The following is a 115,343-nucleotide window of genomic DNA, read 5'->3' on the forward strand; positions in this document are numbered from 1 at the left end:
CATTTGATGCGCGTAGCTTGCAGATGACGGATGCGGCAGTTGCAGCATCTTCCCTGCTTCTATCATAAACGCAGGTAACTCCCGGTAATCGCCAAGCAATATTTTATCGCCAAGTGTCTGTTTCAGTTGATGGGCACGGGCGTTGGTCGCCCCGGTTATTAAAGTAAAAGGCATTTTATGATTGTTGTATCAAACCGTCCTTCATGATAACCTTACGGTCTGACAGTGCGGCAAGGTCCTCATTATGCGTTACAATGATAAAGGTTTGGTTAAACTCGTTACGCAATCTTACAAAAAGCTCATGCAATTCACGTGCGTTGGTAGAGTCAAGGTTCCCCGATGGTTCGTCGGCAAATATCAAGGCCGGATTATTTACCAGCGCCCTTGCTACCGCTACACGCTGCTGCTCCCCCCCCGACAGTTGATTGGGTTTATGCTGCAGCCTGTCGGCAAGGCCAAGCCGTTCCAGTAACTCGGTAGCGCGCGCTTCAGCCTCATGTTTTGAGGTGCCGGCTATAAAGGCGGGTATACAAACGTTTTCTAAAGCAGAAAACTCCGCAAGCAAGTGGTGAAACTGAAATATAAAGCCTATATGCCGGTTACGGAACGCGCTTAAATGTTTACTTTTTAAGCGGCTCACCTCGGTGTTATTTATATGAATAGTACCAGAGTCGGGCCTGTCTAAAGTGCCCAATATATTAAGCAATGTACTTTTACCCGCGCCGGAAGCGCCGAGTATACTTACAATTTCGCCTGTATTTACCTCAATATCCACCCCTTTTAATATCTGGAGAGAACCGTATTTTTTATGTATGGACTGCGCTTTAAGCATAAAGCAAAGGTAATTTTTATAATTATTTAAAAACACAAAATCGCCAATTCTAAAATTTCATTTTTGTTAACATAAACATAAAATATAGCCTTGATTTATACATTTTAATTCATAAATTTGAAATAATTATAATTATAGACAATCTATATCATAAACAACCTTGGCACATTTAAACTTATCTGCTGTGTTATATTCTGTTAGCACTAACCATTCAACAAAACATACGCTATGCATTCGCTAAAATTTACGGGCATCTTATTTGCAATATTTCTTATTCCGTTTGTTTTACGCTTATTCGGCCTTGAGCCATACCCGGCAATTCTTTTCCCATCCGGACCAGAAACGGTAAAACAGGTAAACGGCAAAACCGAAATTGAGACTAAACAACTTTTTGCCAAAAAGCAAAATGGGCAATGGGCGTTGGTTGAACCAAAGGCATTTATGTACCCTGTATCGGCTATTCAATTGGCTAAGCTGGTATCAAAAAACATGGGCTTTAAAAAACAGAAGCCTTTTCCGTTGAAAGGAAAAATCGGTATTGTAAACTACCTTTACCGCTCGCAAAACAGTTCATCAAGCGCAGCAGAAGAAGCGGAACTACGTAACTGGATAAAAAAGCGCTTAAAGCGTGGCAATTATCAAACATCTGAAGTTAAGGTGGCAACCTACTCCAATATTATTTCAACTACAAACGGCAATATTCTAAAAAAAGAACTAAAGGATGAAAAGTACTACAACCTGGATTAATTCAATCAACAACCGGTTTTGGCGCACCATCGTTAACTCCACCGCTACCGGGGTAGAATCTGTTGCTGTTTTCAGGATAATAATGGGCATTTACCTGTTGTTTGTAACCACCCCTACCTATACCTGGATTGCTGATTTGCCAAAGGCCTTATATACACCGCCAATAATCAGCTTTGTTAACTTGTTAGCGAGCGATTTCCCTGGTAGAAATTTCCTGGTTACCGTTGATTTTTTAATGGTGGCTTCTATTGTGGGTATTGTGCTGGGCATTTATTCACGCTTTGCTACGTTGGCCTTTGTGATATTAAAAGTTTCAGTATTGAGTTTCCAGTATTCTTTTGGTAAAATAGACCATGACATCATGCTACCGGCAACATTAGCGTGTATGGCCTTTTCAGGTTGGGGACAAACTCTGGCTTTAGTTCCGGATAAAAGATCAAAATGGGACTCTCCCTCGAAAAGCCTTTCGGTTATAGCGGTATTAATAGGTTTTGGATATTTTAGTGCGGGCATAGAGAAAGCTATACATTGGTTAAATTTCGATCTTAACTCAAACGGCACGGCACGCTGGTTTTATCTTGGCCTTTATAACCTGCAACGTCAGCCAATACTTGCTCCCGCCTTGAAAAACGCACCATTTTGGTTTTTTAAAATTATGGATGTTGTGGGCGTAATATTTGAGCTGACTCCTATTATAGCTGTCCTTATATCCCGCAAGGCGTGGCGAATCTGGTTGTTTTTTGCGGCAGCGTTTCACCTGGTTAATTATCTGCTGTTTAACATTAATTTTATTGGTAACGGATTAGTTTATATTGCATTTATTAACTACAAGCCTGTTTACAGGTATGTGGCCAACCTGACCAAGTCATACATAGCCAAAGCACTTATCCTGGCTGCCGTTGGCTATGCGGCGGTAATAAGGGGAATAAGTATTCTGACATCTCAGAACGTTGGCATCATCTTCATCCCTGATAATGGTAATGCTAATTTATATTGCATGCTGATAATATGGGCGCTGATTTGTGCCGCTCTCTTCATAACAATCTTCAAAACTGGAAAACAACCCGTGCATGACGATTTAGAGGTTGTCTCTCCGCAATTGACTTGATTACAAAATATTTCCTTATAGCACTTGCTTGCTATAATATTAAAAACAATTTGCATTACTCAACTACACGTTGTATGTTTATGATATAAGTTCTTTATAACCAGAAAAATAAGCTATATCCCATCCCCTATCTAAATTCTATGTTACTTGTGCTGATTTTAGGGTATGGTAAATTCATGGTTACGCCGAGCTATTCGTGATCACAATATTGCGACTAACCGGATTCATTTTTAAATTTATTAAAACCTAATCTTATGCCATGTACTCTACAAGATTCACCTTTCTGTTGTTGCTTTGCCTGATTATTCCTTTCAGCTTAAGGCTGATGAAGTATGAACCCTATCCTGCAGTACTTTTGCCATCCGGGCCGCAAACTGTAAAAAAAACTCAGGGAAGCATCCGGATGGAGTTTAAACAAGTATTCGGCCTCAACCCTAACAATAATTGGAAGCGCATTGAGCCGAAAGAATTTATGCATCCCGCGCCAGCGGCGTACCTCACCAACCTTACTTTAAAAAATATGGGTTTTAAGGAGCTTAAGCCCCACTTGTTTAATGGCAGATATGCTCTGGTGAATCACTTTTTTCGCTTCCACCGAGGCGGTGCGACAAACTCAAATACCGAGGACCTACGCGATTGGCTTAAGGGTCGGCTGGCCAAAAGTGGTTACCAAACATCAAAGATAAGGGTGAGCACTTATGTGAATACCATATCAACAGCTAACGGAGAAATAACAAAGAAAGAACTTAAAGAAGAAAAATATTATGACCTCGATTGATAAGATCACCTATAAATTCTGGAGCGCGGTGGTCAGATCAACCGCAACAAACGTTTTCTCGTTAGCCATTTTCAGAATACTAACCGGTACTTTTTTGCTATTAGTGCTTACTATTAATTATGCCTGGATGGCTGATTTACCTTTGGCGCTATTTACACCACCCGTATTAAGTCCGATAAATTTATTTGCAACAGGCTTTCCGCACAAGGCATGGTTGCTAATAGCAGATTTTACATTACTACTCACACCTATCGCAATTATTTTAGGTATAAAGCCCCGGATGGCTACGCTTCTGTTCGCCCTTACACGCCTACTTGTGCTCAACTATCAATATGCCTTTGGAAAAATTGATCATGAAATATTATTGGCAACCATGCTGGTGTGCTTGGCGTTTTCAGGCTGGGGACAAAGATTGGCGATATGGCCCGATAAAGCCTCCCGGTTTGATTCCACCACAAAGAGCCTTGCCCTGCTTGCCGTTTTAATTTGCTTTGGCTATTTCAGCGCGGCTTTTGAAAAGGCTATTTTCTGGCTTAACTTTGACATGAACACGACCGGATCAGCACGCTGGTTTTATAACTCCTTATATAACTATCAGCGTGAGCCTCTCCTTGCGCCGCTGCTTAAAATGTCGCCATTCTGGGTTTTTAAAGCAATGGATATTACAGGCGTTATTTTTGAGTTGCTGCCGTTTGCGGCGCTGCTGTATTCACGCAAACTATGGCAAAGCTGGCTTTTGCTCGCAGCGGGCTTCCACCTGGTTAACTTGCTGTTTTTCAATATAAACTTCATTGTTAACGGTATAGTATACCTTGCTTTTATAGACTATACCACCATCTACGCTACTGTACGGAGATTAATAGCTACACCATGGTTTAAGGCAGCTGTTGCGGGTATCATTATTTATGCCGCTTACGTACGTGTTGTAAGTATACTAACCTTCGAAAAAATAGGAATTGTGTTTTTGCCTTACAGCGTAAACATGCAGCTATACGGGATGGTAAGCTTATGGCTGCTGATTTGCACCACCATGCTCATTGGCATCCTGTATTCAAAAGAAGAGACTACACTCAGCCGTGCCGACATTTTATCACAACAAATACACAAAAGCAACTTAATAGATCATCAAACTACCATTTAAAGCAAAAAAGTGTAGATTTACCGCAAATACTATTTAGAACATGAACATTCACGAATATCAAGGTAAAGCTATCTTAAAAAGCTTTGGTGTAAGAGTTCAGGAAGGCATTGTTGCCGACACTGTTGATCAGGCTGTTGAGGCGGCGCAAAAGCTTAAGGATGAGTACAACTCAGACTGGGTTGTGGTAAAAGCACAAATACATGCAGGTGGCCGCGGTAAGGGCGGTGGTGTTAAGCTGGCTAAAAATCTTGACGAGGTTAAGGAGAAAGCGGGCGCTATCATCGGTATGCAACTTGTTACCCCGCAAACCGGTCCTGAAGGTAAAAAGGTTAACAAGGTATTAATTGCGCAGGACGTTTATTATCCTGGTGAAAGCGAAACCAAAGAGTTTTATGTGAGTGTTTTGCTTGACCGTGCTAAAGGCCGTAACATCATCATGTACTCTACCGAAGGTGGTATGGACATTGAAGAAGTGGCTGAACACACACCTGATAAGATATTTAAAGAAGAAATTGATCCTAAAGTTGGTTTACAAGGTTTTCAGGCACGTAAAATTGCCTTTAACCTGGGCCTTTCAGGCGATGCCTTTAAGGACATGACCAAATTTATCACCGCTTTATACAAAGCATACATTGCTACCGATTCGTCAATGTTTGAGATCAACCCGGTTTTAAAAACATCTGACAATAAAATATTAGCCGTTGACGCCAAGGTAAACCTTGATGACAACGCGCTGTACCGCCACCCGGATTACGCCGCCCTGCGCGATACATCAGAGGAAGACCCTACTGAAGTTGAGGCCAGCAAATCAAACCTTAATTATGTTAAGCTTGATGGTAATGTAGGCTGTATGGTTAACGGCGCCGGCTTAGCTATGGCTACCATGGATATTATTAAAATTGCCGGTGGCGAACCTGCTAACTTTTTGGACGTAGGTGGTACCGCTAATGCGCAAACGGTTAAGGCTGGTTTTAACATCATATTACAAGACCCTAATGTGCGTGCTATCCTGATCAACATCTTTGGTGGTATTGTACGTTGCGACCGCGTTGCACAAGGCGTAATTGATGCTTACCAGGAGATTGGTAACATTCCGGTGCCGATCATCGTTCGTTTGCAAGGCACCAACGCTGCTGAAGCGAAAGAACTGATTGATAACTCCGGCTTAAAAGTTTTCTCGGCCATCTTGCTTAAAGAAGCTGCTGAACGTGTTAAAGAAGTTTTAGCGAACTAATAACCCGTTTACATCTGAATACAAAGGGGACGCTTGTCCCCTTTTTTATTTACACGATATTTAAACTAAGTAAGCCAATTGTGCGTTTAAACATTCATTGTCTGCTGATTGTCAGAAGATAAAATACAATTAAATGTTTAAACATCTATTTTTATATTTGTACTGTTAATCAACAAGTAAATAAAAATTTAAATCACATACTATCATGGCAACTACAACATGGGTATTAGACCCAACCCACTCAGAAGTACAGTTTAAAGTTAAACACCTTGTAATTTCAACTGTAACAGGTTCATTCAAAAGTTTTGAAGGCAAGCTTGAAACAGAAGGTGATGACATTACAAACGGTAAGGTTGAATTTTCACTTGATGTTAATTCAATTGATACTAACCAGGAACAACGTGACGGCCACCTGAAAGGTCCGGATTTTTTTGATGCGGATAACCATCCGAAAATCACTTTCAAATCAACCAGCCTGACCGCTAAAGGCGATGACGAATACGTTGCTGAAGGCGACTTGACTATTAAAGGCATCACCAAACCGGTAACTTTGAACGTAGAGTTCGGTGGCTCGGCTGATGACTTCTATGGCAATACTAAGGCAGGTTTTGAAGTAACCGGCAAAATTAACCGTAAAGAGTTTGGTTTAACCTGGGATGGCGTAACCGAAGCCGGTTCAATTGTTGTTGGCGACGACATTAAACTAATAGCCAACGTACAGTTCGCAAAGCAGAAGTAATTTTTTAGTACCGATATATTTGAGAGCCATCTGCTGAGCAGGTGGCTTTTTTGTTTACGTGCCGTTGTTATTTAGTGTATATTGCTACGGCAAATTAAATGAAAATCATATCTCTCCTCCTTCTTCTTACACTTACTACTTTTTCATTTTCATGTAATCAAGCTAACATCAACAACGTAAAAGATTTGGATAGTGTAAAGCGGGCAATATTAAATGGTCATACTTACGATAAACACAACGATAGCGTAAACCTAAGTATCGACGATCAAGACACTATCCTATATTCCAAAAAATCATTAGATAGCATGATAACCTTTTACCCTGAACTTGCGGAAGATTTTTTAGATAATCCGGATATTACATACGCGAAACGCCATCCATCGAAGTTAGCATATGATAAAGGATTTTCATTTGAAAGTGAAGTTGGACAGGATTCGTATTACGAAATTTACGCTTACATTTTAAATCTCCAACCGAAGCTCAGGCAATATCATACTCAAAAGAGGAACCTATCTAAAATTTATCAAGACATAAATTATATCTATCAAAAACTGCAACAGGGCGGCACTTATTTTGGGCATACCTATGCACGGATACCCGCTTACGTTATGTATTCTTTGACCGTATATGATTACAAGAAAGAGTTTCCAGATAAAGTTTACAATATTGATAAACAGAAAAAGCTCTACACCGATGCTTTAAAACAATACATTAGCGATGAACTTGATAACGATATGGAGTTTACTCAAAATGAAAAACCTGTGTTAAAAAAAGAGCTTTTTCAAACAGTAGATGAAATTGATAGTTTAATTAGTGAGCGATTTTTTTTAGCGCAAGCTCAGGAGTTTCAATACGCTCATTATTAATAGTAAAATGTTAATCAAAATATACCCCGAAAATCCGAACGAAAAGGCCATTGAACAGGTGGTGCAGGTGCTGCGTAAAGGGGGCATCATCATCTACCCTACTGATACCGTTTACGGCCTGGGTTGCGATATCACCAATCAAAAAGCTATTGAACGCATCGCCCGATTGCGTAATATCAAACCGGAGAAGGCCAACTTTTCCTTCATCTGCTACGATCTGAGCCATATATCAGATTATATCAAGCCTATTGATAATACTACTTTCAGGGTTTTGAAGAAAGCCCTGCCGGGGCCATTCACCTTTATTTTTAACGCGAGCCATGCAGTACCTAAACTGTTAAGCTCAAACAAAAAAACAGTAGGTATCCGGGTGCCTGATAACAATATAGCCCGTGACATTGTACGCACGCTGGGCAACCCTATCCTTTCCACATCCATTAAGGATGAGGATGAGATCATGGAATATTCAACCGACCCTGAATTGATCCACGAGAAATACGAGGATTTGGTTGACCTGGTGATCGATGGCGGCTATGGTGGCAACCTCGCCTCTACCGTGGTCGACTGTACCTCCGGAGATTTTGAAGTACTCCGTGAAGGCAAGGGCGATCTTGAACTTTATTTATGATTTTGGGCGAATGTTATCTATAAAATCAGGAATGGTTTGAAGGTAATTATCCTTAGCCAGATGTTTAACGAACGCGCTACCTACAATAGCGCCGTTGGCATACTCGCAAGCTTTGTTATAAGATGCATTGTTCGATATACCAAAGCCAATAATGGTTGGGTTAGCAAGCTCCATACCTTTTATGCGCTTGTAGTAATCCTCAATAGAAGTGGATACATTTAACGTACTGCCGGTAATAGACGATGATGACAGCAGATAAATAAAGCTGTTGCTCAACCCGTCAATCTTGCTGATGCGCTCCTCGCTGGTGTTGGGTGTTACCAGGAATATATTGCTCAGGTTGTTCTGCTTAAAGGTATCGGCATAAAGCTTTTCGTATTCGTAAATAGGCAGGTCGGGAACGATCACGCCATCCACCCCTACTTCAGCGGCTTTTTTACAAAAACGCTCTATACCATACTGAACTATCGGGTTGATATAGCCCATCAGTAAAACCGGGATGGTAACACGTTCGCGCAGTTGCTTTAATTGCTCAAATAACACATTCAGCGTCATGCCGTTCTCCAGAGCCTTTTCTGAACTTTGCTGAATGGTAGGCCCATCCGCCACCGGGTCAGAGTAAGGAAAACCGATCTCCAGGAAATCAGCCCCGGCTTTTTCCAATGCCTCGGCAATATCAAGCGTAGTATTCAGTTCAGGGTAACCCGCCGTAAAATAGATGGATAGCAGGTTGCTTTTTTTATTCGCGAAAAGATTTTGTAAACGGTTCATGTGTTTAGTCGATGGCCTATAGACCATAGTCCATAGCCACTATCGACTATCGACCATGGACTATAGACTAATTAATATCCAAAGTGTTTTATGTATGTATCCAGATCCTTATCACCCCGACCTGACAGGCAGATTACTACATTATCGCCGAGTTTAAAAGTCATTTTTTCAAGGTGAGCCAATGCGTGGGCACTTTCAATTGCCGGGATGATGCCTTCTAACTGACAGGCTAATAATCCGGCATTCAATGCCTCATCATCCGTAGCACTTACATATTCCGCACGGTTTACTTTATACAAATGTGCGTGCTGCGGTCCAATGCCCGGATAATCCAGTCCGGCCGAGATAGAGTATGGTTCAACCACCTGCCCGTCCTCCGTTTGCATTAAGATTGTACGGGTACCATGCAATACCCCCTCTTTACCTAATGATGTGGTAGCTGCTGAATGACCTGTTTCAACTCCCTTACCTGCCGCCTCAACAGCTATTAACTTAACAGATTCATCATCCAAAAAGTTATAGAACATGCCAATAGCATTGCTGCCGCCACCCACGCAGGCCAACACATATTGCGGTAACTCACTGCCGGTCTGTTCAAGCAATTGTTTTTTTGCTTCGAATGATATGATCGACTGGAACTTGGCCACCATCTCCGGATACGGGTACGGCCCCACTGCTGAACCGATGATATAATGTGTGTCCTCCGGGTTGCCTATCCAGTCGCGCAGAGCTTCGTTGGTGGCATCTTTCAGGGTTTTACTGCCTGATGTAGCCGGTACCACCTTAGCGCCCAGCATCTTCATGCGGGCAACATTTGGTGCCTGGCGCTCCATATCTATCTCACCCATATATACCACGCACTCCAGCCCTTTCAGGGCACACACCGTAGCAGTTGCCACGCCATGCTGCCCGGCACCGGTTTCGGCTATGATTCGCTTTTTGCCCAGGCGTTCAGCCAATAATATCTGCCCAATAGCATTGTTTATTTTGTGTGAACCGGTATGGTTCAAATCCTCACGCTTGAAAAAAATGTTGGCACCGTACTTTTCTGAATAGCGTTTGGCATGGTACAGCGGCGAAGGGCGGCCAACGTAATCCTTCAGTAACTGATCGTACTCCGCTTTAAAGTCGTTATCATTCAATACTTTTAAATATTGAGCACGCAACGCCTCTATATTAGGGTACAGCATTTCGGGAATATAAGCTCCGCCAAAATCGCCGTAATAACCATGTTCATCAACTCCGTATTTCATGTGCATTATAGTTGCTTAATTATTTCAAAAGCCTGTTTTAGCTTATTTATGTCTTTATTTCCCGGCGATAGTTCAAACCGGCTGTTCAGGTCAAGTCCAGCTAACTGTGGATGTTTGACTGTTTTTACTTCTTCTAAATTCCCTAAACCAATACCCCCGGAAAGGAAGAAAGGTACATTTAATGTATAGTTTGTCAACACCTGCCAATCAAACGTTTTGCCCGAGCCTCCATGTGCTGCGGTTTTGGTATCGAATAAAAATATATCCACCACATTTTCGTAAGGTTTCAACGTGTCAAAATCAAAATCAGCATCAACCCCAAAAGCCTTTATTACCTGTATTCTACCCTTAAACAGGGCGCAAAATTCAGGTGTTTCACTGCCATGTAACTGGATGGCTTTAAAATTATATTTTTCGATCAGCGCATTGATCTGCTCAGCGCTTTCATTAACAAATACGCCGGTTTTAGTAATATTTTTAGGCAATTGTTCCAAAGCCCCTGCCACAAGTACATCGATATATCTTGGCGATTTATTATAACATATAAAACCCACATAATCAGGTTGCAATGCTACCACCTCACTAATATTATCGGGTTCCTTTAAACCGCAAACCTTTATTTTCACCTTTAATTTTCAATTAGGCGTTTAAAACTTACAAGTGCCTTTTTGTTCATCAGCGTTTCCTCCGCTTCATAGTAACAATCGGCAAAGCTTTTTTCCGGTTCGATGGTGCGGATCGCTAATGCCGCGTTACACAGCACCACATTATTTTGTGCCGATGTACCCTCACCTTTCAATACGGCGCTAAATATGCCTGCCGATTCGGCAACGGTATGCCCGCCTGCAATTTCCGCCGCGTTCAAACGTTCAAAGCCCAGGCTTTCAATATTATTGATCTTTTCGCCATCAGCAGAAAAGGTTTTAAAATCGCCTGTTAATGATACCTCGTCATAACCATCCAATGCGTTTACAATGGTGTATTTTGCTTTTGATTGCTGGTACAAATAAGCATAGACCCTTGCCAGTTCCAGGTTAAAAACACCTACCAACTGATTTTTCGGCTTTGCCGGATTCACCAATGGGCCCAGCATGTTAAAAAATGTTTTTACTCCCAGTTCGCGGCGGATCGGCGCAACGGTTTTCATGGCCGGGTGAAACAGTGGAGCATGTAAAAAGCAGATGTTGGCTTCGTCTGTATTACGTTTCAGGGTATCCTTATCATTGGTAAACTGATAGCCTAAATATTCCATCACGTTTGACGATCCGCAACCAGACGATACACCGTAATTACCATGCTTGGCCACCTTATACCCCGCCCCTGCTACTACAAATGAGGCCAGGGTTGATATGTTGAAGGTGTCTTTACCATCTCCTCCGGTACCGCAAAGGTCAATCAATGTATCGTGCTCAATATCAACCGGCAGGCAAAGTTCAAGCATGGCATCGCGAAAGCCCTCTAACTCGCTCACGGTGATGCTGCGCATACAATAAGCCGTCATGAACGCGGCCATTTGCGATGTATTGTATTTACCCTGCGCAATATCGGTCAGTATTTCTTTCGACTGCTCGCGGGTAAAGGTTTTGTGCTCAAATAAATGATTTAATATCTGTTTCATGTGCCAACAAAAAAGGGTTGCCTTGTGGCAACCCTTCCTGAATATTATTAAAAAAACAAAAACGGAATTGCCTTACGATTACTCGTTAAGCCACCACCAGTTATTGTTTAATACTATCGATTTCATTACGGCACAAATATGTAAATATTTTTTTGAAATGCAATTTTTAAGCATTTTAATTAGTTTATTTTATAATTTACTACCAATCAAAACCTCAAGGTCATTAATAGTAACAAATTCTGATGACCTATAGAAATATATTGTTTGCTTTTTATTATCCTTTAGATAGATAATCTTAAGCAATTTTCTATTTCTCTTTTTATGCAGACTAAATGCTTTTTTTAAGCTAATGACATTTGTTGCAAGCACTTTTTCAGTTTTCTTAGTGAAGTAATTTTCCAGAAACAATGTCTTATTATCATAAAAAATTCGCCTGGATTTAAACACTAATCTTATTTGAGTCATGATCAAAATTAAAAATAAGCAGTACACAGAATTTTTAAAGTAGTTAGATACATTATCAGACATTATATTTTCAACAAATAAAACGATCAAAATTGGACCTATAATCAAGCCAAAAAAACCTCTGTAAAAACGGCTATCAGATGATATTTTTATCATGTTTAAATATAAGCCATTTATTAGAGGTGTGAATGTGACCAATATTTATTTCCTTTTCAGAATCACAAATACTTATAATTAATATAATTTATTTAAAAGAAACCTATTCTATATCCGGGTGTTCATGATAAAACAAACTATTACACTATGGAAAACAAACCAACATCATTTTCACCTGATGAAAAGCAACAACATCAACCGGGTAACGAGCAACAAATGGACCCAAAGCCAGAATACATCAGCAGCAACTACAAACCTGCCAATAAGCTGAATGGCAAAGTAGCACTGATAACCGGCGGCGATAGCGGCATTGGCCGTGCCGTTAGCGTACATTATGCCAAAGAAGGCGCGGATGTGGCCATTGTTTACTTTGATGAGGATGCCGACGCTAAAGAAACCCAGCAACTTGTGGAAGCTGAAGGCCGTAAATGCCTATTGATTAAGGGAGATGTAAAGGATAGCTCGTTTTGCGCGAACGCGGTAAAACAAACTGTTAACGAATTGGGCAAGCTGAATATTATGGTAAATAATGCCGCCGTGCAATTTCCGCAGGAGGATGTTAAGGACATTAGCGACGAGCAGTTGGAAACCACTTTTCGCACCAACATATTCGCTTACTTTTACTTTGCAAAGGCAGCGCTGGAATATCTAAAAGAAGGCGATACCATTATTAACACAACATCCGTAACTGCATACCGCTCATCACCGGGTTTGATTGATTATTCATCAACCAAAGGTGCCATAACCACCTTTACACGCTCATTAGCTACAAGCCTGGCCGAAAAAAAGATACGCGTAAATGGTATAGCTCCCGGCCCGATCTGGACACCGCTGATCGTATCAACCTTTGATGAAGAAAAAATCTCACAATTTGGACAGGATGTGCCACTTGGCCGTGCCGGACAACCCTCAGAAGTTGGTCCTGCTTATGTTTTCCTGGCGTCTGATGATGCCTCATACATTACAGGGCAAATACTACACATTAACGGTGGTGAAGTAATTAACGGTTAAATTACATATGTAACAAAAAAGCAGCTATCTGTGTAGCTGCTTTTTTGTTATCGCTCAATCTCATATTGAGGTGTGTAAAGTGTTTTAACAGGCGTACCAATTGATAATTTAGGCAACTCAAAAAGGTACTTTGATATAAATGCCAACATAGCTCCGTAATAATATCTAAGGTAGCTGAAAGTATATTTCTGTACCGGCTTAATGTTAAAATTTATTACATAGGTTTTATGGAAGTAAAAATTACGGAAACCTTCAATCTTTAACCGGAACGACAGATCAACGTCATAACCAAACATGGTGAAGCGCTCATCGAACAAACCTACCTTATTTAGTACTGACCTGCGCAATATCATCGCGGAGCGATTGAGCACGTCAATTTCCGCGGTTTCAAATTCGTCGGGCTGCATTTGATTTAGTGATGTGATACGGGATTTTGTAAAATACTTTGATAAACCGGTCCACTTGATCAGCAGGTTCCATTTTTTGGTAAGGCCGTATTTTGATGAGCGAATAAAATGCCCCTGCGGGGTTACCATACGTATGCTTGAACCGGCAGCCTCGATATGGGTGTCCATAAAATCGATCGCTTTTGTAAGCGTATCTTTTGTAACAATTGTGTCCGGGCTGACCAGAAAAACATACTCTCCTGATGTTAAACCCATAGCCTGATTGTATGCTTTTGCAATACCTACATTACTACCATTCTCTATAACCTTTACATCTGTAAACTGACTTTTCAGCATTTCAACAGATTTGTCATCTGATCCGTTATCAACCACAACAACTTCACAATCAACACCATAACGCGCCGCTTGTAAAGCGCTAATGCATTGCCTTAGCCACATACATAAGTTGTGGTTAACTATAATAACAGATAACTTCATAACTACCGGGTTAGCGAATTCTCGTACGGAACGCGCGTGGCAATCGAACGGCCAAGCGTAACTTCATCCACATACTCCAATTCACCACCAAAAGCTATGCCACGGGCAATGGTTGAGATAGTTATAGTAAAATGTTTTACACGTTTATTAAGATAGAAGATGGTAGTGTCACCTTCCATGGTAGCGCTCAGTGCGAATATAATCTCCTTAACCTCGCCGGTTTCCAATCGTTGTATCAGCGAGTCAACCTGCAGGTCAGACGGGCCAACACCATCCATCGGCGAAATTAATCCGCCTAATACATGGTACACGCCATTGTACTGGTTCGTGTTTTCAATAGCCATCACATCGCGGGTATCTTCTACAATGCAAATCAGGCCTTTATCGCGTTTATGTGAAGCGCATATCTCGCAAATGTTCGTATCAGATATATTATGGCATACCTGGCAAAACTGTATCTCGTTGCGCAACTTGCTAATGGAACGACTGAATTTTTCAACCTCGGGTTTATCCTGGTTAAGCAGATGCAACACCAGGCGTAAGGCGGTTTTTTGGCCTACACCCGGTAATTTTGAAAACTCTGCAACGGCATCTTCCAGTAATTTTGAAGAAAAATTCATGTTGCAAAATTAGCTAATTTATCAGGCTTTTTAATTACCGCTAACTACCTACGATGGGTCTAATTTAAATTTTCAATGAGATACGAAAGCTTCGACAGGCTTATCATAATGGTGTTGCACCTTTTTAAAACTGCGAACTGCCAGCCACACGCTAAGCAGCATTAAAGCCGATGCTACATAATATGGTGCGCCGGGTAAATGTACCGGTGCTTTAGGGCTGGTGAAGTATGAAAAAATTTGCGTCATAAACAGCGGGCCAAAGATGGAGCTTAAACTCATTAAGCTGGTAAGCCCACCTTGTAATTCACCTTGTTCATTAGGCGGCACTTCGCTGGTCATGATACCCTGTAACGCCGGCCCGGCAATACCGCCAAGGGCGTAAGGTATCATAAAGGCGAACATCATCCAGCTTTTATTGGCGAGGCCAAACAGCAGCATACCAATGGCATATAGCAATAAACCAATCCATATGCTTCGCTCCTGCCCTAATTTAGGTATGGTGATGCGGATCAACCCGCCCTGAACTATGGCGATCATCAAACCAATAAAACCTAAAGAGTAGCCAATCACATCTTCACTCCATTTAAATTTCTCTATAGTATAATATGTCCACACGCTTTGCACGGCATGGCCGGCAAAGTATACAATGAACAGGCACAAGGCTAAGCCAATAACCGACGGATATTTTTGCAATTGCAATAACGAACCCATAGGGTTAGCTCGTTTTATATCAAATTCCCGGCGATTCTCTAAGCTGAGTGATTCCGGCAATACAAAATAGCCATATAGCGCATTAAGCAAAGCCAAACCAGCTGCCGCGTAAAACGGATAATGGGTGTCGATTTTACCAAGAATACCACCTAAGACCGGCCCAATGATAAAGCCAAGTCCGAATGCCACACCGATCATACCGAAATTTTGTGCACGCTTTTCCGGCGCGCTAACGTCAGCTATGTAGGCTGAAGCTGTGGTAAAACTGGCACCGGTAATACCTGCAATCACCCGGCCTAAAAACAACCAACCGATGGTTGGCGCGAAAGCGCAAAACAAGTAATCAATACCAAACCCTAACAATGAGATAAGCAATACCGGCCTGCGGCCGTATTTATCACTTAAGTTACCAATTAAGGGCGAAAACAGGAACTGCATTACCGAATAAGCTACCAGCAACCAGCCGGCATAGCTCGAAGCCTGGCTTACATTGCCATGTATCAGCTTCTCAATAAGCTTCGGAAAAACCGGGATAACTATCGCCAAACCAATAACATCAATCAATAGTGTTATAAATATAAATACTAAACCACGCTGTTGATTTTGCGTTGCAGATTTTTCCATTTTGCAAAGTAAATAAGTATCAATTAAATTTTTGGTTATTAATAATTTAATTTTTACATTGACTAAAATTATAGTTACAATGAAAAACTTTAAACTCTTATCCGCTTTGTTGCTCCCCCTATTGGCACAAAGTGCTTTTGGCCAGTCAACTGAAAGGCTCAAGCTTTCAACCGCTAACCCGGCAGTAAACCAAAAAGTAACATTCACTTACGATACAACCGGATCAAACCTGGGCGGCAAGCCCGAAGCTACGGTACACTTTCTTGAAAAAACTTACCCGGTAAGCGATGTAGAGCTTAGCCAGGATGGCAAACTATTTAAAGGCGAATTCACTGTACCGGCTTCAGCCACTGCCTTTTTCGTACGCCTGGCAAACGGTAAAAACATTGACAATAACAGTGGTAAGGGTTATATATATGAAGTTTACAATGGCAAGAAACCTGTTGAGGGCGCTTATGCAAACGAGGCTTACCTGATACAATCAGGCATGGGTAACTATTTTGCGCAAATACCTGCTGACATTGCGCGCGCCGGAGAACTTTACAAAAAAGAATTTGCTGCTTACCCGAAAAGCGAGAAGGAGTATCTGATAAACTACCTGACGTATTTGTCATCTGTAAAAGAACCTGGCAACCAGGAACTGATAAATAAAAAGATTGCTGCTCTTGGTACCAGTAAAGACGAAAAAGACCTGATGACCTTAAGCAACTGGTATGCACGCCAGCGCAAAACAGCACAGGCTGACTCGGTAAATGCTATAGTTAAAGCTAAATTCCCGAAAGGTGAGTTTGCTAAAAACGAAGCAGGGATGGCTTTTAATAAAGAAGCTGACCCGGCAAAAAAAGAAGCATTATTGAATGACTACCTGGCCAAATATCCTGAAAATAAAGATAACACCAGCCTGGTTGATAACTTCAGGATGCAATTGGCTTCAGCATACTTAAAAGCGGGCAATGATGCGGGCTACCAGAAATATGCCGCGCAGATTAAGGATAAGTCAAATTTAGCAAGCGTACTAAACAGCGTTGCATGGCCAATGGCTGAAAAAGGTGAAAATCTCGAAAAAGCAGCCGCATACTCCAAGCAATCATTGGATATTTTGGATGCTGCTTACGCCAATCCGAAACCAGCTATGTTTCAGTCGGTAAAACAGGCTAAAGGCAATAACCGGTCAATGTATAACATGTTTGCCGATACCTATGCCTTTATCAAATACAAACAAGGTGATTATAACGAAGCTTTAAAATATCAGCAAAAAGTTTACGAAAGCACCCCTACTCCGGATGCCGAGATCACAGAACATTACGCGCTGATACTTTCAGGTGCCGGACAAACAGATAAAGCGAAGCAGATCATAGAAAAAGCGCTACAGGAAGGTAAAGGCTCAACCGCTTTACGTGAAGAACTGAAAAAAATCTATGTTAAGCAAAAAGGCAGCGAAGCCGGATTTGACGCTTATGCCGGCGCATTTGATAAAGCCGCGAAAGAAAAAGCCCGTGAAGAACTGGCCAAAAGCATGATCAGCGAAACCGCGCCTACATTTGCCTTGAAGGATTTTGACGGCAAGGAAGTATCATTAGCAAGCCTTAAAGGCAAAGTGGTGATCCTTGACTTTTGGGCTACCTGGTGCGGCCCTTGTAAAGCATCATTCCCTGGAATGCAACTGGCGGTTAATAAATACAAGGATAACCCAAACGTTAAATTCCTGTTTATCGATACCTGGGAAAGTGGCGACAACTACGTACCCGGCGTAAAAAAATTCATTGCCGATAATAAATATACTTTCCACGTGCTTATTGACGAGAAAGGCAGCGATGGTCGCCAGTCAAAAGTTGTTTCATCATACAAAGTTGATGGTATTCCAACCAAATTCGTGATCGACCAAACCGGTAATATCCGCTTTAAGCACGTAGGTTTTTCAGGTACCGATGAAGGTGTATTGAACGAGGTAAGCAACATGATTGACATGCTGGCCAGCCCTACAGCTGCAAAAGCCGACATCAAGACAAAAGCCATCTCAACGGGTAAATAACGCTAAGCGACGCGTATAAAAAAAGCGATAGTTGCCTATCGCTTTTTTTTTAATTGTTTATGATGGTGGTTATGATATCTTCTTTATCTACAAAACCTGTATATCTGCTATCTGCGCTGTTATGGCGGTTATCACCAAGCACAAATACTTTATTTTCAGGAACCTTTAGCGGTCCGAAATTATCCGGGCTAAAACCCTGCTTTTGGAAAGCTTCATAAATCACGTTCGATCTGTCAAGAATATTCTTTTCAGGTGTGATGTTATACTTTTTTAATTCCGCGTCAGTAAGACTCACCAATATATCATTACCCTCATCTATTACAGGATTTTCATTCCGCTCAACAAAACCCCTATTCTGGCAAAGTCTTTTCTCAGCATCTTATATTCGTTATATACGTATGGCTCATGTACCTCTTTACCATTTATATATAACTCGGCATTTTTAAGTTCAATTATATCGCCAGCCAGCGCCACGCAACGGTGCATCCAAATGCCGTTATCATATTTATAAGCAATGAAATCGCCTTGTTTCGGCTTTTTCAAACTCGTGCCAAGCACGTTTTGCCCTACTTTAAAAGTCGGCAGATTTGACTCCGTTGGAAGACGATAAACCGCGTAAATGTTGGTTACCCTGGCTATTACAACCAGGAATACCAAGAGCGCACCCAGCGATGCCAGGATAATAAATAGTTTTTTCATTTGTGATAAGGTGAAGGATATGATTAAAAGTTTGGCTTAAGCATGTACTTATCGTAAAACCTGAAGATGTGTTCCGTAGCTTCCTCAGCTGTGTCAACCACGCGGTACAGATTTAAGTCATCCGGACTGATGTTGTTTTCCTGGTTAAGCATCTTTTCCTCTACCCATTCAAACAACCCCTTCCAGTAATCACGCCCAACGAAAACGATTGGGAAACGGGCTATCTTACCGGTTTGTATCAGGGTAATCGCCTCAAATGATTCGTCCATTGTACCAAAACCGCCGGGTAAAATAATAAAGCCCTGCGAGTATTTCATGAACATAACCTTGCGCACAAAAAAGTAATCAAACTCCAGCAATTTATCCCGGTCAATGTATTTATTATGGAACTGCTCAAAAGGCAGTTCGATATTTAAGCCTACTGATTTACCACCTGCTTCGTAAGCACCTTTATTACCGGCCTCCATAATACCGGGACCACCGCCGGTTATTACGCCATAGCCACGTTCTGTTAACCTGCTGGCAATGTCTTCGGCCAATCCATAAAAAGGATGATCTGTTTTGGTTCGGGCAGAGCCGAATATAGATACACATGGGCCAATACGCGCCAGCTTTTCAAACCCATCCACAAACTCGGCCATTATTTTAAAAATTTGCCACGAGTCGGTTACCTTTACCTCAGGCCAGTTCTTATTCTCAAAGGCGTTTCTTATTTTTTCATCACCAGTCATAAATCACATATATAGTTAGGAAAATATAATTATAAAGCGGCCACTTTTGTTTTGGCTTTTGACGTTAACAATAACCCGGCAAAGGTTATTAATCCGTTAACAATGATCAGTTCGTTATCGAACACGTAGCCGCTAAATAGTTCGGCAGAATATGTTTTTAGGTAGAAGCAAATAGCCGGGGAAATAAGGCAAATAAAAGGTACCAGCTTATCACTAACCTGCCTGCCGCTCATAAACAAACCAAAGGAATACAAACCCAACAAAGGCCCGTATGTATATGATGCTACCGTAAATATGGCACTTACTACCGCATCATTGTTTATCGAATTAAAAACAAGAATAGTTAAAAACATCAAGCCCGAAAAAGCAATATGCACGTAATGCCTGATGGCTACATTCCGCTTGCTGTTTACATCCTGCTTCTTATTAAAATTCAGGAAATCCACGCAGAAGGAAGTAGTTAGCGCCGTAAGCGCCGAATCGGTAGTGGCGAAAGTTGCCGCGGTTAAGCCGAGCATAAATACAATGGCCGGTACCAAACCCAGGTAATTTAATGCTATGGTTGGATATAGGTAATCTGTTTTTTCTACCGTGATGCCGTATTTATTAGCATAGATATAAAGCAAAGCGCCAACACTCAGGAAGAAGATATTGATCACCACAAATATGCTGGTGAAGCTAAACATATTCTTCTGCGCTTCGTGGATATTTTTGAGGCTTAGATTTTTTTGCATCAGATCCTGATCAAGGCCCGTCATGGCCACTGTAATAAACAGTCCGCCTAAAAACTGCTTACTGAAGTGAAATTTGCTGGTTACAAAATCATCAAAGAAGAATATTTTTGAGTAACTGCTCTTGGCAATTTCATCAGCAGCCTGAAAAACAGACATATCCAGGCTATCGCAAATAAAGTAAATGGACAAAAAAACGGATGACACCAGGAACAAGGTTTGTAAGCTATCCGTTATGATGATGGTTTTTAGCCCCCCCTTAAAGGTGTACGACCATATAAGCAAAAGACAGATGAGCACTGTAGCGGCAAAAGGCACATGGTACGCATCAAAAATAAAGCGTTGTAATACAATTACCACCAGGTACAGGCGAAATGCCGAGCCAATAGTGCGACTGATTAAGAATATACCTGCGGCTGTTTTGTAACTCCAGGTACCTAATGCGCCTTCTATATAACTGTAAATTGATGTAAGCTTAAGCCGATAATATAAAGGCAGCAATACCGTGGCGATAATAACAAAACCGGCTGCGTTACCCAGCACAAACTGAAAGTATGCAAACTCATCGCCCGAGGGTGCCCCTACTTTGCCCGGTACAGATATAAAGGTAACACCGCTCAGCGCCGTACCGATCATACCGAAAGCTACCAGGTACCATTTAGAGTTGCGGTTGGCCACAAAAAAGGTATCATTATCGGCTGAGTTGCGCGAGGTTAGCCATGAAATTACAATAAGCACCAAAAAGTACCCGATGATGAACGAAAGCAGTATAGCTGGTGACATGCAGATGTTGTTTTAGTTACATCCGAATGTATAAATTTTTCGGTTACTTTAACAAGACGAGTAAAGTTTAATGCGTTTTGTGATGATCATCCAGCCCGCTCACACCGCCCGATACTACGAACTTCATCACTTCGGCAGCGTTTTTGTTGATGGGTTTAACTTTGTCGTTCGGGATGATAACCACCTGCCCCGCAAATGAATAGGATAGCGGGAAATAAACGGCAACTTCGCCCGGCAGATCGATGGAGCTTAAGTCCTTCTTAACTAAAAAACCTATCTTTTTCAGGCCAAATTCATTTACCTCAACTAAAACCGGTTCGCTGAATTTCTTTTCTTCGCCCACAAAAGCCTCTGTTAAATCTTTGATGGATGAATACAGAAACTTGAAAAGAGGTAAGCGGTTGAGCCAGCGGCTCATCCAGCGTTTAATAGGGTCGGTAATTACGTTGGTAACCAATATGCCTGCTATCAGGATGATAACCAAGACGTTTAAAATGCCCAATCCCGGTATGTAAACAGGTTTGCCATGTTTATCCGTCCAGAATACGTCGCTCAGGTTAAGCGCATTATCAATGCTTGATACAGCCCAGAATATTAAAAAGAAAGCCGCGCCCAAAGGTACTACCACGAGCAAGCCTTTGATGAAGTAGTTTAATATGGCACCGGCTAATTTTTTCATAATGCAGAGCTAAGTAACAAAATCACTCGTAAAAATACACCCTTTTTACCCTTTGCGAAATATTGGTGAGTATTTCATAAGGAATGGTGCCTATCTGTTTGGCTAACTCTTCGATGCGCAGCTTGTCGTTAAAAACGATCACTTCGTCGCCCTCCTTCACTTCTACCTGGCTTACGTCGATCATACACATATCCATCGTGATGTTGCCTACGGTCGGAGCCAACACACCATTAACCAGCATACACCCTACTCCATTGCCAAAAGCCCGCAGGTAACCATCGGCATAGCCAATGCGCACAGTAGCTATTCGGCCGTCTTTAGCCAAACTACCATTCCGCATGTAGCTCACCGTTTCGCCGGCAATAATTTTTTTCACCTGCGAGATACTTGTCTTTAACGTGGCTATGGGTTGAAGCACACCATCATCGGCAGGTATGGCGCCATCAACACCATAAAGGCCAATGCCCAGCCTCACCATATCGTACTGTGCCTGCGGCCAGCGTGTAATGCCCGAGGTATTGCAGATGTGCTTGATCACTTTATAACCTAAAGCGTCTTCAATATCGGTGTAGGCTTTCTCAAATGAATTGATCTGTTTCAGGGTAAACAAGTCATGTTCTGCCGTATCGCTGGCTACCAGATGTGAGAATACCGACTGCACCCGTATGTATTGATTTTCCTCGAGCATATCGCACAGCGTTTCCACTTCAAAATTTTCAAAACCAAGTCGGTGCATGCCCGTATCTATCTTGATGTGCACCGGGTAGTTGAAGATATTGCTATCCTGCACAAATTTTATAAATTCATCAAACAAGCCAAAACTGTAAATAACCGGTTCAAGTTTAAAGCTAGTCAGCTTTTCAAAAGCTCCAACCTCAGTGTTTAAAACAACTATCGGCAAAGTTATACCCGCCTGGCGCAAGGCCACGCCTTCATCGACGTAAGCCACGGCCAGGTAATCAACCTTATTGTATTGCAGCACATTGGCCAGCTCGTAAGTACCGCTGCCGTATGAGAACGCCTTAACCATAGCCATAACCTTTACGCCGGGCTTTAACTTTGAGCGGTAATGGTTAAGGTTATTCAGCATGGCGTTCAGGTTTATTTCCATCACCGTTTCATGCGCCTTTTGCACTAATACCCGGCTTATGCGCTCAAACTCAAAACTGCGCGAGCCTTTTACCAAAATAGTTTCGTTACGGTATTGCTGGGTTTGCAGGTGCGTTAAAAAGCTGGTGGTATCAGGATAAAAATGTTTTTCGGCCACTTCAAAATTATCGCGATAGCCTGAAATTGATGGACCGATGCCGATAAACTTATCCACCTTACGGGCTTTTACCAGTTCGGCTACCTGTTTGTACAGCACATCTTGCTGCAAACCCGACTGGTAAATATCCGACAGGATCACGGTCTTTTTCTGATGCTGATTTTGTTGACTCAGAAAGTTAAGCGCAATTTCAAGCGACTGTATATCAGAATTATACGTATCATCAATAACTGAGCAATCGTTAATACCATTCTTCAATTCCAAGCGCATGCTTACCGGTGCCAGCCGCTCCAGGCGATCATCGGCTACCGCCGGATCATATCCCATAGCCAGCATTGTTGCCCAGCAGATAACTGCATTTTCAATAGATGCTTCATCCCTGAAAGGAATAATGCACTCTATCTCCTTACCCTTATAAATTGCCCGCATGTAATAGTTTTTAGCGATTAGCGCCTCACTAAAAACATATAGGTCAGCCTGGTTGAATTTGCGGCTCCATACAAACGTTTCGGGCGTGGTAATAAGCTTTTTATAATCGAGCATTTGTTCGTAGTTGTAAACCAGCAAGCGGCTGTGTTTAAACAACCTGAGTTTTTCGGCTACCTTTTCATCACGATCAGCAAAGCCCTCGTCATGCGCCGACCCAATATGCGTGAGCACGCCTATTTCCGGATGAATGATTGCTTCAAGCTTATCCATCTCGCCTGTGGTTGATACGCCGGCCTCAAATATTCCCAGATCATTCTTTTCGTTGATCTGCCATACCGATAGCGGTACCCCTATTTGGGAGTTATAGCTTTTAGGGTTGCGTACAATGTTTTTATCGGGTGACATTAACTGGTATAACCACTCCTTTACAATGGTTTTACCGTTACTGCCAGTCACGCCAATTACCGGCAAGTTAAATTCAGCACGGTGCTGAGCGGCCAAATGTTGCAGTGCTGCCAACACATCATCAACTATCAGTAAATTAGCTTCGGGAAAATAACCTTGCGGAGTTGCACTCAATACAAAATCACGCACGCCTGCATTATAGGCCTCAGCAACAAACTCATGACCGTTGCGCCTGCCGCTTAGCGCGAAGAACAAGCCCCCGGACGGGTTGCTGATGCGGCGGCTATCCGTTATTAAAAGACTGATGTTGTTATTATTAACCACATCACCTGTGGCATTTAATATTTGTTTAACCTGGCTGGTAGTATATCGGCTTTTGTACATCACAATGCTAAGTTGCTTATATTTCTGCTTAATAGAAGAAAATTTAGCGAATTTTGCTTTTGAAATGGAACGCGATAATCCAATTAAAATTACCGACGAAAATACTGCCCTTACCAAGGCTATGCGTTATTGCGCCTACCAGGAACGCTCACAGCAGGAAGTTCGCGACAAAATGTACGAATGGGGTGTTGCCGGTCGTATTATCGAGATAGTGATCAGCAGACTGATCACAGAAAATTTTTTGAATGAGGAGCGCTTCGCACGTGTTTATGCCAAAAGCAAATTCAACCAAAAACACTGGGGTAAAATTAAAATAAAGCAAGGCCTCAAGTTAAAGCGCGTACCTGATGTGCTCATTAAAAAAGCCCTTGCCGGGATTGATCTGGATGATTACATGACCACGTTGCAGCAGTTATTACAAAAAAAGGCTGCATTGGTAAAAGAAAAGCACCCGTTAAAACGCCGGTATAAGCTGCAGCAATACGCCATGAGCCGGGGTTTTGAAAGCGATTTAATTTTAGATATTTTGAAAAACAGCGAGTTATAAAAAACTTTAAACTTTTTATACTTTTTACTTGCAGGAAACGGTTTTCTCTCTATCTTTGCAACCACAATCAGCAAACGGAATACGGCGGCAGATTGTGAGCAAAACAAATTGCGAAAGTAGCTCAGTTGGTAGAGCACGACCTTGCCAAGGTCGGGGTCGCGAGTTCGAATCTCGTCTTTCGCTCCAATCCCTTCTTTTAACCAGAAGGGATTTATTTTTAAAAGGTTAATCACCTGCCTGGGTGGTGGAACTGGTAGACACGCAGGACTTAAAATCCTGTTCGCCTTAAAGCGAGTGCGGGTTCGATTCCCGCCCCAGGTACAAAAGCACGGAGTATTTTTACTTCGTGCTTTTTATTTTTAAAACCAATCTCTTACGAGAAATTCCCTGCCGGCTAATTAAGTTTACACGCGAGGACACTCCAAGATGCAAAATCTAAGCAGAAATGTTCAGCTTTAGTTCAGTATTATGGCTAAATAAACGTTGGGCGATTAATCAATCGTTTGTTTTCTTTGGAAGTTATGACTCATGTCTTGTCTATCGATTATATGTTGAGTTCGGCATGTAAATCAATCAAAAAAGCGGTGGCGGTCATTAACCCGTCACCGCTTTTTAGTGTTAACTATGCTTGCTGATCCAAATCTTCATCTGAGCATTTGCCCACCATAGGGAGTCCTCTTGCCCCCAGCCATGTGTCATAGCATATTGATACGCCATTGACCATGCGGCTAAAGCGTTGGTCGGTTCCGGTGCAATCATTGCCCTGTTAGTGCCGGATTGCGCGGTTGGTTTAGTTTGAGCTTTAGATGACGATGGCATGAAGGCTACAGTCGCCAAAGCAAACATTGCTGAAAGAATGATCTTTTTCATGATTTGTAAATTAATTTATGTTAAACATTAAGTTTCCTATGCTAACCGAAGCAAATAATATTAAATATTAACCTTCGATTAATAAAACAAACATGTCATTATAACGATTTTTAATTCACAATGTTGTGATTTATTATATTTGAGAATCATGTGAACTCAATTCACAACACATCATTTGTGTGTAATTCAATATAAACAACTAAAAACCAGCATATTCGCACGATTTTCAATTATTGAGAGATATGTCAGGCGGCATTTTTTCATGAGTTGAGATGAGGTGACCTAATCTTGACATCGTCCATACAAATATCGGAAGAGGTACCTTTAATTCTGAACAGGGTAAATGCTTGCTTTTAAAACCTGGGTTATTATCCCTTTTAAACGCTAACCTCAAGCTTATAACCTTTACCCCTTACAACCACAATATTGATATTGGGATCGGGATCCAATTTTTTTCTGAGTTTAGATATAAACATGTCTAAACTTCGGCCAACAATAACACCCTCATCCTCCCATATCTCTTTTTGAAGGCGGTTGCGCTCAATGGTACAGTTGGGAGATATCGCGAAAATGCGGAGCAGGCGTGTTTCGGTCCCGGTGAGGTCTGTAGCCTGTCCGTCTATTATAAGTTTACGGTTGCGGGTGTCAAACGCTACCGCTCCCAAAGTTAATATTTCGTCGGCCGGGGCGTTGGTAATTGTGTTTTTAAGTTTTACAGATCTGAATAATACAAACCCAACAAATGCTAAAAATGGGAAACCGGCCAAAACATATCCGTTTTTTATCACAGTTATCCCCGTAGGCTTAAATTTAACATCGATCACGTAATTTGCCCGGGGCTGATTTCTCCCTTTACAGGACACAATATCATCTTGTTTATTTTTTGATATCGCAAATCCATAAACTACATCGTTAGTACCCTGATTAAAAACATTAACAACAAAATCTTTGGAGATCGGGTCATTGGCCAGCAAACGACTGGCAGTATTTACCATAAGGGCCGGTTGAAAAGTAAGTTTATTTTCGAAACTGATCTGGTATTCATCTGCCGAAATTTTTTTTACCGGTAAAACCCTTGATGTACTGTCGCCCGACTGTAATAGCACTTCGTGCCCTACCCTGCGGAGCAAAACCTCTCTCCGTGCGAGGTCGAAGTCGCTAACATCTGCCAAACAGAAAGCAACGCTTATCACGGCGATAAACAAAAGCGTTATCGATACTAACAAATACTTACGCTTTCCGGAAATCAGATTTCGGCTATCAACCATAGTGTCAATATTTTATTTACAAAGTTTACATTTTTATTTACAATACGGATAATTCAGATGGGCAGCTATCAGCGTAGTTTCGTTGTATCAAATCGATAAAATATAAAAATATGAAAAAAATCATTTATGCGCTCGTTTTACCGCTGGTGGTGGTAAGCGGGCTTGTATTTGCTAATGATGAGGTAAAAGACGAGCCTTTAAAAAAAACAACCTCGAAGCCGCTAACCGCTACCGAAAAGGAAGCTGCACTAAAAAGATGGGAGGCTACACCTGATGGCATAAAGTACAAAGAATGGAAAGCCTCTGCCGAAGGTAGAAAGGTATTTGACGCCTCTGAGAAAGTAAGAGCGGATATTAAGGATTACAGCGATATGGATGCAGTTATAACCTCACTATCGCTTCCACCAAATTCATCATTAGGTTTCGGACTGATGGTAAAGATCAATAATGAAGATTATATACTTAGTTTTGGAACTGAAAAGACTTTCGTAAATTTTTTAACATTTAATGGCGAATTTAAACAATTGTACAACCTGAAAATTAACGACAGGATAATTATCAGGAGTCATAGCGTATCACACGCACCTAAATATTCCTATCCAATTATATCAGGCGACTACGTGAAATATGACGGTAAAGTAATTTATGAACGCGCACCTCGCAAAGGTGGTTGCTAAGCTGTTATTTAGCGTATAGTGAATTGTTGGCAACTATAAAACGGGTTAAACAATCAAAATAAGTAAATACAAATCAGGTGCAAACCGATACATATAAACACTGAAGCGCTTTTAATAAGCGCCTCAGTGTTTATATGACATTAGTGATATCGGTATACATTATTCAGCATAGAGACGCCGTTATGCGTTTCGAAGGAGTTAAGCACACCGGTGTCAGGCGTACGGATTCCCCATTTACCCCACATCAAACCGTTTGAATTGCGTGCTGCCCAGGCGGCTGTAGCATTATTGTCGAGCCATTGCCCGTAGGTACCCTGCAGTCCGGCCGATGCTACGTAAATACAAGCCCAGCGTGCGAATATTCCTTTAAATCCTTGCGTGTCGCCTGTATCATATTCATCAGGTAGTATGCCCGCCGAGTTACACATATTGTTTTTGGTATAATTCATTACATTGTTTGCCATGGTTGTATAATTTACCGCCGGATAGTAGCTGCGCAAAATATCGCAGGCACCTATAAAGGTTCCTTGGGTATAAGTACGTGTACCTTCGGTGATCACATTAGCTGCGTTAACAGCCCCCTTAACCTCGCCGTTTGAGACATAGAACATACCCACCATCCAATCCATAATCATTTTGGCTTTGGTTTTATAGTCGGCATTACCGGTTGCCTGGTATATCTTCATGGCACAAATAACAGCGGGCGCGTTTACGCAAACGTTTTTGGATTGCTTATCCGTTTTCCACCATAGGCCTCCACCCAGTTGCGTATCCCAGGCACGGTTCCAAACCAAGTCGAAGTTGGCTTTAGCCATATCCAGCATACCGCCATCATTGGTAATAGTATAAGCACGGATGCACATCAACGCCCCCCAGATGACGTCATCATTAAATTCGTTATTGGCCCAATTGGTTCCGTAACCATCGCGCATGCCGTTGTACAGGTAATGTATCTTGTTCTTAAAATCCTGGCTGGGGTTGGCATCGTAAGCATCAATAAACATCTCAATGGCTTCGGCCTGCGTCCAGAAGTCCATGCGGCCATTATGGTTCAGGTCTTTCCAATAATAAGCTTTGAACGATGGCCCGTAGGTTCCATATTGATTGTAAAAATTGTTATTATAAACCTGCATAGCTAACAATGCTTCGCTTCGAGTAGGTATAGCCGCGGTCCGTTTATTACCGTTGGACACTGCCCCGCCGACTTTTGTTAGCGGTTCATTCTTTTTGCACCCCATTATTGAAAACGCGGTTATTACAATAGATAATAAGCACAAAACAAGCGTTTGCTTTTTCATAAGTAAGTTGAATTTAATTGGTTGATGATAAAAAACGGTTAAAGCCTTTATGTGATATAAAAGCTTTAACCGTTTGTATTATTGAATTTTAACTGATGTAATTACATCATTAGCGTTAGGTGACAGTGTAGTAAAGTTTGAATTGTTGGATGTCAGCGTCCACGATTGTCCGGTCGAGTTATTATCGGCATACATCGTCACGGTCCAACCGCTTGGTATTTTAATGGATGATGCCCAATCGTTCACAAAGCCAAATTTTTCGAGCTGGGTAAGCGTGTAAGTACCTTTCGGGATAATGCCGGTACCATAGCCACCATAATTAGCATCAGCAAAAAAGCGCACGCCAGTACCCAGGCTGGTATCGTATACCGTGGCCTTGCCATACAAAACATTTGAAAAACTGGAGAGATAGGTATGCACATCGGTATTTGGCAAATTATAAGTAAGGTAAATGCCGTAACCGTTATTCACCGTTTGCGTAGCCAGGCTGGCCGCGGTAGCTGAGCTGGTTGCCTGAATGTCAATCGCAGCCGGACCAAGATTGGCCGCGCTTAAACCTGGAACTGTGGGTACGGAGTACGTGCCATAAATGGCATTCCAGCTATAATTAATTTTTGAACCGACTGTTACTCCGTTATAGGATAATCGGGAAGCCGCAGGACCATAATAATAAAATGAGATTATTTTGTTAGGCAACAACTGACGCAAGGCAGTTACCAAGTAAACAAACGAGCTGGAATTAGGCTGCCCGGTTCCATTAGCACCATAATTGGCATACTCATCGTCAAAGTCGATACCATCCAGATTATAGGTATTTACGGCATTAGCTAACTGCTGCGCGAAGGCCTGCGCGGCAGCCTGATTTGGAAAATTACAAATACCCGCTCCCTGGTGATTACCTAATATAGACAGTAAAACTTTTATCCCCCTATCCTGCAATGGTTGGATATAAGTGTTACGATTAGTTAGCACATTGGTAACCTGCTGATTAAAATAAAGCTGAGCCGTTTGAGTTGATGTATTGTAATTGATGTTAGCCGCGAAGATGATACCGATATCAAACAATTGCTCGCCTGTTGTGAGCTTGTAGTTGCCTACATTACGTATATCATTGTAATTCACTTCAACGTAACATACGCTTTTGGGGCCGCTTGCACCAAGTGCATCCGACCTTTTTACAGGTGCTTGTTTATTCACGTCAACAACAGGTGCCGCGTCTTTTTTACAGGCTGAAATTGAGAGCATAAGCGCTCCGGCCGTCATAACGACAGCATTTTTAAATACTAAGTTTGTTTTCATAAATTGGTTTTTTTGGATTAATTGGTTTGGTTAGTAAAGAGCAGAACTTAGTTTATCCATAGGCAAATTGATTTAGCTTAATAGGTGTGTTTACCTAAACCGGTAGATACGATAATGCAAACACGTTGACAGCAAGGGTGCCGGGCACCGAAAGAAATTTAATTGGTTATAGTTTATTCAAACGGACAAGCCAACCGTTTGGTTACATCACGATGTACAAAAAGAGTAGAGGCTATATTTTGCTAAAACAAAAACGGCCGCCTTTACAAAAAGCGGCCGTTTATTTTAGTTGGCATATACTATAGCTCTCTCACCCAGATATTTCGATAACTGATAGGCTCGCTTGGGTCGCCGTGCGATTGTAGCTTTATTGGCGCAGGCCCATGCGCTTTATAAGCCGGTTGGCCGATGTATGGCGTATCTCCTTTTAAAATATAATTATTTTGCACCAGCACCCCGTTATGTATAGCGGTAACACGCGCAGGCGATTTCAGGCTGCCATCCTCGTTAAAACGTGGCGCGGTCCAGATAACATCATAGGTTTGCCACTCGCCCGGTTTGCGCGCAGCGTTAGCCAGCGGGATGGATTGCTTGTAGATACTACCTACCTGCCCATTTACATAAGTTTTATTCTGATAGTTGTCCAGCACTTGCAGTTCGTAACCACCAGCACCCCAGGGCAACGCCGCTAAAAATATACCGCTGTTGCCCCTGCCCTGCCCGGTGCCATGTATAACCATGGGTATCTGGTACTCAATGTGGAGCTGGTAATCGGTAAAGTTTCGTTTTGTGCGCAGGTCACCTTTGGTTTTATCAACAGTCATAGCGCCATTGGCAAGTTTCCATTTTTGGGTTGATGTGCTATCATTTAGTAACACCCATTCGTCAAGGTTTTTTCCGTCAAATAGCACAATAGCATCCGAAGGTGCTCCGCCCAACGTTTTGGCGGGTGTTACCATCTTTGGTTCGGGTGACCAAACCTCCGTATCTTCGGGCTTTGCATTCTGCGCATGCGCGTTCAGCGCAAATAAACCGGCTATTCCAATTGTATAGAGACTTTTCATTACTGTAAATCTATTTTTCAAGCGACTTTATCCATTGAGCAATTTTGCGGGCTTCAGCCTTAGGTACCTGTGGCATAGGTGGCATAGGCGTTGAATAATCAGGCCAATGCTCTGGTTTGGGCTCGCGTATCAATTCCATAATTTCTTCAACGCTATACTTGCGCTTAGCCACTTCAACATAAGCCGGGCCAACCTGGCGAGTATTAGCATTATGGCAAGCCAGGCAAGTGTTTTTGGTAAGTAACGTTTTTACTTCAGCATAAGTGGGTGCTTTAGCGGGTGCAGCTGTTTTGGTGGCGGTACCCTTGCTCTCCTTTTTAGGTGCTACCACAACATTTTTGGCGGCAGTATTCTTTGTGCTTACACCTGTCATACTTAACTTCGGCCCTTCCGGGATATTGTTAAGCGTATAATAACCCGTTGGATGTACCAAAGAATAAGAGTTTTCAGCATCGCGTACGCCATCTACCGTGATTGTATGAATATAATATCGGCGCAGCTTGCTTACAATTAAGCGGGCTTTAAATCCGTCTGCCGATACCTTAACACCCAGTATCGGGCATTTTTGCTCGTTAACCGGCGGGCTGCCGTAAACGCTATGGTATTTATAGATGTAACTTTCAATGTTGTATGAGGCAATGTCGCTGGCCGTCTTTTGATCAACTGGTTTTGTAAACTCAATCTCAAAACCATCAGGCATGGCGCGGATAGCACGCATTTCAAACGGCACTTTGTTATTCCATACCAAACGCTGTAAGCCCTCAGTAGCCTCGCCTGCCGACCCCCAACCGCGGTTAGTTTCGCCCGCGAAAAGAGAACCGTCCTTACCCCAGGCCAACCTTACCACTCCCGACTGAAAGCCACTGCGGAACGGCCAGGCAACGCCTTGATACTCACCGTTTACTTTTTCCATAAATACGCGGCTTACCATACTCTGGCCCTGATCGCCTACAAGTAGCTGGCCCTGGAACGGGCCAAATACGCCTTCCGGAATCTTAACGATCTCAGAATTTGAAATACCTAAAATACCGTGTGGCAACCATACAGCCGGCAATTGCAACTGGGGGAAGTCTTTCTTTATTTCGAATTCCGTGTTAAACTTTTCATTCACGATGTTTTGCGGTTTAACCGGGTTGCCATTTTTGTCGAACTCTTCGCGCATTTTGTTTTTAGCAAAAAACTGCTCAGACGTTATTTGTACCGGAGAGCCCGGCAAACCTGACCAAACCAAACTGGCCGGATGCCCCATAAATGAGCCCTTTTTAACCTGCATGATACTGCCTGAACCTACCCAATCGCCTTGATTATCCGTATAAAATAATTCATTGTCGATCATACTGATACCGCAGGGAGAGCGCATACCTGCCGCCCATGGTTCAACCCGGCCATCTTCATAAATATGCAGCGCCCAGCCACGCCACGGCACCATGCTTTTAGGTATCCACCAAATTGGCGGGAAACCCAGATTGAGGGTAACAAAGAAAGATCCATCGGCAGCCAGCTTCGGGCCAAAGCTGTACTCGTGATAGTTACCTGATAATGGCCAGGCATAAATAGTTTTAAATTCATCGGCCACACCGTCCATATCGGTATCGGTCATTTTAGTTAACTCGCCGCGCTGAACGCAATACAATGAGCCATTTTTGTAAGCCACACCTAAAACCTCATGCAAACCCGAAGCAAACTTGCGAAAAAAAGGCCGCTGGCTTGATGGATTCTCCACAATGAAAATATCCCCACGACGAGTTGATACCGCCAGGTTGCCGTTAGGCATAACGCATAAGCCACCTACCTCCAGTATGTTACCTTCGGGAGCAGGCACGCGCATTATCTTAAAATAGTCGTCCTCTTTTGGTGATTCGGCTTGTGCTAAACATGTACCGGGTAGCAACAGGCTTAACAAACCAACCTTTATATATTTAATAATATTGTTCATGCTGATAATTAAAAAAGAATGGAATAAGTTAACTTTTTGCTGATAGGTACAATGAGCTCTTCTTGCAGCCCGCTGTTGCGTATAATTGGTTTGCCGCTGTCATCACTCAAGTGCAAATAATAGCTTTTGTCGTTGATGATATACAAACCTTTACCTATTTCCTCGATCTTGTCAGCAGCCACAACCCGATAATAAAGCTTATCAGCCGGTTGTTGCAATTCAATAACGCGTTCAATGCCTTGCCCGCCATCTAAAACCGTAGTTGCGTCGGTTACTACAGTACCATAAATACTGTAGCTAAATGCTGGTTTTTTATCCTTATCTAACTTATAACCAATGGTTTTAAAACCGGTACCTGTAGTATCACTTCCCCACGCAGCAGTTGCATCACTTAACTTGTTAATAGCCGGTTTGGCACTACCGAACTGCAGCGCAAAACCGGTAGCGCGCGATGATCCGTCGCCGCGGTCGTGCCACATTGGGGTGGCATCTAAAAAGCCTCCGCGCCATAATTGTACCAGCATACCATTATCGGCATCGTAGGTGTAGTGCACCTGGGCACTGCTGCCTACATTGATGGCATGCGTTACACGCTTTCCATCCCTGAGGTCGATAAAACAGCGCAGCAACGAATTCTTGCCCGTCACGTTGATCAGTATCGGATCAACCATGTCTGATGAGGGTACATTGCCGTCGCTTATCAAATACTCGCGCACGCCTGGTCCGGCCACTACTAAACCTAAAGCAGGTCTGGCCCAGTCTACCACCTTTGAGTAATACAGATCAAACGGTGTTGTACCTGCTTTAAGCGTTACCTTACCTGTTCCGCCATTCTCTTTTACGGTTACCACGGGATTGCCTGCCACACGCATAATGCCGCTGCCACCGGGAACGCTTAGGTTAAAAGAATATTCGCCCGGCTCCGCTACTTTTATATCGCCGGTATAATGTATCAGGAAATCGTTTTGCAGGGTATTTACGTTTGATGACAATAGTACAGAGGTACCCTTAGCTTCAGGAGCGGCTGTTTTATAATCGGGCTCGCCATCAAACTTACCTTTATAAACCGCATAGTTAAGGTTAAGCAGTTCGGGGCGAGGCTTATTGTATAGTGTGTAGCTTATATTGCGAAACGCTACGGAACCATGATCACCCTGCAACCGCAACGGCCCGTTGGCTGTTTCCTGCTGACTAAGCGCACCCCGCGTCGGGCCCGACAGCTCAACGTTATCCTGAATCCTGATACCATTTAGCTCAACAAGTAAAATACGTGCATTTTCAGTTTTCTTACCTGCACCATCAAACTTCGGCGCCTGAAAAGATATTTTAATATGCTGCCAAACGCCTGGAGCTCGTGTTACATTTTGCCTCGGCGCATGGCCGTCGTAACCTCGCTGCCCTTCCGGACGGGCATCATCCCAGCGTTCATAAATCCCTCCGTTATCACTGGCTTTCGCGTCAGTTGCTCCCCAGCTATCTGCCAGTTGAATTTCATATAATCCCTGCAGGTAAATTCCGGAGTTTGAACCACGTGCCATCATGTAATCCATTTCCATATCCATGTCGCCATGCTGCATTTGGGTTAGCAAGTCTTCACCCTTCTTTTTCTCATCAAAAACATTAACAAGCACACCTGTGCCTTTAACTATACTTAAGGCGCCTGCTTTTTCGGGATTCATGATTACATCGCCGGCTATTTGCCAGCTTTTGGCAAGCTTAAATGCAGATAGATCAGTAAGCGGCAGCTTATTTTGCTGACCATTTGATTGTGCAATTACTGCCAGCGGGAAGCAAATCCACAAAAAAACAGGCACGTTGCACAACATGCGTTTTAATTTATTCATTTTGGGTTATAAAGGTTATTTGCAATCGATTGCTTAAAGATGCATGTAAATTTGATACATCCTAAAGTTGGCCTATTTTATTTAAAGCGAATTGTATCATTTTAACCTTTGATAGTGTTATTTTAACAGGATTGGCAAGGTAGAAATTGAGCATGCCATCGCTAATCCATCAAAAAGTAATCCGGCGCTAAAAAGCCTTAGCTTAAGTAAGATTATTGGCAATAAAAACTATATATTTGAGTTTACATCTACTAATTACAAAAAAGGCAAATGGTCAAATTATTCATTGGCGGGCATCCGCTAACTATGGATGAGCTGCAACTCGTTCAGCTTGTAAGTCCATACGGGCAGGTTGCTACTATAAAAATGGTACGCGACAGGCAAACAAGAAAATCAAAGGGATACTCATTTTTAGAAATTACAGATATTGAAGGTGCGGAACGCATAATGGAGGCGTTACAAGGGAAAGCTTACGGCGATAAAGAATTAAAGATAAACATTGTACCACCTGATGCTGAGCCGGCAAAGAAACCACAAAGGCCGGGGGGGTTCAGGGCACCTACTTATGCTAAGGTTGAGCGCCGAGGCCCATCGCCATCTTACGGTGGTTCACCATCACAAGATGGCTCAAAACCGAGAAGGCCACGTAAGCAATTTTAAGACATGACAGATAGCCGCGATAAGCGGCTATTTTAGTATTCAACCGTTACGTTAAAACCTAAACCGCCAACACCAACCCTCTCCCAGCGCGCCTGGCTTGTTTCGCGCCATACCAATGCACCGCTTAAAAAGCTCGATGAAAACATTACGCCACCCCTGGCCGACTGTATCCACTCCAGGCTTACAAAGAAGTCGTCTTCCACGTAAATATTATAAGGTTCAAGGTTTACGCTTATCTCATCGTCACCATTGTGCAGGGTAACAAAAATATTTTGGTGCTGCAATATCTGATCGGGCAAACCGTTTTTCACGCTGTAAAAGTTAAGGCGCATTTTAACAGAGTCTGCTGGTCCGGATGATATGGAAGCGTTGAAACGTTTAAGATAAGTTGGCGAGCGCTTTATCTTGATGATGCGACCAAGCTCATGCCCCAACCTGCTGCTGGAAAACCCTGAATTTGATGATTTAGATTTGGTGGTATTACCCAAAACAGCTGTTTTCCACTTTTTAGGCTTGACCGTTACTTCTTTCAGTTTGATGTTATCAGCCTCGAGCTTCACGGTTTTACCCTGATAGCCTGATGCGAAAGCAGATGAAAGCAAAACAAAAGGCTTGTAACCTATCATAGATATTTTAACCGTATCGCTTACACTGCCTTTTAAATCGAGCTTATAACGCCCCTTATCGTCGGTAACAGTACCAATGGATTTACCTACTATACCAACGTTAACGTAGGCCAATGGCTGCCCGCTACCGGCATCGGTCACAACACCTTCAACCAATTGGGCATAAGAAACACTGTAACAAAACAGTGTAAATAATAAGGCCAGGATTTTTTTCATTAAAAAGAATTGATTAGTGTAAACCCTTGCGTTTTAATAAGCCGCCAGTAGTATCTTCAATACTTTGCTGCACGATGAAAGCCTTAGGGTCTATCTCTAATATAACTTGTTTGATGGATGGTACCTCAAGCCGGGTGGCTACGGTGAACACGATATCACGGGTATCGTTAATCTCACCATCCTTGCCATAGCCGCTTTTACCCTGATAAATGGTAACGCCACGGCCAAGTTGGTTGGTAATGATGCGGCGTATTAATTCGCTCTTGGTTGAGATTACAGTTATGCCGGTGTATTGTTCCAAACCATTCAATATAACATCAATCATTTTTGAGGCAGCAAGATAAGTCAGAATAGAATAAAGTGCCGACTCAACACCCAGAAACTTAGCCGCAGTAAGGAATATGATTACATTAAAAATCAGGATAACGTCGTTAACCTTAACTACCTGCGCCTTTTTGCTGACTAACAAAGCGGCTATCTCGGTACCATCCAACACCGCGCCGCCCCTGATAGCCAATGCTATACCCACGCCAATAAACAAGCCACCAAATACGGCGGTAAGTAATTTATCTGAAGTAACATCAGGTACGTTAATAAAAGCCAGCGCTAACGAAAGCCCGGCAATAGCGGCTGTGCTTTTTACGGCGAATAGTGTGCCCAGCTTATTATACCCTAACCACAAAAACGGTACGTTTATAACAAAAATAAGTATAGCGATTGGTATGCCGAATATATTAGAGATCAGCATGGATATACCGGTTACGCCGCCATCAATAAAATGGCTGGAAAGTAGAAATCCTTTAAGGCCGAAGGTTGCTGAAATAATACCAAGTAAAATCAGGATAGTATTGTTGATAATGGTCCTTTTGGAGAAGGTTGACATTTTCTTCATTCCCAAATATAACTTTTTTGAGCCTAAAAGCCATTCTTAAATTTTGCTACCTTTGTATTAAACTATTTGCTAAGCACTTATGAAAAGATTGTTTTTACTTGTAGCCAGCTTATTTATAGCTGCCACAAGCTTTGCACAGGACGAAATTATACCTGCCGCGCCAGGTGTTACCTACGGCGATAAAGTTACCGCCAACAACGCTATCCAGCTAAATGAATTAAATACCAAACTTGGTAAGGATTCAGTTTATAAAGGAAAGATTACCGGTAAGGTGGTTGAGGTATGTAAAAAGAAAGGCTGTTTCATGACGCTTACACAACCAAGCGGATCGCCGATTATGGTTCGCTTTACTGATTACGCTTTTTTTATGCCGCAAAACATAGTAGGCAAAACCGTGGTAGTTGAAGGTACTGCTACTGTTAAAACCATATCAGTTGACCGCCTGCAGCATTTTGCTGCCGACGCCGGTAAAAGCAAAGAAGAAATTGCAAAAATAACCAAACCCAAAAAGGACGTTCAGATTATGGCTAACGGCGTGCTGGTGATGGATTGATTTTAAATCATACATAATAAAAATGCCCGGTGTTATTCAACACCGGGCATTTTTATTATCACCATTTCCAGTTAAGTTCAGTAATATATTTTAAGCCCTGCTTGTTACAAATATCTATTAATTCGTTTTTCAAAGCATCAAATCCATGTGTAGTTTTAGGAACTATTATCGCATTTCCACCTTTTATATTAATAAATATATGCTTACCTGTTTCACTTATATGAGTTAATCCAGCAAATGTTAAATTGGTTTCAGAATAGGAGTTTGCAATCTTCAGATGGTCGGTAAAGATATCTATCTTTCTGATTGCTATGTCCTTATTATATTGATCATTAATATATTTTTTATAATGATTGATATAATGCTTCTTTTGATAACTCGGGTAAAACAACAAAGAAACTATCCCTAATACACCAAAACAAATAGCAAACGATAAATTCTCTAACAAATACATGCCTATTGCAAGCCCAAAAAACGCTATCGATAACCATGCCCAATTACTATTCATTTGCTTTATAGCTATTTTACTCTTTGATGCTTTATATAATGAATAAATCAAAAAATCCTCTTCGTTTAAAGATAGATCGTACTGCATAAGGTTGTAATTGAGGTTGATTGGAATTTGTGGCCTATTTAAACACTATCTGTATCGTATTGCGGCTCTGCTGTTCAAGCAGCACCTCTCTACCATTAATATACTGGTCTACTGAGTCTGCCTGATAATGCCGTAAAGTAATCAGGCTTAGCCCGTCATTGTATTTTACTTTAAATGCTTGTTTTATGCTGATAAGCAAATCATCAAAACGCTCCGGCTTCATATCTATGCATATGGAGAAGCTTAACGCCGATGTTTGCAGCACATTGGCTTTTACATGATGACGCGCAAAGACGGCGAATATGCTGCTCAAATGATCTTCGGTTATGAAAGAATAATCCTTAGCGGAGATGGATATCAGCACCTGGTTTTGCTTAACAATAATCACCGGCTTCTCAAACACCGGCACCACTCCTTCTTTGATCACCGTTCCGCGCGCATCCGGCTGATTGAAAGATTTTACTAACAGCGGTATATCGGCATTTTGCAGCGGCTTAATAGTTTTCGGGTGTATAACACTTGCGCCATAATAGGTCATTTCAATAGCCTCGTTATAGCTCAACTCATCAAATTTAACCGTATCCGTAAACAATTTAGGATCGGCATTCAGGATGCCGGGTACGTCTTTCCAGGTAGTTACTGATTCAGCATTGAGGCAGGATGCGAATATCGAAGCCGTATAATCAGAACCTTCGCGCCCTAAAGTAGTCGTAAAATTTTCAGATGTGCCGCCTAAAAAACCCTGCGTAACAACTATACTATTTTGTAAAAGCATAGGGATATCCTGCCGAATAGCTTCGCGGGTTTTTTGCCAGTCAACCACGCCCTCCCGATAAGTATTATCGGTATGTATAAAACTGCGTACGTCCAGCCATTTACTGGTTAAGCCGATAGTATTCAGGTAGGCATTTACAATACGGGTTGATACTAGTTCGCCGATGGATACAATCTGATCGTAAATGAAATCAAAGTTGTCATGCGGCTCATCTTCTATCATCCAGTCTATTTCAACAAAGGTATTTTGTACCTCGTCAAAAACCGGGTGCCCGTCCTCAAACAAGTTATGCATGATGTTGAAATGATAGCTTTTAATATCTTCATAAACATCATGCATATCATTGCGTTGTTCAACATAGGCACGCGTTAAGTTTTCGAGCGCGTTGGTGGTTTTGCCCATTGCCGAAACAACAATAAGCATTTGTTGCGCCTGGTACTGTTTAACTATATGGCCAAGGTTTTTAACACCTTCAGCATCCTTTACCGAAGCGCCTCCGAATTTAAATACAAGCATTTATTGTTTAAGGTATTGTGTTATTACGGTATTAGGCCGTAACAGTTTTTTAATTTGAGCGTATGGTACAACCAGCTCGGTTTGCCCGGCTGCGTAAGGCTTTATTTCATACTGATTATATAAAAATCTTAAGCCTATAGGTGTAACCAGGAAATTTTTATTCAGCGCAAATTTATTGTTATCAAAAAAATAATTGGTAGCTAATGATGCCGTATCGCTTAATTTCTCATTGGTTCTGAATATTTTTTCTGCAACTGCGTTTAACCTGGTGTTATATCCGTCAACCAGCAGATCATCAAGCGTCAGATCTTTATTGGTTTTGGTATCCCAGTTAATAAAGGCGGTAGTAGTGCCCCCATGCGCCCCACCCTGAAAAATATAACCCGAAACCTCTATGGCTACCAGATTAGTATCCTGATGTACAACGGTGGCATGGCTGTCCATCTCAAAATACATCTTGGTATCCGGGTTTTCCTTTTTAAACGTTTCGTAGTCGTTTAAAAAGCGTTTGGCATAAGCGCTAATACTGCTGTCCGCCTTTCCATCATAAGCAAATAGCAAAAGCAACTTACGTTCAACGCTATCATTAAGCTTTGGCTGATCTTTAAATTCAGGATATTTAACAGTAAAATGCGTGCAGGTACTGTCACCTTTATCGCCACAATCGGCAGCACGTTCAGAAAAAGTTTTGTACTCGTAATTTAGGGTATCTTTGTAAATAGCGTCCTTTTGTTCAATATGCTGATCGCTCCAAACGCATGAGGCCAGCGATACGCTAAAAAATATAAAAACAGCGGCAAGATAATATATTGTTCTCATGCTGATAATAACCTTAAAAGCTAAGTAATTGTTCTTTACTGAGCGATGCGTTCAACCAACCGGCTTCAATGGCTGCGTTATATTTGTTATAGAAATTGATGGCAGGCTCGTTCCAGTCAAGCACCTGCCAGCTCATGCCGTTAAAGCCAAGTTCCTGCGCTTCCTGCACTATACGGTCAAACAACAATTTGCCCAGCCCGCGGCCACGCATAGTTTCAGTAACGTAAAAATCCTCGAGGTATAGCCGGCAGCCCTTCCAGGTTGAAAAACGCACATAATAAAGTGCAAAACCAACTATAAGTCCGTCAACCTCGGCAACAAAGGCTTTCCATACCGGTTTGTTGCCAAAGCCGGCTTCCTCCAGTTCCTGCAAGGTTATGGTTACCTCTTGCGGCGCCTTTTCATACAAAGCTAATTCGTTCACCAGTTCTAAAATGCGGCGGCAGTCATCCTTAATGGCAACACGTAAATGCAATTTCATACCCTTAATTATTTTTCCAGTGTTTAACTACCCGCAAACCAAAAATATTGCTACCCAGCCTCACCAGGTTGCTACCCTGCTCAATAGCTATCTTATAGTCTGACGACATACCCATCGACAATACGTTGAAGCTTTCCTCTTTACGGAAGTAACTTACCTTAATACCATCAAACAAAGTACGCAGTTCATAAAACTCTTCTTTTATCTGCTTCTCGCTGTCGGTATTGGTGGCAATACCCATCAGGCCGCGTATGCGGATGTTATTTAATTCGCTAAACTCATCTGAACGCAACAGTTCTATCAACTCATCATACTGCAAGCCAAACTTGGTTTCTTCGTCGGCAATGTAAACCTGCAGCAGGCAATCTATCACACGATCGTTCTTTATTGCGTGCTTGTTAATTTCCTGCAAAAGCTTCAGGCTGTCAACCCCTTCAATCATGCTGATGAAAGGTGCGATGTATTTAACCTTGTTAGTTTGTAAATGACCGATGAGGTGCCACTCTATATCCTTTGGCAATTGCTCATACTTTTCTACCAACTCCTGCACGTTATTTTCGCCAAACAACCGCTGCCCGGCATCGTAGGCCTCCATAATATCTTCTACAGGTTTTGTTTTTGATACGGCCAGCAACGCAACATTTATGGCATCTGTTTCGTTTTTTAAAGCGCGTATGTTATCTGCAATGCTCATTTTTATCCGTAATTTTGCTCAATTAAGCCGCTAAATTAAATAATGCGTAAATATATAATCCTGTTTTTTTCAGCTTTGACTGTTTTATGTTCATGCGGTGATGATAAACCGGATGGTATATTGGATGAAAATCAAATGGCCGATGTGCTTACTGACGTACACATAACCAATGGCACTATGTTCAGCGTACCAGCCATATCGGATAGTTTATACAAATATGGCCTTGGCCGGTATATGCTGGTATTTAAGCAGCACGGTACCGATTCGGCACAGTTTACCCGCAGCTATAAGTATTACACGCGCGACGTTGAAAAACTGGTTGCGATTTACGATGTTGTAAATAAAAAGCTGCAAAAGAAATCAGACTCGCTCAATAAGATCTACATAAAACAACAACAGCAACCGCAAAAAATAAAGCCCCAAAACCCTAAGCCGGCACAAAGTACCGACACCGCCAATAAGATAAAAAGAAAGTTGGCAAAAGATACCCTAAACAGAATATAAGAGGAATGCTATACCCTGATAACAGTGCTGACAAACTCGGATTTAACGAGGTTAAGGAACTGATAAAAGCCCATTGCCTAAGTACCATGGGCCGCCAAATGGTGGACAAGATACAGGTAATGAACAATTACGATAATATCCGTAAATTTTTGAGCCAGGCCGCTGAGTTCAAAAATATTTTGACTAATGACGCGGCACTGCCTATACAACATTTTTTTGATATAAAAACGCTGGCTAATAAAGCCCGTATTGAAGGCGCTTTTTTAAGCGAGGAAGAGTTTTACCAGGTACAGGCATCGCTTTCAACCGTGTTTGCGGTTATTGCTTACTTTAACGAGCGTGAAGGCCAGTACCCTAACCTGGAAGCACTGTTTGAACACTTGCCAATTGAGAAGTCGATTTTAAAAAAGATCGGGCAGGTAATTGACGAAAAGGGCAAAATAAGGCCAAATGCCTCGCGCGAACTTTTGGATATTACCAGTTCAATTGCGAAAGCTGAACAGGAAGCCCGCCGGAAAATTGACCAGATTTTTAAAAGCGCCGCTGCTAACAACTGGACTGCGGACGGATCGCTCACCGTGCGTGACGGCCGCTTGTGCATACCGCTGTTAGCCGAAAATAAGCGCAAACTTAAAGGCTTTGTGCATGATGAATCAGCATCCGGCCAAACGGTTTATATAGAACCTGAAGAAGTGTTCACACTAAACAACCGCGTGCGCGACCTGGAGTTTGAACGCCGCCGGGAGATAGTGAAAATCCTGACACAATTAACGGATGAGCTGCGCCCATATGTACCGCTTTTGCTATCATACCACGGCCTGTTAACCAAACTCGATTTTGTACGTGCAAAAGCGCTGTTCGCTATTGATATTGACGGATCATTACCTGAGGTTACCAACGATGCATCATTAAAATTAGTTAACGCGCGGCACCCCTTGCTTTACCTCAGCTTTAAAAAAGAGCAGCGCACTGTTGTTCCGCTTAACGTTAGCATTGATGAATCATCGAGGGTAATTGTCGTATCGGGTCCCAATGCCGGTGGTAAATCAGTATGTATGAAAACCGTTGGCTTATTAATGATGATGGTGCAGGCAGGATTGCTTATTCCGGCAGATGATACCAGCCGCATGGGTGTTTTCAAGCAATTATTTGTTGATATTGGCGATGATCAATCCATTGAAAGTGATTTGAGTACCTACAGCGCCCACTTATCAAAAATGAAATATTTTGCTGAGCATGCCAACGGCAAAACCATGATACTGATTGATGAATTTGGAACAGGTACCGATCCGCAATTTGGCGGGCCGATAGCCGAAGCTGTGCTCGAATCACTTAATCAAAAAAAGGTGAAGGGTATGGTCACTACGCACTACTCAAACCTCAAGATATTTGCCAGCAACACCGAGGGCCTGGAAAATGCCTCCATGCTATTTAACAATGTGGAGATGAAGCCGCTTTATATTTTGGAAGTGGGCAAGCCTGGTAGTTCGTACGCATTCGAAATAGCGCAAAAAATCGGGTTGCCCCAACATGTACTCAACCTGGCCAAGAACAAAATCAGCGCGGGTCAAAAAAAGGTAGATACCCTATTGGTTGACCTTGAACGTGAAAAGAAAGAGATTTACGACACCCGTATAAAACTAAACAGTCAGCAGCAAAAGGTAAACACCTTGCTTGCAGAAAATGCCAAGCTGAAGGATTATCTGGAAGAGAATAAAAAGAACCTGATCCGTGAGGCTAAGCAACAGGCACAAAGTATTATTCTCAATGCTAACAAGTTGGTTGAAAACACCATTGCTGAGATTAAAAGCAGCAATGCCGACAAGGAAAAAACCAAAGCCCTGCGCGATAACCTGAACGTTGAACTTAAAAAGAACACCGTTAAAACCGAGCAGCCTAAACCCGCCGCAAATACTGAAGAAATACAAAAGGGCGATTGGGTGAAGCTTACCGACTCCGACACTACCGGGCAGGTTATAGAAATCAATAAGGATAACGTAGTAATAGCCATTGGCGACCTGCGTACGGTTGCCAAACGTAAGCGGGTACAAAAAGTATCCAGTTCATCAGTTCCGAAAGAAGTAAGACGAAGGTCAGCATCAAGTGTTGGCGATTATTCAAGTTTTAGCCCCGAGATAGATGTGCGCGGTATGCGCGGCGAAGAAGCCCTTTATGTTATCGAGCGTATGCTGGACAGAGCCTTGATGATGAGTTTTAACAACATCAAGATATTACATGGCAAAGGCGACGGTATATTGCGCAAACTGATACGTGACTATTTGAAAAAGTATGACCAGGTGGACCGTATGGAAGATGAACACGCCGACCGCGGCGGAGATGGCATTACCTATGTATACCTGAGATAAGTTATAAAGCGCTAAAGCTACTTTGCGGTTAGCTTTAGCGCTTTATTATTAATTATTCAAATTAACGGTTCCTAAATCTTTTACGGAATTGTTTTGTACGGAAACGTTATCGATAATTATACCATTGTAAGGCGACAAGGGCACAACCTCTACCCTGTAGTTTCCGGCTTGTAAACCAGGTAAAAAGAAATTACCGTTGTTATCTGCAATAGCGCCTACAGTATCAGTACCGTTTATAGCGTAAACCCTTGGATAAGCAGAAACCGGCTGAACCACACCTTTAATGGCGCCCGAAACGGCCATTGGGATAGCCCTTATCACCGGTTTTAAATTATACTTGCCATTACCTGTAACTACAATAGATTTAGCAGCATCAAAATCCAACAATAATGTGTAGGCTATGCCTGCGGTAAGATTATCCTGTACCTTTAATTTCACACCGGATGATTGCCCGCTTGGGGTTTTTAATTCATAGGATACTCCGTTGACAACCACTCTGTTGCCGGTATTATATAACACCAGCTTACTTCCTGTAAACGTCCTGCGGGAACAACTACGCCCGCTAAAACCGTGTCTCGCCCAGCTCTGAAACGCAATATGTCTATCGGCCTCTCGTTAAGATCTACAGTAGCGCGTCCGCCCGACGAAATTATAACCACTTGCTTAACATTTAAAATCAATGCATCAAACAAACCCGGAGCATCAGTTAGTTTTACCGTAACCCGTGAGGTGTTACCATTGCCATCAGAGTTATTCTTTTTACAGGAGGCTCCTAATAACAATAATCCTGTGGCAAAAAATAAAATTACCTTTTTCATAGTATTAGTTTTAACAATGGTATAAAAACAACTGTTAAACTAAAATGTTGACGCTGACTACGCCTGTTGTCACAACTCAACGGGGTCACTTAAAGTCTATTTTGAATTCTATAAATTCAGCACTACTTATTGAGGTGCCTTTATAATGTAAACCGATTCGCGGGCTTCTATCCCATTGCGGTAAATAACTTGCCGATAAAGTTTGCGTTAACGGTACGGCCAGCCAGCCTTTGCCATCAGCGTTATAGTAAAATGTGCAGTTATGATTAGCATCTACCTTAATTTGCACACCAACATTTTGCGGCTGTGCAACCTTCACACCACCGGCTTTCTCCCATTTGCCGTCGCGCACGGCCCAGCATATTACACTATCGCCTTTAACGCCGATACCTAAAGCGGCGTTGGCATCGCCATAGTATGCCAGACCCTTTAATTCGTTATTGCTGTTAGCTACCTTTACAGATGCCTCCAAAATTGCCGAATACGGGCGCAGTGCCAGCACGATGCCTGTTTTATTATCGGCGGTAGTGGTACCGCTCAATTTTAGCTTACCGTTGGCTTGACTGAATTGGGGGGCGCTATTTCTAAAATCCCACTGCCAGTTTTTAGCAGGAGTTGATCCTGAAAAATTATCAGTTACCAAAGTTGGAACCGGCGGCACATCGGGCAAGCTCTTGAACGCAGGCCAGCCTGATTTGCTGTCCCATTGAACTTGCGATACCAATCCTTCGCGGCCCGCGAAAACCGTATTTTCTTTACTGTAGCCGTGATGTATATAGTAGTACTTACCGGCAACATCATTAACGAGCGTACCGTGGCCCATACATTTCCATTTATCGTTTTGAAACAGTACCGGGTTATTGCTATACAACTCATAAGGCCCCTTAAAGTTAGTGGAGCGCGCCACGCGCACGTTATAGCTGCAATCAACCCCACAGCAGTTTCCTGCAGAATAAAACAGGTAATAATATTTACCCCTCTTGAGGATGCTTTGCCCTTCAAGGCCGATGCGCTCGGTATCCTTCAGCATCGAGAATGGTTCGCCCTCAAGCCGTAATCCATCTGCTGATAATTTGCTTCCTAATATTTCAATCGGCCTGTCATCTAAACCATAGGCTTTAAAAGTGATGTAAAGCTGACCCTTTTCGCGATATAAAAAGGCATCAATAGCCTCTTTCCCGTAAGCTATAATAACGCCTTTATCTGTAAAACCGCGATCAGGATATTTTGAGGTGGCTACGCCGATGCATGATATACCGTCAGCTTTGCGGCGGGCTGTATAATAAATGTAATAGGTATCATTTATCTTATAATACTCAGGTGCCCAGAACGACCCGGATATCCAATCAGGTGTTTTATCAAACACGTAGCCCGTTAGCTTCCAGTCTTTAAGATTCTGCGATTGATAGATAGGATAGTGCGGTGCCCATTCAGATGACGTGGCAACCGAAAAATAGTTATTGCCTACTCGTAAAACGGATGGATCGGCATAATCACCAGGAATGGCAGCAGGTATCTGTGCCATTAACGAGATGGCCGCGCATAGCGGAGCACAAAGCATTAAAAATGCTTTTTTTAAGAAAGTATAGTTCATCAGCAAATTGGTTAAATGCTTTTTGTATTCACCAAAAATAGCATTAACCTGCACTATTAAACGCATTAATAGCAAAAAACAAGGGGAGGCTTGCGGCCTCCCCTTGTCAACTAAACTATTTAACTGATGGTTACTCCCAACCGCCGCCTAAAGCCTGGTATATATTTATACGGGCATTTATTTGCTGCTTTTTGGTTTCAATAAGTTCAAACTTAGCTTCGAGTGCTTCACGCTGGGTTAGCAAAACTTCCATATAATCAGCTCGGGTTGATGTGAACAGATCATTAGAAATTTTTACCGATTGCGACAATGCCAGCACCTGCTTGGATTTTAGCGCATAGCTTTTCTCCAGGTTGTCCATCTTCGACATTTGATTAGCTACCTCGATGTAGGCGTTTAACACCGTACGCTCATAGTCAAACACCGCCTGTATTTGCTTGGCGTTGGCATTAACATACTCTGCCTTTATAGCATTTCTGTTAACCAATGGTGCCATAATATCGCCGCCTATTGAGTATAGTAATGATTCCGGCGTATTTAGCAGGAATGATGGATTAAACGCCTGGTAACCTATAGATGCCGATATACCCAATGACGGATAAAACCTTGCCTTGGCCGATTTTACGTCAAGCTTTGCGGCGGCAATGTTCAGCTCTGCCTGGCGTATATCCGGCCGGTTAACCAGCAATTGCGATGGTAACCCGGCCTGTACAGATAGTGGCGGCAGGTTTTCAAACCCTTCGCTGCTACGCGCTATTGGCTGCGGGTAGCGTCCCAGCAAAAAATTGATCTTGTTTTGCGTTTCAACAATCTGCTGCTGAATATCATACTGCAAACTCTGCGTACTAAGCACCTGCGCCTCAAAGCGGCGAACTGCCAGTTCAGTTACACGTGCCGCCTCCTTTTGCAACCGCACTATTTTAAGCGCATTTTGCTGTATGGCGATGTTTTGTTTTACTATACTTAACTGATTATCAAGCGCAAGTAATTCGTAATATGAATCAGCTATTTCGGTAATCAAATGGGTTACCATAAAATTACGCCCTTCAACCGATGCGAGGTACCGTGACACGGCAGCTTTTTTAGCGTTGCGCAGTTTGTGCCAAATGTCAACTTCCCAGGTCGCGTAAGCTGCTACAAGGTAATCAGGCAGCGGATCGGGCATTTCCTTTCCGGGCATTATTTCTGTCGTAGCTTCAGATGCGCCGCGGCTGGTGTACCGCGCTACCTTGTCTAACCCCGCACCGGCTTTAACACCAACAAATGGCAGGTATTCACCTTTACGGGCTTTGATCTCGTTGCGGCTCATCTCTATCTCCTGCATGGTAATATTCAGCTCCTGGTTGTTTTTAAGCGCTGTATCTATCAGGTTTTTCAGGTACTGATCCTGGAAAAAATTACGCCATACCACCTTTGCCGTATTTGTAGTATCGGTAACGCTATCAGCGCCAAAAGCTGTAGGCACGTTTTTATTCGCCGTACGTTCGGCAAGGGGTGGTATGCGGCAGGCCGCGTATATTAACGACAGGCCCGCTATACCTATATATCTGTATATTCTGCGTCTGCTACTCATGTTGATCATTATTTACTAATGTTGACTGATCTTTCTTAAATTTTAAAAACCATCCTTTTTTCTTCTTCCTGCGTTTATGGGTAAAGTCCTCGGTCAGCGGCAACTCGTCCTCGTCCCTTATGAGCTTACGCCCCTCGGCTATGCTGCCGAAAACGTAATACAAGCCCGGCACCAGTATTACCCCGAACACGGTACCCAACAACATACCCCCTGCTGATGAAGCGCCGATGGTACGGTTACCCAAGGCACCCGGACCGGTAGCGAACAAAAGCGGTATCAAACCGGCAATAAACGCGAAGGATGTCATCAATATCGGGCGGAAACGAACCTTGGCGCCCTCAATGGCTGCCTCAAGCACAGTGGCACCCTGCTCATGTTTCTGCGCGGCAAACTCTACGATCAGTACCGCATTTTTACCCAGCAAACCAACCAGCATCACCAAACCTACCTGGGCATATATATCGTTTGATAAGCCCATGATCTTAAGCAGCATAAATGCTCCAAACACACCCACCGGCAACGAAAGGATAACCGAAAACGGAATAATGAAACTCTCGTACTGAGCAGCCAATACAAAATACACGAATATCAATACTACCAGGAAGATATATAGCGCCTCATTACCACGGCCAACCTCATCTTTAGAGAGGCCGATCCAATCAATACCGTAACCGCGTGGCAGCGTTTGTGCTACTTCCTGAATTGCTTTAATGGCCTCGCCACTACTATAACCCGCAGCCGGAGCACCATTAATAGCCGATGCCGTGTACATGTTAAATCGCGTAATCTCATTCAGACCCTGCTTTTTAACAATGCGCATAAAGGCCGAATAAGGCACCATTTCATCCCGGTCGTTCTTTACATACAGCTTCAGCACATCTTCAGGCAATGCGCGGTACTCAGGTAGCGCCTGCACATAAACCTTAAAGAAGTTACCAAAACGCACAAAGCCTTGCTCGTAAGTACTACCTATCAGGATGGACAGGTTATTCATCGCCTTTTCAATACTTACGCCTTTTTGCATGGCGGCCTTGTTGTCTATCTCCAGCTCATATTGCGGGTAATTAGCAGCGAAGAACGTGAACAATCCGGTGAGCTCCTTACGTTTGCGCAGGGCTGCCATAAACTCGTCGTTCACTTTACCAAAGGCTTTGTAATCTGACGAGTTGGTTTGATCGAGCAAACGGAGTGAGAAACCACCTGCCGCGCCATAGCCCGGTACTGCCGGCGGTTCAAAAAACTCGATGGTAGCACCCGGAATTACCCTTGCCTTTTCTTCCAGCTCCTCGATGATCTCCTTAGCATTATGTTCACGGTCTGACCAATCTTTCAGGTTAATCAAACAGGTACCCGCGTTTGAACCACGACCCTCGGTAAGTACTTCGTAACCGGCCAGCGCCGATACTGATTGTACTCCTTCGACATGCTCCGCGATCTTTTGAAGCTGGCGCGATACATCATTGGTACGCTCTAAGGTTGAGCCCGGAGGCGTTTGAATAATAGCGTATATCTGGCCCTGATCCTCATTTGGTATAAAGCCTGAAGGTAAGCTTGTTGAAAGCAGCCAGGTTCCGGCGCAAAAGGCGATCAGCAAGCCAAAGGTTACTACCCCGCGGCCAACTATGCGGCGCAATAAATTGGTGTAACTACCGGTAACTCTGTCAAACCAGGCATTGAAGGCATCAATCATCCTGTTTATTGGCGTACGCTTGCGGGGCTGGCCGTGCGTATTCCTCAATATAATAGCACATAAAACCGGCGTAAGCGTTAAAGCCACCAAACCCGAAATAACAATTGACGTTGCCATGGTGATGGAGAACTGACGGTAGAAAATACCTACAGGCCCTGTCATAAAAGCAACCGGAACGAACACCGCCGTCATCAAAAAGGTAATAGCGATTATAGCACCGCTAATCTCCTGCAATACCTGTTTGGTAGCTTTAAATGGCGAGAGGTGTTCTTCGTGCATCTTGGTGTGTACCGCCTCAACCACCACAATGGCGTTATCCACCACAATACCAATGGCTAACACCAACGCAAAGAGCGTTATCAGGTTGATAGTAAGCCCGAACATCTGCATAAAGAAGAAAGCCCCAATGAGCGACACCGGCACCGCCAGCGTAGGTATAAGCGTTGAACGCCAGTCGCCCAAAAAGATGAATACCACAATGGCCACCAGCACAAATGCCTCAACCAGTGTGTGAATTACCTTTTCCATCGAAGCATCAAGGAAGCTGGAAACGTCATAACTGATCTGGTAGTCCATCCCAGGAGGGAATGATGTTCTCTTGATCTCTTCGAGCTTCTCCTTAACTTCTTTAATTACATCGCTGGCGTTACTACCATACGTTTGCTTAAGTGTAATAGCCGCCGAGGGGTGGCCATCCATGTTAGAATAGATATCGTAAAACTCACTACCCAGCTCTACGTCGGCCACATCTTTCAGGTAAAGCAATTCCCCTTCTTTATTGGCACGGATAATTACATTTTTATATTCTTCGGGCTGATTGTAACGGCCTTTGTAAGTAAGTACATACTCAAGCGATTGCGAACGCTTGCCCGTACTTTGCCCCAGCCTGCCCGGCGAACCAATAACACTTTGTTGCGCAAGGGCTTCCATCACCTCATCGGTTGAAATATTGTAGGCCCGCATCCTGTCAGGCTTTAACCAGATACGCATGGCATACTGGCGGCTACCTAATATTTTGGCACTACCTACGCCCTTTAAACGGCTCAGCTCGTTAATAATATTTACCCCGGCGAAGTTGTACAAAAAGTTCTCGTTCGCCTTTGGGTCCTTACTATATAAGTTAACGTACATCAGCATATTTGGCGAGGTATAGCTCACCACCAAGCCTTCGCGTTGTACCAGCTCGGGCAGCCTATTGGTTACCTGCTCAATACGGTTTTTTACGTTTACAACGGCCTGGTTGGGGTCAACACCTAAGTCAAACACTACCTGTATGGTTGCCTCACCTGCGCTGGTAGCGTCAGACGTCATGTACTTCATGCCCGGCGCGCCGTTGATGGCTTTTTCCATCGGGATAAGTACGGAGTTAACGAGTACATCGGCACTGGCGCCCGGATAGGCTACGTTTACCACAACCATTGGCGGCGCAATGGACGGGAACTGCGACACGGGCAGCGTTTCGATAGCGATCGCCCCCATGAACATGATGACCAGCGACAGCACGATGGCCAGCACCGGTCTTTGAATGAATTTATTAAACATCTTTCTCTCTTAGTTTTAGATTGTGAACTATTCTGACGGTAATCTTAACTGAGGAATGATCGACTTGAGATTTTGATAGTTATAAGCTATTTTATCGTTGTTTTTTACTTTACGTAAGCCTTCAAGTAATATCTTATCATTAGCGGTAAGCCCTGCCCTAACCTCATACAGATCGTTCATCTCGGCACCTATCTCAATTTCGCGGGCTTGCACACGGTTATCTTTATCAACCACGTACACGTATTTTTTATCAAGCACCTCAAAAGTTGCCTTTTGCGGAATGATCAGCGCACCTTTAAGCGGAACCTCGATCTGCACGTTACCAGTTTCGCCATGCCTTAATAAGCCCTGCGGGTTAGGGAATGTAGCCCGGAAAGGGATGTTTCCTGTTTCATTATCAAAATCAGCCTCGATGGTTTCAACCTTGCCCGGGTAGTTAAATACCTTGTGGTTAGCCATAAGCAGGGTTACCTTCGAGTTATCTTTATTGGTTTGAGTTTGGTAATCCAAGTATTCAGCCTCGGGCACGTTAAAGTACACCCACATCTGGCTGTTATCGGCAAGGGTGGTAATTAAATCACCCTCGTCAATCAGGCTACCCAACCTTGCCTGCAGGCGGTCAATAATGCCATCAAACGGGGCGCGTATCTCGGTAAACTGTAAGTGGGCTTTGCTTAAAGCCAGTTCGGCTTTGGCTTTGCGCAGTTTGGCTTTGGCCATGGCCAGTTCATTGGGCGCAACTACGTTACTGTCGGCAAGCCTTTTGGTATTGCGGTATTCTATTTCGGTAAAATTTACTTCGGCAGCAGCTTTATCCTGCTCGGCACCGTAAATTTTAGGCATTATTTTAAACAGTAGCTGGCCTTTTTTTACATGCTGACCTTCGTCAACATAGCTACCTTCGAGATAGCCCTTTTCCTGGGCACGCAGTTCAATGTGGCGGATAGAGCGCACCTGGCCTACATAGTCGTTAACCACGGTGGTATCCATTTTTAGCGGACTGGTAACCAGTAATTTTTCTTCTGTTTCTTTTTTTTCATTGTGGGATTTGCAGCTTGTATAGCATAACAAGGCGCACAAACCCATAAGCATGAGTTTCATCTTCATGATAGTTCGTTGTTAAACGGGTGTGATTTTTTATGTTGAATTGGGAGTTAAATAATAGCAACCAGGGACGCGCATAAACTGCACAGGACGACACACACAGCGCCTAAAAGCAGCAAAGCGCAATACTTTTTTAAGTAAATCGGCACAGAAAAAAATGCCTGCAGGAAGAAAAATCAGATACGGAATACCTTAAGGCTAAGGTATATTTTGTGGATAGCAGATATTGACGGAGAAACGTTGGTATATAAGTACTTATTTACATACCTGAAATAGTTGCCGTAGATGTAGAGTTGAGAAACGGCTGAAAAGAAATCAACATGATCGGCAAGCCGGCTATGCGTTAACGACTCATCAATCTCTTCGTCGGCTTCAACAATATAAATTTTATGATTATCACTTTGTTTATGCCGGTTTGCCAGTTTAGCCTGGACGGCATTTCGCGTTCGGTCGGCAAGCGCCGTTTGATGGTGGTGATACTTGCTGGCAATAAGATCATCGTCATGATGGTTATTTACTGCACCCGCATGAACAGCATCGTGCCCAAAGGACACCATGAACGTAAGCGACAGAAATAACCTAAATAACCACCTCATTGCCGGGGCCAAATGTAAATAAAAAAGTGAAACGCAAGTATAGGTTGCGGACAAAGCAACGCCGCATAGTTCAAATACTCTAACTATAACTCAATTATAATTATAATATTTTTAACGATCCAGACTTTTTATTAAAAATATTTACAGAAACTACCGTTACAAAGCTGATTGACGGTGTAAGTTTTACATCAAACAAACAAAATTTTTACATCGAACATTATCAGTCGAAGGAAAAGCTTAAATAATGTTTTCTAAATATTTATATCCGCTGCCTGTATTGAGCAACAGCACCCGCTCTCCCGGTTTAACCCAGCCTGATGCACTTAGTTTTTTAAATGCCACCCACAAAGCAGCGCCTTCGGGTGCAATCAGCATACCCTCTTTAGCGGCTATGTGTTTAACGGCGGTGTTCATCTCCCTATCGTCTATCGCTATGGCGTTACCATTACTCTCATACAAAGCCTTTAGTATCTGCTTATCGGCATAGGGTTTGGGTACGCGCAATCCGTTGGCTACGGTGAAACCGGCGTCTTTAAATTCTGACGTTGATCTTCCGGCATGAAAAGCCGACACAATACCATCGCAACTAACTGATTGTACCGCTACCATTCTCGGGCGCTCCTTGCCTATCCAGCCTAACTGCTCAAGTTCCTTAAACGCTTTCCAGATACCGATTAAACCTGTACCGCCTCCAGTTGGATAAAAAATTACATCAGGCAGCTGCCAGTTAAATTGCTCGGCTATTTCATAGCCCATTGTTTTTTTACCCTCCAGGCGATAAGGCTCTTTTAAGGTTGATACCTGGAACCAACCGTTTTGCAAGGCGTGCTCGTTGGCAAGCTTGCCGCAGTCGGCGATGTTGCCGTCCACCTCAACCAGGTCGGCACCGTAAAGGCGGCATTCGTCTTTAAATACCTTAGGCGTTAGCTGCGGCATATACACCGATGCTCTTATACCCGCCCTGGCACAATAAGCCGCAAGTGCACCGCCTGCATTACCGGCTGTAGGCGTAACAATGTGCCCAATACCCAATTCCTTTGCTTTTGAAACGGCCATGCCTATACCACGGGCTTTGAATGAGCCGGTGGGGTTGCCTGATTCATCCTTCCAAAAAACTTGGTTATCAGGCGCTTCAACACTTAACCCGGCAAGGGGTGGCAATGGTGTAAAACCCTCGCCCAGCGTTACAACATTATCAGGATGGATAACCGGCAAAAACTCGTTATAACGCCACATGCTTGCAGGGCGGCCTGCCAAAAATTGTTCAGGTTTTAAGTTCGTGGGCAAATCATACTCCGCAAATAATGTCGACCTGCAATCGGGGTTCTCACATACGGTGTTTATTTTAGTTACATCGTGTACAAGTCCGCATTCGGGGCAACGCAGATGTTTAAGCCATGAAAACCGGGAGTTATGAAGATATGCAGACGTCATATTAATTTTTCTTAAAAGGACAGCAAATTACGTATTCGTAAAGCAGATTTGAGCTAAACTTTGTTATTTTTGCATTGCATTAAATGAAAAGGAATTTTTTTAGCAGCCCTGTTACACCGCCTTGATCCATACTTTTGCCCGGATCGGCATAAGCATATTACGCAACATTTTGTTTCAACCACTTGTCACTTTGGCTTGAGGTTTAAATCGTAATGGTCCGGCCTGATTCTCATTTATTCCGTTACATCAATTCTGTCTGCCATACAAATTAATCCGGCATTCACATTTTATAAAGCACTTACTAAACGATGAGCAAAACATACAATCGCTTATTTGATTTCTCGCAAAAGGTAAACTACAAAAATGAAATATTTGCCGGGCTAACCGTCGCCATGACGATGATGCCCGAATCTTTGTCATTCGCTATACTGGCGGGCTTTCCGCCGCTGGTTGGTTTATATGCGGCATTTATTATGGGCTTGGTTACCTCCATATTTGGTGGGCGACCGGGTTTAATCTCAGGCGGCGCGGGCGCTACGGTGGTAGTTTTGATAGCGTTGATGAAAAGCCATGGCATTGAGTATGTATTCGCGGCTGTAGCATTGGCCGGCACCATCCAGATATTGGTTGGCGTATTTAAGTTGGGCAAATTTGTGCGGCTTGTACCCCAACCCGTAATGTATGGTTTTGTTAACGGCCTGGCAGTTATCATTTTTATGGCTCAACTTAACCAATTTAAAACCATAGTTAATGGCCAGGAGACCTGGCTAAGCGGAACTCCACTATTGATAATGAGCGCTTTGGTAGCGCTTACTATTGCCATTGTATTCATTTTTCCGCGTATAACTAAAGCGTTTCCGCCAAGTTTGGTTGCCATCATTGTGGTATTTGCCATAGTTATTGGCTTTGGCATCGAAACCAAAACGGTTAAAGATATTGCATCCGTAAGTGGTGGTTTTCCACCGTTTCATATTCCGGTGGTGCCATTAAACTGGGGTACGCTGGAAATCATTTTTCCATACGCGCTAATTATGGCTGGTGTTGGCTTAACCGAGGGTTTGCTTACCCTTAACTTGGTTGACGAAATTACAGCTACCCGGGGCAACAGCAACCGCGAGTGTATTGCGCAAGGCAGCGCCAACATACTGAACGGCTTTTTCTTTGGAATGGGCGGCTGCCCCATGATCGCGCAAACGCTGGTGAACCTTACGGCCGGAGCAAGGGCGCGACTGTCTGGTATTATCGCCTCGTTAACCATACTGGTTATAATTTTATTTGGCGCGCCGGTTATTGAAAAGCTGCCGATGGCCGCGCTTACCGGGGTGATGATTATGGTTGCAATTGGCACTTTTGAATGGGTAAGCCTGCGTATCATCAACAAAATGCCCCGGCAGGATATTTTTGTGGGTATACTGGTGGCGGTGATCACGGTATGGTTGCATAACCTGGCCCTGGCCGTTTTAATTGGCGTAATTATATCGGCGCTGGTATTTGCATGGGAAAGCGCCAAACGCATACGCGCCCGCAAATATGTTGACGAAAAGGGTGTTAAGCATTATGAACTATATGGCCCGCTGTTTTTTGGTTCGGCAATGGCGTTTACGGAAAAGTTTGATGTAGATAGCGATCCCACCGAGGTCATTATTGATTTTAAGGACAGCCGCGTGGCTGATATGTCTGGCATCGAAGCGTTAAACAAACTTACCGATCGTTACAAAAAAGCAGGCAAAATGCTTCACCTAAAACATTTAAGCGATGACTGCCGCATCTTATTAAAAAACGCCGAAGATGTAATTGAAGTTAATATTATGGAAGACCCTGCTTACCATGTTGCTATTGAAGGTAAATAAGCAGTTAGTATATACTTATTTATCTGATAATGTGGGCAACCGCCAGTTTTTACGATAAGCTACGATACGTACCACACAAATTATCATGATCGCTATCACCTGCGCCCACTCTTCATTGATATAACCTATCATCAAAATATAGAATAAGCCGCCTACAATACAGGGCGTGGCATATAAATCGGCATGAAAAAGAGCAGGTATACGGTTAAGCAGTAAATCACGGATGACGCCGCCAAAGCAACCAGTTATAGTGCCAAGCGTTATACATATGCCGGGTTTAAGATCAATTGCCAAACCCTTTTTTATGCCAATTATTGTGAATAAACCTAACCCAAGGGCATCAAACAACAGCAATGTGTTTTGTTGGTTAACAATACGGTTGCGGAAGAGCATGGTTACAACAGCTGTACCTAATATAATGAGCAGCGTATTAATGTCCTTCATCCAGGCAACCGGCGTAGCGCCGATTAATACATCCCGCACGGTACCGCCGCCTATAGCTGTAACAAAAGCTATAATGGTAACACCAAATACATCCAGCTTTTTATCCATAGCGGCAAACACACCCGATATGGCGAAAGCGACTGTACCCAGTATTTCAATAATGTGTGAAAACGTAGAAAGCGATATATTCATCTTAACCTAAAGCCAAAAATAGCATAAAAGCCGTTTGAAGCCTAACGTTTAACAGATGAACTTATGCCATGCCACCCTGTGCGAGCGTCCTGTCTTTTTTAATTTGCTTTCTGGCCGTTTTGCTGATTGTTTTTTTCTGCGCTCATTTTACGGACGAAAGCCACATCTGCCGCTGTAACTATTTCGGGCGTATTATTGAAGTTTGATTTGACATAGTTAAGCACTTCTGCTATCTGTGCATCATTCAAAAAGCTGCCATGCGCAGGCATTACTTCGTTATAAGGCAAGCCCTTTACTGTGATAGGGCCTTTCAATCCGTTCAATACCACGTTGATCAGCCTGAACTTATCGACATTCACCCACTCCGACTGCTCTAATGGTGGAAACCTGTTGCCATCTCCCTTACCGTCGCGCTGGTGGCAGGCCACGCAATAGGTGTTGTATATCTGGGAATTTTGGGGTAGATTCTTAAAAAGATTATCCTTTATCTCATCCGGTGTTTTTATGTTAGATGCCGTTTGCTTACGCTTAAGCATGCCTACCAATTGAGTTGTACCAAATTGCTTTTTATCACCGGTATAAATTACCCGCCATATACGCCCCATCTCGGTGTCGGCTATATATAATGAGCCGTCCGCACCTTCAGCCAGTCCCATCGGCCTGTATTTGGCATCACGAACGCTGATAATAGGGTCAACTCCGGCAAAACCATCGGCAAACACTTCCCAATCTCCCGAAGGCATACCGTTTTTAAACGGAACGAACGCTACAATATAACCCGCCTGCGGATACGGCGCCCGGTTGGTAGCGCCATGAAATGCTATGAAAGCGCCATTTTTATATCGTTCCGGAAATTGCTTGCCTTTGTAAAACAGCAGGTCATTAGGGGCAAAATGCGCAGGGAAGCCAATGAGTGGTTTTTGCAGTTTTGCGCCATTGCCTTCTTTTACCTTATCGCCGCCAAACTCTGGATTGAGCAGCTTTTTGCCTTTAATCTGATCGTAATAATAATATGGCCAGCCACCGTCAAGCCCTTCATTCACTTTGAAAAACTCTTCGGCAGGTAGCATGGCGCTTTCCCATGGCGAATAAATATCGGGCCACAACAGCCTGAAGTCATCGCGCCCATGGTTAACGGTGTATAAGGCTTTGCTTTTCTGGTCCCAGTCAAGCGCGACAATGCTTCTTAAGCCGGTTGCGAAGCGGGTGCCGTCTGTTTGTTTCTGGTTTAATTTATTGGCATCAAATCGCCATATGCCACCGTGATCTTTCAACAGCGGGTTACCCTGATCGGGTGAGAACGGATCGCCGATACCCTTTGAACCCGGCACCCGGTTTTTCTCCTGTCCGGCATTTGAGCCTGCTCCCCAACCGACATAGATATGGCCATCGTTATCAAAGGCGATAGGTTTTGTTTGATGCTCGTGATAGGGGGGCACATCGGCAACAACGGTTTCTACTTGCTCATCAGGCAGTAACTCATTGCCCTTAAGCTTCATGCGGTATACTGATAATTCCGAACTGAAATAGAGATAACCATTATAAATACGCATAGCAGTTCCGTACGACCGCCCCTCATATTTTCCGAAAGGCCGGATAACATCCATCCTGCCATCGTTATTGGTATCGCGCAGGGCGATATTGCCAAACCCTTCATTGTAATTAGGGAAACGTGCCTTCACATAAATATCGCCCGTGCTGCTTACAGCAATTTGCCTTGCGCGGCCTTTCAGGCTGTCCACAACTACTAACGCCCTGAAGCCTCCGGGCAGGTATAAACCTCCATTGTTAGCGTCTGGCTTGGGTAATTTGCCGTCGTTATTATACCAGGTAAACGCGCTCAGTATAAATAAACTACCGGTGCCAATTACTTTTAAGTAACGACTTTTAAAAAAATTGAGGCACGCGAATGCCATTAAGGTTGTTTTGGTGCGGTTCATCTATTGGTTAATATATTGTGTTACAGCACTGCCTTAAAACGGGAGCTTTCTTGCAAACGCTTTCATCAACATCAATTCAAAGGCAGAATGGAAAACGAGTTACTTTAATGACACCTGAAAATGGCCGGCAGACTAATGATTTGCAAAAAGTTACAATAATTTTTTTTGAGCCCGTAGGGAACCATACGGTTTTAGGTAATAATCACAAACACAACCTGAATATATACCGGATTTAAAAATGGTACATAAACTTAAGCCAATGTTTTAAAACTGATTTTTATAACATATATTGGTAAATTAAATATGCACACCAGGAGCTTACAGCACGCAAACGATCAGGAATTGCTTTTTTTGCTTACGCAAGGAAGCAAGGCCGCCTTTGACGCACTGTATGATAAATACTGGAAAAAAGTATACAACGCGGCATACAAAAGGCTAAACGATACCGAATACGCGCAGGATATAGCGCAGGACGTATTTGTACAATTATGGACACGCGCCACTACTGCCCCCATTGATAACCTGCCCGCTTACCTAAACGTGGCCGCGCGTAACGGTGTATTTAAGCACATGGAAAAGCAAAGCCGTTTTGCCGATCTACCTGAAGCGCCGGTACATTTGGAAGGAATTGATAAAGCCGACGAAAAATTATTATTCGCTGAGTTTTGCACAGCTTTTTATAAGTTGATTGACTCCTTACCTGCCCAGCAGCGTTTAATTTTCAAAATGCGCTTTGAGGATGACCTCTCCACCAATGAAATTGCTGAAAAATTGCAGATAGCTCCTAAAACCGTACGCAACCAAATAGGCAAAGCACTTACCACCGTTCGATCATCGTTGCTTATTATGCAAATTTTAATTTATTGTTGCAATCAGCGATAGGATAAACAAGATTTGGCGCTCTTTTCTTAAAAAAGACAATCATTGTTATCATTTATTAAAATTTTTGTAAAAAAATTCTAAATCGGCGTGGGCTAATTTGCTTTTTTTCACTCATGTATATATAACCTACATTAATGAACGATCTGGATAAAAAATATTTTGCCGATCTGCTTAAAAGATACCGTAACGGTAAAGCTACCGAAGAAGAAATAAACTTCCTGGTTGCTTACTATAACGTTTTTGATATTAATGAAGATGCTATTGATGAAACCGACAACACCCATTCAGAGTCGGTTAAACACAGGCTAAAATCACGCATTGATGAGCAGATAGGATTTAACAATACGAACCATTATAAATCGGTATGGTTAAGGTATGCCGCCGCGGCTGTTATTTTAATCGGCATAATGGCCGGCGGCTACACCTTTTTCAGCCGCAAACATAAAACGCAACAACTGGCAACGGTTACTGATGTAGCTCCGGGTGGTAATAAAGCAGTGCTGACATTGGGTAACGGGCAGCGTATAGTACTTGATGACTCGGGTAAGGGCGAAATTGCCCGGCAAGCCGGTATCAGCATTACCAAAACAGCCGATGGTCAAATCATCTACAAAACAGCCGGCAACACCGATAATGCGGATCAGCCTGCGGTACAAAATACCGTAAGCACGCCAAAAGGCGGGCAGTACACCGTGATACTGCCGGATGGAACAAGCGTGTTTTTAAACGCAGCATCCACAATTACTTATCCATCTTACTTTGCCGGCAATGAGCGCCTGGTCAAACTTAACGGCGAGGCCTATTTTGAAGTAACCAAAAATAAGGCAATGCCGTTTCGGGTATCATCAAACAACCAGGTGGTTGAAGTATTGGGCACGCATTTCAACATTAACGCATATACCGATGAGGGCGTAATTAAGACTACGCTACTTGAAGGATCGGTAAAAGTAATAAGCGGTGCATCAGCAATAACCATTAAACCTGGTCAGCAAGCTGTGGTAAACGGCAGCAGTATAAGCAGCAAACAGGTAGACCTTGATGAAGAAATCGCCTGGAAAAATGGGGTATTCGCTTTTGAAGATGCTGACCTGCGCTCGGTTATGCGCCAGGTATCACGCTGGTATGATGTAGATGTTGTTTATGATGACAACCTGCCCGATGATAAATTTTACGGAGAGATATCACGCAACAGCAAACTATCAGAAGTATTCAAAATACTGGAACTTAACAATTTTAAATTCACTTTAAAGGGCAAAACAGTAACCGTATCATACGCCCCTAAAGCATTGTAACCAAAACCCTCACTATCACTAATTAACTAAAACAATTAATTAACCCCTAAAAACTAAAAGATGGAGATACTGCTACAAAAGCCACATTAACTACAGGTACATGACATAAAAAGCCGGAAGCCTCTCACCGCCCCCGGCTATAAAAAGGTCAGCAGCAATGGTTTACAACAAGCTGCTTTTATTAACCCTATTCTATTCAAAAGTATGAAATTAAAATTTCTTTACAACGCCGTATTGCCCATACGGCAGGTAAAGTATAAACTGTTATTAGTGATGAAACTCACTGGCATATTGCTGCTTGTGGCCAGTTTACACCTGTCGGCAGCTACTTTTTCACAAACGGTAACTATATCGAGGCAAAACGCCACGCTTGAAACCGTATTTAAGGACATAAAGAAACAAACGGGCTATTTGTTTTTCTATAACGGAAAAATAAATACCAAGGGACAGCGCCTTGATGTCGACCTTAAAAATGTAACGCTTGACGAGGCTTTGGGCTATTGCCTGTCCCGCTATAACCTCACCTACACCATTGTTGATAAAACCATAGTAGTACGTAACAAAGCACCCGAAGCCCCGGCCAGCGACGTTGTATCAATGCCGGTAAAATTCCAGCTGAGCGGTAGGGTGATTGCCGCAGACAGCAAAGAGCCATTACCGGGGGTTAACATTGTAGTTAAAAGCAATAATGCAGCCTGGGCGCAAAGTAACAACAAAGGCGAATTTAAACTGATGGTTGATGCCGGCGATGTACTTGTATTTACTTACATCGGTTTTAAAACCAAAGAGGTAAAGGTTACCGATGCCAAGGCAATTACAGTTATGCTTGAAACGCAGGTAAATGCCATGAGCGATGTAGTTGTTACGGGCTATCAAACATTAAAGAAAGATACTTATACGGGTAATGCCGTTACCATCACGGGCGACGACCTGCGAAAATTCAACTCGCAAAATGTGCTTAAAGGCGTTGCCGCGTCCGATCCTTCATTTCGCATACTGGAGAACAACCTGGCGGGATCAAACCCGAATAACCTGCCCAGAATCAACATTCGTGGCGCAACAGCGCTACCCTCAATAACTGATCAGATTGACCGAAACAACCTCTCGAGCACCTATAACCTGCCAACATTTATACTGGATGGTTTCGAGGTATCGCTGCAAAAGGTGATCGATTTGGATATTAACCGTATAGAAACGGTTACCATACTTAAGGATGCTGCCGCCACGGCCATATACGGCTCTCGTGCCGCCAATGGCGTTATGGTAATCACTACCAAAGCGCCCGTAGCCGGCCAGCTTCAGTTAACGTATAATTACGAGCTTAACGCAACTGCTCCTGATTTGAGCGGCTACCATTTACTTAACGCGAAAGAAAAGCTACGTTACGAAGAGCTTGCAGGTTTGTATGTAAGTGGCGGCCTGTCGGGCGGCAGCCAGGATGAACTGACCAACCAGTACTATAGTAAACTGAAGAATGTAGTAAGCGGTGTTGACACCTATTGGTTATCGCAACCGCTGCGTAACACCTACGGACAGAAGCATGGCTTGTACGCCCAAGGTGGCGATTCAACGTTCAGATACGGAGTAGACTTACGTTACCAGGCTAATCCGGGTGTAATGAAAGGCTCAGACCGTAACCGTTATAGCGGAGGTATGAGCTTTACTTATAATCCTTCTAAAAAACTTATTTTCCGTAATGACCTAACGGTTACGCAGGTAAATGCGCAAAACTCCAAGTATGGTAATTTTGCAGACTACGTTTACATGAACCCGTACTATCCTATCTACGGACCCGATGGAAAAATTATTCGCGAGGTAGCCAACTGGAACGTAAACACCGGTTTGCAAGGTGAAGATCAATTTAAAAATCTGCCTGTTTTTAACCCGCTATATGAGTCTACTTTGGGCAATTTTGATAAATCGTCTTACCTCGAAATTATTGACGCACTATCGGTTGATTGGTTCATCAACAAAGCTTTACGGTTAAAGGGCCTTGTTAGTTTAAATAAAACAAAGAGCACAGCTGATAAATTCGCTTCTCCGTTGAATAACGAGTTTTATCTCGGCCCATTAAGCGAGATAAAAAATCGTGGCCGTTACAATTACTCAAGCGACGATCTGCTTGGTATTGATGGTAACGTCAGGTTATTATACAATAAACTTATTGGCGATCACTCGTTAAACTTTAATTTGGGTGTAAACGTAACTTCAAAAGATTACGATAACAAAAGCTTTGAAGCACGCGGTTTTACTAATGACCGATTTACCAATATCGGTTTCGCGCGTACCTACACGCCAAATTCAGCGCCTTACGGTTTTGTATCAACCAGCAGGTTGGTAGGCTCATTTGCTTCGTTAAACTACTCTTACAAAAACAAGTACTTACTGGATGCCAGTTACCGCCTTGATGGATCATCGGCCTTTGGCAGCGAACGCCGCTTCGCTCCTTTCTGGAGCACAGGTATTGGCTGGAACGTACATAAAGAAAGCTTTATGGAGGGCAGCAAAATATCCCGTTTAAGAATTACCGGAACTGCTGGTATGACCGGTTCAGTTGACTTTCCGCCTTATTTATCTAAATCATTGTACAGCTACCAAAGCTCTAACTGGTATTCAACCGGTGTAGGTGCCTTAGTAAATGGTTATGGCAATGAAAACCTGGAGTGGCAGCGCACTAATGAGTACCAGGCACGTTTGGAGGTAGGCTTATTTAATGATAAGATAGTGATAACCCCTATCTATTATTACAAACTTACCAAGGGCGTACTTACTGATATTAACCTGGCACCATCAACCGGTTTTACCACTTACAAGGAAAATCTGGGCGATATGAAAAATCAGGGTTATGAGCTTTATTTAACCGCAAACGTTTACAAGAATAAGGACTGGAACGTAAACCTGATAGGTAACCTGGCCCATAATAAAAACAAGATAGTTAAGATAGCCAATTCGTTAAAAGCGTATAACGAAGCGATAGACGATTATCAGCAGGACCCCGACAATAAATTGCAGGGAGTGCCGCTACTGCGTTATAATGAGGGACAGTCGTTAACCACTATATACGCTGTAAAATCATTAGGTATTGATCCGGAGAATGGCAAAGAGATCTATGTAAAAAAAGACGGATCGCTCACCTATATATATGATGTAAAGGATACCCAGCCGATCATTGACGCAGCACCTAAAGCAGCAGGCAACTTTGGCAGCACCGTTACTTACAAGCAATTTCAGATGAGCCTGAGCTTTTATTACACTTTTGGCGGTAACCTGTATAACCAAACGCTTGTTGATCGTGTAGAAAACGCCGACCCTCGTTTTAATGTTGACCGCCGCGCATTGGAGCAACGTTGGGTAAAACCGGGTGATGTTACTTTTTATAAAAACATCGCCGACCAGAATGTAACGCAAGCCTCATCCCGCTTTATACAAAAGGAAAACCGTATTGAGTTGCAGTCGCTCTACTTGTCATACGATATGAAGAGAGAGGTTGCTCGCAAAATAGGCTTGCAAACTTTACGTCCTTCTATAACTATGAACGATGTTTTCAGGGCTTCATCTATCGAGATCGAAAGAGGTATAAGCTACCCTTTTGCCCGCAATATCACTTTTGCTTTACTGGCCACATTTTAATTAATGCGTAAATGAAAAAACTGATCTATATACTAACCCTGCTAGTGCTTACTTCGTGCAACAAGTTTCTGGATGTAAAACCGGAATCGGAGATTGATAAGGAAGAGCTTTTTAAAACCGAGGAAGGCTATAAAGAAGCATTGAACGGTGTTTATACCCTTTGCTCATCGCAATCGCTGTATGGTGAAAACCTTACCTATGGCAATTTAGATATCATGGCTCAAAACTACGAGTTTACCGACCTGATACTACGCCGCGTAGCTAATTTTGAATATGAGTCGCCGGCCATGGTAGGTTTCCGTAACACTGTTTGGGCCAATGCCTATCGCGCTATAGCGAACTGTAATAACATACTGGAGAATATCGACTCGCGTAAGTCCCTTTTCCAAGGAAATAATTATCAAATTATTAAAGGTGAAACGCTTATACTGCGCGCTTACCTGCATTTTGACATGCTGCGTTTGTTTGCGCCGTCGTTTAAAAGCAACCCTGCGGCTAAGGGCATACCTTATGTGATAAAGGTATCAACACAAAGCACACCTTTTTCTACCGTAAGTGAATCGCTGGATAAAATCATTGCTGACCTGAACGAAGCTAAGGCGATACTTAAAGATACCGACCCTATTGTATCAGGCTACCAGGTAGGATATCCGGGGGATGTGGGTAACCCGGAGGTAAATACGCCCGACCTGTTTATGCAAAACCGACGCCACCGCATGAATTATTTTACCGCTTGCGGCGAATTGGCGCGGGCTTATCTTTATAAGAACGATATGGCCAACAGCCTGCTTAACGCGCGTATTATCATTAACGCCAACCGTTTTCCGTGGACTGAGGAAGCTGACTTTTTTCAGCAGGATCTCACCAAACGCGACCGTATATTATACAAAGAGTTAATAAGCGCATGGTACGTTAACGATAACAATGCGATAAGGGAAAAACTGATTAGTCTGTACACAGCTGTAAGTCCAACTTTCGCACCTTCAACCTCGTTAATTGATGATATTTATGAAAGCGCCCGCTCCGGCGCTGACGACTGGCGACTTAAACAGTGGTTTTTCCGTACCACCATACAGTCGGGCACCGGCGTTCGTGCGCTATTGCAAAAATATGTTTCAAACACCACCCCTACGCCTAACAGGCACCCGCTGGTGATGCCAACCCTGCGCCTGAGCGAAATGTATTACATAGCCGCCGAAGCGAGTTTTGACAGCGACCCCGCGCAAGCTGTAGCATATTTTAATACGCTGCGTAGGCAACGCGGTATAGGCACAGCCGTTAGTGCTCAAATTGCGAAAGATGATTTTATAAACATGCTGGTGCTTGACGCGCGCAAGGAATTTTACGGTGAAAGCCAGATTTTTTACATGTACAAGCGCCTTAACAAAGCAGTTAAAGTATCGGCTACGATAAGCATGCCGCCATCCGACAGGATATTTGTGCTGCCACTACCAAATGATGAAGAAGCTTACCGCAATAATTAATTAAAAGATGATGAAAAAGAATTTGATCTTGATATTATTAGCCTGCGTTGCATTTGCGGCTTGTAAAAAAAGCGAGAAGCTAACTTATGATTCTCCTGAAAACATCTATCTCAATTACAGTGGCGGCAGTGCAGATACTATAACCTACTCCTTCGCTTATGTGCAAGGTGTAGATCGTGATACTATTTGGGTGCCGGTAATTATATCAGGCAACCGCGTGAATCGTGATCGCAGCTTTATATTACAAGTAGTAGACACAGCTACCAGCGCGGTTAAAGATCTCCATTACGAGCCGTTAAAAGAAACGTATACCATGCCGGCCAACTCCGGTAGGGTGAATGTACCGGTTATCATAAAAAATACCGATAAGGAATTGGAAAACAAATCGGTTACGCTTACAGTACGCGTATCGGGCGGACAGGATTTTGGCACTAATCTGCCTGATACCATCCGTAAAAAAACCATCATGTTCTCTAACAGGCTTGAACGCCCGCAATGGTGGAATTTTTGGGAAGGCGAGCTTAAAACTTACAGTCGTACCAAACATCAATTGTTTTTGATAACATCCGGCACTCGTGATTTAATTGACCTGTCAACGCCTGATTATTACCTGTATATTCCCCGTTCTCTCTACTACATTGAAAACACACGCACATTTTTGAAGTATCCGTTTGACTGGATTAGGCAACATCCTGATTCTGGCTATGTGTTGACCAAACGAACTGACAACAGCGGCGATTATGACTTTTACAGCGTAAATGCGCCCGACAAAAAGTTCTTGCTAAAATACTTCAGCAGTGTTGACCAGTACCGTTTTATTGACGAGAACAACAAAGAAATCAACATGTAATTGTACCCTTAGCTAAATAAACAATGAAATTTAAATACATAGCATACTTACTGTTACTAACTGTGCTGGCAGCCTGTAAAAAGGATTTGGGTAATTACATTTACACGCCGCCATCAGAACCGGTAATCGTAAATTTTACCGACCGAACTTTTGATGCGCTGGTTGGTGATTCCCTCATTTTACAGCCTTATGTTGAACTTGACGGCGCCGATCCGTATAAAGACTTAACCTTTGACTGGGAGATATTTGTGGACGAGGCCGCGCGTACAGATAAATACACGGGCTATCCGCTTAAAATAGTTTATAACTTAAGCCCTAAAACGCGCACAGCCAAGCTTACCGTAACCGATAAGCGGAACCAAATGAAATACTTTTTCCCTTTTAAAATTGCGGGGAACACGCAGTTTACCAAAGGTTTTACTGTGCTGAGTGTTGATGCTGGTGTTACCAAGCTATCCTTCATCAAACCGGATAGCGCGAGCATTTTAAGCAACCTGTATTTTTCTTTACACAACGAGAATTTGCCGGATAATCCCGTTCAGTTATTTGCAAAGCCCTATGCCTATCAGCCAGGTACTGCCGAGGATTATTGGGTAATAGCCAAGGACCCGCAAAAAAACAGCGTAATTATTGATGGCAATACCATGTTGCGTAAAAGGTTCTTCGCTGATCAGTTTTTTAGTCCGCCGGCAAGCATTGTTACCGAAAGGTTTGAAGCGTCAAAAGGTTTTGCTACTGGGATAATTAACGGCAAGCTTTACCTAAGCGTTACTACTACTGCTCCATTTGCACCTGACTGGGGTAAGTTTTCTAATCCGCAGGCGGGGGATTATGAATTGTCGCCATACTTTGGTAATACCAATAATTATTATTTTGGATTTGATATTAAAACCAAGGCTTTCGTATCATTCAGTAGCACAGGCGGCTATTCAGGTACCGAATACCAGGTTAACGGCGATGCCTTTAATCCTAAAAACATAGGAATGAGTAACCTGCTATTTATGCAGCCGGTGCCCGGCACTAATTATGCCTTTTTCAAGGATGATGCCGGCAGCGTTTACGAAATCTCGTTCGGGATAGAAATGGATAATTATTTTTCTACGCGCGTTATTAAGCCGTACGCTAAAAAAATCTTTAAAGGCTCGGCAATGGTAAATGGTGATACTAAGTGGCAGCGCTCGGGTACTGATGTGTTTTACTTTAGCTCAAACGATAAAATCTACCGGTATAACCCGATCAACGAGGATTTAAGACTGCTGGACGCCAATCTGTCTGGCAAAAAAATCAGCATGTTAAAGCTTAGCGGAAATACGCTGACCGCCGGTGTTGATGGCGAACTTGTTTTTCTGGATGTTAGCGTTGGCGCTAATGGCAAACTTGTTAAAACCATTAAAGGCATACCTGGTGCCCCGGTTGATTTTGTATCCAAAAACCTTTAAAACCTGACCGATCATGAAATTATTGAAATATAAAGTTGCAGCTTTTGCCTTGATAATGGCACTTGGAGCTGCATCGTGTAAAAAGTCTGCAGTTGATAGTGAACCTAAACCTGACCCCGAAGGTGCTCCTCCAAAAACCTGGAAGGAGCACTGGGGTTATCACCACCAGTTGCTTAACCGGGTGTATTATGATGAACACGTAGCTGTTTATTATGACAACCTGATGGATCCGTCTGTTACCTGGCTTAACAAAGCCATGTCAGACTCATGGGCTTATGTAAAAAAGACTTATGGCGAGTTTGGGCCCGACCAGCGTTTGTTTGTAATATGCCATCGCACTGTTGATACTACTAACAACCTTGGCGGCGGGCACCCGGCATCATGGCGCGATGCTACCCACGATAACCGCAACGTGATTGATAACGGTCTCGGTAGCTGGACCTACCCCACCGGCGAACAGATTGGATTGCCCATACATGAGATTGGCCACATTGTAGCCAACGCATCGCATGGCCGCAGCCATGAGGACGGCAATTTATGGGGCGATAGTAAATTCGCGGAGATATTTGTTTATGACGTGCTGCTCAATATTGGCAGGCAGGACGAAGCTTTGCGAGTGTATTACGAACTGCAAACCAAAACAGACAACTTTCCGCGGACGGGCACACAATGGTTTAAAAACTGGTTCTACCCTATCTACAGCAAATATGGAAAAGGCCGGGTGCTGAGCAAATATTTTGAATTAAAAGGCAAGTACGAAAAACAAAACCGGGACATAAACTGGGGTGAATTCATACACTTTTGGAGCGGCGCGGCAGGCGTTAACCTGAAAGAGCAGGCGACCATCGCCTTTGGCTGGCCCGATGAATGGGAGCAGCAATTCCGCAAAGCACAAAAGGATTTCCCTGAAGTTAAATACCCATACTGATCATCAAACCAATAAATAAACAAACTTAAACATGAAAAAATTTTTAATGATAGCCGCACTGTTACCCGCAGTAGCATCGGCACAAACCGGTAAGTTTACCATCACCGGCAAAATTGGCAACCTAGATAAACCCGCTAAAGTTTACTTTGATTACATGGACAGCAATGGCGCCGGTAAAGAGGATTCTGCCGTAGTTGTAAACGGCACTTTTAAATTTACCGGTACACTTACCGGTACAGGCAACACCCGTATGTCGCTGGACCATACAGGCGAGGGTAAGCCACATTCTATTTACGCACCGGGTGCTGACGTTATCTACTTTTACTTTGGTAAAGAAAATATTGTTATCAATTCTAAAGACTCGTTGAGCAACGCCAAGTTCACTGGTTCAAAGGTATACGACGATTTCCAGGCTTATAACAAACAGATTGGTGGTACCATAATGGATTTGACCAAAGCAGCTAACAACGCCTATTCAAAAGCCACACCTGAGCAGCAAAAGGACAGTATTTTTATGGCAGGATTAAATGCGAGCTTCAAAAAAAGTATTGATGCACGGTCTGAAAAACAGTACCTGTTTGCAAAAAGCAATCCTAAATCATATTTCGCGCTGGTTGGCCTGTCAGAAGCCGCCGGAAGCAAAGTGGACGTAAAAAAGATACAGCCGGTATTCGCAGCCCTCGACCCAAAACTGAAGCAACTGGACATGGGAAAAGAACTGCAGCAACGCATTGAAGCGGCGGGTTTAACCTCGATAGGCTCAACAGCTCCGTCTTTTACGCAAAACGATGTAAATGGCAAACCGATATCATTGGCTGACTTTAAGGGCAAAGTGGTATTAGTGGAGTTTTGGGCAAGTTGGTGCGTACCGTGCCGTGCGGAAAACCCGAACCTGGTTGAACAATATAAAAAATATAAGGATAAGGGCTTTGAAATACTATCGGTATCGCTTGACAACAACAAGGCTGCATGGCTTGCTGCTATTGAGAAAGACGGGCTGCCCTGGGCGCAAGTATCTGACTTGAAAGGTTGGAACAATGCCGTTGGCCGTTTATACGGGGTTAGAGCGGTGCCGCAAAGCTTTTTAGTTGACCGCGACGGCAAAGTTATAGGCAACACCCTGCGCGGCGAAACGCTTAACCAAAAGCTGGCCGAGCTGATGAATTAGTCACCAATTAGAATATGCTATACTACACCACCCGGTAACGCCGCCGCGTACGGGTGGTGTTTTTTTACAAATGAAAAAATTTATAGTCACCTGCCTTTCTATTACGCTGTTTTTGGGCGTGGTAAAGGCTCAAAAAGTTAAGCTGCCCCAATTGCAGGCAACACTGCAAAAGGGCATTAAAAGCGCCTATTTTCCGAGCGTACGCATGTGGGGTTATGACACCACAGCCCGCCAGCAAATGAGCGCGCAATTCAGCGGCGTTGTGGTTACAGCTGATGGCTACATTTTAACCGCTGCCCACGTTACCATCCCCGGCAAAACTTATAAAGTGATGTTTGCCGATGGCAAGGAAGCTATAGCGGTAGCGTTAGGAAAAATTGAGCTGGCAGCCGACCGCACCATACCCGACGTAGCATTGATGAAGATAGTAACACGTGGTAGCTGGCCCTTTGCTCCGATGGCTAACTCGTCCACTATCAAAATAAATGAGCCATGCCTGAGCATCGCTTACCCGGAAAGCCTTAATCAATCCAAACCGACTATAAGGTACGGGCGGATCAGGGCGATAAAAAACGACCGCGGATTTATCGAGTCAACCTGTAAGATGGAGCCGGGTGATTCAGGCGGGCCATTGTTTGATTATATGGGCAGAGTGATCGGTATACACAGCGCTATAAATACTGATGAAGACACCAATTACGAGATACCTGTTGATCTTTACCATAAATATTGGAATGCGCTCCAAAAACAGCAGGTATACACCGAGTTTCCAACCGATACGCAGGCCATTGCGCATGACAATATCAAAAACCTGTTAACCGAACCTGGAATGGCCAACATACAGCCTACTTCAGCAGTGCTGATTAAGAAATATAAGCTCGACCGTTTAGTAGTAAACATAACCAGTACTGCCGACTCAGCTAATACCCCTGTGCTTGGTACAATTGTTAAGGCGAATGGCAGCACTACATATATTGTTAGCAAAAGCTCTATCGTGGGCAATGATCCGAAGATTATTACGTCAGGAAACAAAACATCCGATGCCAGGGTAATTGCAAGGGATCGCCAAACCGACCTTGTATTATTAAAAACGTCAACAAATTTTAAAGATGCGATAACCATCGCCCAAAATGATCAATCAGGTGCCAATTTAGGATCACTGTTAATTAATCCAGTGTCTGATAAAGAAGGTTTGATCAGTATAACCAGCGGCCTGGACGTTTCGCTTACCCGTTTCTGGAGCCTTGGTTATTTGGGTGCGGCGGTGGGTTACAGCGCCGTTCCGCCAACATTTACCTTTGTACAGCCAAATTCGCCGGCGGCAAAAGCGGGGTTGCTTGTTGATGATGAAGTACTGTCTGTAAACAACGTGGCAATGAAAAAAATTGAAGACTTTGGCGAAGTGACGCAGCAATACTGGCCGGGCGATACCGTAAATTTTAAGATTTTAAGAAGCGGCAAACAAGAAAGTAAAACAGTTACGCTTGGCAACAAACGCCAAACGGCAGGTAAACATCCGGCTGAATTGTTTAAAGGCGGGAAAAGCGTACGAAGAGATGGATTTGAAAAGGTGATTACGCACGATGCGGCCTTGCTGCCCACCCAATGCGGCGGCCCGGTTTTTAATATAGACGGGAAGTTTGTGGGGATAAACATAGCACGTTTCAGCCGTACTACATCTTTGGTTTTACCTGCACAGGTTATATATAACTTTATACTAAACAACCTCAAAAATCAGTAATAGCCTTATAATTATTGCTGACCATTAATATCTCGGCAGTAGGGTTTTCAAATCCGGGAATATCATTTAAAAACCGGTGATCTAACTTATCGATCACCGGTTTTACTATGACGGTAGTCATTTTTATTAAATGATTACTTTCCCTGCGATGATTTCATCAAAGTATTTTTGCACTTCGTTTATTAGCGCCGGATAATTGGGCTTGCCTCCCCCCCAAAGTTCATCGCTGGTAAACACATCTTCTGCAATTTTATGGAGCGGTACACTGTTATAGATAGATAAAAGCACACCTGCTTTTTCATCACTATACAAGTGATTCAAACCGTTTATTGCCAGGTAATACTTACTGTCCTGCTCAACAATTTTGCTCATTAAGTACAGGTATGCCGCTAACCCTTTGGCGATATTTTGCGGTACTTCCTGAGTCTGCTTAAAATGCTGGTGCATTACCGGTATTACACGGGTGCTAATCTTAGTGGTATATTGCTGGGCAATATTCATCCATAAATGTTTAATGTATGGATTCCTGAACCTGTCCACTACCTTAGCCGAGAATGCTTGCGCCGTTGCATCATCTGTTTTGTAAGGCATAGCAAAGCGGATATCAGCAAGCACGTTGTTCATAAAATTTGTGAACACCTCATTGCCTGTTGCCTGGTTAACATAGTCAAAGTTGAGCAAGATAGCCATTGCGCAGGTAAGCGTATGCGTACCGTTGAGCAGCCTTAGCTTGAGTTCTCGATAAATTTCAATATCAGGTACAACCACAACGCCTTCGTCAGCCTGCGCAAAACTCAAAATCGCTTTTACACGCTCATCTCCCTCAATAGCCCATAAAGTATAGGGTTCGGCAACAATGAGCAGATCATCCGTATAACCATTTACTTCCTCAAAGCGCTGCACCTCTGCATCGTCCGGCTTGCCTGGAACAATCCTGTCAACTAATGAATTACAAAATGAGTTATGTTCATTCACCCATCTTTCAAATTCGGTTTCAAGCTTGTTATACCGGCTCAGTTCTAATAAAATTGATTTAAGAATGGTAGCATTGTCCGGCAGCAGCTCGGTAGGAATAATAACCAAACCACTGTCGCTGCTTCCATTAAAAGTTTGGTAGCGCCGATACAAAACAGCAAGCAATTTAGCCGGAAATGATGCCGGAGGGTTTTGATGGATGTCTTCGTTAACAAGCTGTATACCTACTTCTGTAGTGTTTGATATCACCACTTTTAGCTCAGTATTATCGGCTTCCTTAAGTATATTCTGCCATTGCCCATTAGCCGCCAGCACATTGCTGATAGACGAATTAACGCTTAATTCGTCCACAGGATGTTGATCTTTAATACCTTTTACCCAAACAGTGTATAAATTATCCTGCTCAGCAAATGCATCGGTTTTATTGGCAACGGTTGATTTTATTACCACTACCCTGCCGTTAAAAATGCCCTTTTTGTTGGCCTTATCAATAAAGTAATCGGGCAGCCCTCTTAATAGCACGCCTGTACCAAATTGTAAAACTTTTACCGGTAATTCCGTGTAGTGATCCGTCGGCAATTCAATGCCTCCGCCAATTTGCTGCAATGTTTTATTGCTGAGCTTCATAAATTAATTTAAGGTTTGTAGTTAAACACTGATCATGGCCTTGATAACACCATTTTTCGGATCCAGCCAACCGGCAAAGCAATCAGCCACATCGTCAAAATCAACACGGTGTGTAATATAAGTTTCCGGATTTACTTTACCGCTTTTCATGCACGAAACAACATATTCAAAATCATCCCGCGTTGCGTTGCGGCTGCTCATCAGCGTAGCTTCACGTTTATGAAATTCTGGATGGCTAACTATTATTTCGTCCTTTTGCAAGCCTACCAATACATAACGGGCGCCGTGCGCCATGTAATAAAAGCCACCGTTAATAGCCTTTTGGCTTCCGGTTGCGTCAATTATCACGGTAGGCATATCACCATTTGTAATTTCTTCGAGCCGGGCTTTAACATCATCAACCTGCGGATTTATGATATAAGAAACACCAAGCCTGTCCTTACAAAAAGTCAGCCTGTTCTCGTTGAAGTCTACCGCGATAACGTTTCCGCCGGCAATACGCGCGAATTCCATAATACCCAGCCCGATAGGCCCTGCTCCTATAACGAGGACAAATTCACCCGGTTGAACATTAGCACGTTTTACCCCATGCGCACCGATAGCCAAGGGCTCGATCAAGGCAAGCTCATCGTAACTTAAACCTTGTCCGTTAACAAGCAGGCGCGCTGGCACGCTTAAGTATTCTGCCATACCGCCATCTGCATGTACGCCAAAAACTTTAATGTTTACGCAACAATTGGGTTTGCCCGAACGGCATGCTATACAAGTACCACAATTATTATAGGGAATAAAGGTAACGGCGTCACCCTCTTTGAAGCCTTCGGCTCCTCCGGCATTAATCAATTCGCCGGCAAGTTCGTGCCCAAGTACGCGTGGATAACAAAAATATGGCTGCGTACCTTCAAATGCATGCAAATCGGTACCACAAACACCTATCCGTTTAATACGGACGATCGCATTTCCTTCAATGCTTTCGGGGTAAGCGCCCTCGCTATAGGCTAACTTACCCGGCTCTTCACAGGTTAATATTTTCATGTATGTCAATTTCGGTTTGCATGCTTAGTAAGATACAACAAAGTTTAACAAGCAGAATTAATTGTTAAATCAACACAATTGTAACAATATTATGAATGGATTCCTTGTGAAGCAATTGAACCGCCCGAAGTTGATGCAAATATGCTATAATAAACCATAATTTATAAACTATTAAAGATCAATCAATTAACCAAATAAACACAATCTAAATTTGTAAACCATGAATATATAAGTGCCATTTTCGCTTAACTTTTTACCAATATCAGATACTATTAAGCCAGTGATTTTTTCGCCATGATTAATGTGTAACACTATATTTGAAACTGCCGTTACACCTGCAGAACCGGCATAATATTATAAACCTGTTTTTAGTCACAAACTATGAAGATCAAATTATTGGTTGTTTGCGTATTACTACCTTTTATTGGCTTTACCCAGGATTTAAAGTTATGGTATGATAAACCAGCAACAGTATGGACAGAAGCTATACCGGTAGGCAACGGGCGACTGGGTGCCATGGTTTTCGGCAACCCTGAAAATGAGTTATTGCAGCTTAACGAAGGCACATTATGGTCGGGCGGGCCGGTTAAACCAAGCCTTAACCCAGAAGCATCTAAATACCTGCCCATTGTACGTGAGGCTATATTGAATGGCGAGTACCAAAAGGCGCTGGAGCTATGCAAAAAAATGCAGGGGCCATATTCGCAAAGCTATTTGCCACTTGGCGACTTAAATATTAAACAGGATTTAGGCTCAGGAGCGGTTAATGGTTACTACCGTGATCTGGACATATCGAAGGCTATATCAACTACAAAATTTTCGGTTAATAACGTTAACTATATGCGCCAGGTGTTTTCATCCGCCGCCGATCAGGTTATTGTTGTCCGCATCAAGGCAGATAAGCCGGGTAAACTGAATTTAACCGTAAATACCAAAAGCAAGCTCAAGGCAACCAACTCTGTAACCGGGGATAAAACATACGTGTTGAGTGGTCAGGCGCCATCAAACGTAGAGCCCAACTACATCAATTCAGCAAACGCAATAAGCTATTCGGAAGATGGGAATTGCAGCGGCATGCGTTTCCGTTTACTGGTTAAGGCCATTAACAAAGGCGGCGAGGTAAACGCAACAGAAAATGGCATACAAGTAAAAGACGCTAACGAAGTTGTGTTCCTGCTATCGGCAGCAACAAGCTTTAACGGATTTGATAAATGCCCCGATACCGATGGTAAGGACGAGCAAAAAATATCCATGGGCTATTTAAGTAAAGCGGCCCTTAAATCATACGAAAGTTTATTAAGCGCGCATATTGCTGATTATCAAAAATATTTTAACCGGGTGAAGCTGAATTTGGGGAGCACCGATGCTAAAATGCAGGCTACTCCTACCGATAAACGCCTTGAACTGTATACAAAAGGCGGCCACGACACCGGTTTGGAAGCGCTGTATTTTCAATATGGCCGTTATTTGCTGATATCCAGTTCAAGGCCGGGAAGTGCCGCGGCAAACCTTCAGGGTATATGGAACAAGGATTTGCGCCCGGCATGGAGCTCAAATTACACTACCAATATTAACGTGCAGATGAACTACTGGCCTGCGGAGATCACCAACCTGTCTGAACTGCACCAACCGCTGATGCAACTTATTAAAAATATGGCTGCCAACGGAAAAAATGTGGCAAAAGAGTACTATGGCCTAAATGGCTGGGTGGCGCATCATAACAGCGATATTTGGGCGATGGCTAACCCTGTAGGCGAAGGCACCGGTGACCCTAAATGGGCCAATTGGTCAATGGGTGCCAATTGGTTATCAGAACACCTTTGGCAGCATTACGAGTTTACCAACGACAAGGTATTCTTAAAAAATACCGCCTACCCGCTCATGAAAGAGGCTGTGATATTTACCTTGGGTTACCTTATTAAGGATAAGGATGGTTACTGGGTAACTGCACCATCCGGATCGCCTGAAAACTCCTTCAGGGATGAAAGCGGCAAGGAGGGCGCAATCGCTTTGGCATCAACTATGGATATGTCAATCATCCGGGAGCTTTTTATCAATTATCTATCAGCGGCAAAAGTATTAGGTATCGACGCTGATCTGCAACGCCAGGTAATGGAAAAACAGAAAAAGCTTTATCCTTTCCATATTGGCAAAAAGGGAAATATAGTAGAATGGTATAAAGATTGGGACGATGTAGAGGTGCATCACCGCCACGTATCGCACCTGTACGGGTTGTATCCCGCAGACCAGATTTCACCAGCTAAAACGCCCGAACTTGCAGAAGCCGCCCGCAAAACGCTTAACATCAGGGGCGACGAAGGTACCGGATGGAGCAAAGCCTGGAAAATTAATTTTTGGGCACGGCTTTGGGACGGTAATCATGCATACACATTGGTTCGGGATTTATTGCGTCTTACCAAAGAGAATGACACCAATTATAGCGGTGGTGGCGGCACTTACCCAAACATGTTTGATGCTCATCCACCTTTCCAGATTGATGGTAACTTTGGCGGCACAGCGGGTATAGCTGAAATGTTACTACAAAGCATATATGGTGAAATCAACCTGCTGCCTGCCTTGCCTGATGAGTGGCAAAACGGATCAGTTACAGGCTTAAAAGCACGCGGCGGTTATACTGTTGATATTAGTTGGGCTAAGCATAAATTAAGCAGTGCAATTATAAAATCTACAATTAACGGCACTTGCACTATACGCACACCTGCACCTGTTAAAGTGACGGGGGAAAACGTAAAATCAGCTAAAACCTCAAACGGTTATATTACAACCATCAAGGTAAAAAAGGGCGGTGTGTATACGCTAAAATCTTGATACAAACATTACTTTGCTTTAAGCATATGGGATACGGCACGTACAATGAAAGTAAGCAAAATGAGTAACGAGCCGATCATGGAAAAATCAATCATGTTGTTCGCGTAATCAACATGGTTGATTTTTGCCCATACAGCAGTGGCTATTAATGTAAAAATAAGTAGCAACAATAACAGGTCGGTTTTTTTCATGACTTTGGTGATACTTTAGGTGATTATTGATATTCACACTAAGTTCACGTATAACAAAAAGGGGCGCAATGGATTATTCGACTGCTTTCATTGATTATCCGTTTATCGTTTTTTTCGCTTTACAAGGTTAATATACTTGCAATCGCAGCCTGCAAACTTTACATAATAATTCATGGAGTTACCGGTATTTTGTATCACCAGGCCTGAGTCAGTTACTAAAGCCCCTACTCCAACGGGAACTTCAAGGGTGTCGGCGTTATTTTGTGCGTTATCACTGTCATCGCGGGATATGTCACCCTCGTATTCTGACCAGCGAATATCTTCAAGCGTTATAAGTGTCTCGTCACCTTCCTTTGATAGAGTTGCTTTCCCATTATAACGTTGTGTGTTAAGTGTAAGCCGGTAATTATAACCCGATCCGTCACGATCGATAATAACAGTCATGGGGCAAGCACCTGTTTCGTCACCCATAGGTACGCGTTCATAAGTTCCTTCAAATCCGGATGGAGTTTTGCTTTTAGGGATTGTAGCAGCATTTTGCGCTGTTTTAGATGAATTATCTTTTGATAGCGCAATGTTGCCCGGCTTATACGGGTTACCGCAGGCAGAGATAATTAAGAAACTGAGGGCAATAATAAGACATCGGATTTTCATAAAATGCACTAATAGTTATTAAACGCTAAGATAACATTGCGCCCACCGTATCTATCAGTTCATCGTTATCAAACGGTTTGTAAATTACCGCGTCAGCACCATAATTCCCTAACGACTCTAAAACTTTAGCATAGCCTGACAGTAGCACAACGGGGATATGTGCTGTTTCGGGGTTGTTTTTTACCTGGCTGCAGTATTCGCCGCCATTAATACCCTCCAAAATGTAATCAGTTATAATCAGGTCAGGCTTTACTTCGTCAACCGTACGTATAATATCATTCGTTTGGTTAATGGCAGTAACCTGATAACCTTCGTCAGTAAATAAGGATGTTAATATGTCAGTTATATCGAGATCGTCCTCTATTATGAGCAAATGTTTATGCCCTGTAGTATTCATAGTAGTTGTCGTCACTGTGCTTCCCTCAAAGTAAAGTATAAGCAACAATAATCGTGCTATGTAAATGTTTTGCTGCCATCAAACATATTACATGGCTGTTATTAACATTCTTTGTACAGCAATTAATACATCATCATGCACAACTTTCCTTACACTAACGCATGCAATCTATCTAACTTGCTAAACCGGCTAATCTTCAACCCTACAAACATCCGCTTTTAATGTATTTAAGCGTATATTAGGCTTCGTAACCAGTATTGAACTATATTTTTATGAATAACCTGAAAAGCCTTTACTTTTTGGTATCGGCACTGTTTGTGCACCATTGTGTATTTGCGCAGCAGGCGCCATTGCCCACCCGTTGGACAAACATGGCTATGCAGGCCGAAATTCCATTCCAGGAATATCCGCGGCCACAATTACAACGTGAAGATTGGATGTGCCTCAATGGCAAATGGGATTACGTTGGCGGCAAGGATGCACCTTTGGCGCTGCACCCTAAACAAATAGCATCCTTTGAAAATGTAAAGGAGCAAATAAAGGTACCCTATTGCCCCGAAGCTTACCTATCAGGCATAAACCGGAAACAAGAGATAAACATGTGGTACCGCCGCTCAGTTGAGATTCCGGCTACGTGGAAAGGTAAACAGGTACTGATACATTTTGACGCGGTAGACCATGACGCGACTGTATTTGTAAACGGCAAAAAAGCAGGCGAACACTCAGGTGGGTACGATGCATTTACGTTTGACATAACGGCCTTTCTGAAAAAAGGGCAAAACACCATTATAGTTGCAGCACATGACCCAAACGACGGCCGTACTCCATCAGGTAAAAACGGCCCGCGTGGCGATTATACTTTTACTTCAGGTATATGGCAAACCGTTTGGCTGGAGCCGGTTAACAAAACGCATATTTCCTCAATCAAGCTAATTCCTGATTTGGCAGGTAAAAAGTTACGCGTATTGGTTAACAGTCAGGTTGGCAGTAAAGTAAAAGCAGTTGCACTTAACGGTAAAAAAGCAGTTAGCCAGGTTAATGGTACTACAGGCGCCTACTTTGATTTACCGATTGAAAACCCGCTTACCTGGTCGCCTGAAAAGCCTTTTCTTTATGATCTTGAACTTACGCTTTACAATGCTAACGGAACGGTTGCCGACGAGGTAAAAAGCTATTTCGGTATGCGCGATGTAAAACTGGCTAAGGTTAATGGCGCAGTAAGGCCATTGCTTAACAACAAGTTTGTAATGCAGGTAGGCCTGCTTGATCAAGGGTACTGGCCCGATGGCATACTGACCGCACCTACTGATGAAGCCCTTAAATTTGATGTTGAGTTTACTAAAAAGGCTGGCTTTAATCTGATACGCAAACACATGAAAACCGAACCGCAACGGTTTTATTATTGGGCTGACAAATTGGGGCTATTGGTTTGGCAGGATATGCCGGCCATTTGGTACCAACATGAAGATACTACGGTTACCCGCAAAACCTTCCGCAAGGAGTGGAAAGCAATCATCGATGATCACTTTAACTCTCCGTCAATAATTACCTGGGTACCGTTTAACGAAAACTGGGGTGCGTTTGATGTAAAAAGTATTACTAACTGGACAAAACAGTATGATCCGTCGCGCCTGGTAAATGGCAACTCCGGCTTCAATAATAACCCGGGCTACCAAAAAGCTTACGGCGACCCGGGCAATGGCGATTTTGTTGACACCCATATTTATGTGGGCCCTTACGATGCATCGGTACCCGATGATAAACGGGCGGCATCATTAGGTGAATTCGGCGGCATAGGATTATTCACCCGCGGCCATATGTGGCCTGTTGAGAATAACGCGTACGATTATGCCGCTACTACCACAGCCCTAACCGACAGGTATGTGCTGCTGATGCAACAGGTAACGCAACTCATGAAATATAAAGGCCTCAGCGTAGCTATTTACACGCAAACTACTGATGTGGAGCATGAGGTAAATGGCATGCTTACTTATGATCGTGATGTGGAGAAGATGCAGGTTAACCGCGTTAAAGAAATTAATGAGGCTGTAATTACTGATGGCGATACATTGAACAAGAAGCAGTAATTCCAAAACACTTATTTTAGCCGAAAAATCGGCCATGAAAACTCTGAATGAATTTAAAGCATCATTAAACAATACAGCGCCGGGCACGGCACTTTCGCCACAGCTAAAAAGCCTTTGGTTTGATGGCAAAGGCGACTGGCATAAAGCGCACGACCATGTAGACCATTTAACTGATCGCACGTCGGCTTGGGTACATGCTTATCTGCACCGCAAGGAAGGCGACATTTGGAATGCAGATTACTGGTATAGCAAAGCTGGCAAAACCCGCCCCCACTTTTCGCTTAACGAAGAGTGGGAGCAGTTGGTAAATCACCTGATCAACCTATAAACCTTCAAACACGAAAACTTCCTTTTTGATTGGTTTACGTGGCAATAGCTGTGCGCGCACACTTGTTTGGTAAACAAATGATGCTACTATAATAGCAGCCTGTTTCAAATCGTCCATTTGGAGGTGATCGTAGTCATCCAGGTTGCTGTGGTGCGTGCGGGTTTCGTAATCCAGCGGGTCCTGTATAAACTGGAAGGCGGGAATACCAGCCCAATCAAACGAGACGTGGTCTGTTGAACCGGTGTTACTGTTGGTTACGGTTGTTGCACCCAAATCTGCAAAAGGCTTTAACCACCTGGAAAAAAGCGGTGCCACAGCTTCATTATTCTGCGTATATATGCCACGGATTTTACCCGTACCGTTATCCAGGTTAAAATAGGCGGATATTTTACTTTGTTCTTTGGTAGTTTTAAAAGTCTTTGGATCCATAAAGTGCTTTTTCACATAACCGTATGATCCGAAAAGCCCTTCCTCTTCACCATCCCATAAGGCAATCCTTATGGTGCGTTTTGGCTTTAGGCCGAGTGAATCAAGTAACCTCACCGCTTCCATCATCACTATGCATCCGGCCGCGTTATCGGTAGCGCCGGTGGCGGCCGTCCATGAGTCGAGGTGCCCGCCAAGCATCACCACTTCAGCTTTAAGTTTAGGATCGGTACCCGGTATTTCGGCCACAACATTATAACCTTTGGTGTCCGCTGTTGAAGTTTGTGTTTTAATATTAACGGCAATCTCAACCTGCTGGCCCGATGCTACCATACGTTTAATGCGCTGTCCATCTTCTATAGCCATACTGAGTTGCGGTATACCTACACGGTCAGATGTACGGAAACCGGTATACGCCTGCACAAACACGGCGCCATCACTATTTGTACGGCTTGCAATGATGAGGCCTAAGGCACCGGCTTTCTCTATCAGCCCGTCAAGATTTTTGTATCTCGCCACACCTTTTATTTCCCGCTCTATGTCGGCCCGGCTTGCCATGTAATTATCCTTTAAATTAGCTAAAGCGGTATCGGCAAGTCGTTCAGCAGCCGGTTTAAATTTCGCTTCGCCTTTGTTTGCATTGCCGGTCAACAACACCCACTTGCCTTTCAAGTCGGCGGCGTGCTGTATCAGATAGCTGCTATCCTGGTACTGCTGCGGAGTAAGCAAACAAACTATTCCTTGTTGATTACCTTTAGTACCTGCCGACCAGGGGGTTGGATACGCCCTTAATGGCGTAACATAAGGCACTCGCAAGGTGATGCTGAAATCTTCAATATCCCATTGCTTTCCAAAATTTCCCCATTCCTCTAACCCGGCGTTTGCCAAGCCCCAGCTTTTTAGTTTACTTACAGCCCAGTTGGCAGCGCGCTTATAACCTTTGGAGCCAGCCAGTCGTGATCCGGATACATCAGTTAAATAATGGGCAATTTGTGGTATTTGCGAGCTGTTGAGTTCCGCGTTCCTGATCTTGTTGAAAATGGCTGTGTCGGGCTCATCCTGCGCGAAAGCCGTTACACCGGTAATCGTGATACAAAACAAAACCGGCAAAGCGCGGGTAAATATTGGTTTCATGGTTTTAAGGATTTTATGCTAAATATAATAAACATACATATTTGTAAAATACTAATTATCAACACCAATAAACATATTTATAATAGCACATACATAAAAACCTTGAACGCGTGAAAGCAAGTCGTCTAAAAACATGCCTTACGTAAATCTGTGCTATTTTTACATACAAAAGGATTATTTATGCTTCCGTTAATTCCTCAATTTTGAATTGTTGAATCAAATAAGTCAACTTAAAATATAAGACCATGTCAAAAACAATTTTAATAACAGGCGCCTCAAGAGGTTTTGGTAAACTTTGGGCAGAAGCCTTTTTAGAACGCGGCGATAAAGTAGCCGCCACAGCCCGTAACCTATCAGCATTAGATGACCTGGTAGAAAAATATGGCGAAAACATACTTCCTGTTCAGTTAGATGTAACCAACCGCACCGCTGTTAACGATGCAGTTACGCAGGTAACCGAACATTTTGGAGGCATTGATATACTGATAAACAACGCCGGTTACGGCCTTTTCGGCACCGTTGAAGAAACAACTGAAGAGCAGGCCAGGGCACAAATGGAAACCAACTTTTTTGGTTTACTTTGGGTAACGCAGGCGGTGTTGCCGGTTATGCGTAAACAAAAAAGCGGACACGTGATCCAGGTATCGAGCTTCCTGGGGATAGCTACCCTGCCGATGCTGGGCTTGTACAATGCCTCTAAATTCGCGGTTGAAGGATTGAGCGAAACTATTGCCAGCGAGGTAGCGCACCTGGGTATTAAGTTTACATTGATTGAGCCTAATGGCTACGCCACTGAATGGGCCGGTAACTCTGCAACACAAACCACTGCCGATATTGAAGACTATAACTCTGTACGCGAGGCATTTGCCAAAGGCGGCGATAACCCTGACGCATGGGGTAAACCTGAAGCTACGGTAGACGCCATACTTAAAGTAGTAGATAACCCTAACACGCCATTAAGGTTATTATTAGGCAAGATAGCTTACCATGGCGTTGAACAACTGTATAACAAAAGGCTTGCTGAAATAAAAGAATGGAAAGATGTAAGCATAGAGGCACATGGCCACTAATAATTGGTAACTTTAATTACTATACCATTAACTTACAATGAAACATTACAGCACACTGGCAGAACTCCATAAAGCAAACGGCTGGGCACCGCCTGAGCACCCAATGATTAGCGTGTTAGGCTGCCAGGGTGGTTGCCCGCTGGGCGACCGCGAGTTTACCAGTGATTGCTACATGATCGGCTTTAAAAAGCTTAAATCAGGTGTGATTCTTTACGGCCGTACCGAGTACGATCACTCCAACGGATCAATGATGTTTGCCAAGCCAAGGCAGATCATCGAGATGAAAAACCTGGAGTTTGAGGAAAGGGGCTTTATGCTGCTTATTCATGAAGATTACCTGAACGGGCACGAACTGCATAAGGCCATGCCAAAGTATGGTTATTTTGATTATGAAGTTAATGAAGCCCTGCACCTTTCTCCGCGTGAAGAATCAATGATGTGGGAGCTGTATGACAAGATCAGGCTGGAATATGAAAACAACCCCGATGAATATAGCCGGGAAATCATACTCGGGCATGTAGCTTCAATGCTCATGTACGCCCAGCGTTATTACAAACGCCAGTTTGTTAACCGCACCGAGGTTTCAGGCAAAACAGCAACGCGTTTCCACGAGGTGCTGCAGGATTACTATCGTAAAGGCTTGCTACAAACACAAGGCTTGCCATCAGTAAACCAAATAGCGGATAGCCTGCACGTGTCATCAAGGTATTTGAGCGATCTGCTGAAACAGGAAACGGGTAAAACAGCTATGGATCTGATACACATCTCGCTTATCGGTGAAGCTAAAAACCTGTTACGCCAGGGGCAACAAGGCGTGGCTGAGATAGCTTACCAGCTCGGCTTTGAAAATAGTTCTTACTTCACCCGACTATTTAAAAAACAAACGGGTATGAAACCGCTGGAGTTTAAACGGCTGCATTTAAATTAGATTTAAATGCATTAAATAACAAAAGCCCGATCTTAACCGATCGGGCTTTTGTTATTGGTTTAGGTTTGTTAATATCCGGGGTTTTGTTTCATCTGCGGGTTAACGTTCAGCACCTGCTGCCCTATCGGGAAGATCATGGTATGATCATCGCCATCTGGCTTTTTATCCCACCATGTACCGGTGTTGAAAACACCCCAGCGTATCAGGTCGGTACGGCGGCGGTTCTCGCCCAAAAATTCCCTTCCCCATTCGTCCAGCATTTCCTGATCGGTTAGCTTACTTCCGTCAAGTGTATACAAGCTCGGTGAGTTGTCAGGGAAATTACGCTTCCTCACCTGGTTAAGCTGTAATGCTGCCCCGGCTTTATCGCCCTTACGGTACAGGCATTCGGCTAACGAATAATAAATTTCTGACAAACGCACTTCTGCATAGGCCGATGTGATACGATTCGGATCAGGCGTTGGGTACATCGGGTATTTCACCATAAAAATACCTGAGTTATGGTCGGCATGGTTCATGTTCGACTCTTTGTCGGCGATCTTGGTGCCGGGTTTTGCCCCCAAAAACATGCCCACCTGATCGCGTATGTAAAGGGCGTATGGCCCTTTATTACCCCTTACAGTATCAGCAACCGGGTTACCATTAACTGTACGGGTAAACGGAAGATAGCCATACAGGAACATACCTTCGCGCTTACTGTCTCCCAAATTTTTATATTTTTTCAATCTCACATCATCCGCGTACCTTTGGAATTTAATGAATGGTTTTCCCAGTTGATGGGTGTACTCAACGCTGTCAACATCGCGCCCGGGCTGCAGTGCAAACCGCGGGTTAGCCTGCCCAAAATCGGTAAAGCCAAAATATAACGACGCATCGTAGGTTACCCCCCACCAAAACATGCCGCCATCATACTGCCAATGTGTACGGGCCAAGGTGCCCGGGAAGCCGTATATTACTTCTGAATTAAGTGAAGTGTTGGTATAATCGAAAGGTGCATCCCAGCGGGTATCTAACTGGTAGCTGCCATACTTGCCTGAGATAATATCCCTGCAAACGGCTTCGCACTCGGCAAATTTATCAACGCCAATATATACCTTGGCATTCAGGTAAAGCCTTACCAGTAATGACGCTGCACCGGCTTTTGTCCACCGGCCAATTCCTTTTGCGCCCAATTGGTCGCGGGTTGGCAAGCCAGGTATAGCCTCAAGCAGTTCTTTCTCAATAAAATTAAAAGTCTCCTGCGGCGTTGACTGCGAGAGGCCTTGCGTTCCGCTTTTCACATCGGTAACTATGGGTATGTTGCGGTAAAAATCAAACGCCCGCAGGTTAAACCATGCGCGCAAGGTGCGTAGTTCTGATTTAAAGTCAGCTAATTCCTCAGCCGTAATACTCAACTTACCCGGATCAGTTATCCCTTCCATATCCTGCAATGAATTGGTAGAAAGTACCACACCCTGGAAAAGACTATTCCACACCCCGTTTGTAAATCCATCCTGCGGCGTCCAGGTATGGTAATGCATACGCTGGTAGTAGCCGCCATCCTGCCAGTCGCCCTGTCGGTTATAGGTTCCTATTTCATCCGTGCTATTTTCAATTACTGCATAGTAATCATTACCCTGAATGCTCCAGTAGCCATGCTCAAACGGCCTTAAAAAGTCTCTGATAACGTCATCTCTACGCGTCAGGAAACCGTCAGCATCCACGCGGTCATATACAGTTTCATCAAGCTTGGTACAACCATTGGTGATGGTTGCCCCGAGCAATATGCCGGTTATATATAGTTTATAATTTTTCATGTTGTCAAGATTAAAAAGTAGCCTGTAAGCCCAATATTACCTGTAATGTTGATGGATAATAATTAAGCGATGTATTTACCCCCGGGGTAAGTCCGTTGATCTGTACCAGGTCCGGATCACCGCCTGTGTAGCCGGTAAACGTTTTGAGGTTGCGCCCGGCCGCATAAAACCTTACTGATTTCAGGTATTTGGTTTTAAGGGGCTGTGTGTACCCCATTGATACGTTGTCTATCTTAACGAACGAACCCGATTCAAGGAAATAGTCGGCAGTTCTGTACTGCGTTGTCGGACTTGTTAACTTAGAATACTTGCTGCTTGGGTCATAGGCCGATTTCAACACATTGGCATCGGTTTGGCTGGCTGCGGTACCCAGATAGAATGCCGGCGTATTAAAAATTTTATAACCAAAGGCGCCGCGTAAAAACACATTCAAATCAAAGCGCTTGTAACGCACGCCGTGATTCATTGAAGCGGTTAATTTAGGCAAGCCGTTACCTACATATTGTTTATCATCTTCAGAAGCCTGGTTAGCCGGGATGACGGAGCCATCCTTTTTATAAACAAGCAACGCACCCTGGTCATTAACACCGGCCGATTTCAACATATAGAATTCGCCTATAGTACGGCCTTCCTCTAACCGTTGAATAGTGCCCGGCGAGCCCGGAGCCGGTAAACCGGCCACATCCTGAAAAGTTCCACCCTGATACAGGTTGTTAGAGAATGATATAAATTTATTTCGGTTGTAAGCAATTGCCAGTGTAGCGTTATAGCTGAAATCCTTTTGTTTAATAACTGCGCCGTTCAGCGTTGCTTCTATACCATAATTTTTCATGGTGCCAACGTTAGCAAAGGTTTGCGTTTGCGAATTTGGCGGCAGTGGTACATTGTAGCTACCCAACAGGTCAACGTTCCTGCGTATGTAATAGTCAACCGAGCCACTTAACCTATCTTGCAGTATGGAAAAATCAATACCTGCGTTAAAGTTCATCGCTTTTTCCCACTTTAAGTCGCGATTAACGTTTTGAGAGGGGCCGTAAACCTGGTATTGCGTACCGTTAAAAGGGAAATAACCCGCGCCGCCGTATAAGATTAGTGAGATGTAATTACCGAAATCCTGGTTACCGGTTATACCGTAATCTGCACGTATCTTCAGTTCGTCAACCCATGGCAATGCGTCCTTAAAAAAGCCTTCCTCCGATATTCTCCAGGCACCGGATACCGCAGGGAAATTACCCCACTTGTTGTTAGCTCCAAATTTTGATGAACCTTCATGCCTTAAGCTTGCCGTAAGTATGTAACGATTATCAAAATCATAATTCACCCTGCCAAAGAACGCGATCAGCGTAGACCCGTTTTGAGTAGAGCCAACAGCCGATTGCCCTTGCCCCGCTGCGCCGCCGTTATATAAGCCCGAACCTAAATTGTTCCACAAAAACACATCGAACGGAAAATCATAATTCTGTGCGTAAAATTGCTTGTAATTGTATAGCGTGTACCCGTAACCACCCAAAGCTTTTAAATGATGTTTGTTAAAGTCGAGCGAATAATTACCTGTCCACTCCACGTTCTTCTGATCATTCTCCTGCTGCTCCTGCGATGCAAAATTGGTTTGTGTTGTATTACCGTTATGAATGATAGTTGACAAAGTTGAGGGCCTGAAATTCATATTCCTTGCCGAGCGGCTAATCTGAGAAATAGTGACCATCGTACTCAAATTTTTAAGGATATTGAACTTTAACGAGCCGTTGATATCCATTTCTTTTATATCCGCGTCAGATTTGATCATCTTACCATTCTCAACCGGATTGTTTGAAAAGAAACCGGTATTGATGTAATTGTATCTGCCGGTCGAGTCAAAAATCGGGTAGGTCGGGTTCAGCGTAAGGGCGTTGTTGAAGTTCCCTTGGTCTGAATTGCTCACGTTCATATAACGTGGCGCTACACTTAGCGTAGCAACAAATGTATTATCTTCAGTAGCATGGCTGATGTTGATACGCGCACCATACTCTTTTTTGTGAGCACGAAGGTCAATACCATCCGCGTTACGGTAATCGGCCGATGCAAAATAGCTGGTGCGTGAACTACCACCCGACAACTGCACCGTATGCTTCTGGCTGAATGCCGGAGAGTTGGTTACCTCATCAAGCCAATTGGTACGGGCACCGTAATCCTGGCCTTGATTACCTTTTACCCGCTTCTCCACAAATTCCTCAGGCGAAAGGTTTTCGAGACGATTGGTTACATAATCAAAGCTGGCATAACCATCGTAAAACAAACGCGATTGCGAACTGCCTTTTTTTGTGGTGATAATAATTACACCGTTACCGCCACGCGTACCGTATATGGCTGCAGCAGCACCGCCTTTCAGCACATCAATGCTTTCAATATCATTTTGGTTGATGTTATCAATATTGCCCCCCGGCACACCGTTAATCACATACAACGGCCCAAGCCCGGCGCTGCGTGATGATGCACCCCGCAATTGGACATTTGGTGAGGAGTTAGGATCGCCGCTAGCAGTGTTAGTTATGGTTAAGCCAGCAACTTTGCCTTGTAATGACATCAGTGGGTTATTAGCTGAAACCGGCAACAAATCCTTACCTGAAACATGCGTTATAGCGCTTGAAACTTCCTTTTTATCAAGCGTACCATAGCCAACGCTAACTACCACCACTTCTTCAAGCGTACTGTTTGATTGTGAAAGCGTGGCGTTAATAGTTGTTGCCCCGGCCAGGTCAACCTTTTTTGACTGATAGCCAATAAAGCTAAAGGTGAGGCTTTTGGCCGTTTCGGGCACGTTCAGTTTGTAATTGCCCTCAACATCAGAGGTAGTACCTACCGTTGTACCGGTTGCTGAAATACTTACACCGGGCAATGGTGAGCCGGTGGTTGCATCGGTTACCTTTCCGCTAACTACCTTGTTTTGGGCAAAGGCGGACGAACCGACGATGAGCATCAAAAAGCAGACGCCCAGAAATCGTAAAAGTTTTCCTCGCATAAATAGTTTTTTAAATTGGTTTTATAGGCTGGCTAACACCGCTGCAGTCGGCATTAACTGGTAGTTGATGTAACGGAGTGGAACACTCTTTACGTCACGACAAATTAAGTAGGTATTGCAGGCGGTTTGTATATGCGAAGTGCTACGCAATTAAAAAATCCAGAGTTAAAAAATTTTAAGGATTTAATAATCAGAAATTTAACTTTAGGTAAACCCCTAAAAATCTAAGTCATTTCTACAAAAAACACTTTGTAAAACGATAAATCGATTTTACTTTTTAGCGCCGAAAAGCAACTTAACTGAAAATTAATTTGTGACAAAAATCATATAAAGACTATCGCTTGCTTTTATAGATTTGAATAACCAGTTATGACTAAACACCATTACCTCTTATTTATAACGTTGGTAGTATTTACTTCCAACTGCATAGCGCAGAATATTAATGCGGATAGTATGCTTACCGTTTTGAAAAAAGAACTTACGCGAAAAAGTATTTATGATGCAAAAAAAGAAAATACCATCAAGCAATTAAAAAGCAGATTAGAGAAAAAGCAAAATCACAATGCTGCTATTCGTTACAACTTATGTAACCAAATTTTTGATTGTTACAGGGCTTATAAATTCGACTCGGCGTTTGTATATGCCAACAAGATGATTGACATTGCCCGCGAATCGAACAACTATACTAAGGAAACGAAAAGCAGGATTTTACTTGGAACCATATTATTGAATTCGGGGCTTTACAAAGAGGCTTTTGATGTAGTAGAAAAACTCGATCCGGAAAAATTATCCGTTGCCTTGAGATCTGATTATTTAATACTACGTGGCAGGCTTTATTCAGGCATTGCCGAATATAATAACGACGGTTATTTTACCCGGCTGTATCAAAAACAATCAAAACAGGATTTAAAACATGCTGAAATAACGGTGGCTTCTACAGAATTTGAACAAACCATAACAGATGCCTATTTACCTGATTCAAAACGCGATAAAAAGCTTACCCCTCAGTTTTACTATCAATATTTAACAAGCCACAAACTAAGCGAGCACGGTATTGCTATGTCCTCAACACGTTTGAGTTTTGCGTATCATGGCAACAATAAGGTTTTCTTTTTAGCGCTCGCTGCCATTAATGATTTGCGATCGGCCACGAAGGAAACATTGGCTATATTTTTACTCGGCAAAGAACTATACCGGCAAAACCGCACCAGTGAGGCTTACCTGTTTATGCAAGAGGCTGTAAAGAATGCTAAGTTTTACGGCGCGCGTAATCGTGAAGTACAGATAGAATCGCTACTACCGGCTGTTGCCAACAAACTGCTGGCTGAAAAACAGTACGAGAAAGACCGCTTTGTAATTGTATTGTTAGTGATTTTTATAATAGCGCTGGTATTATTTTTCACACTTGTTATTTACCGCACGCAATTATTGCGCATCAAGGCTAACGAAAAAACTATAACCGATCAAAACATCGAACTAAAACAGGTTAATGAAAAGTTGTGGGAATCATCACGCATTAAGGAAGAACTCATTGGACTGTTCTTAAAAACATGTTCTACTTACATAGACACACTGGATAGAGCCAAGCGTAAAATTCTGCATAGCGTTAAGCTTGGTAAATTTAATGAAATAAAGCCACTGTTGGATGATGTGCATATTGACCGCGAAAAAGAACACTTGTACGAAACGCTCGATAACGCATTTTTAAAGATATTTCCCAATTTTATCAGTTCCTTTAATTTATTGCTAAGCCCGGAAGACCAGATATGGCCAAAACGGGGCGAGGCACTCAACCCCACCCTGCGGATATTTGCGTTGATGAGGCTGGGAATACATGAATTGCCTACAGTCGCAAAAATTTTAGGTTATAGCGAGAGCACCATATATACCTATAAGATCAGAGTAAAGGCTAAAGCACTTATCCAAGGGCCTGATTTTGAGAAAAGCATAATGGATATTAAGTTTATCGACGTTTCGGAGTAATAATAAATAAAGCCTGGATTACTCGCCATCTGCCTCAACAGCATAAACAGCGTTTTAAAATAACAGGTAAGCGATAACCAACGTGATTACCACGTTAAAACTTTGGGCTATCAAAAAAGCATAAATGGGTTTCTTACTGTCGCGATGAAGCAGGTCGCGGAAGTTGGTTTCAAGGCCGATACTGGTAAACGCCAATGCAAACCAAAACCCTTGCAGATTTTTTAAAGGTGCTTTAACCGCAGTAGCCAGCTCCGGCGAGATAACGAAAGAAAATAATAACGATGCTGCAATGAAGCCAATAACAAATTTAGGGAAGCGCTCCCATATAACTTTAAGCGTAGGCTTGCTCTCGCCGTCAGCTGCCGACGGATGTTTAGTGTATGTCCAGTAAACCGAGATGGCGAATGCCGCTATGCCTAACAGCACGTTTTGAGAGAACTTTACTATAGAGCTTATTTTGAGCGCCGTTTCACCAACCAAACTGCCTGATGCTACCACCGCACCTGTGGTATCAATACTACCACCAAGCCATGCGCCCGTAACTTCCTGCGATAAACCCATCACTTTGGCCAGGTATGGCATAAATACCATCATGGGTACGGCCGTTATCAATACTAATGATATAACAAGCGACAACTTCTTTGAATCGCCTTTTATGGCACCCGACGTGGCAATGGCCGCCGATACCCCGCAAATAGATACTGCACTGGACAGCATCATGGTTAATTCCGAATCTATCTTTAGCTTTTTACATACCCAGTAGGAGAAATACCATACCGACACTACAACCATTAAAGCTTGTATCAAACCTAATGAACCGGCTTTTAATATATCCGAAAAAATAATGCTGGTACCCAGCAAAACCAGGCCAACCTTTACATAAAACTCCGAAGCCAAAGCTTCCCTGAACCATTGCGGCAGTTTGAACAGGTTGCCTATCAGCAAACCAATAATGAGGCTGAAGATAACAGCCTCCAGGTTAAGCGCTTTTGCCTGGCTGCTTCCCGCTATAACCAATGCTACTATAGTGAGTAAATAAACAACCGGAAAAACTTTAAGCACCCCAACTACAGATTTACCGGTAAGCCCGGCGCCGATGACAGCTATAGCAAGCACATACACTAACTGAATTAATATATTTAAAAGATTAGTACCGCTTAAAACTTTGCCCGTCAAATCCTCGGCAGTTGCCCAGCTAAATTCCGGAGTTGAGAGCAGGATACCTGATAAAGAGAGTATGATAATAATAAAACCAAGTAATACAACGGTCCAGTCTTCAGTTAAAATGCTTTTATTCATAGTAATTTTGGTGGTTATAATTTTCAGATTTCAATATATTGTTATTTCCGGCTTTCGGGCTTAAAAAGTACAGATCCGTCCCTTTTTATAAGCCATGAAGTTATAGGATTTAAATGATAGCCGCCCATGTCGGCGCCGCGATAGTCAACCAGTTGCTTTAACGTTGGCTGGGTATAACCGGTTTCGTCAGTTACGCGGCTGGCAATTTCAGTAACGCTACCATCCCAATACCACAATAGCCTGAAATACGTATGCGCTTTTGATAGCACCGGCTCCTGTAATTGCGCAAGCTGCCACGTACGGCCTGCATCGATGGTAACTTCAACTTTCGTTACCTTCCCCCTACCTGTCCAGGCCAAGCCCCGTATCTCGTTCCATCCGGGTTCAACTTTTGCCGGGTATGAGGGCGAAGTGATGATAGAACGCGCATCCATTTCAAAACTGAACTGGCGTATCTTATCTTTTACAGCATAAGTGTATTTGCTGGTTTCCTCGCGTGTCATAAAAGGCTGGTCTGACAGTTCGATACGCCGCAGCCATTTCACGTTCATGTTACCTTCCCAACCGGGTAGCAGTAACCTTATTGGATATCCTTGTTCGGGGCGTATCGCTTCACCGTTTTGGCCATACACTATCATGGCATCATCCCAACCCTTGCTGGTAGGTATACTACGGGTTAAATACGCAGCATCGGCACCCTCTGCTAAAAACCAATTTGCTTTAGGCTTGATGCCTACCTCGCGAAAAAGCGTTGATAGCATTACCCCCGTCCACTCGCTTTGGCTGGTAAGGCCGCAAATTTCCTGCGCGGTCATGGTTTCTTTGCCGGATCTGAAATTACCTGAGCACTCTAAAAAACAAGTTCGCGTTACCGATGGAAAACGTTTCAAGTCGCGCAGGGTAAACTTCATCGGTTTGTTTACCATACCATGTATCAGCAGTTCATGTTTTTCCGGGTCGATATTAGGCACACCAGCATGATGCCGTTCATAGTGCAAATCGGATGGCGTTATAGTACCTAAAAGATCCTGCAGCGGCGTACGCGATGATATGTCAGATGGCAAGCGCACCGGTTTTTCATAAGGTGAACGTCCACCCAGCTTGCTCGGACCCGGTCCCGGTGTTATTAGGTCATCAGCAGGGGTATCGCTTTTTCGCCAACTTGCAGGCAATACCGGTTGTATGGTTTTACCCAGCGATGTTTGAATATACAATATACCCGCCGCAGCCATCCCGCCTAAAACTTTGCGCCGCGATAGCTTTGTGGGTGTATTACTGTTTTGCTGGTGGTTCTGTTTCATCAATATCCAGGTACAAATTATTTTACCTCTGCGCCGCCTTTGCGGTCGTCATCAACATAGTACTTGCGTGCAGGCATTACTACTCGTGGTAGCGTATTGGCATTAATAACTGCATCTGCCTTTACAATTCTGTTTGCGTTGAGCAAATAAGCGGTTACCGCGTAAACCTCGTTGTTGGTTAACGACTGCGGCGCGTGGTAAGGCATCGCCCTGCGTACGTAATCAAAAATTGTAGTGGCGTAAGGCCAATAGTTGCCGATGGTGTTAGTCTTACGGCCAACAAAAACGGTATCACTTACTAAAACGGGCGCAGGTAATTTAACACCTGCTTCCGCTTCGCCGGTTTTACCGTGGCAGGCAGCGCACTTGGTTTGATAAACTATTTTACCGGTTATCGCTGTTCCCTGCCCGGCAGGCAACCCTCGCCCATTCGGACTTACATCAATATCCCAGGATTTTATTTCCGCTGCTGTCGCAGCTCTGCCTAAGTTAAAAGTTGTCGGCCATGGCACTGTATCGGTTAATGGCGTTGCAACCGGCTCTGTGCTATAAGTATCCTCAATAAAACCGGTTACAAACACCCAAAGTAAACCCGCTACTACCGGCAACCATGTCATTTTTATACCTGCAATACAACTATGCATCCGCTTTCAACTTAATATTTCCCTGCTGATAATGTACTTTTTGACAGCGCGTATTTACGGTCATACCTATCAAGCACTACATAAATAGAATCGCGGTTTTCATTTATGCCCTGCAATATTACACGTGAGCCGTCCTTGGTTTGATAGCGCAGCACCATGCGTTCGCGTTTTGGCTCTTTTACTTTCTCGGCAAATTCCCGGTCGCGGCGTGTTGACCACGCTTTTTTATCAATCATATCGCGCTCGTTACCAATACGTGCCAGTGCAGCGTTACTGATCCAGTTATCCGCTTTTTCCTTTTTAGCTGAGTGTTTTTCCTTTTCAGCCTGCGCACCACCTTGACGGCGACGGCGGTTACCGGCGGTGTTCTTGTTTTGCAGATATAGCACATGATCAACCGTATCGGCATAATAATGGAAGGCACGCTGTCCACCGGCGGTGCCGGTAATTTCAAATGTGCGTTGAATGTCTCTCATCGGGCTTCCGCCACCGTTTGACAGATCAAGCCAGGCCGGTTTATTTACCTTGTAGGTTAAAGTTGTCCAGTTCTCAAAAGTGGCTTGCTGCCAGCGCAGGGTATCAAGCGGTGAGTATGGAATTACTTTATTGTTGATCCTGAATTCGGTTACGTGGTAATTACCCCGCAAAGTTTTTACGCCCGCTGTTGATGGCTGCTTGTACGGATCATATTTAAAATTGATAACCTCGGTATAAGTAAGAACACCAAAAAAGATAACGAATGTTAAAGTCTTTAAGCCAATGCGCGCATATCTGCCAAAACCTCTTGAAAGATCAGGATAATACCTGACCGGTACCGTGGTTTTTTCTTTGATCAGCAGGCGATATAGGTTGGGCACGTCATCCGCAAAAATGAACCCGGCTAATAAAACAAAGTAAAACGCGTAAACGTGTACACCGCCATCGTATGCATAATTCACAAAAGTGATATCAAATAACGCGGCTGCAAGCAATAATGCGCCGTAAGTAGTTGTTTTTCTGAAGAAAAGCATAGCGCCGGCTGCTACCTCTACTATGCCGCCAAATACCTGGTACCAGGGTACAATACCAACCGATAACCAATAGATCTTCTGTGTAGTAAAGTCGCCGAAATCGGTATTTAATAAGCCCAATGAAGGGTATGGCATTTGTGTAGGGAAAAGCTTGGTAAACCCGAACCCTATTATACCTATACCTGCACGGTAGCGCACAATAACGCGCAACCAATAGTAAAGAATGTGATACTCTTTACGCTTACGGTCTAGCGCTGTCCAAATGAGGGAACCGGCTACGGCTATTAATAAGGCATAGCCCCACTCTTTGTAATCAGATAAAAAGGTGCGATCTTCAGTTTCGGCGGATTTCGCTTGCGCCTTTTTGGCACTGAACGCCTTGGTATTCACCGTGTCCGACTGTGACTGTGTGATGTTTTCATACCCACGTTTCTCTCCAAAAAACTGACTGTAATTGGGCGAAAACCGGGCTATGTCATAAATATCACGATAGTGTGGATGCAGCCAGTCGATAGTGAGCGCATTTACATACCAGCGGCCATCCGTAGGGATTGACAGCAGTACGAAAAATATGAAGGCTATACGAAAAGCGAATCTTTTTAACGGCGACCAGGGTTTGCGTACCCCGGCAGTTACTTTAGGTTTGGCCGGCTGCTCGGCAACGGCGACTTGTTCTTCTAAAACAGACATCGGTTTGTGTGTTTAAAGTTTAATTTTTTCTCTCCGGTCCTGCAATAACAGGTACTTTTTGGATACCCTGTCCAGCACTACATAAATTGAGTCCTGATTTGTTGCGCGGCCTGATAATGCGAGTGTGCTATCACTCAACCAGCTATAATTTAACGTCAGCTTCTCCCCTGCATAATGGCGGTTTTTGTTTTGCAAGTGCAACAGGTGCTGAACCGTATCTACTGTATAACTGTAATAATGCCTACCGCCGGAGCCCGCCAGCTCGTAGTCCCGCTCGTCATCATTCCGGCTGGTACGCTCGTAGTTGGACGTTTGCAGCACCACCGGCCTGTTTGAGCGTATACTGATAGTAGCCCACTTTTCAAAAACCACATCACGCCAGCGTACCGGGTCGGTTGCTGAATATGGATGCTCCTTTTGGTTAAGCCTAAACTCACGTACGTTATAAAACCCGGCGCTATTGCTCAGGCCTGTTGATTTCGGAAATTGATAGGGATCGTTTTTATAGCCGTCCGACGCCTTAAAACCATAGATTACCACAAAAAGCAGCACAACCAGTATTTTTGAAACCACCCTTACAGTGGCCAGCTTGCCTGCAAAATGCGGTTTAAAATGCACCGGGCTTGTAGGTTGCTCAAGCGCTATTAAACGGTGTATGCGCAAGGCATCCTGCGCCAATACAAATAAGGCAAATGAGAGGATATAAAAGCTGTAAACGTATTCCCCACCTTCGTAAGCCAGGTTTGATATAAAAACGTTACCCGTAAATACCAATATAATAATGGCGCCGATTGAGGCAGTTCGCCTGAAGAATAACAGCAAACCGGCCAGCACTTCAAACAAGCCCAAAAAAGTTTCGTACGATGGCACTACGCCAAGGCTCAGGGAAAATACTTTCCAATTATTAAAATCTCCATAACTGGTGTTGAGGTTGCTGATAGATGGAAACGGTGCCTGCAACGGCCAAACCTTGATGATTCCGTACCCAATAACAGCAATGGCCAGGCGGTAGCGCACAATTACACGCAACCAGTAATACAACCGATCGTAGTCCGCATCGGTAAATTTTTCAAAGCGTTTTTTTAATGCAAATGCGCCCGCTAAGGCGATTATGGCGATGACCAACCAGTTTACAAATGAGTCTTCACCAAAAAATGACGGATAAAAGCGGGTCAGGTTAAAGATATCTTGGTAATCCGGACTAAACCAATTTATAGAGAATAACCTGGCCCAATAGCCAATACTTATGGGCAGCGCCTGCAGCAGAAAGTAGATCAACACAAAGCGAAAAACATTCCGCTCGGTTAACGTCCAATGACGTTCGTTGTTTAAATTACCTGTACTCATTTCTACGTATCAATTAATTAGTTAATAGCCAGGATTATTAGGCAGTAATGATGGATCAATCTGTATCTGCTCCTGTGGTACCGGCAGCAATAATTTACTTGGATCAGCAATTTTTAGCACAGCCTGCGCGCGGCCCGTACGTACCAAATCAAACCAACGGTGCGGCTCCAGCGCGAATTCAATGCGGCGCTCCTGTTCTATAGATAATAAGATAGCACCCTGTGTTGTTGATGTGGTAGCGGCAAGGCCTGCACGATCACGAACCGCATCCAGATCTGCTCTTGCGCCGTCAAGATCAGCCGCCGAGCCCCGATGCGCCCGTGCTTCGGCACGTATCAGGTACAATTCAGCAATCCGGATTACAAAGCTTGGATCGGTAGCCGGATTGCGATAATAAAGATTGCCATACCACCGGTTTTGATTATCCTTAACAACCAGCACGCTACGGTTACCGCCCGAGTCGGCTTTATTTACCAATGCTACAAAAGCATCATTAGGCGCCCACTGGCGGGTACCGCCGTTGGTTTGTGGCTGCCATTGATTGCGGTGACTATTTAACTCGGTAGCGCTATAAAATATTTCAAAAACAGATTCCTGTGTACCACGGGCATCATTGGCGAAAAACGCACTGTAAGGCCTAACTAAAGTGTAGTTTTTGGTATCGCTTATAACTTTGGTAGCGTACTCTTCAGCTTTTGCCCAATCTTTTTGGTACAGATAAAACCTGGCTTTTAACGCCCATACCGTTTTGCGTGTTGCCTTAAAACGGTCGGTTGTTTCGGTAAGCAATGGCTCGGCAGTGTTTAAGTCGTTTAGGGCCTGGGCGTAAACTTCAGTGGCCGGCCTGCGGCCGAGGCCGATATTATCACTTGCCAATACAGTTGGTTTGGTAACAATAGGTGCACCACCCCATGTACGTGCCAAATCAAAATAGGCCAATCCACGGATAAAGTACGCCTCCCCTAAAATACGGTTCCTCTCCGTCTCGGTAAATGCAGCATCCTGTACTTCGGGTACCTTGGCTATTAAATTATTTGCTCTGTTAATAGTTTGATAAATGGCAACCCATGCGCCGCTTATAGTAGCGTTGCCCGTGCTTACATTATGATTGATCAGTTCCTGAACCTGCGATTGCGAACCCGTCCATTGAATATTATCACCTGAAAGGTAGCCAATGGATTGGAACGTAGTACTGTAATAGCCGCCCGAAGCCAGTGACGAATACACGCCATTAAGCGCGCTTTGAGATGATGCCCTGTCAAATATCGTTTGATCGTCAGGCACAGAAGCCTGAGGTTCAACGTCCAGGTATTTCTGGCATGAGACTGCCGAAAGCGATATGATAAAAAGAGTAATATATGTTTTGATTTTCATGATGATTGCTTAGAATGTTACGTTTACGCCTAATTGGAAAGAACGCGGTTGCGGTGGGGTACCCAGATCGATGCCCTGCTCGTTTTGCCCGCTGCTTGCGCTTGATTCCGGATCGAGTCCGGTATACTTGGTAACTGTAAACAGGTTAGCGCCAATGGCATAAATACGCAGGTTTTGTATACCTGCTTTTTCAGTTAAAGCCTTGGGTAAGGTATAACCTAAGGTTAATGAACGCAGGCGCAGAAACGAACCGTTCTCTAACCAGCGGCCGCCGCCATCTTTATAATTATTGTTATTGATTCCATCCGGGCGAGGTGTATCGGTTATGTCGCCGGGCTTTTGCCAACGGTCAACATTGCTGGCAAATATTACACGGGCAGCATCACGCGCGCCACCGGCTTCGCCAAAAAAGCGGTTATGATTATATACTTTGTTACCGTATGAAAATGCCAGTAATGCACCCAAATCAAAGGATTTGTAGTTGAGGTTTGTAGTAAACCCTCCAAAGAATTTAGGCCAGATGCTACCTAATATCTGGCGGTCATCAGCGGTTATTTTGCCATCGCCGTTATAATCTTCATAAATTACGTTGCCTGTTTGCGGGTCAACGCCTAACTCTTTATACACCCAAAATGAATATAGCGGACTGCCTTCTTGTTGCAATATCAGGTCGCGGCTACCAAAACGTATGGGGCGATCAAGCTTTTCAATTTTGTTTATGTTGCGAGACACGTTCAGGCTGGTTGTCCAGGTAAAATCCTTTGTTTTGATGTTGGTTGACGTAATGGCCAGCTCAAAACCTTTGTTACTCACCTCCAGGCCATTGGTATAATAGCTCGGCAAGCCCTGTGTTGCAGCAAGAGGTGTGAGTATAATACCGTCAGAAGTATACTTACGATAATAGTTGAACTCAACGGCTAAGCGGTTGTTAAAGAACGCCGCGTCGAGACCTACATTAAACTGCGATGTGCGCTCCCAGTGTAAATCCGGATTAGCGATTTGCAGAGGCGCAGTACCCGGAGTGCCCTGGTATGGTGAGTTACTTGCCCATAGGCCCAATGAGGCAAAATCGCCCGCACCGTTTTGATTACCGGTGATACCATAGCTGGTACGGATCTTCAAATCGGTAAGAAAGCTTACATCCTTCAGAAAATCCTCTTCCTTAACGTTCCACGCCGCGCCTACGCCGGGGAAGTAGCCCCATTTTTTATTATCGCCAAAAGCAGATGAACCGTCCGCACGGATGCTGGCATCAAACAAATACTTACCGGCAAAATTATAATCAACCTTTGCAAAAAAAGATGCCAGGTTACGTTTAGACCAATCTTCAGTACCTATCCTAACCGCCGCTGATGAGATCAGCTTATAAGAGTTATTGGCGAAGCCTGTTCCTTGCGCAAAAGTGCGGCTGTAAACGGTGCTTTGCAGCGTATTACCTATTAACACGCCGAACGAGTGCTTATCATTTATCTTTTTACGATAGGTAAGCGTTTGCTCGTTCAGTAACGAACTGCGACGCCCTAATGACGAAGTTGCCAATCCGCTTGGTGAACCGGCCAATAAAAACGTGTTCCAGTATTCTGATTCATCGTAGTTGTTGTAGTCGGCCCCAAAACTTGAGCGAAATTTCAGGTTAGGTAATATATCCCACTCGCCATATACATTGCCTATATAACGTAAACTGGTTGAGTTTACATCATAATTATCTAACAATAGCTGTACGTTATCAAAACCGGCACGGCCAACCAACACGCCCTGCTCATTATAGGGGGATAAGTAGGTTGGTGTATGTAACGCGGCCTGCAATATACCTCCTGCCGGGCCGTCGCCTGCCCTGCCTTCATTACGAAAAGTGCGGGCAAAGGTATTGCTCGTACCAATGGTGACTTTATCACTTAATTTTTGATCGAAATTGGCTTTAAAGCTGGCACGGTCAAAATCTATCGGGCGCAATATGGATTCCTGCTTGTTGTATCCGGCACCAAAATAATAGCGTGATCCGTTGTTACCACCGCTTACCGACACATCATAATTTTGCAGCCTCGCCGTGCGGAACACCTGGCTCAGGCGGTCGTAAGTTTGCTGATCCTGCGGGTTGCCACGGCCATTAGGAAACGCGGCCGTAGCCGGTTGAAACGGTACTTTAGCCGGATCGCCGCCCGTGTTTATAAAGTTTTCATTCACCAGCTCTGCATGTTGCTGCCCGGTAGCAAGCTCCCAAAGCTTCGCCGCTTTTGACCATCCCTGCGTTACATTTAAATCAACCTTTGGCTTCTGATTGAACTTACCACGTTTGGTAGTAACAATGATAGCGCCATTTGCTCCGCGAACGCCATATAATACGGTAGCTTCGGCATCTTTCAATACCGATATGCTCTCAATATCGTTGGGGTTTATATCAGCAATCGGCGAGGTAGCTTTACCGCCGGTACTGTAAGTTTGCAAGCTGCTATTCTCAATAAACACCCCGTCAATTACATACAATGGGTTATTGTTGCCATAAATACTGGTGGCGCCACGCAGCCTCACATTAATAGTTTCGCCGGGGACGCCGGTATTGGTGCTTATCTGCACACCGGCTACTTTACCCTGGAGTTGCGATTCAAAGCTACCGCCCGGTAAAGCCTTTACGTCATCCAGCTTGGCTTTAGTTACCGAGCCGATCAGGTTACGTTTCTCTTGCGTGCCATAGGCCACCACCATAACTTCGTTAAGCTCATTGGTAAGCGCTTTTAAATTGATGGTTATGTTTTCGCCGGTCGCATCCAGCTCCTGTTTTTCATAACCTATGTAGGTGATGATTAAGGTGTACGGGAATTTTTGGCCGGTAGTGAAGGTAAATTTACCATTACCGTCGGTAACCACCTGGTGAGTAGTTCCTTTTATCTGTACCGATGCTCCGGGTAGTGGTTCTCGGGTTTTAGAGTCCAGGACTTGTCCGTTAAGTTTTGAATTAATGGTTGGCGGCTGGTTTTGAGCAACGCCCAACAATGGAATAAAAATAATTAAAGCGAAAAGTATGTTTAACGCATATTGTAGATATCGGGTGCTACCCGACCAATATTCACGTTCAGTTTGATTACTAATTGCTAAGTAACGTTGTTGCATTTTTATGTATGGATGAATTTTGTGGTTCAGACACGGCAAAGCATGCCCTACCCATCATTAACAAATAGGGATATTTGGATGTATGTAAAAAGACGGTACCCGGATGATATGGATAGTTAGGTAGCTGTGCCGGGCCTGATTGTGCAGATTACACGCACAGCTCACAGCAACAACAACATCGCGCAGCGGATGCGATGCGGTGAATGCTGTAGTTGTAGTAGCGTGTCTTCATGATGTGATTATTTGTGGTTAAATACTGCTGTTTGTAACTTAATACAGCGCAAATATAAACACTTAATTTAAAAATACAATTAAATCTATAGGAATGGTAGTATTTTTTATTGTTTATGCTGAGATATTTAACTATTTAGTATTCTGAAAGCCGCTATTATATAACCTTACTTTTTACCAAATGGTAAATAGATTTAACAGATTTATAACGAAATTCATTGCATGAAAGAGTTCGTTAACTATATTTTACAGTTCGGCAACTTAAACACGCAACAAATAGATTTTATCGTTGGCAAAACAAAAAAACTTGTACTAAAAAAAGAAGAGTATTTTTCTGAAGCCGGAAAAATTCCGCGTTATGTAGGGTTCATCCTGAAAGGCGTGGTTCGGTTTTGCTACTACAATAATAAAGGTGAGGAAATTACCCATTCATTTATTGATGAAAATAATTTTGTTTCAGATCAGCAGCGGTTTGAGGCACAGGTAGTAGCTTCAGAGTATATTCAAGCTGTTACCGATTGCGAGTTCATCATCTTCTCTAAAAAGGATTGGGACGAAATAAGCAATACAATTGTAGGATGGGATACCATAACCGGCCTGATTTTGAAGAATTGTTTATTGAAGACCATTGAAAGGCGCAGCCCGTTGGTGTCTGAAGATGCCACTACGCGTTATCTATCATTTATACATCAGTTTCCCGGCCTCCTCAGCCGGGTGCCGCTTTCACACATTGCCTCCTACCTGGGTATCACGCAGCAGTCGTTAAGCAGGATCAGAAAAAACATACGGTAACGCTGCTTTTTACCAAATGGTAAATGCATTCATTTCATCAAATGCAAACTTTGTATCATTAATTAAATAACAAGAAAATGAGCAAAAAAGTAGTTTTGATAACCGGAACAAACAGTGGCTTTGGATGGCTAACCGCCAAAGCGGTGGCCGCTTTAGGACATAAAGTTTATGCCACCATCAGAGACACTGAAGGCAGGAACGCCGCGCAGGCGAAAGCTTTAGCCGCTATAGATAACATCACTGTACTGGATGTATCACTTACTGATGATACAAGCGTGCGGAAAGCCTTTGACACGATAATTGCAAGGGAAGGAACTATTGATGTACTGGTAAATAACGCAGGTGCCGTGATGTTTGGTGTATTAGAAGGCGCCACTACCGGAGATTTACAGCGAATGCTTGATATTAATGTAACCGCGCCATGGCGACTGATGAAGCTGGCGTTACCCTATATGCGCAAGCAAGCTGAAGGTTTGATCATTAACGTTTCAAGCGGCTGGGGCAGATTCGCGGCTCCGTTTACGGTTGCCTACGCCGCATCAAAATTTGCATTGGAAGGTTTAAGTGAGGGTTTGCATTACGAAGTAAAACTACTGGGCGTGGATGTAGCCATCATACAGCCCGGAACTTTCCCTACCGAAATGTCGCAAAAGGTTTGGGCCGGTTCCGATTCCTTGGTTGCAGAAGAATACCAAGTAATTGCTGAAATTCCGGGTAAGCTGATTGGCGCTATCGGGCAAATAATTGAAACAGCAAAACCAGATCCGCAGGATGTAGCAAACGCAATAGTACATTTAATTAATTTACCGAAAGGCCAGCGTCCTTTGAGAACCGTAGTCGACCCATCGACCGGCGAAATTACAAAAAGAGCTAATGACGCCGTTCAGATTGAATTTGAAAAGGTGTTAACAGCATTTGGTATGGAGAAACTTTTAAAATAACGCCCCTTAATACTAATAATAATCCCATCTGCCTTAAATGGCAGGTGGGATTATTTCTTTATTCAATATTGCTGTATCCGATCATTCAAAAATCCATTATATTTTAATGATTATTTCTTCAATTGAACATCCAGATACACCGAGTGGCGACCATAAGAATTATAAAAAGGCTTAAACATCACGCTATCAATAGTAAACTCTAACTGCTTAGGATCGCCTTTGATTGATTTACCTAAATCATCAGCGGATAGCGTTATGGTACGCCAGTCTTTTCTTGCGGCAGGTTCCTGAGCGGCAAGCAATATCGGCCCGTAAAATAAACTTGCTATATTCTGCTGATCCATTACAGGGTCAAGGTGAAATTGGAAAGGCATTTTAAGTTCTACAACATCGCCACTTTTCCAGTTCCGGGTTAGTTTCAGGTAGCTTCCCTGCGTAGCCGAAATATTTTGCTGCTGCCCGTTAATTTTTACAAAAAAGCCTTTTGTTGCCCAGCCGGGTATGCGAACGTATAAGTCAAATTTACCATTACCCTTAACAGTCAAACGTGTATGATCTTCTTCGGGGAAGCTTGTTTCCTGTTCTATCACCAGTTTACGCTCCGTCCACTTTAAAGTTGAAGGTACATACAGGTTAACATATAGCGCCTTGTTGTCTTTACTTTTAAAGTATATCGTATTCTGAAGCTTGGTGCTGCTCTCGAGTGCAGTACCGTTACAGCAGGTAAAACCGGTCATGTCTCCATTGCTGAATTGCTTTACCGAACCGGGGCGTAGCGGCACGTGGTAAGTATTTGCCGGACTATTTTCTGCTACTGAAGCCAAAATATGGTTGTACAACGCTCGCTCGTAATAATCCATATATTCCGCCTGCTGATCGTAGCGAAACAGATCGCTGGTTAGTTTAAGCATATTGTAGGTAGCACAGGTTTCATTTTGGCCGCCTGCAGAAAAGCCATTCTGATATAAGGTGCCGGGTTGAGCTATAAAACATTCGGCATTGGCAGGATTTCGGGCGCCTGCTACACCGCCAATACTATACATGTAATCAGTAACGGCTTTATGCCAAAAGTTATCAGCTATTTTGTAATATTCCGAATTGTTGGATGCCCGGTAAGTCTCGATACTGCCTATAATTTGCGGAATGTGCTGGTTGGCATGCAACCCGCGAAACAGATCGACATTCTTAGCCAATCCGCTTGAATGCTGCTTATCACCAAAAAACACCCGGATGTTATCAAATAGCTGGGCTGTTTTCAAATAATCGTCGTTGCCGGTAACGCGATAAAGGCGGGCCATCACCTCGTTCATACCACCAAACTCACCGGCAATATATGTATTCCACATTTTAATCAGGGTGTCCTGCGGTAACTTGCTTAGACGTGCATGTACCCAATTGCCCATACCGGTTGCTATTGATAGCGCCTTTTTATTGCCGCTTACCTCATAAACATCTAAAAGGCCGGCCATTATTTTATGCAGGGTGTAATATGGCGCCCATATCTGGGTTTTCTGCCCACCATATTTGGCACCAAGCTCCAGCATAATAAACTGATCGGGCGGGTAAGCGCTGATAAAGCCCGTACCCCAGTTCCAGTAATCTGTACGCAAGCCTTCTGTAGTAAGATCAGAATCGTAGGCCGATTTTCCCGGACCAAAAGGCACCATGGTAGGATCCGCTACATGGGCCCCGCCTGCCCTCACGGGTTTACCTGACAACTGCGATAAGCTGTAAAGCACGTTCACCATATAATCCATCTTGCTGGCAAACTTCGCCTGCAACACCTTATCGTAACCAGTACCCGCATATGCTTGCGCTATAGCTGTTAAATAATGCCCGGTGGCATGCCCGCGCAATTTGGTATCCTGGCTATCCCAAACGCCTAATGGCTTGGCTCCTGCCGGTTGTTTTTGCCCGAATGCTTCGCGAAACATGTATAAAAATGAATTTGGATCGGTCTCGGCAAGTGTCTGCACAAATTTATCCCGGTTTTGGGTAAACTTGGTTGTATGTCCGTATTCATCATTTTTAAGTGAAACTTCGCTCAATTTAAACGTTTCAAGCTTCAAGGCCGGAGTAACCGCTTTTTCCGCTTTTTTTACATTCACTTCCGCCTCCGGCTCAAATGCTGTACCCGGTACACGCCCTTTTACCTTGTAAGTACGCGGCTCTTGCACATCATTATTATTGGCAGCAACCGGCCAAAGTACACGCACCTTAGGCCCCGGTAATCCGTTTTGATAAACTCCATCAACATAAGCCGGCAAACGGGGCAGCGAGCCTACTTCTGTTTCAACCTTCACATTGCTAACTTTGGCTAAGTAGGCATTATATAATTGCGCATTGGTTTGAGTAAAACCCGGCATTTCATCATCAGCCCTATCAGTTACATTTACCGCACCATTACTTTTTACACCGTTATAGATGCGTGTTACCTGCCTCATGCTAAGTGGCACACGGTAAATACGGAGATCGTGCAACAATGCGTTTAAATAAATATTACCTGCAGACAATGATCTACCGATAAAAAGCGTTTTTTTTACTTGCTGCGTCCCAAAAACAGATTCAAGTTCTTTAGGTACATTACGGCTCTCGCCTATCAGCTTTCCGTCGGCGTAAGTGGTAATCATTTGCGAAGGAATATCAACCACTACAGCCACGTGCACCCAATTATTAGTTTTAATAGCCCGTGATACAGGTTTGGTTTTAGTTTTACCTGATGTAATAATCGCAGTGAAACCACTCTGAGCCGCCACACCGGCGGGAGCCACAAAAAAATGATTATCGGCAGTTTTACCAAAATCAAAAAGATACTGCCCCGGTTGGTCGGAACGTAAAAATATCCAGCCTGTAATACTGATGGATTCTAAATCAGTCAATGCCTCCGGCGGCAAGGAAACATAGGATTGGCTGCCAGATAACGATAGCACTTTGCCAAAACGGTTGTCATTAACAAACTCTGCTCTTCCTTGTAATTTACCATGCAAATTATTGCGCGACCAATCTTTAACGTCACCGTTAAAAATATAACGCGCAATCATGTCGGTTTCACCTAAGCCATCCAGTATCTGATCTCCGTTTTGCGCCGACGCGGTACTGATGTTTAATACGTATGTTAGAATAAGCAGTATACCTGATAATAATCTCATAGATTTAAAAATGCGGATATAGCCAAAGTAAATCAGAAAATTGCAATCAAAGCAATCACAATTTAACCTATACCCCCATTTTATTATCCTTAATTGATATTAACGGTGTCGCTTACTTAAAAAGATAATATTACCTCCAGCCCAATGCAGGCGCAACATGCTCCAGAATTGCAGATAATATATGGACGTTGTATTCAACGCCGAGCGTATTGGGTATTGTTAAAAGTAAAGTATCTGCTTCCTGAATGGCCTCGTCCTTGGCTAATTCCTGAATAAGTTTATCCGGTTCGGCCGCATAACTTTTACCAAAAACTGCGCGCTTGTCGCTTTCAATATAACCAAAACTGTCAGTTGCTTTGCCTTGCTGCCCGAAGTAATACCGGTCCTGGTCAGTTACCAGTGCAAAAATTGAACGGCTTACCGAAACTCTTGGCTCGCGTTGGTGTCCGGCTTTATTCCAGGCTTCTTTATATAAACGTATTTGATCTGCTTGTTGAACGTGGAAAGGCTTTCCGCTTTCGTCAAACTTTAAGGTAGAACTTTGCAGATACATACCATTTTCAGCTGCCCATACGGCTGTAGCGTTTGAAGCTGCTCCCCACCAGATACGCTCACGAAGACCTGCAGCGTGCGGCTCGAGCCGCAACAATCCGGGTGGATTAGGAAACATAGGATACGGATTAGGCTGAGCAAACCCAACACCATCCAGTTTTTTTAGAAAATCAAGCGCTTTACGGCGCCCCATATCAGCATCGCTTTCACCTTCATTAGGTTGATAACCAAAATATTTCCAGCCGTCAATCACTTGTTCGGGCGATCCCCTGCTGATACCCAGTTGCAACCTTCCTCCCGAGATCAGATCGGCGGCGCCGGCGTCTTCTACCATATACATCGGGTTTTCATATCGCATATCTATTACACCGGTGCCGATCTCAATTTTGCTGGTTTTTGCCCCTATGGCAGACAGTAACGGAAATGGCGAGGCCAGTTGCCGCGCAAAATGGTGAACCCTGAAATATGCGCCATCTAATCCAATTTCTTCGGCAGCAACAGCCAGATCAATAGATTGTAGCAAGGTGTCGCCCGCGGTTTGTGTTTGATAAGCAGGATGATGAGACCAGTGACCGAATGATAGAAAACCTATTTTTTTCATACGTGACGATTTACAATTTAAAAATACGAATCAGCCATTGATGTATAATCATCGCTTTGTCTAAATACAACTAATCCACTTTATACTTCTTTATATGTCAAAACGCATTAAAAAGCTGTTAAATTATAAGCACCGGACCCAAGAGCAACGATGTGCTGCCCATTTACAAGTTTTGTTTTAATGGTTTTTCCATACCTGTTTTTCAAAATCTTTTTATTGCCGGGAATTACAAAAGTAGCTGACGTATTTACAGGAATTTCTACAAGTATTTCTAAATTTCCGTTTTTACCTCTTCGCCATTCGCTTCTAATTCTTCCGTAAAAACTGTTGTGAGCGGATTTGCAGTAATTAAGTTCTCCTAAAGTTTTTGGTTCGATAATGAAATTTTGGAATCCATCAGGACCGGGATTTATGCCGCCCAATACAGTATAAAACCACCCTACTACACTACCAAACATCGGGTGGCATCTGGAGCCGGAACCATCCCAAGTTTCCCACAATGTGCTGTTCTTATCATCCGACAAATATCCAAATCCTACGCCGGTTTGCTGATTCATAATCCTATAAGCAATATCATCTCGATTGTATTGTGACAATACTTTTAACAGCAGCGGTGTAGCAAGTATACCTGTATCAAAATGATAACCGATTTTTTCCAGACGGCTCAACAGTGAACTTAAAACATCCTTCTGTAACGCAACTGGTACTAAATCAAAGGCTAGCGCAAAAACATCAGCGCCCTGCCTGCCTTGCCAGTAAGTTTTTTTAGCCGCGTTATAATAAGCTTTGTTAAAGTTTGCCTTGATTTGAATAGCCAGTCGTTCAAACTTAACCTTGTCCGCTTTATAGTTTAGCAATGCAGCCACTTTGGCCATAACGGTTGTAACATGGTAAAAGTATGTCGTATTCACTAACGGTTCTGGGAGTTCAACTTGCGTTGGTGTACACCAGTCGCCCAGGCACCAGCCGTTAGGCTCTTCCGTAACGATGAGCCCTTTATCATCCGTACGCGTATTTAAATATTCCACCCATTGTTTCATACCTGAATAATGCTGGCTCAAAACATGGCTATCACCATAATATTGATAGTATAACCATGGCATAATTACGTAAGCTGATCCCCACGCCGGGCCGCCACCACCACCGCCAAAAGGTGCGCTGTGGGTAACAAAGCCGGTTTTATGATTGCGGGCATCTTCCATATCATTAAACCATTTTTGATAAAACTGTGGCAGATGAAGTGATAGCATTGCACTTTCTACAGTTACCTGGCCATCGCCGGTATAACCGAGGCGTTCGCGGTGCGGGCAATCGCTGCTGATACTACCGTGCATATTTACCAGTTGGGTTTTTATGTAAGCAGTATTAATTTTATTAAATAACGGATTAGAGCATTCAAAAATACCATTTGGCTCCACTGCAGCGTGCACATCTTTCACCTCGATGCTTTGCGTGTTTAGGATCACATCTTTGCTCGTTATCTCGATAAACCGGAACGCGTGCCACGTAAATCGTGGTTCCCAGTTTTCGGTTATTCCCCCTTTTAATATGTACATGTCGCGTTGTCCATAGTCTTCTCCCTCTTCACTGATGTACCTTACTTTAACAATATCGCCTGCTTTACCCGTTACATTGATACTTGCCCAGCCAGAAACAGTTTCATCCAGATGATAACGGTAAACGGAATCATTAACCTTGCCCTCAAATGTAGGTGTTAATACGCGGGTTATTTTGTCAAACGGAGCTGTTTGCACATGTAAAGTACCTGAAGGCGGTGCAACCAGCTTAGCGGGTTTCCAGTCTGCATCATCATATCCAGGGTTACTCCATTTGCCTAATGACAGGCGGGCATCATACTGCTCACCGCTAAAAATACCGTCCTTTAACAACGGGCCGGTTGTTGTTTTCCAAGTATCATCAGAAACAACCGTTTGTGTAGTTCCGTCGGTATAAACAATCTCTAACTGAAAGATCAATTTTGGCAAACCATACCACATGTTTCCTTCTACCGTGCGGTCGCGCTGGTTATACCAGCCATTGCCCAGCAATATTCCGATGGTATTTTCTTGCTGATCAACATTTTCAGTTACATTAAAGCTATTATACAAAACCCGTTGCGCAGATTGATCATCATAAGGATAAAGCAAATTTGTCAGCGGCCGTTTATCGTAATTGGTTACGGCAGGAGCCAAAACCTGATCGCCAATTTTTTTACCGTTTATGTATAACTCATAAAAGCCCAAGCCACTTACATATACAGTAGCCTGTTTAACTGTTTTATTAACTTTAATATCTTTACGAAAATACGGTGCCGGGTAAGTTATGGGTGAGTCAGGCGTTGGGTCAGCCGTTGCACCTATCCATTTGGCTTGCCAGTCGCCGGGTTGTAGCAAACCCATTTGCCAGCAGGCAATTTCGCTCCACGCAGATGGACGTCCTTTTTCATCCCAAACCATCACCTTCCAATACACCTTTTGCCTTGAGTTTAAAACCTTGCCTTTATAAATTACCTGAGTAGAATTTGAAGATAACACCTTACCGCTATCCCAAAAACCACCTTTGTTTTGGACCAGTGAGCGAGAATCGTCAGACACGATTACACGGTAGGCGATTTGTGACTTACCCAATCCGGAAGAAATCATCTGCCAGCTTAAAACTGGTGTTGGCGACTCTATAGTCAAGGGGTTCACCAGCTGATCACACTTAAGAGCTTTCAACCTTAAAGGTTGCTTACCGGCAGGCTTTGTTGCGCCGTAGGGCTGCGCAATAATAACCTGTGACGACATCCATAGCAGGATAATTGTAAAGCACAGTCTTAAATAATATATCATAAAGGCATTGGGATAAAAGTTCAGGTAGTAAACCTTCAACTAATAAAAGTTAATAATTGGTTTTACAATATATCAGGCGTTATCAAATGATGCAACCCTGACTGTCCTCGGCGGAAACAAGTTTTTAGATATTCAGAAATTCCCTTTTGTAATCAGATGGCTTCTTCTGCATCTCATCTTTAAAGAGCTTATTAAAATTAGATAAGGTTTTAAAGCCGGAACGTTTGGCAACTTCAGAAATGGGCAGGCCTGTCTCAGTTAATAACTGGCATGCGTGTTTAACACGTAACTCGGTAACAAATTGTGAAAAACCCTTATTGCTTACCCTGGCAAAATAACGGCTGAAGGATGTTGGCGTCATACACAGCAGATCAGCCAACTCATTCTGGTTAATTTTTTTGCGGTAATTCCTCAGGATATATTCATAAACCTTCCCTATCCGGTCGGCCTCCGCTTTATGAATAGGCTCGTTATATGCTTCATGCGATATGGTTTTAAAATCCTTAGTTTTTGCCAGCGCCTCCAAAATCTGCAAAAGACTGATAAAAGCCGGCAACCCTTTCAGCTCAAGCAATTCATGCATTCGGCGGACCACCTCCTCTTTAACCGGCCCGTAAAAGAAAAGGCCTTTGGCCGAGCGTTCAAATAGTTTATTTAACTGCAACATTTCATCCTTGCCCATAAGGTGGTTGCCCAGCAAGCTTTCCTGCAGATAGATAACAATACCCCTCACTTTAAGTCTGCTGCTTTTATCAAAGTAGGCTTCATCGCTACGCCATAAATGTGGCAGGTTACTTCCGGTAAGTATTAATTCATTCGGAGCAAAGCTTTGGATGCTATCGCCTATAAACCGGGTGCCGGTACCTCCCAACGGTACAAATAACTGGTATTCGGAATGAGAGTGCCATACCGGATCGAAGTGCTTGTCGTCGAGATATTCGATCATAAAAATCTGCGACTCGGGTATTGATGACTTATGGACAGCTGGCTTCATGAGCAATTATTGACTTAAGGAAGAATCAAATTAGATAATTAAAGACAAAATTCAGTCAAAAATTGATAAAAAAGAAAAAGCGTTGATCGCCATATTTGCTTTACCAGTTTATAACAATCCAATGAGAAGATACTATCCACTCCTGGCCGTTGCCCTCGCAGCGTTACTTGGTCTTAGTGCTACCTTAAGTAAAACATCCCCGGCACGCCGACTTGAAATACTCATGCTGGGACATAAATCAGCACATCATCAATCTGAAAAGCTTACCGAAATCTTACAGCAGGCTTTTTTTAAAGACGGTATCAATATTAGCTATACAACGGATCCTGATGACTTGAATGAGCAAACGCTTTCGAAATACGATGGGCTGATGATCTATGCCAACTATGATACCATTTCAGCAGCGCAGGAAAAAGCTTTACTGGATTTCGTAAAAAGCGGTAAGGGCTTTATTCCCATCCACTGTGCTTCCTGGTGTTTCCGTAATTCTGCTGAATATGTAAAAATGGTAGGCGGCCAGTTCAGTACCCATAAAACCGATACTTTCAGCACGGTGATCGTAGATAAAAAGCATGAAATATTAAAGGGCTTTACACCATTTAATACTTTCGATGAAACCTACGTTCACAGCAAAATTAATAAAGACATTCATGTACTTACCGAGAGAGTGGAAGGCTCACATCATGAACCCTACACCTGGACAAACCAGTATGGCAAAGGGCGTGTATTTTACACGGCTTACGGCCATGACGAACAGACCTGGAAAAACCCCGGATTTTTAAAGCTACTGGAGAACGGACTTATATGGGCAGTAGGAAAAAATGCCGGTAAAGACCTTGCAAAGCTCACAAAGCCTAACCCAGAATATACTGCAGCCGATATCCCTAATTACGAGCACCGCAATCCGGCACCAAAGTTACAGGCGCCGTTAAGCGCTGCGGAATCGCAATTGTTAACACAAGTACCGGTAGACTTTAAATTAGAACTTTTTGCTTCTGAACCTGATATTGAAAAGCCAATAGCTATGGCTTGGGATGAACGAGGGCGCTTATGGGTAGTAGAAACTATTGACTACCCCAACACAGTACGCGAAAACAAAACGGAAGGCCGCGACAGGATAAAGATATGTGAAGATACCGATGGCGACGGCAAGGCCGACAAGTTCACTGTTTTTGCAGATAAGCTGAACATTCCAACCAGCATTACATTTGCCCGGGGCGGCGTAATTGTAGCGCAGGCTCCTGATTTTTTGTTTCTTAAAGATACGAATGGCGATGACAAAGCAGATGTACGTGAAAAACTGATAACCGGCTGGGGCACCTTTGATACGCATGCCGGGCCATCTAACCTAAAATATGGCTTTGATAACCATATATGGGGAACGGTAGGCTACGCTGGCTTTGAAGGAACAGTTGGTGGTAAGCAATTTGATTTTAACCAGTCGGTATACCGGTTTACGTCTGACGGTAAAAAAATGGAGCACCTGGGCACTGCAAGTAATAACACCTGGGGCCTTGGCTTTTCTGAAAACAACGACGTATTTGTTTCTACCGCGAACAATTCCCATAGCGATTACCTGGGCATACCACTACCCTATCTAAACCGAGTAAGTGCGCCGCCGATGGAATCTGTGCGCAAGATAGACGGACACTATAATATGCACGTGGTAACCAAAAATCTGCGACAGGTAGATGTATACAACGGCTTTACCGCGGCCGCCGGGCACAGTTTATACACCGCGCGCAACTTCCCCCAAAAATACTGGAACCGTGTAGCGTTTGTAAACGAACCTACCGGGCGTGTAATCCACCAAGCCATACTACAGCCCGATGGATCCGGTTTTAAAGAAGAAGATGGCTGGAATTTGCTGGCCAGCGCTGATGAATGGATGGGGCCGGTACAAAGTGACGTGGGGCCGGATGGCGCCGTTTGGGTGAGCGATTGGTATAACTTTATCATCCAGCACAACCCTACCCCTAAAGGTTTCGAGAATGGTAAAGGCAA

General features: G+C 43.5%; 95 protein-coding genes and 2 tRNA genes (2 of these 97 cut by a window edge). 37 read left to right on the top strand and 60 right to left on the bottom strand.

Going from position 1 to position 115,343, the window contains the following annotated elements; genetic code table 11:
- Together LT679_RS15750 and LT679_RS15755 are read right to left on the bottom strand one after the other, a co-directional pair.
- Positions 1 to 174 carry the 5' portion of an ATP-grasp domain-containing protein gene (locus LT679_RS15750; RefSeq protein ID WP_232178614.1) on the bottom strand. 132 nt of this gene lie to the left of the window's left edge, so only the first 174 of its 306 coding nucleotides appear in the window; it begins with the start codon at positions 172 to 174; its stop codon lies off the left edge, out of view.
- Between the two features lies 1 nt (position 175).
- Positions 176 to 832 (bottom strand): ABC transporter ATP-binding protein, encoded by a 657-nt coding sequence (locus LT679_RS15755; protein ID WP_232178615.1) that lies wholly within the window; start codon positions 830 to 832, stop codon positions 176 to 178.
- Positions 833 to 1,060: 228 nt separating this feature from the next.
- Between LT679_RS15755 and LT679_RS15760 the strand changes: the two genes are divergently transcribed.
- The 8 genes from LT679_RS15760 to LT679_RS15795 all read left to right on the top strand — a co-directional run bounded on the left by LT679_RS15760 (position 1,061) and on the right by LT679_RS15795 (position 8,073).
- The gene (locus tag LT679_RS15760; RefSeq protein WP_232178617.1) at positions 1,061 to 1,579 is read left to right on the top strand and encodes a hypothetical protein; all 519 of its coding nucleotides are present in this window, start codon (positions 1,061 to 1,063) and stop codon (positions 1,577 to 1,579) included.
- Complete coding sequence (locus LT679_RS15765; RefSeq protein WP_232178620.1) at positions 1,554 to 2,687, top strand: HTTM domain-containing protein; 1,134 nt, start codon at positions 1,554 to 1,556, stop codon at positions 2,685 to 2,687. Before LT679_RS15760 ends, LT679_RS15765 begins: the two co-directional genes overlap by 26 nt.
- A 259-nt stretch (positions 2,688 to 2,946) precedes the next feature.
- Positions 2,947 to 3,465: a hypothetical protein gene (locus LT679_RS15770; protein WP_232178622.1), complete on the top strand. Its 519-nt coding sequence runs from the start codon at positions 2,947 to 2,949 to the stop codon at positions 3,463 to 3,465.
- The gene (locus LT679_RS15775) at positions 3,452 to 4,606 is read left to right on the top strand and encodes a hypothetical protein (protein WP_232178624.1); all 1,155 of its coding nucleotides are present in this window, start codon (positions 3,452 to 3,454) and stop codon (positions 4,604 to 4,606) included. Before LT679_RS15770 ends, LT679_RS15775 begins: the two co-directional genes overlap by 14 nt.
- A 40-nt stretch (positions 4,607 to 4,646) precedes the next feature.
- Complete coding sequence (sucC, locus tag LT679_RS15780; RefSeq protein ID WP_232178626.1) at positions 4,647 to 5,840, top strand: ADP-forming succinate--CoA ligase subunit beta; 1,194 nt, start codon at positions 4,647 to 4,649, stop codon at positions 5,838 to 5,840.
- A gap of 205 nt (positions 5,841 to 6,045) precedes the next feature.
- Positions 6,046 to 6,579: a YceI family protein gene (locus LT679_RS15785; RefSeq protein ID WP_232178627.1), complete on the top strand. Its 534-nt coding sequence runs from the start codon at positions 6,046 to 6,048 to the stop codon at positions 6,577 to 6,579.
- Positions 6,580 to 6,677: 98 nt separating this feature from the next.
- Positions 6,678 to 7,445 (top strand): hypothetical protein, encoded by a 768-nt coding sequence (locus LT679_RS15790; RefSeq protein ID WP_232178630.1) that lies wholly within the window; start codon positions 6,678 to 6,680, stop codon positions 7,443 to 7,445.
- Positions 7,446 to 7,452: 7 nt separating this feature from the next.
- The gene (locus tag LT679_RS15795) at positions 7,453 to 8,073 is read left to right on the top strand and encodes an L-threonylcarbamoyladenylate synthase (RefSeq protein ID WP_232178632.1); all 621 of its coding nucleotides are present in this window, start codon (positions 7,453 to 7,455) and stop codon (positions 8,071 to 8,073) included.
- Here LT679_RS15795 and trpA read toward each other — a convergent pair.
- From trpA to LT679_RS15820, 5 genes are all read right to left on the bottom strand, one after another.
- Positions 8,068 to 8,844, bottom strand: coding sequence for a tryptophan synthase subunit alpha (gene trpA, locus LT679_RS15800; RefSeq protein WP_232178634.1), 777 nt, complete (start codon positions 8,842 to 8,844; stop codon positions 8,068 to 8,070). The genes LT679_RS15795 and trpA overlap by 6 nt on opposite strands.
- A gap of 71 nt (positions 8,845 to 8,915) precedes the next feature.
- Positions 8,916 to 10,097 carry a tryptophan synthase subunit beta gene (trpB, locus tag LT679_RS15805; protein WP_232178636.1) on the bottom strand — a complete coding sequence of 394 codons (1,182 nt, stop codon included), beginning with the start codon at positions 10,095 to 10,097 and terminating at the stop codon, positions 8,916 to 8,918.
- A gap of 5 nt (positions 10,098 to 10,102) precedes the next feature.
- Entirely contained in the window at positions 10,103 to 10,723 is a 621-nt protein-coding gene (locus LT679_RS15810) for a phosphoribosylanthranilate isomerase (RefSeq protein ID WP_232178637.1), read from the bottom strand.
- Positions 10,724 to 10,725: 2 nt separating this feature from the next.
- Entirely contained in the window at positions 10,726 to 11,715 is a 990-nt protein-coding gene (gene trpD / locus LT679_RS15815; protein ID WP_232178640.1) for an anthranilate phosphoribosyltransferase, read from the bottom strand.
- A 189-nt stretch (positions 11,716 to 11,904) separates the two neighbouring features.
- On the bottom strand, positions 11,905 to 12,336 hold the full coding sequence (locus LT679_RS15820; RefSeq protein WP_232178641.1) for a hypothetical protein: 432 nt from the start codon (positions 12,334 to 12,336) through the stop codon (positions 11,905 to 11,907).
- 147 nt (positions 12,337 to 12,483) lie between these two features.
- Here LT679_RS15820 and LT679_RS15825 point away from each other — a divergent pair, with 147 nt between their 5' ends.
- On the top strand, positions 12,484 to 13,347 hold the full coding sequence (locus tag LT679_RS15825; protein WP_232178642.1) for an SDR family oxidoreductase: 864 nt from the start codon (positions 12,484 to 12,486) through the stop codon (positions 13,345 to 13,347).
- 47 nt (positions 13,348 to 13,394) lie between these two features.
- Here the strand turns inward: LT679_RS15825 and LT679_RS15830 are convergent, their stop codons facing one another.
- The 3 genes from LT679_RS15830 to LT679_RS15840 all read right to left on the bottom strand — a co-directional run bounded on the left by LT679_RS15830 (position 13,395) and on the right by LT679_RS15840 (position 16,186).
- The gene (locus LT679_RS15830) at positions 13,395 to 14,231 is read right to left on the bottom strand and encodes a glycosyltransferase family 2 protein (protein ID WP_232178643.1); all 837 of its coding nucleotides are present in this window, start codon (positions 14,229 to 14,231) and stop codon (positions 13,395 to 13,397) included.
- A 2-nt stretch (positions 14,232 to 14,233) separates the two neighbouring features.
- Positions 14,234 to 14,851, bottom strand: a complete 618-nt coding sequence (recR, locus tag LT679_RS15835; RefSeq protein ID WP_232178644.1) for a recombination mediator RecR — start codon at positions 14,849 to 14,851, stop codon at positions 14,234 to 14,236.
- A 72-nt stretch (positions 14,852 to 14,923) separates the two neighbouring features.
- On the bottom strand, positions 14,924 to 16,186 hold the full coding sequence (locus LT679_RS15840) for a TCR/Tet family MFS transporter (protein WP_232178645.1): 1,263 nt from the start codon (positions 16,184 to 16,186) through the stop codon (positions 14,924 to 14,926).
- Positions 16,187 to 16,265: 79 nt separating this feature from the next.
- Between LT679_RS15840 and LT679_RS15845 the strand changes: the two genes are divergently transcribed.
- Positions 16,266 to 18,218 carry a TlpA family protein disulfide reductase gene (locus tag LT679_RS15845; protein ID WP_232178646.1) on the top strand — a complete coding sequence of 651 codons (1,953 nt, stop codon included), beginning with the start codon at positions 16,266 to 16,268 and terminating at the stop codon, positions 18,216 to 18,218.
- A 49-nt stretch (positions 18,219 to 18,267) separates the two neighbouring features.
- Here the strand turns inward: LT679_RS15845 and lepB (LT679_RS18625) are convergent, their stop codons facing one another.
- From lepB (LT679_RS18625) to LT679_RS15870, 6 genes are all read right to left on the bottom strand, one after another.
- The gene (gene lepB / locus LT679_RS18625) at positions 18,268 to 18,513 is read right to left on the bottom strand and encodes a signal peptidase I (protein WP_317206551.1); all 246 of its coding nucleotides are present in this window, start codon (positions 18,511 to 18,513) and stop codon (positions 18,268 to 18,270) included.
- A 23-nt stretch (positions 18,514 to 18,536) separates the two neighbouring features.
- Positions 18,537 to 18,917 (bottom strand): signal peptidase I, encoded by a 381-nt coding sequence (lepB, locus tag LT679_RS18630; protein WP_262909318.1) that lies wholly within the window; start codon positions 18,915 to 18,917, stop codon positions 18,537 to 18,539.
- 23 nt (positions 18,918 to 18,940) lie between these two features.
- Complete coding sequence (locus LT679_RS15855) at positions 18,941 to 19,648, bottom strand: LOG family protein (RefSeq protein WP_232178647.1); 708 nt, start codon at positions 19,646 to 19,648, stop codon at positions 18,941 to 18,943.
- A gap of 29 nt (positions 19,649 to 19,677) precedes the next feature.
- Complete coding sequence (locus tag LT679_RS15860; RefSeq protein WP_232178648.1) at positions 19,678 to 21,162, bottom strand: sodium:solute symporter; 1,485 nt, start codon at positions 21,160 to 21,162, stop codon at positions 19,678 to 19,680.
- Between the two features lie 67 nt (positions 21,163 to 21,229).
- Positions 21,230 to 21,841 (bottom strand): DUF502 domain-containing protein, encoded by a 612-nt coding sequence (locus LT679_RS15865; protein ID WP_232178649.1) that lies wholly within the window; start codon positions 21,839 to 21,841, stop codon positions 21,230 to 21,232.
- Positions 21,842 to 21,863: 22 nt separating this feature from the next.
- Entirely contained in the window at positions 21,864 to 24,326 is a 2,463-nt protein-coding gene (locus LT679_RS15870) for a bifunctional UDP-N-acetylmuramoyl-tripeptide:D-alanyl-D-alanine ligase/alanine racemase (RefSeq protein ID WP_232178650.1), read from the bottom strand.
- A 64-nt stretch (positions 24,327 to 24,390) separates the two neighbouring features.
- On the opposite strand from LT679_RS15870, the gene LT679_RS15875 reads away from it, so the two are divergent.
- The 3 genes from LT679_RS15875 to LT679_RS15885 all read left to right on the top strand — a co-directional run bounded on the left by LT679_RS15875 (position 24,391) and on the right by LT679_RS15885 (position 25,194).
- Positions 24,391 to 24,873, top strand: a complete 483-nt coding sequence (locus tag LT679_RS15875; protein ID WP_232178651.1) for a regulatory protein RecX — start codon at positions 24,391 to 24,393, stop codon at positions 24,871 to 24,873.
- Between the two features lie 110 nt (positions 24,874 to 24,983).
- Positions 24,984 to 25,059 (top strand) — tRNA-Gly (locus tag LT679_RS15880).
- Positions 25,060 to 25,108: 49 nt separating this feature from the next.
- Positions 25,109 to 25,194, top strand: a tRNA-Leu gene (locus LT679_RS15885).
- 297 nt (positions 25,195 to 25,491) lie between these two features.
- Here LT679_RS15885 and LT679_RS15890 read toward each other — a convergent pair.
- Both LT679_RS15890 and LT679_RS15895 read right to left on the bottom strand, forming a co-directional pair.
- Positions 25,492 to 25,743: a hypothetical protein gene (locus LT679_RS15890; RefSeq protein ID WP_232178652.1), complete on the bottom strand. Its 252-nt coding sequence runs from the start codon at positions 25,741 to 25,743 to the stop codon at positions 25,492 to 25,494.
- Positions 25,744 to 26,120: 377 nt separating this feature from the next.
- On the bottom strand, positions 26,121 to 27,011 hold the full coding sequence (locus tag LT679_RS15895; RefSeq protein WP_232178653.1) for a winged helix family transcriptional regulator: 891 nt from the start codon (positions 27,009 to 27,011) through the stop codon (positions 26,121 to 26,123).
- Positions 27,012 to 27,121: 110 nt separating this feature from the next.
- Between LT679_RS15895 and LT679_RS15900 the strand changes: the two genes are divergently transcribed.
- A complete protein-coding gene (locus LT679_RS15900) occupies positions 27,122 to 27,688 on the top strand; it encodes a hypothetical protein (protein ID WP_232178654.1) in 567 nt (188 codons plus the stop codon).
- A gap of 140 nt (positions 27,689 to 27,828) precedes the next feature.
- On the opposite strand, the gene LT679_RS15905 is transcribed toward LT679_RS15900, so the two are convergent.
- The 5 genes from LT679_RS15905 to LT679_RS15925 all read right to left on the bottom strand — a co-directional run bounded on the left by LT679_RS15905 (position 27,829) and on the right by LT679_RS15925 (position 35,129).
- Positions 27,829 to 28,986 carry a glycoside hydrolase family 76 protein gene (locus LT679_RS15905; RefSeq protein WP_232178655.1) on the bottom strand — a complete coding sequence of 386 codons (1,158 nt, stop codon included), beginning with the start codon at positions 28,984 to 28,986 and terminating at the stop codon, positions 27,829 to 27,831.
- 78 nt (positions 28,987 to 29,064) lie between these two features.
- Positions 29,065 to 30,285 (bottom strand): endo-beta-N-acetylglucosaminidase H, encoded by a 1,221-nt coding sequence (locus LT679_RS15910; RefSeq protein ID WP_232178656.1) that lies wholly within the window; start codon positions 30,283 to 30,285, stop codon positions 29,065 to 29,067.
- Between the two features lie 299 nt (positions 30,286 to 30,584).
- Positions 30,585 to 31,349: a 3-keto-disaccharide hydrolase gene (locus LT679_RS15915; protein WP_232178657.1), complete on the bottom strand. Its 765-nt coding sequence runs from the start codon at positions 31,347 to 31,349 to the stop codon at positions 30,585 to 30,587.
- A 10-nt stretch (positions 31,350 to 31,359) separates the two neighbouring features.
- A complete protein-coding gene (locus LT679_RS15920; RefSeq protein ID WP_232178658.1) occupies positions 31,360 to 33,285 on the bottom strand; it encodes a c-type cytochrome in 1,926 nt (641 codons plus the stop codon).
- A gap of 8 nt (positions 33,286 to 33,293) precedes the next feature.
- Complete coding sequence (locus LT679_RS15925) at positions 33,294 to 35,129, bottom strand: 3-keto-disaccharide hydrolase (RefSeq protein WP_232178659.1); 1,836 nt, start codon at positions 35,127 to 35,129, stop codon at positions 33,294 to 33,296.
- Positions 35,130 to 35,399: 270 nt separating this feature from the next.
- Between LT679_RS15925 and LT679_RS15930 the strand changes: the two genes are divergently transcribed.
- Positions 35,400 to 35,789, top strand: coding sequence for an RNA recognition motif domain-containing protein (locus tag LT679_RS15930; protein ID WP_232178660.1), 390 nt, complete (start codon positions 35,400 to 35,402; stop codon positions 35,787 to 35,789).
- 32 nt (positions 35,790 to 35,821) lie between these two features.
- On the opposite strand, the gene LT679_RS15935 is transcribed toward LT679_RS15930, so the two are convergent.
- Complete coding sequence (locus LT679_RS15935) at positions 35,822 to 36,631, bottom strand: carboxypeptidase-like regulatory domain-containing protein (protein ID WP_232178661.1); 810 nt, start codon at positions 36,629 to 36,631, stop codon at positions 35,822 to 35,824.
- 13 nt (positions 36,632 to 36,644) lie between these two features.
- Positions 36,645 to 37,523 carry a YitT family protein gene (locus LT679_RS15940; protein WP_232178662.1) on the bottom strand — a complete coding sequence of 293 codons (879 nt, stop codon included), beginning with the start codon at positions 37,521 to 37,523 and terminating at the stop codon, positions 36,645 to 36,647.
- Positions 37,524 to 37,602: 79 nt separating this feature from the next.
- On the opposite strand from LT679_RS15940, the gene LT679_RS15945 reads away from it, so the two are divergent.
- Entirely contained in the window at positions 37,603 to 38,076 is a 474-nt protein-coding gene (locus tag LT679_RS15945) for a DUF4920 domain-containing protein (protein WP_232178663.1), read from the top strand.
- 58 nt (positions 38,077 to 38,134) lie between these two features.
- On the opposite strand, the gene LT679_RS15950 is transcribed toward LT679_RS15945, so the two are convergent.
- The 5 genes from LT679_RS15950 to LT679_RS15970 are packed head-to-tail and all read right to left on the bottom strand — an operon-like array spanning position 38,135 to position 41,956.
- Positions 38,135 to 38,671, bottom strand: coding sequence for a YcxB family protein (locus LT679_RS15950; protein WP_232178664.1), 537 nt, complete (start codon positions 38,669 to 38,671; stop codon positions 38,135 to 38,137).
- A 34-nt stretch (positions 38,672 to 38,705) separates the two neighbouring features.
- Positions 38,706 to 39,962, bottom strand: a complete 1,257-nt coding sequence (locus LT679_RS15955; protein WP_232178665.1) for an aspartate kinase — start codon at positions 39,960 to 39,962, stop codon at positions 38,706 to 38,708.
- The gene (locus LT679_RS15960) at positions 39,963 to 40,781 is read right to left on the bottom strand and encodes a DUF3298 and DUF4163 domain-containing protein (RefSeq protein ID WP_232178666.1); all 819 of its coding nucleotides are present in this window, start codon (positions 40,779 to 40,781) and stop codon (positions 39,963 to 39,965) included.
- Between the two features lie 13 nt (positions 40,782 to 40,794).
- Positions 40,795 to 41,262, bottom strand: coding sequence for a GNAT family N-acetyltransferase (locus tag LT679_RS15965; protein ID WP_232178667.1), 468 nt, complete (start codon positions 41,260 to 41,262; stop codon positions 40,795 to 40,797).
- Positions 41,263 to 41,266: 4 nt separating this feature from the next.
- Complete coding sequence (locus tag LT679_RS15970; RefSeq protein WP_232178668.1) at positions 41,267 to 41,956, bottom strand: YggS family pyridoxal phosphate-dependent enzyme; 690 nt, start codon at positions 41,954 to 41,956, stop codon at positions 41,267 to 41,269.
- A gap of 42 nt (positions 41,957 to 41,998) precedes the next feature.
- On the opposite strand from LT679_RS15970, the gene LT679_RS15975 reads away from it, so the two are divergent.
- Together LT679_RS15975 and LT679_RS15980 are read left to right on the top strand one after the other, a co-directional pair.
- Complete coding sequence (locus tag LT679_RS15975) at positions 41,999 to 42,460, top strand: DUF4296 domain-containing protein (RefSeq protein WP_232178669.1); 462 nt, start codon at positions 41,999 to 42,001, stop codon at positions 42,458 to 42,460.
- A 5-nt stretch (positions 42,461 to 42,465) separates the two neighbouring features.
- The gene (locus LT679_RS15980) at positions 42,466 to 44,826 is read left to right on the top strand and encodes an endonuclease MutS2 (protein ID WP_232178670.1); all 2,361 of its coding nucleotides are present in this window, start codon (positions 42,466 to 42,468) and stop codon (positions 44,824 to 44,826) included.
- 48 nt (positions 44,827 to 44,874) lie between these two features.
- Here LT679_RS15980 and LT679_RS18635 read toward each other — a convergent pair whose 3' ends face one another.
- The 8 genes from LT679_RS18635 to LT679_RS16015 all read right to left on the bottom strand — a co-directional run bounded on the left by LT679_RS18635 (position 44,875) and on the right by LT679_RS16015 (position 55,177).
- Positions 44,875 to 45,264, bottom strand: a complete 390-nt coding sequence (locus LT679_RS18635; RefSeq protein ID WP_317206552.1) for a DUF4382 domain-containing protein — start codon at positions 45,262 to 45,264, stop codon at positions 44,875 to 44,877.
- 26 nt (positions 45,265 to 45,290) lie between these two features.
- Positions 45,291 to 45,644, bottom strand: coding sequence for a DUF4382 domain-containing protein (locus LT679_RS18640; protein WP_262909320.1), 354 nt, complete (start codon positions 45,642 to 45,644; stop codon positions 45,291 to 45,293).
- Positions 45,645 to 45,729: 85 nt separating this feature from the next.
- Entirely contained in the window at positions 45,730 to 47,304 is a 1,575-nt protein-coding gene (locus LT679_RS15990) for a family 43 glycosylhydrolase (RefSeq protein ID WP_232178671.1), read from the bottom strand.
- A 64-nt stretch (positions 47,305 to 47,368) separates the two neighbouring features.
- Positions 47,369 to 48,811 carry a TolC family protein gene (locus LT679_RS15995; RefSeq protein ID WP_232178672.1) on the bottom strand — a complete coding sequence of 481 codons (1,443 nt, stop codon included), beginning with the start codon at positions 48,809 to 48,811 and terminating at the stop codon, positions 47,369 to 47,371.
- Positions 48,804 to 52,043, bottom strand: a complete 3,240-nt coding sequence (locus LT679_RS16000) for an efflux RND transporter permease subunit (protein WP_232178673.1) — start codon at positions 52,041 to 52,043, stop codon at positions 48,804 to 48,806. Before LT679_RS16000 ends, LT679_RS15995 begins: the two co-directional genes overlap by 8 nt.
- Positions 52,044 to 52,070: 27 nt before the next feature.
- Complete coding sequence (locus LT679_RS16005; protein WP_232178674.1) at positions 52,071 to 53,150, bottom strand: efflux RND transporter periplasmic adaptor subunit; 1,080 nt, start codon at positions 53,148 to 53,150, stop codon at positions 52,071 to 52,073.
- A 173-nt stretch (positions 53,151 to 53,323) separates the two neighbouring features.
- Positions 53,324 to 53,743: a hypothetical protein gene (locus LT679_RS16010; RefSeq protein WP_232178675.1), complete on the bottom strand. Its 420-nt coding sequence runs from the start codon at positions 53,741 to 53,743 to the stop codon at positions 53,324 to 53,326.
- 237 nt (positions 53,744 to 53,980) lie between these two features.
- Positions 53,981 to 55,177, bottom strand: a complete 1,197-nt coding sequence (locus LT679_RS16015) for a threonine synthase (protein WP_232178676.1) — start codon at positions 55,175 to 55,177, stop codon at positions 53,981 to 53,983.
- A gap of 308 nt (positions 55,178 to 55,485) precedes the next feature.
- On the opposite strand from LT679_RS16015, the gene LT679_RS16020 reads away from it, so the two are divergent.
- Positions 55,486 to 57,027, top strand: a complete 1,542-nt coding sequence (locus tag LT679_RS16020; RefSeq protein ID WP_232178677.1) for a SulP family inorganic anion transporter — start codon at positions 55,486 to 55,488, stop codon at positions 57,025 to 57,027.
- A gap of 15 nt (positions 57,028 to 57,042) precedes the next feature.
- Here the strand turns inward: LT679_RS16020 and LT679_RS16025 are convergent, their stop codons facing one another.
- Complete coding sequence (locus LT679_RS16025) at positions 57,043 to 57,663, bottom strand: trimeric intracellular cation channel family protein (protein ID WP_232178678.1); 621 nt, start codon at positions 57,661 to 57,663, stop codon at positions 57,043 to 57,045.
- Positions 57,664 to 57,761: 98 nt separating this feature from the next.
- Positions 57,762 to 59,603, bottom strand: coding sequence for a c-type cytochrome (locus LT679_RS16030; protein WP_232178679.1), 1,842 nt, complete (start codon positions 59,601 to 59,603; stop codon positions 57,762 to 57,764).
- Positions 59,604 to 59,906: 303 nt separating this feature from the next.
- On the opposite strand from LT679_RS16030, the gene LT679_RS16035 reads away from it, so the two are divergent.
- The 9 genes from LT679_RS16035 to LT679_RS16075 all read left to right on the top strand — a co-directional run bounded on the left by LT679_RS16035 (position 59,907) and on the right by LT679_RS16075 (position 73,017).
- Positions 59,907 to 60,485, top strand: coding sequence for an RNA polymerase sigma factor (locus tag LT679_RS16035; protein ID WP_232178680.1), 579 nt, complete (start codon positions 59,907 to 59,909; stop codon positions 60,483 to 60,485).
- A gap of 134 nt (positions 60,486 to 60,619) precedes the next feature.
- The gene (locus tag LT679_RS16040; protein ID WP_232178681.1) at positions 60,620 to 61,777 is read left to right on the top strand and encodes a FecR family protein; all 1,158 of its coding nucleotides are present in this window, start codon (positions 60,620 to 60,622) and stop codon (positions 61,775 to 61,777) included.
- Positions 61,778 to 61,981: 204 nt separating this feature from the next.
- Complete coding sequence (locus tag LT679_RS16045; RefSeq protein ID WP_232178682.1) at positions 61,982 to 65,407, top strand: SusC/RagA family TonB-linked outer membrane protein; 3,426 nt, start codon at positions 61,982 to 61,984, stop codon at positions 65,405 to 65,407.
- Positions 65,408 to 65,418: 11 nt separating this feature from the next.
- Positions 65,419 to 66,891, top strand: a complete 1,473-nt coding sequence (locus tag LT679_RS16050; RefSeq protein ID WP_232178683.1) for a RagB/SusD family nutrient uptake outer membrane protein — start codon at positions 65,419 to 65,421, stop codon at positions 66,889 to 66,891.
- 7 nt (positions 66,892 to 66,898) lie between these two features.
- Positions 66,899 to 67,741: a DUF4843 domain-containing protein gene (locus LT679_RS16055; RefSeq protein ID WP_232178684.1), complete on the top strand. Its 843-nt coding sequence runs from the start codon at positions 66,899 to 66,901 to the stop codon at positions 67,739 to 67,741.
- Positions 67,742 to 67,764: 23 nt separating this feature from the next.
- Positions 67,765 to 69,180, top strand: coding sequence for a PKD-like family lipoprotein (locus LT679_RS16060; protein WP_232178685.1), 1,416 nt, complete (start codon positions 67,765 to 67,767; stop codon positions 69,178 to 69,180).
- Positions 69,181 to 69,193: 13 nt separating this feature from the next.
- The gene (locus LT679_RS16065; RefSeq protein WP_232178686.1) at positions 69,194 to 70,108 is read left to right on the top strand and encodes a hypothetical protein; all 915 of its coding nucleotides are present in this window, start codon (positions 69,194 to 69,196) and stop codon (positions 70,106 to 70,108) included.
- 31 nt (positions 70,109 to 70,139) lie between these two features.
- On the top strand, positions 70,140 to 71,276 hold the full coding sequence (locus tag LT679_RS16070) for a TlpA disulfide reductase family protein (RefSeq protein ID WP_232178687.1): 1,137 nt from the start codon (positions 70,140 to 70,142) through the stop codon (positions 71,274 to 71,276).
- Positions 71,277 to 71,346: 70 nt separating this feature from the next.
- Complete coding sequence (locus LT679_RS16075; protein WP_232178688.1) at positions 71,347 to 73,017, top strand: S1C family serine protease; 1,671 nt, start codon at positions 71,347 to 71,349, stop codon at positions 73,015 to 73,017.
- Here LT679_RS16075 and LT679_RS16080 read toward each other — a convergent pair.
- Genes LT679_RS16080 through LT679_RS16090 form a run of 3 tightly spaced genes read right to left on the bottom strand, consistent with a single transcriptional unit; the run spans position 73,004 to position 75,654 of the window.
- Positions 73,004 to 73,138, bottom strand: coding sequence for a 6-carboxytetrahydropterin synthase (locus tag LT679_RS16080; RefSeq protein WP_232178689.1), 135 nt, complete (start codon positions 73,136 to 73,138; stop codon positions 73,004 to 73,006). The genes LT679_RS16075 and LT679_RS16080 overlap by 14 nt on opposite strands.
- Positions 73,139 to 73,143: 5 nt before the next feature.
- Positions 73,144 to 74,619, bottom strand: coding sequence for a tagaturonate reductase (locus LT679_RS16085; RefSeq protein WP_232178690.1), 1,476 nt, complete (start codon positions 74,617 to 74,619; stop codon positions 73,144 to 73,146).
- Between the two features lie 21 nt (positions 74,620 to 74,640).
- Complete coding sequence (locus tag LT679_RS16090; protein ID WP_232178691.1) at positions 74,641 to 75,654, bottom strand: zinc-binding alcohol dehydrogenase family protein; 1,014 nt, start codon at positions 75,652 to 75,654, stop codon at positions 74,641 to 74,643.
- A 381-nt stretch (positions 75,655 to 76,035) separates the two neighbouring features.
- Between LT679_RS16090 and LT679_RS16095 the strand changes: the two genes are divergently transcribed.
- The gene (locus LT679_RS16095; protein WP_232178692.1) at positions 76,036 to 78,483 is read left to right on the top strand and encodes a glycoside hydrolase family 95 protein; all 2,448 of its coding nucleotides are present in this window, start codon (positions 76,036 to 76,038) and stop codon (positions 78,481 to 78,483) included.
- Between the two features lie 8 nt (positions 78,484 to 78,491).
- On the opposite strand, the gene LT679_RS16100 is transcribed toward LT679_RS16095, so the two are convergent.
- The 3 genes from LT679_RS16100 to LT679_RS16110 all read right to left on the bottom strand — a co-directional run bounded on the left by LT679_RS16100 (position 78,492) and on the right by LT679_RS16110 (position 79,725).
- Complete coding sequence (locus LT679_RS16100) at positions 78,492 to 78,674, bottom strand: hypothetical protein (protein WP_232178693.1); 183 nt, start codon at positions 78,672 to 78,674, stop codon at positions 78,492 to 78,494.
- Between the two features lie 102 nt (positions 78,675 to 78,776).
- A complete protein-coding gene (locus LT679_RS16105; protein ID WP_232178694.1) occupies positions 78,777 to 79,328 on the bottom strand; it encodes a hypothetical protein in 552 nt (183 codons plus the stop codon).
- Positions 79,329 to 79,353: 25 nt separating this feature from the next.
- Complete coding sequence (locus tag LT679_RS16110; protein WP_232178695.1) at positions 79,354 to 79,725, bottom strand: response regulator; 372 nt, start codon at positions 79,723 to 79,725, stop codon at positions 79,354 to 79,356.
- A gap of 272 nt (positions 79,726 to 79,997) precedes the next feature.
- On the opposite strand from LT679_RS16110, the gene LT679_RS16115 reads away from it, so the two are divergent.
- Positions 79,998 to 81,812 (top strand): glycoside hydrolase family 2 protein, encoded by a 1,815-nt coding sequence (locus tag LT679_RS16115; protein ID WP_232178696.1) that lies wholly within the window; start codon positions 79,998 to 80,000, stop codon positions 81,810 to 81,812.
- Between the two features lie 34 nt (positions 81,813 to 81,846).
- A complete protein-coding gene (locus tag LT679_RS16120) occupies positions 81,847 to 82,140 on the top strand; it encodes a hypothetical protein (protein ID WP_232178697.1) in 294 nt (97 codons plus the stop codon).
- On the opposite strand, the gene LT679_RS16125 is transcribed toward LT679_RS16120, so the two are convergent.
- A complete protein-coding gene (locus tag LT679_RS16125; RefSeq protein WP_232178698.1) occupies positions 82,135 to 83,700 on the bottom strand; it encodes a M20/M25/M40 family metallo-hydrolase in 1,566 nt (521 codons plus the stop codon). The genes LT679_RS16120 and LT679_RS16125 overlap by 6 nt on opposite strands.
- A gap of 245 nt (positions 83,701 to 83,945) precedes the next feature.
- Here LT679_RS16125 and LT679_RS16130 point away from each other — a divergent pair, with 245 nt between their 5' ends.
- Both LT679_RS16130 and LT679_RS16135 read left to right on the top strand, forming a co-directional pair.
- On the top strand, positions 83,946 to 84,770 hold the full coding sequence (locus LT679_RS16130; RefSeq protein ID WP_232178699.1) for an oxidoreductase: 825 nt from the start codon (positions 83,946 to 83,948) through the stop codon (positions 84,768 to 84,770).
- A gap of 37 nt (positions 84,771 to 84,807) precedes the next feature.
- A complete protein-coding gene (locus LT679_RS16135; protein WP_232178700.1) occupies positions 84,808 to 85,698 on the top strand; it encodes a helix-turn-helix domain-containing protein in 891 nt (296 codons plus the stop codon).
- A 68-nt stretch (positions 85,699 to 85,766) separates the two neighbouring features.
- Here LT679_RS16135 and LT679_RS16140 read toward each other — a convergent pair whose 3' ends face one another.
- Positions 85,767 to 87,494, bottom strand: coding sequence for a RagB/SusD family nutrient uptake outer membrane protein (locus tag LT679_RS16140; RefSeq protein ID WP_232178701.1), 1,728 nt, complete (start codon positions 87,492 to 87,494; stop codon positions 85,767 to 85,769).
- A 10-nt stretch (positions 87,495 to 87,504) separates the two neighbouring features.
- Positions 87,505 to 90,492 (bottom strand): SusC/RagA family TonB-linked outer membrane protein, encoded by a 2,988-nt coding sequence (locus LT679_RS16145; protein WP_232178702.1) that lies wholly within the window; start codon positions 90,490 to 90,492, stop codon positions 87,505 to 87,507.
- 369 nt (positions 90,493 to 90,861) lie between these two features.
- Between LT679_RS16145 and LT679_RS16150 the strand changes: the two genes are divergently transcribed.
- The gene (locus tag LT679_RS16150; RefSeq protein ID WP_232178703.1) at positions 90,862 to 92,475 is read left to right on the top strand and encodes a DUF6377 domain-containing protein; all 1,614 of its coding nucleotides are present in this window, start codon (positions 90,862 to 90,864) and stop codon (positions 92,473 to 92,475) included.
- A gap of 54 nt (positions 92,476 to 92,529) precedes the next feature.
- On the opposite strand, the gene LT679_RS16155 is transcribed toward LT679_RS16150, so the two are convergent.
- Genes LT679_RS16155 through LT679_RS16185 form a run of 7 tightly spaced genes read right to left on the bottom strand, consistent with a single transcriptional unit; the run spans position 92,530 to position 103,248 of the window.
- Positions 92,530 to 93,774: a YeiH family protein gene (locus LT679_RS16155; RefSeq protein WP_232178704.1), complete on the bottom strand. Its 1,245-nt coding sequence runs from the start codon at positions 93,772 to 93,774 to the stop codon at positions 92,530 to 92,532.
- A gap of 41 nt (positions 93,775 to 93,815) precedes the next feature.
- Positions 93,816 to 95,075, bottom strand: a complete 1,260-nt coding sequence (soxC, locus tag LT679_RS16160; protein WP_232178705.1) for a sulfite dehydrogenase — start codon at positions 95,073 to 95,075, stop codon at positions 93,816 to 93,818.
- Positions 95,076 to 95,092: 17 nt separating this feature from the next.
- Complete coding sequence (locus LT679_RS16165) at positions 95,093 to 95,692, bottom strand: c-type cytochrome (RefSeq protein WP_232178706.1); 600 nt, start codon at positions 95,690 to 95,692, stop codon at positions 95,093 to 95,095.
- 38 nt (positions 95,693 to 95,730) lie between these two features.
- Complete coding sequence (locus LT679_RS16170) at positions 95,731 to 97,419, bottom strand: hypothetical protein (RefSeq protein ID WP_232178707.1); 1,689 nt, start codon at positions 97,417 to 97,419, stop codon at positions 95,731 to 95,733.
- A gap of 12 nt (positions 97,420 to 97,431) precedes the next feature.
- Positions 97,432 to 98,766: a DoxX family protein gene (locus LT679_RS16175; RefSeq protein WP_232178708.1), complete on the bottom strand. Its 1,335-nt coding sequence runs from the start codon at positions 98,764 to 98,766 to the stop codon at positions 97,432 to 97,434.
- 21 nt (positions 98,767 to 98,787) lie between these two features.
- The gene (locus LT679_RS16180) at positions 98,788 to 100,140 is read right to left on the bottom strand and encodes a RagB/SusD family nutrient uptake outer membrane protein (RefSeq protein ID WP_232178709.1); all 1,353 of its coding nucleotides are present in this window, start codon (positions 100,138 to 100,140) and stop codon (positions 98,788 to 98,790) included.
- 9 nt (positions 100,141 to 100,149) lie between these two features.
- Positions 100,150 to 103,248: a SusC/RagA family TonB-linked outer membrane protein gene (locus LT679_RS16185; protein ID WP_232178710.1), complete on the bottom strand. Its 3,099-nt coding sequence runs from the start codon at positions 103,246 to 103,248 to the stop codon at positions 100,150 to 100,152.
- A gap of 453 nt (positions 103,249 to 103,701) precedes the next feature.
- On the opposite strand from LT679_RS16185, the gene LT679_RS16190 reads away from it, so the two are divergent.
- Complete coding sequence (locus LT679_RS16190) at positions 103,702 to 104,271, top strand: Crp/Fnr family transcriptional regulator (protein WP_232178711.1); 570 nt, start codon at positions 103,702 to 103,704, stop codon at positions 104,269 to 104,271.
- Between the two features lie 77 nt (positions 104,272 to 104,348).
- The gene (locus tag LT679_RS16195) at positions 104,349 to 105,212 is read left to right on the top strand and encodes an SDR family oxidoreductase (protein WP_232178712.1); all 864 of its coding nucleotides are present in this window, start codon (positions 104,349 to 104,351) and stop codon (positions 105,210 to 105,212) included.
- A 110-nt stretch (positions 105,213 to 105,322) separates the two neighbouring features.
- Here the strand turns inward: LT679_RS16195 and LT679_RS16200 are convergent, their stop codons facing one another.
- The 4 genes from LT679_RS16200 to LT679_RS16215 form a co-directional block, all read right to left on the bottom strand.
- The gene (locus tag LT679_RS16200) at positions 105,323 to 108,361 is read right to left on the bottom strand and encodes a beta-L-arabinofuranosidase domain-containing protein (RefSeq protein WP_232178713.1); all 3,039 of its coding nucleotides are present in this window, start codon (positions 108,359 to 108,361) and stop codon (positions 105,323 to 105,325) included.
- Between the two features lie 130 nt (positions 108,362 to 108,491).
- Positions 108,492 to 109,514, bottom strand: a complete 1,023-nt coding sequence (locus LT679_RS16205) for an LLM class flavin-dependent oxidoreductase (RefSeq protein WP_232178714.1) — start codon at positions 109,512 to 109,514, stop codon at positions 108,492 to 108,494.
- 107 nt (positions 109,515 to 109,621) lie between these two features.
- On the bottom strand, positions 109,622 to 112,300 hold the full coding sequence (locus LT679_RS16210; protein ID WP_232178715.1) for a family 78 glycoside hydrolase catalytic domain: 2,679 nt from the start codon (positions 112,298 to 112,300) through the stop codon (positions 109,622 to 109,624).
- Positions 112,301 to 112,469: 169 nt separating this feature from the next.
- Positions 112,470 to 113,291, bottom strand: coding sequence for an AraC family transcriptional regulator (locus LT679_RS16215; RefSeq protein ID WP_232178716.1), 822 nt, complete (start codon positions 113,289 to 113,291; stop codon positions 112,470 to 112,472).
- 169 nt (positions 113,292 to 113,460) lie between these two features.
- On the opposite strand from LT679_RS16215, the gene LT679_RS16220 reads away from it, so the two are divergent.
- Positions 113,461 to 115,343: the 5' portion of a PVC-type heme-binding CxxCH protein gene (locus LT679_RS16220; protein ID WP_232178717.1), read on the top strand. The gene runs 1,039 nt beyond the window's last position; 1,883 of the gene's 2,922 nt are visible here — the first part of the coding sequence; its start codon is at positions 113,461 to 113,463; its stop codon lies beyond the right edge, outside the window.

Source organism: Mucilaginibacter roseus (genome assembly GCF_021215455.1).
Classification (GTDB): Bacteria; Bacteroidota; Bacteroidia; order Sphingobacteriales; family Sphingobacteriaceae; genus Mucilaginibacter; species Mucilaginibacter roseus.

Coding starts and splice junctions, on each gene's coding strand:
- LT679_RS15755 (WP_232178615.1), bottom strand. CDS start 832: ATGCTTAAAGCGCAGTCCATACATAAAAAATACGGTTCTCTCCAGATA.
- LT679_RS15760 (WP_232178617.1), top strand. CDS start 1,061: ATGCATTCGCTAAAATTTACGGGCATCTTATTTGCAATATTTCTTATT.
- LT679_RS15765 (WP_232178620.1), top strand. CDS start 1,554: ATGAAAAGTACTACAACCTGGATTAATTCAATCAACAACCGGTTTTGG.
- LT679_RS15770 (WP_232178622.1), top strand. CDS start 2,947: ATGTACTCTACAAGATTCACCTTTCTGTTGTTGCTTTGCCTGATTATT.
- LT679_RS15775 (WP_232178624.1), top strand. CDS start 3,452: ATGACCTCGATTGATAAGATCACCTATAAATTCTGGAGCGCGGTGGTC.
- sucC (WP_232178626.1), top strand. CDS start 4,647: ATGAACATTCACGAATATCAAGGTAAAGCTATCTTAAAAAGCTTTGGT.
- LT679_RS15785 (WP_232178627.1), top strand. CDS start 6,046: ATGGCAACTACAACATGGGTATTAGACCCAACCCACTCAGAAGTACAG.
- LT679_RS15790 (WP_232178630.1), top strand. CDS start 6,678: ATGAAAATCATATCTCTCCTCCTTCTTCTTACACTTACTACTTTTTCA.
- LT679_RS15795 (WP_232178632.1), top strand. CDS start 7,453: ATGTTAATCAAAATATACCCCGAAAATCCGAACGAAAAGGCCATTGAA.
- trpA (WP_232178634.1), bottom strand. CDS start 8,844: ATGAACCGTTTACAAAATCTTTTCGCGAATAAAAAAAGCAACCTGCTA.
- trpB (WP_232178636.1), bottom strand. CDS start 10,097: ATGAAATACGGAGTTGATGAACATGGTTATTACGGCGATTTTGGCGGA.
- trpD (WP_232178640.1), bottom strand. CDS start 11,715: ATGAAACAGATATTAAATCATTTATTTGAGCACAAAACCTTTACCCGC.
- LT679_RS15820 (WP_232178641.1), bottom strand. CDS start 12,336: ATGATAAAAATATCATCTGATAGCCGTTTTTACAGAGGTTTTTTTGGC.
- LT679_RS15825 (WP_232178642.1), top strand. CDS start 12,484: ATGGAAAACAAACCAACATCATTTTCACCTGATGAAAAGCAACAACAT.
- LT679_RS15830 (WP_232178643.1), bottom strand. CDS start 14,231: ATGAAGTTATCTGTTATTATAGTTAACCACAACTTATGTATGTGGCTA.
- recR (WP_232178644.1), bottom strand. CDS start 14,851: ATGAATTTTTCTTCAAAATTACTGGAAGATGCCGTTGCAGAGTTTTCA.
- LT679_RS15840 (WP_232178645.1), bottom strand. CDS start 16,186: ATGGAAAAATCTGCAACGCAAAATCAACAGCGTGGTTTAGTATTTATA.
- LT679_RS15845 (WP_232178646.1), top strand. CDS start 16,266: ATGAAAAACTTTAAACTCTTATCCGCTTTGTTGCTCCCCCTATTGGCA.
- lepB (WP_262909318.1), bottom strand. CDS start 18,917: ATGAAAAAACTATTTATTATCCTGGCATCGCTGGGTGCGCTCTTGGTA.
- LT679_RS15855 (WP_232178647.1), bottom strand. CDS start 19,648: ATGACTGGTGATGAAAAAATAAGAAACGCCTTTGAGAATAAGAACTGG.
- LT679_RS15860 (WP_232178648.1), bottom strand. CDS start 21,162: ATGTCACCAGCTATACTGCTTTCGTTCATCATCGGGTACTTTTTGGTG.
- LT679_RS15865 (WP_232178649.1), bottom strand. CDS start 21,841: ATGAAAAAATTAGCCGGTGCCATATTAAACTACTTCATCAAAGGCTTG.
- LT679_RS15870 (WP_232178650.1), bottom strand. CDS start 24,326: ATGTACAAAAGCCGATATACTACCAGCCAGGTTAAACAAATATTAAAT.
- LT679_RS15875 (WP_232178651.1), top strand. CDS start 24,391: ATGGAACGCGATAATCCAATTAAAATTACCGACGAAAATACTGCCCTT.
- LT679_RS15890 (WP_232178652.1), bottom strand. CDS start 25,743: ATGAAAAAGATCATTCTTTCAGCAATGTTTGCTTTGGCGACTGTAGCC.
- LT679_RS15895 (WP_232178653.1), bottom strand. CDS start 27,011: ATGGTTGATAGCCGAAATCTGATTTCCGGAAAGCGTAAGTATTTGTTA.
- LT679_RS15900 (WP_232178654.1), top strand. CDS start 27,122: ATGAAAAAAATCATTTATGCGCTCGTTTTACCGCTGGTGGTGGTAAGC.
- LT679_RS15905 (WP_232178655.1), bottom strand. CDS start 28,986: ATGAAAAAGCAAACGCTTGTTTTGTGCTTATTATCTATTGTAATAACC.
- LT679_RS15910 (WP_232178656.1), bottom strand. CDS start 30,285: ATGAAAACAAACTTAGTATTTAAAAATGCTGTCGTTATGACGGCCGGA.
- LT679_RS15915 (WP_232178657.1), bottom strand. CDS start 31,349: ATGAAAAGTCTCTATACAATTGGAATAGCCGGTTTATTTGCGCTGAAC.
- LT679_RS15920 (WP_232178658.1), bottom strand. CDS start 33,285: ATGAACAATATTATTAAATATATAAAGGTTGGTTTGTTAAGCCTGTTG.
- LT679_RS15925 (WP_232178659.1), bottom strand. CDS start 35,129: ATGAATAAATTAAAACGCATGTTGTGCAACGTGCCTGTTTTTTTGTGG.
- LT679_RS15930 (WP_232178660.1), top strand. CDS start 35,400: ATGGTCAAATTATTCATTGGCGGGCATCCGCTAACTATGGATGAGCTG.
- LT679_RS15935 (WP_232178661.1), bottom strand. CDS start 36,631: ATGAAAAAAATCCTGGCCTTATTATTTACACTGTTTTGTTACAGTGTT.
- LT679_RS15940 (WP_232178662.1), bottom strand. CDS start 37,523: ATGAAGAAAATGTCAACCTTCTCCAAAAGGACCATTATCAACAATACT.
- LT679_RS15945 (WP_232178663.1), top strand. CDS start 37,603: ATGAAAAGATTGTTTTTACTTGTAGCCAGCTTATTTATAGCTGCCACA.
- LT679_RS15950 (WP_232178664.1), bottom strand. CDS start 38,671: ATGCAGTACGATCTATCTTTAAACGAAGAGGATTTTTTGATTTATTCA.
- LT679_RS15955 (WP_232178665.1), bottom strand. CDS start 39,962: ATGCTTGTATTTAAATTCGGAGGCGCTTCGGTAAAGGATGCTGAAGGT.
- LT679_RS15960 (WP_232178666.1), bottom strand. CDS start 40,781: ATGAGAACAATATATTATCTTGCCGCTGTTTTTATATTTTTTAGCGTA.
- LT679_RS15965 (WP_232178667.1), bottom strand. CDS start 41,262: ATGAAATTGCATTTACGTGTTGCCATTAAGGATGACTGCCGCCGCATT.
- LT679_RS15970 (WP_232178668.1), bottom strand. CDS start 41,956: ATGAGCATTGCAGATAACATACGCGCTTTAAAAAACGAAACAGATGCC.
- LT679_RS15975 (WP_232178669.1), top strand. CDS start 41,999: ATGCGTAAATATATAATCCTGTTTTTTTCAGCTTTGACTGTTTTATGT.
- LT679_RS15980 (WP_232178670.1), top strand. CDS start 42,466: ATGCTATACCCTGATAACAGTGCTGACAAACTCGGATTTAACGAGGTT.
- LT679_RS18640 (WP_262909320.1), bottom strand. CDS start 45,644: ATGAAAAAGGTAATTTTATTTTTTGCCACAGGATTATTGTTATTAGGA.
- LT679_RS15990 (WP_232178671.1), bottom strand. CDS start 47,304: ATGCGTTTAATAGTGCAGGTTAATGCTATTTTTGGTGAATACAAAAAG.
- LT679_RS15995 (WP_232178672.1), bottom strand. CDS start 48,811: ATGAGTAGCAGACGCAGAATATACAGATATATAGGTATAGCGGGCCTG.
- LT679_RS16000 (WP_232178673.1), bottom strand. CDS start 52,043: ATGTTTAATAAATTCATTCAAAGACCGGTGCTGGCCATCGTGCTGTCG.
- LT679_RS16005 (WP_232178674.1), bottom strand. CDS start 53,150: ATGAAGATGAAACTCATGCTTATGGGTTTGTGCGCCTTGTTATGCTAT.
- LT679_RS16010 (WP_232178675.1), bottom strand. CDS start 53,743: ATGAGGTGGTTATTTAGGTTATTTCTGTCGCTTACGTTCATGGTGTCC.
- LT679_RS16015 (WP_232178676.1), bottom strand. CDS start 55,177: ATGACGTCTGCATATCTTCATAACTCCCGGTTTTCATGGCTTAAACAT.
- LT679_RS16020 (WP_232178677.1), top strand. CDS start 55,486: ATGAGCAAAACATACAATCGCTTATTTGATTTCTCGCAAAAGGTAAAC.
- LT679_RS16025 (WP_232178678.1), bottom strand. CDS start 57,663: ATGAATATATCGCTTTCTACGTTTTCACACATTATTGAAATACTGGGT.
- LT679_RS16030 (WP_232178679.1), bottom strand. CDS start 59,603: ATGAACCGCACCAAAACAACCTTAATGGCATTCGCGTGCCTCAATTTT.
- LT679_RS16035 (WP_232178680.1), top strand. CDS start 59,907: ATGCACACCAGGAGCTTACAGCACGCAAACGATCAGGAATTGCTTTTT.
- LT679_RS16040 (WP_232178681.1), top strand. CDS start 60,620: ATGAACGATCTGGATAAAAAATATTTTGCCGATCTGCTTAAAAGATAC.
- LT679_RS16045 (WP_232178682.1), top strand. CDS start 61,982: ATGAAATTAAAATTTCTTTACAACGCCGTATTGCCCATACGGCAGGTA.
- LT679_RS16050 (WP_232178683.1), top strand. CDS start 65,419: ATGAAAAAACTGATCTATATACTAACCCTGCTAGTGCTTACTTCGTGC.
- LT679_RS16055 (WP_232178684.1), top strand. CDS start 66,899: ATGATGAAAAAGAATTTGATCTTGATATTATTAGCCTGCGTTGCATTT.
- LT679_RS16060 (WP_232178685.1), top strand. CDS start 67,765: ATGAAATTTAAATACATAGCATACTTACTGTTACTAACTGTGCTGGCA.
- LT679_RS16065 (WP_232178686.1), top strand. CDS start 69,194: ATGAAATTATTGAAATATAAAGTTGCAGCTTTTGCCTTGATAATGGCA.
- LT679_RS16070 (WP_232178687.1), top strand. CDS start 70,140: ATGAAAAAATTTTTAATGATAGCCGCACTGTTACCCGCAGTAGCATCG.
- LT679_RS16075 (WP_232178688.1), top strand. CDS start 71,347: ATGAAAAAATTTATAGTCACCTGCCTTTCTATTACGCTGTTTTTGGGC.
- LT679_RS16080 (WP_232178689.1), bottom strand. CDS start 73,138: ATGACTACCGTCATAGTAAAACCGGTGATCGATAAGTTAGATCACCGG.
- LT679_RS16085 (WP_232178690.1), bottom strand. CDS start 74,619: ATGAAGCTCAGCAATAAAACATTGCAGCAAATTGGCGGAGGCATTGAA.
- LT679_RS16090 (WP_232178691.1), bottom strand. CDS start 75,654: ATGAAAATATTAACCTGTGAAGAGCCGGGTAAGTTAGCCTATAGCGAG.
- LT679_RS16095 (WP_232178692.1), top strand. CDS start 76,036: ATGAAGATCAAATTATTGGTTGTTTGCGTATTACTACCTTTTATTGGC.
- LT679_RS16100 (WP_232178693.1), bottom strand. CDS start 78,674: ATGAAAAAAACCGACCTGTTATTGTTGCTACTTATTTTTACATTAATA.
- LT679_RS16105 (WP_232178694.1), bottom strand. CDS start 79,328: ATGAAAATCCGATGTCTTATTATTGCCCTCAGTTTCTTAATTATCTCT.
- LT679_RS16110 (WP_232178695.1), bottom strand. CDS start 79,725: ATGAATACTACAGGGCATAAACATTTGCTCATAATAGAGGACGATCTC.
- LT679_RS16115 (WP_232178696.1), top strand. CDS start 79,998: ATGAATAACCTGAAAAGCCTTTACTTTTTGGTATCGGCACTGTTTGTG.
- LT679_RS16120 (WP_232178697.1), top strand. CDS start 81,847: ATGAAAACTCTGAATGAATTTAAAGCATCATTAAACAATACAGCGCCG.
- LT679_RS16125 (WP_232178698.1), bottom strand. CDS start 83,700: ATGAAACCAATATTTACCCGCGCTTTGCCGGTTTTGTTTTGTATCACG.
- LT679_RS16130 (WP_232178699.1), top strand. CDS start 83,946: ATGTCAAAAACAATTTTAATAACAGGCGCCTCAAGAGGTTTTGGTAAA.
- LT679_RS16135 (WP_232178700.1), top strand. CDS start 84,808: ATGAAACATTACAGCACACTGGCAGAACTCCATAAAGCAAACGGCTGG.
- LT679_RS16140 (WP_232178701.1), bottom strand. CDS start 87,494: ATGAAAAATTATAAACTATATATAACCGGCATATTGCTCGGGGCAACC.
- LT679_RS16145 (WP_232178702.1), bottom strand. CDS start 90,492: ATGCGAGGAAAACTTTTACGATTTCTGGGCGTCTGCTTTTTGATGCTC.
- LT679_RS16150 (WP_232178703.1), top strand. CDS start 90,862: ATGACTAAACACCATTACCTCTTATTTATAACGTTGGTAGTATTTACT.
- LT679_RS16155 (WP_232178704.1), bottom strand. CDS start 93,774: ATGAATAAAAGCATTTTAACTGAAGACTGGACCGTTGTATTACTTGGT.
- soxC (WP_232178705.1), bottom strand. CDS start 95,075: ATGAAACAGAACCACCAGCAAAACAGTAATACACCCACAAAGCTATCG.
- LT679_RS16165 (WP_232178706.1), bottom strand. CDS start 95,692: ATGACATGGTTGCCGGTAGTAGCGGGTTTACTTTGGGTGTTTGTAACC.
- LT679_RS16170 (WP_232178707.1), bottom strand. CDS start 97,419: ATGTCTGTTTTAGAAGAACAAGTCGCCGTTGCCGAGCAGCCGGCCAAA.
- LT679_RS16175 (WP_232178708.1), bottom strand. CDS start 98,766: ATGAGTACAGGTAATTTAAACAACGAACGTCATTGGACGTTAACCGAG.
- LT679_RS16180 (WP_232178709.1), bottom strand. CDS start 100,140: ATGAAAATCAAAACATATATTACTCTTTTTATCATATCGCTTTCGGCA.
- LT679_RS16185 (WP_232178710.1), bottom strand. CDS start 103,248: ATGCAACAACGTTACTTAGCAATTAGTAATCAAACTGAACGTGAATAT.
- LT679_RS16190 (WP_232178711.1), top strand. CDS start 103,702: ATGAAAGAGTTCGTTAACTATATTTTACAGTTCGGCAACTTAAACACG.
- LT679_RS16195 (WP_232178712.1), top strand. CDS start 104,349: ATGAGCAAAAAAGTAGTTTTGATAACCGGAACAAACAGTGGCTTTGGA.
- LT679_RS16200 (WP_232178713.1), bottom strand. CDS start 108,361: ATGAGATTATTATCAGGTATACTGCTTATTCTAACATACGTATTAAAC.
- LT679_RS16205 (WP_232178714.1), bottom strand. CDS start 109,514: ATGAAAAAAATAGGTTTTCTATCATTCGGTCACTGGTCTCATCATCCT.
- LT679_RS16210 (WP_232178715.1), bottom strand. CDS start 112,300: ATGTCGTCACAGGTTATTATTGCGCAGCCCTACGGCGCAACAAAGCCT.
- LT679_RS16215 (WP_232178716.1), bottom strand. CDS start 113,291: ATGATCGAATATCTCGACGACAAGCACTTCGATCCGGTATGGCACTCT.